The organism is Pseudomonas sp. LBUM1651, assembly GCF_059716135.1.
On sequence record NZ_CP166805.1, the window covers coordinates 5,849,152 to 5,962,378 of the forward strand.

At 60.0% G+C, this 113,227-nt stretch carries 101 protein-coding genes, 1 other RNA gene and 3 pseudogenes (2 of these 105 running past the window's edge); 38 read left to right on the forward strand and 67 right to left on the reverse strand.

Annotated elements, in window-relative coordinates; translation table 11 throughout:
- The 5 genes and pseudogenes from ACA066_RS27440 to ilvD all read left to right on the forward strand — a co-directional run.
- Nucleotides 1-718, forward strand: partial view of a class I SAM-dependent rRNA methyltransferase gene (locus tag ACA066_RS27440; protein ID WP_017341306.1) — the 3' portion only. The gene continues 479 nt to the left of window position 1, outside the view; only the last 718 of its 1,197 coding nucleotides appear in the window; its start codon lies beyond the left edge, outside the window; it ends in the stop codon at nucleotides 716-718.
- A 202-nt stretch (nucleotides 719-920) separates the two neighbouring features.
- Nucleotides 921-2,117 carry an MFS transporter gene (locus tag ACA066_RS27445; protein WP_497697361.1) on the forward strand — a complete coding sequence of 399 codons (1,197 nt, stop codon included), beginning with the start codon at nucleotides 921-923 and terminating at the stop codon, nucleotides 2,115-2,117.
- Nucleotides 2,111-2,212: pseudogene (locus ACA066_RS27450) on the forward strand (outer membrane lipoprotein carrier protein LolA); the annotation flags it as partial. The gene ACA066_RS27445 and the pseudogene ACA066_RS27450, both read left to right, overlap by 7 nt.
- A 91-nt stretch (nucleotides 2,213-2,303) precedes the next feature.
- Complete coding sequence (locus tag ACA066_RS27455; RefSeq protein WP_497697362.1) at nucleotides 2,304-2,762, forward strand: REP-associated tyrosine transposase; 459 nt, start codon at nucleotides 2,304-2,306, stop codon at nucleotides 2,760-2,762.
- A 362-nt stretch (nucleotides 2,763-3,124) separates the two neighbouring features.
- Nucleotides 3,125-4,966, forward strand: a complete 1,842-nt coding sequence (gene ilvD, locus ACA066_RS27460; RefSeq protein WP_497697363.1) for a dihydroxy-acid dehydratase — start codon at nucleotides 3,125-3,127, stop codon at nucleotides 4,964-4,966.
- A gap of 183 nt (nucleotides 4,967-5,149) precedes the next feature.
- On the opposite strand, the gene ACA066_RS27465 is transcribed toward ilvD, so the two are convergent.
- Nucleotides 5,150-6,205 carry an HAD family hydrolase gene (locus ACA066_RS27465; protein ID WP_497697364.1) on the reverse strand — a complete coding sequence of 352 codons (1,056 nt, stop codon included), beginning with the start codon at nucleotides 6,203-6,205 and terminating at the stop codon, nucleotides 5,150-5,152.
- A 241-nt stretch (nucleotides 6,206-6,446) separates the two neighbouring features.
- Between ACA066_RS27465 and ACA066_RS27470 the strand changes: the two genes are divergently transcribed.
- Nucleotides 6,447-7,838, forward strand: coding sequence for an L-cystine transporter (locus ACA066_RS27470; RefSeq protein ID WP_497697365.1), 1,392 nt, complete (start codon nucleotides 6,447-6,449; stop codon nucleotides 7,836-7,838).
- A gap of 115 nt (nucleotides 7,839-7,953) precedes the next feature.
- Here the strand turns inward: ACA066_RS27470 and ACA066_RS27475 are convergent, their stop codons facing one another.
- Nucleotides 7,954-8,466 (reverse strand): dihydrofolate reductase, encoded by a 513-nt coding sequence (locus ACA066_RS27475; RefSeq protein ID WP_497697366.1) that lies wholly within the window; start codon nucleotides 8,464-8,466, stop codon nucleotides 7,954-7,956.
- 85 nt (nucleotides 8,467-8,551) lie between these two features.
- On the opposite strand from ACA066_RS27475, the gene ACA066_RS27480 reads away from it, so the two are divergent.
- A complete protein-coding gene (locus ACA066_RS27480) occupies nucleotides 8,552-9,922 on the forward strand; it encodes a DUF2868 domain-containing protein (RefSeq protein ID WP_497697367.1) in 1,371 nt (456 codons plus the stop codon).
- Nucleotides 9,915-11,291 (forward strand): GTPase/DUF3482 domain-containing protein, encoded by a 1,377-nt coding sequence (locus ACA066_RS27485; RefSeq protein ID WP_497697368.1) that lies wholly within the window; start codon nucleotides 9,915-9,917, stop codon nucleotides 11,289-11,291. The genes ACA066_RS27480 and ACA066_RS27485 overlap by 8 nt, the downstream gene beginning before the upstream one ends.
- A gap of 126 nt (nucleotides 11,292-11,417) precedes the next feature.
- On the opposite strand, the gene ACA066_RS27490 is transcribed toward ACA066_RS27485, so the two are convergent.
- From ACA066_RS27490 to ACA066_RS27520, 7 genes are all read right to left on the reverse strand, one after another.
- Nucleotides 11,418-11,975, reverse strand: a complete 558-nt coding sequence (locus tag ACA066_RS27490; protein ID WP_497697369.1) for a phosphonate degradation HD-domain oxygenase — start codon at nucleotides 11,973-11,975, stop codon at nucleotides 11,418-11,420.
- On the reverse strand, nucleotides 11,975-13,108 hold the full coding sequence (locus tag ACA066_RS27495; RefSeq protein ID WP_497697370.1) for a TIGR03364 family FAD-dependent oxidoreductase: 1,134 nt from the start codon (nucleotides 13,106-13,108) through the stop codon (nucleotides 11,975-11,977). The genes ACA066_RS27490 and ACA066_RS27495 overlap by 1 nt, the downstream gene beginning before the upstream one ends.
- A gap of 143 nt (nucleotides 13,109-13,251) precedes the next feature.
- Entirely contained in the window at nucleotides 13,252-14,277 is a 1,026-nt protein-coding gene (locus tag ACA066_RS27500) for a putative 2-aminoethylphosphonate ABC transporter substrate-binding protein (protein WP_497697371.1), read from the reverse strand.
- A gap of 33 nt (nucleotides 14,278-14,310) precedes the next feature.
- A complete protein-coding gene (locus tag ACA066_RS27505) occupies nucleotides 14,311-16,035 on the reverse strand; it encodes a putative 2-aminoethylphosphonate ABC transporter permease subunit (protein WP_497697372.1) in 1,725 nt (574 codons plus the stop codon).
- Nucleotides 16,035-17,111 (reverse strand): putative 2-aminoethylphosphonate ABC transporter ATP-binding protein, encoded by a 1,077-nt coding sequence (locus ACA066_RS27510; protein WP_497697373.1) that lies wholly within the window; start codon nucleotides 17,109-17,111, stop codon nucleotides 16,035-16,037. Before ACA066_RS27510 ends, ACA066_RS27505 begins: the two co-directional genes overlap by 1 nt.
- 204 nt (nucleotides 17,112-17,315) lie before the next feature.
- Complete coding sequence (locus ACA066_RS27515; protein WP_497697374.1) at nucleotides 17,316-18,179, reverse strand: LysR family transcriptional regulator; 864 nt, start codon at nucleotides 18,177-18,179, stop codon at nucleotides 17,316-17,318.
- Nucleotides 18,180-18,195: 16 nt separating this feature from the next.
- Complete coding sequence (locus ACA066_RS27520; RefSeq protein ID WP_497697375.1) at nucleotides 18,196-20,475, reverse strand: heavy metal translocating P-type ATPase; 2,280 nt, start codon at nucleotides 20,473-20,475, stop codon at nucleotides 18,196-18,198.
- A gap of 85 nt (nucleotides 20,476-20,560) precedes the next feature.
- On the opposite strand from ACA066_RS27520, the gene cadR reads away from it, so the two are divergent.
- Nucleotides 20,561-21,010, forward strand: a complete 450-nt coding sequence (gene cadR / locus ACA066_RS27525; RefSeq protein WP_214379574.1) for a Cd(II)/Pb(II)-responsive transcriptional regulator — start codon at nucleotides 20,561-20,563, stop codon at nucleotides 21,008-21,010.
- Nucleotides 21,011-21,134: 124 nt separating this feature from the next.
- On the opposite strand, the gene ACA066_RS27530 is transcribed toward cadR, so the two are convergent.
- The 3 genes from ACA066_RS27530 to ACA066_RS27540 form a co-directional block, all read right to left on the reverse strand.
- Complete coding sequence (locus ACA066_RS27530) at nucleotides 21,135-22,106, reverse strand: thymidylate synthase (protein ID WP_497697376.1); 972 nt, start codon at nucleotides 22,104-22,106, stop codon at nucleotides 21,135-21,137.
- A 48-nt stretch (nucleotides 22,107-22,154) separates the two neighbouring features.
- On the reverse strand, nucleotides 22,155-22,961 hold the full coding sequence (lgt, locus tag ACA066_RS27535) for a prolipoprotein diacylglyceryl transferase (RefSeq protein ID WP_497697377.1): 807 nt from the start codon (nucleotides 22,959-22,961) through the stop codon (nucleotides 22,155-22,157).
- Nucleotides 22,962-23,044: 83 nt separating this feature from the next.
- Entirely contained in the window at nucleotides 23,045-23,827 is a 783-nt protein-coding gene (locus ACA066_RS27540; protein WP_497697378.1) for a sulfite exporter TauE/SafE family protein, read from the reverse strand.
- Between the two features lie 132 nt (nucleotides 23,828-23,959).
- Here ACA066_RS27540 and ACA066_RS27545 point away from each other — a divergent pair, with 132 nt between their 5' ends.
- On the forward strand, nucleotides 23,960-24,706 hold the full coding sequence (locus tag ACA066_RS27545; RefSeq protein ID WP_497697379.1) for an NRDE family protein: 747 nt from the start codon (nucleotides 23,960-23,962) through the stop codon (nucleotides 24,704-24,706).
- Nucleotides 24,707-24,867: 161 nt separating this feature from the next.
- Here the strand turns inward: ACA066_RS27545 and ptsP are convergent, their stop codons facing one another.
- A complete protein-coding gene (gene ptsP, locus ACA066_RS27550) occupies nucleotides 24,868-27,147 on the reverse strand; it encodes a phosphoenolpyruvate--protein phosphotransferase (protein WP_497697380.1) in 2,280 nt (759 codons plus the stop codon).
- A 22-nt stretch (nucleotides 27,148-27,169) separates the two neighbouring features.
- Nucleotides 27,170-27,649: an RNA pyrophosphohydrolase gene (locus ACA066_RS27555; RefSeq protein ID WP_007897732.1), complete on the reverse strand. Its 480-nt coding sequence runs from the start codon at nucleotides 27,647-27,649 to the stop codon at nucleotides 27,170-27,172.
- A 143-nt stretch (nucleotides 27,650-27,792) separates the two neighbouring features.
- Here ACA066_RS27555 and ACA066_RS27560 point away from each other — a divergent pair, with 143 nt between their 5' ends.
- Complete coding sequence (locus tag ACA066_RS27560) at nucleotides 27,793-28,449, forward strand: histidinol-phosphatase (RefSeq protein WP_497697381.1); 657 nt, start codon at nucleotides 27,793-27,795, stop codon at nucleotides 28,447-28,449.
- Nucleotides 28,450-28,557: 108 nt separating this feature from the next.
- On the opposite strand, the gene ACA066_RS27565 is transcribed toward ACA066_RS27560, so the two are convergent.
- The gene (locus ACA066_RS27565; protein ID WP_497697382.1) at nucleotides 28,558-28,983 is read right to left on the reverse strand and encodes a DUF2269 domain-containing protein; all 426 of its coding nucleotides are present in this window, start codon (nucleotides 28,981-28,983) and stop codon (nucleotides 28,558-28,560) included.
- Between the two features lie 39 nt (nucleotides 28,984-29,022).
- Complete coding sequence (ilvA, locus tag ACA066_RS27570) at nucleotides 29,023-30,537, reverse strand: threonine ammonia-lyase, biosynthetic (RefSeq protein ID WP_253405380.1); 1,515 nt, start codon at nucleotides 30,535-30,537, stop codon at nucleotides 29,023-29,025.
- Between the two features lie 314 nt (nucleotides 30,538-30,851).
- Here ilvA and rpiA point away from each other — a divergent pair, with 314 nt between their 5' ends.
- Nucleotides 30,852-31,526, forward strand: a complete 675-nt coding sequence (gene rpiA, locus ACA066_RS27575) for a ribose-5-phosphate isomerase RpiA (protein ID WP_497697383.1) — start codon at nucleotides 30,852-30,854, stop codon at nucleotides 31,524-31,526.
- A 126-nt stretch (nucleotides 31,527-31,652) separates the two neighbouring features.
- Here the strand turns inward: rpiA and ACA066_RS27580 are convergent, their stop codons facing one another.
- The 4 genes from ACA066_RS27580 to ACA066_RS27595 form a co-directional block, all read right to left on the reverse strand.
- The gene (locus tag ACA066_RS27580) at nucleotides 31,653-32,570 is read right to left on the reverse strand and encodes an SdiA-regulated domain-containing protein (RefSeq protein ID WP_497697384.1); all 918 of its coding nucleotides are present in this window, start codon (nucleotides 32,568-32,570) and stop codon (nucleotides 31,653-31,655) included.
- 119 nt (nucleotides 32,571-32,689) lie between these two features.
- Nucleotides 32,690-33,619, reverse strand: a complete 930-nt coding sequence (locus ACA066_RS27585; RefSeq protein ID WP_497697385.1) for an SdiA-regulated domain-containing protein — start codon at nucleotides 33,617-33,619, stop codon at nucleotides 32,690-32,692.
- A gap of 267 nt (nucleotides 33,620-33,886) precedes the next feature.
- Nucleotides 33,887-34,552, reverse strand: coding sequence for a fumarylacetoacetate hydrolase family protein (locus ACA066_RS27590; RefSeq protein ID WP_497400299.1), 666 nt, complete (start codon nucleotides 34,550-34,552; stop codon nucleotides 33,887-33,889).
- Between the two features lie 22 nt (nucleotides 34,553-34,574).
- Nucleotides 34,575-35,969, reverse strand: a complete 1,395-nt coding sequence (locus tag ACA066_RS27595; protein WP_497697386.1) for a D-2-hydroxyglutarate dehydrogenase — start codon at nucleotides 35,967-35,969, stop codon at nucleotides 34,575-34,577.
- 204 nt (nucleotides 35,970-36,173) lie between these two features.
- On the opposite strand from ACA066_RS27595, the gene serA reads away from it, so the two are divergent.
- Nucleotides 36,174-37,403, forward strand: a complete 1,230-nt coding sequence (serA, locus tag ACA066_RS27600; protein WP_084320376.1) for a phosphoglycerate dehydrogenase — start codon at nucleotides 36,174-36,176, stop codon at nucleotides 37,401-37,403.
- Nucleotides 37,404-37,466: 63 nt separating this feature from the next.
- On the opposite strand, the gene ACA066_RS27605 is transcribed toward serA, so the two are convergent.
- Entirely contained in the window at nucleotides 37,467-37,892 is a 426-nt protein-coding gene (locus ACA066_RS27605) for a DUF4399 domain-containing protein (protein WP_497697387.1), read from the reverse strand.
- Nucleotides 37,893-38,028: 136 nt separating this feature from the next.
- On the opposite strand from ACA066_RS27605, the gene ACA066_RS27610 reads away from it, so the two are divergent.
- On the forward strand, nucleotides 38,029-38,613 hold the full coding sequence (locus tag ACA066_RS27610) for a transporter substrate-binding domain-containing protein (protein WP_497697388.1): 585 nt from the start codon (nucleotides 38,029-38,031) through the stop codon (nucleotides 38,611-38,613).
- Between the two features lie 129 nt (nucleotides 38,614-38,742).
- Here ACA066_RS27610 and ACA066_RS27615 read toward each other — a convergent pair whose 3' ends face one another.
- Together ACA066_RS27615 and ACA066_RS27620 are read right to left on the reverse strand one after the other, a co-directional pair.
- Nucleotides 38,743-39,228, reverse strand: a complete 486-nt coding sequence (locus ACA066_RS27615; protein WP_497697389.1) for a 2-thiouracil desulfurase family protein — start codon at nucleotides 39,226-39,228, stop codon at nucleotides 38,743-38,745.
- Nucleotides 39,229-39,230: 2 nt separating this feature from the next.
- Nucleotides 39,231-39,863, reverse strand: a complete 633-nt coding sequence (locus tag ACA066_RS27620) for a 2OG-Fe(II) oxygenase (RefSeq protein WP_497697390.1) — start codon at nucleotides 39,861-39,863, stop codon at nucleotides 39,231-39,233.
- Between the two features lie 108 nt (nucleotides 39,864-39,971).
- On the opposite strand from ACA066_RS27620, the gene ACA066_RS27625 reads away from it, so the two are divergent.
- Complete coding sequence (locus ACA066_RS27625; protein ID WP_497697391.1) at nucleotides 39,972-40,724, forward strand: DUF2059 domain-containing protein; 753 nt, start codon at nucleotides 39,972-39,974, stop codon at nucleotides 40,722-40,724.
- A 130-nt stretch (nucleotides 40,725-40,854) separates the two neighbouring features.
- Here ACA066_RS27625 and bipL read toward each other — a convergent pair whose 3' ends face one another.
- On the reverse strand, nucleotides 40,855-41,802 hold the full coding sequence (bipL, locus tag ACA066_RS27630; RefSeq protein ID WP_497697392.1) for a phospholipase BipL: 948 nt from the start codon (nucleotides 41,800-41,802) through the stop codon (nucleotides 40,855-40,857).
- A gap of 98 nt (nucleotides 41,803-41,900) precedes the next feature.
- On the opposite strand from bipL, the gene ACA066_RS27635 reads away from it, so the two are divergent.
- Nucleotides 41,901-42,482, forward strand: coding sequence for a DUF6436 domain-containing protein (locus tag ACA066_RS27635; protein WP_497697393.1), 582 nt, complete (start codon nucleotides 41,901-41,903; stop codon nucleotides 42,480-42,482).
- A 114-nt stretch (nucleotides 42,483-42,596) separates the two neighbouring features.
- A complete protein-coding gene (locus ACA066_RS27640; RefSeq protein WP_497697394.1) occupies nucleotides 42,597-45,008 on the forward strand; it encodes a penicillin acylase family protein in 2,412 nt (803 codons plus the stop codon).
- A gap of 127 nt (nucleotides 45,009-45,135) precedes the next feature.
- On the opposite strand, the gene ACA066_RS27645 is transcribed toward ACA066_RS27640, so the two are convergent.
- Nucleotides 45,136-46,101, reverse strand: a complete 966-nt coding sequence (locus tag ACA066_RS27645; protein ID WP_497697395.1) for a GlxA family transcriptional regulator — start codon at nucleotides 46,099-46,101, stop codon at nucleotides 45,136-45,138.
- Between the two features lie 339 nt (nucleotides 46,102-46,440).
- Here ACA066_RS27645 and ACA066_RS27650 point away from each other — a divergent pair, with 339 nt between their 5' ends.
- Nucleotides 46,441-47,082, forward strand: a complete 642-nt coding sequence (locus ACA066_RS27650) for an HD domain-containing protein (RefSeq protein WP_497697396.1) — start codon at nucleotides 46,441-46,443, stop codon at nucleotides 47,080-47,082.
- A 138-nt stretch (nucleotides 47,083-47,220) separates the two neighbouring features.
- Here ACA066_RS27650 and ACA066_RS27655 read toward each other — a convergent pair whose 3' ends face one another.
- The 8 genes and pseudogenes from ACA066_RS27655 to ACA066_RS27690 all read right to left on the reverse strand — a co-directional run.
- On the reverse strand, nucleotides 47,221-48,114 hold the full coding sequence (locus ACA066_RS27655; protein WP_497400321.1) for an ABC transporter permease subunit: 894 nt from the start codon (nucleotides 48,112-48,114) through the stop codon (nucleotides 47,221-47,223).
- Nucleotides 48,111-49,031: an ABC transporter permease subunit gene (locus ACA066_RS27660; protein ID WP_497306227.1), complete on the reverse strand. Its 921-nt coding sequence runs from the start codon at nucleotides 49,029-49,031 to the stop codon at nucleotides 48,111-48,113. Before ACA066_RS27660 ends, ACA066_RS27655 begins: the two co-directional genes overlap by 4 nt.
- A complete protein-coding gene (locus tag ACA066_RS27665) occupies nucleotides 49,028-50,170 on the reverse strand; it encodes an ABC transporter ATP-binding protein (RefSeq protein ID WP_497697397.1) in 1,143 nt (380 codons plus the stop codon). Before ACA066_RS27665 ends, ACA066_RS27660 begins: the two co-directional genes overlap by 4 nt.
- 70 nt (nucleotides 50,171-50,240) lie before the next feature.
- Nucleotides 50,241-51,338, reverse strand: coding sequence for a polyamine ABC transporter substrate-binding protein (locus ACA066_RS27670; protein WP_031319171.1), 1,098 nt, complete (start codon nucleotides 51,336-51,338; stop codon nucleotides 50,241-50,243).
- A gap of 241 nt (nucleotides 51,339-51,579) precedes the next feature.
- On the reverse strand, nucleotides 51,580-52,692 hold the full coding sequence (locus tag ACA066_RS27675) for a polyamine ABC transporter substrate-binding protein (protein ID WP_497697398.1): 1,113 nt from the start codon (nucleotides 52,690-52,692) through the stop codon (nucleotides 51,580-51,582).
- Between the two features lie 170 nt (nucleotides 52,693-52,862).
- The gene (locus ACA066_RS27680; RefSeq protein WP_497697399.1) at nucleotides 52,863-54,227 is read right to left on the reverse strand and encodes an aspartate aminotransferase family protein; all 1,365 of its coding nucleotides are present in this window, start codon (nucleotides 54,225-54,227) and stop codon (nucleotides 52,863-52,865) included.
- Between the two features lie 58 nt (nucleotides 54,228-54,285).
- A complete protein-coding gene (locus tag ACA066_RS27685; RefSeq protein ID WP_497697400.1) occupies nucleotides 54,286-55,644 on the reverse strand; it encodes a glutamine synthetase family protein in 1,359 nt (452 codons plus the stop codon).
- A gap of 78 nt (nucleotides 55,645-55,722) precedes the next feature.
- Nucleotides 55,723-56,067 (reverse strand): annotated as a pseudogene (locus tag ACA066_RS27690) (gamma-glutamyl-gamma-aminobutyrate hydrolase family protein); the annotation flags it as partial.
- A 278-nt stretch (nucleotides 56,068-56,345) separates the two neighbouring features.
- On the opposite strand from ACA066_RS27690, the gene ACA066_RS27695 reads away from it, so the two are divergent.
- Both ACA066_RS27695 and ACA066_RS27700 read left to right on the forward strand, forming a co-directional pair.
- Nucleotides 56,346-57,722 (forward strand): glutamine synthetase family protein, encoded by a 1,377-nt coding sequence (locus ACA066_RS27695; RefSeq protein ID WP_214379630.1) that lies wholly within the window; start codon nucleotides 56,346-56,348, stop codon nucleotides 57,720-57,722.
- Between the two features lie 284 nt (nucleotides 57,723-58,006).
- The gene (locus ACA066_RS27700; RefSeq protein WP_497697401.1) at nucleotides 58,007-58,645 is read left to right on the forward strand and encodes a TetR/AcrR family transcriptional regulator; all 639 of its coding nucleotides are present in this window, start codon (nucleotides 58,007-58,009) and stop codon (nucleotides 58,643-58,645) included.
- A gap of 173 nt (nucleotides 58,646-58,818) precedes the next feature.
- Here ACA066_RS27700 and ACA066_RS27705 read toward each other — a convergent pair whose 3' ends face one another.
- The 9 genes from ACA066_RS27705 to ACA066_RS27745 form a co-directional block, all read right to left on the reverse strand.
- Nucleotides 58,819-59,034, reverse strand: a complete 216-nt coding sequence (locus tag ACA066_RS27705; RefSeq protein ID WP_007942473.1) for a TOBE domain-containing protein — start codon at nucleotides 59,032-59,034, stop codon at nucleotides 58,819-58,821.
- Nucleotides 59,035-59,067: 33 nt separating this feature from the next.
- On the reverse strand, nucleotides 59,068-59,874 hold the full coding sequence (gene ssuB, locus ACA066_RS27710) for an aliphatic sulfonates ABC transporter ATP-binding protein (protein WP_497697402.1): 807 nt from the start codon (nucleotides 59,872-59,874) through the stop codon (nucleotides 59,068-59,070).
- Nucleotides 59,871-60,653, reverse strand: coding sequence for an aliphatic sulfonate ABC transporter permease SsuC (gene ssuC / locus ACA066_RS27715; protein WP_192227512.1), 783 nt, complete (start codon nucleotides 60,651-60,653; stop codon nucleotides 59,871-59,873). The genes ssuB and ssuC overlap by 4 nt, the downstream gene beginning before the upstream one ends.
- An 8-nt stretch (nucleotides 60,654-60,661) precedes the next feature.
- Nucleotides 60,662-61,810 carry an FMNH2-dependent alkanesulfonate monooxygenase gene (gene ssuD, locus ACA066_RS27720; protein ID WP_497697403.1) on the reverse strand — a complete coding sequence of 383 codons (1,149 nt, stop codon included), beginning with the start codon at nucleotides 61,808-61,810 and terminating at the stop codon, nucleotides 60,662-60,664.
- A 25-nt stretch (nucleotides 61,811-61,835) separates the two neighbouring features.
- Complete coding sequence (locus ACA066_RS27725; RefSeq protein WP_497697404.1) at nucleotides 61,836-62,801, reverse strand: sulfonate ABC transporter substrate-binding protein; 966 nt, start codon at nucleotides 62,799-62,801, stop codon at nucleotides 61,836-61,838.
- A gap of 102 nt (nucleotides 62,802-62,903) precedes the next feature.
- Nucleotides 62,904-63,497, reverse strand: coding sequence for an NADPH-dependent FMN reductase (gene ssuE / locus ACA066_RS27730; protein ID WP_084320340.1), 594 nt, complete (start codon nucleotides 63,495-63,497; stop codon nucleotides 62,904-62,906).
- Nucleotides 63,498-63,834: 337 nt separating this feature from the next.
- Nucleotides 63,835-64,473, reverse strand: coding sequence for a peroxiredoxin (locus ACA066_RS27735; protein ID WP_497697405.1), 639 nt, complete (start codon nucleotides 64,471-64,473; stop codon nucleotides 63,835-63,837).
- Between the two features lie 293 nt (nucleotides 64,474-64,766).
- Complete coding sequence (locus ACA066_RS27740; RefSeq protein ID WP_497697406.1) at nucleotides 64,767-66,143, reverse strand: OprD family porin; 1,377 nt, start codon at nucleotides 66,141-66,143, stop codon at nucleotides 64,767-64,769.
- A gap of 461 nt (nucleotides 66,144-66,604) precedes the next feature.
- Entirely contained in the window at nucleotides 66,605-67,939 is a 1,335-nt protein-coding gene (locus ACA066_RS27745; protein WP_497697407.1) for an OprD family outer membrane porin, read from the reverse strand.
- A gap of 363 nt (nucleotides 67,940-68,302) precedes the next feature.
- On the opposite strand from ACA066_RS27745, the gene tauA reads away from it, so the two are divergent.
- Complete coding sequence (tauA, locus tag ACA066_RS27750) at nucleotides 68,303-69,292, forward strand: taurine ABC transporter substrate-binding protein (protein WP_497697408.1); 990 nt, start codon at nucleotides 68,303-68,305, stop codon at nucleotides 69,290-69,292.
- 125 nt (nucleotides 69,293-69,417) lie between these two features.
- Here the strand turns inward: tauA and argA are convergent, their stop codons facing one another.
- Entirely contained in the window at nucleotides 69,418-70,716 is a 1,299-nt protein-coding gene (argA, locus tag ACA066_RS27755; RefSeq protein ID WP_017341369.1) for an amino-acid N-acetyltransferase, read from the reverse strand.
- A gap of 256 nt (nucleotides 70,717-70,972) precedes the next feature.
- The gene (gene argE / locus ACA066_RS27760; RefSeq protein ID WP_497697409.1) at nucleotides 70,973-72,142 is read right to left on the reverse strand and encodes an acetylornithine deacetylase; all 1,170 of its coding nucleotides are present in this window, start codon (nucleotides 72,140-72,142) and stop codon (nucleotides 70,973-70,975) included.
- Between the two features lie 156 nt (nucleotides 72,143-72,298).
- Here argE and ACA066_RS27765 point away from each other — a divergent pair, with 156 nt between their 5' ends.
- Nucleotides 72,299-73,666, forward strand: a complete 1,368-nt coding sequence (locus ACA066_RS27765) for a CYTH domain-containing protein (RefSeq protein WP_497697410.1) — start codon at nucleotides 72,299-72,301, stop codon at nucleotides 73,664-73,666.
- Between the two features lie 108 nt (nucleotides 73,667-73,774).
- Here the strand turns inward: ACA066_RS27765 and ACA066_RS27770 are convergent, their stop codons facing one another.
- On the reverse strand, nucleotides 73,775-74,239 hold the full coding sequence (locus ACA066_RS27770) for an Lrp/AsnC family transcriptional regulator (protein ID WP_102699631.1): 465 nt from the start codon (nucleotides 74,237-74,239) through the stop codon (nucleotides 73,775-73,777).
- Between the two features lie 126 nt (nucleotides 74,240-74,365).
- Here ACA066_RS27770 and ACA066_RS27775 point away from each other — a divergent pair, with 126 nt between their 5' ends.
- From ACA066_RS27775 to ACA066_RS27785, 3 genes are all read left to right on the forward strand, one after another.
- Complete coding sequence (locus tag ACA066_RS27775) at nucleotides 74,366-74,704, forward strand: ACT-like domain-containing protein (protein ID WP_497697411.1); 339 nt, start codon at nucleotides 74,366-74,368, stop codon at nucleotides 74,702-74,704.
- A 90-nt stretch (nucleotides 74,705-74,794) separates the two neighbouring features.
- Complete coding sequence (gene tfpB, locus ACA066_RS27780) at nucleotides 74,795-76,579, forward strand: type IV pilus assembly ATPase TfpB (RefSeq protein WP_497697412.1); 1,785 nt, start codon at nucleotides 74,795-74,797, stop codon at nucleotides 76,577-76,579.
- A 73-nt stretch (nucleotides 76,580-76,652) separates the two neighbouring features.
- On the forward strand, nucleotides 76,653-76,970 hold the full coding sequence (locus tag ACA066_RS27785; protein ID WP_497697413.1) for a DUF2388 domain-containing protein: 318 nt from the start codon (nucleotides 76,653-76,655) through the stop codon (nucleotides 76,968-76,970).
- A 172-nt stretch (nucleotides 76,971-77,142) separates the two neighbouring features.
- Here ACA066_RS27785 and gcvP read toward each other — a convergent pair whose 3' ends face one another.
- From gcvP to ACA066_RS27835, 10 genes and pseudogenes are all read right to left on the reverse strand, one after another.
- On the reverse strand, nucleotides 77,143-80,016 hold the full coding sequence (gcvP, locus tag ACA066_RS27790) for an aminomethyl-transferring glycine dehydrogenase (RefSeq protein ID WP_497697414.1): 2,874 nt from the start codon (nucleotides 80,014-80,016) through the stop codon (nucleotides 77,143-77,145).
- A gap of 234 nt (nucleotides 80,017-80,250) precedes the next feature.
- Nucleotides 80,251-80,634, reverse strand: coding sequence for a glycine cleavage system protein GcvH (gene gcvH / locus ACA066_RS27795; RefSeq protein WP_497697415.1), 384 nt, complete (start codon nucleotides 80,632-80,634; stop codon nucleotides 80,251-80,253).
- A 50-nt stretch (nucleotides 80,635-80,684) separates the two neighbouring features.
- Entirely contained in the window at nucleotides 80,685-81,767 is a 1,083-nt protein-coding gene (gcvT, locus tag ACA066_RS27800) for a glycine cleavage system aminomethyltransferase GcvT (RefSeq protein WP_497697416.1), read from the reverse strand.
- A 156-nt stretch (nucleotides 81,768-81,923) separates the two neighbouring features.
- Entirely contained in the window at nucleotides 81,924-83,540 is a 1,617-nt protein-coding gene (locus ACA066_RS27805; RefSeq protein WP_497697417.1) for an ABC transporter permease, read from the reverse strand.
- Between the two features lie 218 nt (nucleotides 83,541-83,758).
- A complete protein-coding gene (locus ACA066_RS27810) occupies nucleotides 83,759-84,763 on the reverse strand; it encodes an extracellular solute-binding protein (RefSeq protein WP_497697418.1) in 1,005 nt (334 codons plus the stop codon).
- A 267-nt stretch (nucleotides 84,764-85,030) separates the two neighbouring features.
- Nucleotides 85,031-86,248 (reverse strand): 2-octaprenyl-3-methyl-6-methoxy-1,4-benzoquinol hydroxylase, encoded by a 1,218-nt coding sequence (locus ACA066_RS27815; RefSeq protein WP_497699971.1) that lies wholly within the window; start codon nucleotides 86,246-86,248, stop codon nucleotides 85,031-85,033.
- Between the two features lie 9 nt (nucleotides 86,249-86,257).
- Nucleotides 86,258-86,365, reverse strand: a pseudogene (locus ACA066_RS27820) (tetrameric acyl-CoA thioesterase); the annotation flags it as partial.
- A 19-nt stretch (nucleotides 86,366-86,384) separates the two neighbouring features.
- A complete protein-coding gene (ubiH, locus tag ACA066_RS27825) occupies nucleotides 86,385-87,572 on the reverse strand; it encodes a 2-octaprenyl-6-methoxyphenyl hydroxylase (RefSeq protein WP_497697419.1) in 1,188 nt (395 codons plus the stop codon).
- Complete coding sequence (gene pepP / locus ACA066_RS27830; RefSeq protein WP_497697420.1) at nucleotides 87,569-88,903, reverse strand: Xaa-Pro aminopeptidase; 1,335 nt, start codon at nucleotides 88,901-88,903, stop codon at nucleotides 87,569-87,571. Before pepP ends, ubiH begins: the two co-directional genes overlap by 4 nt.
- Nucleotides 88,904-88,930: 27 nt before the next feature.
- Nucleotides 88,931-89,491 (reverse strand): YecA/YgfB family protein, encoded by a 561-nt coding sequence (locus ACA066_RS27835; RefSeq protein WP_497697421.1) that lies wholly within the window; start codon nucleotides 89,489-89,491, stop codon nucleotides 88,931-88,933.
- A gap of 214 nt (nucleotides 89,492-89,705) precedes the next feature.
- Here ACA066_RS27835 and ACA066_RS27840 point away from each other — a divergent pair, with 214 nt between their 5' ends.
- The 4 genes from ACA066_RS27840 to ACA066_RS27855 all read left to right on the forward strand — a co-directional run bounded on the left by ACA066_RS27840 (nucleotide 89,706) and on the right by ACA066_RS27855 (nucleotide 91,131).
- Nucleotides 89,706-89,915: a TIGR02449 family protein gene (locus ACA066_RS27840; RefSeq protein ID WP_003213954.1), complete on the forward strand. Its 210-nt coding sequence runs from the start codon at nucleotides 89,706-89,708 to the stop codon at nucleotides 89,913-89,915.
- Nucleotides 89,912-90,229: a cell division protein ZapA gene (locus ACA066_RS27845; RefSeq protein WP_017341388.1), complete on the forward strand. Its 318-nt coding sequence runs from the start codon at nucleotides 89,912-89,914 to the stop codon at nucleotides 90,227-90,229. The genes ACA066_RS27840 and ACA066_RS27845 overlap by 4 nt, the downstream gene beginning before the upstream one ends.
- A gap of 30 nt (nucleotides 90,230-90,259) precedes the next feature.
- A non-coding RNA gene (gene ssrS / locus ACA066_RS27850) (6S RNA) lies at nucleotides 90,260-90,438 on the forward strand.
- 87 nt (nucleotides 90,439-90,525) lie between these two features.
- Nucleotides 90,526-91,131 carry a 5-formyltetrahydrofolate cyclo-ligase gene (locus ACA066_RS27855; RefSeq protein ID WP_497697422.1) on the forward strand — a complete coding sequence of 202 codons (606 nt, stop codon included), beginning with the start codon at nucleotides 90,526-90,528 and terminating at the stop codon, nucleotides 91,129-91,131.
- Between the two features lie 35 nt (nucleotides 91,132-91,166).
- Here ACA066_RS27855 and ACA066_RS27860 read toward each other — a convergent pair whose 3' ends face one another.
- Entirely contained in the window at nucleotides 91,167-91,319 is a 153-nt protein-coding gene (locus ACA066_RS27860; RefSeq protein WP_007942433.1) for a hypothetical protein, read from the reverse strand.
- Nucleotides 91,320-91,520: 201 nt separating this feature from the next.
- On the opposite strand from ACA066_RS27860, the gene ACA066_RS27865 reads away from it, so the two are divergent.
- On the forward strand, nucleotides 91,521-91,973 hold the full coding sequence (locus ACA066_RS27865) for an EVE domain-containing protein (RefSeq protein ID WP_497697423.1): 453 nt from the start codon (nucleotides 91,521-91,523) through the stop codon (nucleotides 91,971-91,973).
- A 124-nt stretch (nucleotides 91,974-92,097) separates the two neighbouring features.
- Here ACA066_RS27865 and ACA066_RS27870 read toward each other — a convergent pair whose 3' ends face one another.
- Complete coding sequence (locus ACA066_RS27870; protein WP_497697424.1) at nucleotides 92,098-92,505, reverse strand: flagellar basal body-associated protein FliL; 408 nt, start codon at nucleotides 92,503-92,505, stop codon at nucleotides 92,098-92,100.
- Nucleotides 92,506-92,655: 150 nt separating this feature from the next.
- Here ACA066_RS27870 and ACA066_RS27875 point away from each other — a divergent pair, with 150 nt between their 5' ends.
- The 3 genes from ACA066_RS27875 to ACA066_RS27885 all read left to right on the forward strand — a co-directional run bounded on the left by ACA066_RS27875 (nucleotide 92,656) and on the right by ACA066_RS27885 (nucleotide 95,903).
- On the forward strand, nucleotides 92,656-93,633 hold the full coding sequence (locus ACA066_RS27875) for an NADPH:quinone oxidoreductase family protein (protein ID WP_497697425.1): 978 nt from the start codon (nucleotides 92,656-92,658) through the stop codon (nucleotides 93,631-93,633).
- A gap of 180 nt (nucleotides 93,634-93,813) precedes the next feature.
- Nucleotides 93,814-95,646 carry a pyocin-S2/colicin E7-DNase domain-containing protein gene (locus tag ACA066_RS27880; RefSeq protein ID WP_497697426.1) on the forward strand — a complete coding sequence of 611 codons (1,833 nt, stop codon included), beginning with the start codon at nucleotides 93,814-93,816 and terminating at the stop codon, nucleotides 95,644-95,646.
- Nucleotides 95,643-95,903, forward strand: coding sequence for a bacteriocin immunity protein (locus ACA066_RS27885; RefSeq protein ID WP_497697427.1), 261 nt, complete (start codon nucleotides 95,643-95,645; stop codon nucleotides 95,901-95,903). Before ACA066_RS27880 ends, ACA066_RS27885 begins: the two co-directional genes overlap by 4 nt.
- Before the next feature lie 52 nt (nucleotides 95,904-95,955).
- Here the strand turns inward: ACA066_RS27885 and ACA066_RS27890 are convergent, their stop codons facing one another.
- From ACA066_RS27890 to ACA066_RS27925, 8 genes are all read right to left on the reverse strand, one after another.
- Nucleotides 95,956-96,570, reverse strand: a complete 615-nt coding sequence (locus tag ACA066_RS27890) for a TonB family protein (protein ID WP_497697428.1) — start codon at nucleotides 96,568-96,570, stop codon at nucleotides 95,956-95,958.
- Nucleotides 96,571-96,749: 179 nt separating this feature from the next.
- The gene (locus ACA066_RS27895; RefSeq protein ID WP_214379693.1) at nucleotides 96,750-97,418 is read right to left on the reverse strand and encodes a gamma-glutamylcyclotransferase; all 669 of its coding nucleotides are present in this window, start codon (nucleotides 97,416-97,418) and stop codon (nucleotides 96,750-96,752) included.
- A 312-nt stretch (nucleotides 97,419-97,730) separates the two neighbouring features.
- Nucleotides 97,731-98,699 carry a CDP-6-deoxy-delta-3,4-glucoseen reductase gene (locus ACA066_RS27900; RefSeq protein ID WP_497697429.1) on the reverse strand — a complete coding sequence of 323 codons (969 nt, stop codon included), beginning with the start codon at nucleotides 98,697-98,699 and terminating at the stop codon, nucleotides 97,731-97,733.
- Nucleotides 98,699-100,165 carry a 4-hydroxy-3-polyprenylbenzoate decarboxylase gene (gene ubiD / locus ACA066_RS27905; RefSeq protein ID WP_497697430.1) on the reverse strand — a complete coding sequence of 489 codons (1,467 nt, stop codon included), beginning with the start codon at nucleotides 100,163-100,165 and terminating at the stop codon, nucleotides 98,699-98,701. Before ubiD ends, ACA066_RS27900 begins: the two co-directional genes overlap by 1 nt.
- A 61-nt stretch (nucleotides 100,166-100,226) precedes the next feature.
- Nucleotides 100,227-102,182: an acyltransferase family protein gene (locus ACA066_RS27910; RefSeq protein ID WP_497697431.1), complete on the reverse strand. Its 1,956-nt coding sequence runs from the start codon at nucleotides 102,180-102,182 to the stop codon at nucleotides 100,227-100,229.
- A 139-nt stretch (nucleotides 102,183-102,321) separates the two neighbouring features.
- Nucleotides 102,322-103,581, reverse strand: coding sequence for a transcription termination factor Rho (rho, locus tag ACA066_RS27915; protein ID WP_007942421.1), 1,260 nt, complete (start codon nucleotides 103,579-103,581; stop codon nucleotides 102,322-102,324).
- A 249-nt stretch (nucleotides 103,582-103,830) separates the two neighbouring features.
- Entirely contained in the window at nucleotides 103,831-104,160 is a 330-nt protein-coding gene (gene trxA / locus ACA066_RS27920; RefSeq protein ID WP_003206727.1) for a thioredoxin TrxA, read from the reverse strand.
- 120 nt (nucleotides 104,161-104,280) lie between these two features.
- Nucleotides 104,281-104,988: a FadR/GntR family transcriptional regulator gene (locus tag ACA066_RS27925; protein ID WP_084320288.1), complete on the reverse strand. Its 708-nt coding sequence runs from the start codon at nucleotides 104,986-104,988 to the stop codon at nucleotides 104,281-104,283.
- 255 nt (nucleotides 104,989-105,243) lie between these two features.
- Between ACA066_RS27925 and ACA066_RS27930 the strand changes: the two genes are divergently transcribed.
- The 5 genes from ACA066_RS27930 (at nucleotide 105,244) to ppx (ending at nucleotide 109,826) form a co-directional block, all read left to right on the forward strand.
- Nucleotides 105,244-106,029, forward strand: coding sequence for a transporter substrate-binding domain-containing protein (locus tag ACA066_RS27930; RefSeq protein ID WP_497697432.1), 786 nt, complete (start codon nucleotides 105,244-105,246; stop codon nucleotides 106,027-106,029).
- Between the two features lie 21 nt (nucleotides 106,030-106,050).
- Nucleotides 106,051-106,719, forward strand: coding sequence for an amino acid ABC transporter permease (locus ACA066_RS27935; RefSeq protein ID WP_497697433.1), 669 nt, complete (start codon nucleotides 106,051-106,053; stop codon nucleotides 106,717-106,719).
- The gene (locus ACA066_RS27940) at nucleotides 106,716-107,366 is read left to right on the forward strand and encodes an amino acid ABC transporter permease (RefSeq protein ID WP_497697434.1); all 651 of its coding nucleotides are present in this window, start codon (nucleotides 106,716-106,718) and stop codon (nucleotides 107,364-107,366) included. Before ACA066_RS27935 ends, ACA066_RS27940 begins: the two co-directional genes overlap by 4 nt.
- Nucleotides 107,353-108,090 (forward strand): amino acid ABC transporter ATP-binding protein, encoded by a 738-nt coding sequence (locus ACA066_RS27945; RefSeq protein ID WP_497697435.1) that lies wholly within the window; start codon nucleotides 107,353-107,355, stop codon nucleotides 108,088-108,090. Before ACA066_RS27940 ends, ACA066_RS27945 begins: the two co-directional genes overlap by 14 nt.
- A 233-nt stretch (nucleotides 108,091-108,323) precedes the next feature.
- Nucleotides 108,324-109,826 carry an exopolyphosphatase gene (gene ppx / locus ACA066_RS27950; protein ID WP_497697436.1) on the forward strand — a complete coding sequence of 501 codons (1,503 nt, stop codon included), beginning with the start codon at nucleotides 108,324-108,326 and terminating at the stop codon, nucleotides 109,824-109,826.
- 164 nt (nucleotides 109,827-109,990) lie between these two features.
- Here ppx and ppk1 read toward each other — a convergent pair whose 3' ends face one another.
- A complete protein-coding gene (gene ppk1 / locus ACA066_RS27955; protein ID WP_497697437.1) occupies nucleotides 109,991-112,213 on the reverse strand; it encodes a polyphosphate kinase 1 in 2,223 nt (740 codons plus the stop codon).
- Nucleotides 112,214-112,231: 18 nt separating this feature from the next.
- Nucleotides 112,232-113,227 carry the 3' portion of a porphobilinogen synthase gene (gene hemB / locus ACA066_RS27960; protein WP_497697438.1) on the reverse strand. It continues 18 nt past the right edge of the window, so the window shows 996 of its 1,014 coding nt (coding positions 19-1,014); its start codon lies off the right edge, out of view — the gene reads right to left on this strand; the stop codon is at nucleotides 112,232-112,234.

The following is a 113,227-nucleotide window of genomic DNA, read 5'->3' on the forward strand; positions in this document are numbered from 1 at the left end:
CGCCGCCCGCGATGCCGAAGGCCTCAACCGCTACGTCGAAACCGTGTTCGGCCTGGTGCCGGAGTGGGTGGCGCTGGAAGAGAACGGCGTGAAATTCGAAGCCCCGGTCATCCAGGGCCAGAAAACCGGCTGGTTCTACGACCACCGCATGAACCGCGCGCGCCTGGCCCCTTACGCCAAAGGCAAACGCGTACTCGACCTCTACAGCTACATCGGCGGCTGGGGCGTGCAAGCGGCCGCATTCGGTGCCAGTGAAGTGTTCTGCGTCGACGCTTCGGCCTTCGCCCTCGACGGCGTCGAGCGCAACGCTGCGCTGAACGGTTTTGCCGAAAAAATGACCTGCATCGAAGGCGACGTCTTCGAAGCCCTGAAAGAACTGAAAGCCAGCGAAGAACGTTTCGACGTGATCGTGGCCGACCCTCCGGCGTTCATCAAACGCAAGAAAGACATGAAGAACGGCGAAGGCGCCTACCGTCGCCTGAACGAGCAAGCCATGCGCCTGCTCAGCAAGGACGGCATCCTGGTCAGCGCTTCGTGCTCGATGCACCTGCCGGAAGACGACCTGCAAAACATCCTGCTGACCAGCGCCCGTCACCTGGATCGCAATATCCAGATGCTGGAACGTGGCGGTCAGGGCCCGGATCATCCGGTTCACCCGGCGATTGCTGAAACCCGCTACATCAAGAGCATTACTTGCCGGTTGCTGCCAAACAGCTAATCGCAAAACACTGTAGGAGCGAGCTTGCTCGCGATGGTCTCCAACGATAACGCTGGATACCTGACCCTCGCGTAGTCTGTTCGTTTTTCGCGAGCAAGCTCGCTCCTACAATAGATTCGGAACAGTCCCACACCTCCTGCATTGACTTCCATGTCCATCAGGTCAACTCTCGGCCACCCCTCACGGATCGAGAGCGTTGTAGATGAACCCTTCCACGCACACCGCGAAAAAATCGTCGCTCATCCTGCTATTGATGACGATGACGCTACTGGGTGTATTCCCGCTGGACGTCGTACTCCCGTCCTTCCCAGCGCTCTCTGACTATTTCCGGACCTCAGCGTCCGACATTGCCCTTTCGGTCAGCCTGTTCGCCATTGGTCTTGCGCTATCGGTGGTACTGGTCGGACCGTTGTCGGATTTATGGGGGCGCAAGACCCTGTTGCTGACCGGTATCGCCATCTCGATGGTCGGTGCAACCGGTTGCCTGCTGTCCAGCGAATACAGCTGGTTCCTGGTGTTTCGAGTCATTCAGGCCGTGGGTTGCGGTTCCTTTGTGCTGTCGCAGGCGCTGATCCAGGATTTGTTCGTCGGCAAGGAACAGGAACGAATCAGGATCTGGATGACGACCGGCGGCGGGGTGTTCATTTCAATATCGCCGCTGCTCGGAACCTGGTTGCAAATGCATCTGGGCTGGGAGGGCAGCTTCTATGTCTTTATCGCATTGGCAGCGATTGTCTGGATAAAGGCTGGCGTCTTGCTCAAGGAAAGCCCACGCAGTCGGAATGCGGCGCCCGGGCGCTTTTTCAGTGCCTATTGGCGGCTGTGTTCCGACCTGCGCTTCATGGGTTATTGGCTCATTTCCGGCCTGGCCTTCGCCTGCCATTTTTCATTCATTGTCATGTCGCCGATCATTTTCATGGAACGCCTGGCACTCTCGCCCTACGAATTTGCCTGGGCATTGTTGTTGTATGGCGTGGCCTATGTGTTCGGCGGGGTAGTCGCCAGCGCGCTGCATCGGCGCCTGCCGGCCAACTCGCAGATAGTGATCGGCCTGGGGCTGATCGCACTGTCAGGGTTGGTCATGCTGTGGCTGGCGAATCAGTTCGGGCTCACGGCTGCGGCGGTACTGATCCCCATGCTCATTTGTACGGCCGGCACCACCATTGCCAGGCCTATCGCCAATTCCAAAGCCATGACCCTCTATCCACAGGATGCCGGCACGTCCTCATCGGTCGGCGGCGTAATGATCTTCATGTGCGGCGGCGTGATCAGCGTGGTGATCAATCTCGCGTCCGCAAATCTGACCACGGCCCTCGCCTTGTGTTTCCTTATCTTGAGCGCAGCGGGTCTGGCTGTGAACGCACTGATCACGCAGCGCAATCTGGCGATACACCTGTAGGAGCGAGCTCGCTCGCGAAGGTCGTCAACGATAACGCTGGCAGCCTGACACCCCGCGGCGCTCTCAGGTTTTTCGCGAGCGAGCTCGCTCCTACATGTCCATGACATATCCAGAACTACTGTCGCAACGACAACTGCCCGTCCCGCACCTACCGTTTCTCTTCACATCCAGGAAGAGGACAACGGAATGTCCAGCACGCCAAAAGCCCATTGCTTACGTATCGGCCGTCGCTCGGAGCCCGGCCGGGTCTATTTGCTGACCGCCGTTACTCATCAACGACAGCTGATATTCAAGGATTGGCGCATGGGTCGGTTACTGGTCAACGAGTTCAGAAGAGCTCAGGAAACCGGCACCGTTACTTCCCTATCCTGGGTGGTCATGCCGGATCACTTTCACTGGCTGATTGAGTTGCATAACGGCGATTTGCCGAAACTGATGCAGGTCACCAAATCCCGCAGTGCACGACTCATCAATCAGGAGCGAGGCTTTTCAGCGCCTGTATGGCAAAAGGGCTACTTCGACAGGGCGTTGCGTCGCGAGGACGATCTGAAAGCGTTGGCTCGATACATCGTTGCCAATCCATTGCGAGCAGGATTGGTCGAGCACATCGGCGAATATCCGCTGTGGGATGCAATCTGGATCTGACACACGGGCCAATGTAGGAGCGAGCTCGCTCGCGAAAAACGTCAACGATAACGCTGGCAGCCTGACACCCCGTGGCGCCCTCAGGTTTTTCGCGAGCAAGCTCGCTCCCACAGTACCGCCATCCACACGTCTCTTGGTTGCTGCCTCCATGATCGCGACCATTCCCTCCCGCCGCCAGCCGTGTAGAATCGCGACATTCATCGCCAGTCATCCCCCGGCGGGTTTATGAGCTCAAGCTGAAGCGCGCGGCGATCCCGCAAAGTTATCGGCAACTTCCGGACACACGGCCATTTCTGAGTGTTCCAGACGTCAATAGAAGCTCACTTCCCTTTTGATACCTGATTAGCCGCCCGGAGTGCTTCATGCCTGATTACCGCTCGAAAACATCCACCCACGGCCGCAACATGGCCGGTGCCCGCGCACTGTGGCGCGCCACGGGGATGAAAGATGACGACTTCAAAAAGCCGATCATCGCCATTGCCAACTCCTTCACCCAGTTCGTACCGGGCCACGTCCACCTCAAGGACCTGGGCCAGCTGGTCGCCCGCGAAATCGAACGCGCCGGCGGTGTAGCGAAAGAATTCAACACCATCGCTGTCGATGACGGCATCGCCATGGGCCACGACGGCATGCTGTATTCGCTGCCGAGCCGCGAGATCATCGCCGACTCCGTCGAATACATGGTCAACGCCCACTGTGCCGACGCCATCGTCTGCATCTCCAACTGCGACAAGATCACCCCTGGCATGCTGATGGCCGCCCTGCGCCTGAACATCCCGGTGATCTTCGTGTCCGGCGGCCCGATGGAAGCCGGCAAGACCAAACTGGCCAGCCACGGTCTCGACCTCGTCGACGCCATGGTGATCGCCGCCGACTCCAGCGCTTCTGACGAGAAAGTCGCCGAGTACGAGCGCAGCGCCTGCCCGACCTGCGGTTCGTGCTCCGGCATGTTCACCGCCAACTCGATGAACTGCCTGGTCGAAGCCCTCGGTCTGGCATTGCCGGGCAACGGTTCGACCCTCGCCACCCACAGCGATCGCGAACAGCTGTTCCTGCAGGCCGGTCGCACCATCGTCGAGCTGTGCAAGCGTTACTACGGTGAGAACGACGAATCGGTATTGCCGCGCAACATCGCCAACTTCAAGGCGTTCGAAAACGCCATGACGCTGGACATCGCCATGGGCGGTTCCACCAACACCATCCTGCACTTGCTGGCCGCGGCCCAGGAAGCCGAGATCGATTTCGACCTGCGCGACATCGACCGTCTTTCCCGTCACGTGCCGCAACTGTGCAAAGTCGCGCCGAACATCCAGAAGTACCACATGGAAGACGTGCACCGTGCCGGCGGGATCTTCAGCATCCTCGGTTCGCTGGCCCGTGGCGGCCTGCTGCACACCGACTTGCCGACCGTGCACAGCAAGACCCTGGCCGAAGGCATTGCCAAGTGGGACATCACCCAGACCGACGACGAAGCCGTGCATCACTTCTTCAAGGCCGGTCCGGCGGGCATCCCGACGCAAACCGCATTCAGCCAGTCGACCCGTTGGGAAACTCTGGACGACGACCGTGAAAACGGCTGCATCCGCAGTGTCGAGCACGCTTACTCGAAAGAAGGCGGCCTGGCCGTTCTTTACGGCAACATCGCGCTGGACGGCTGCGTGGTGAAAACCGCCGGTGTCGACGAGTCGATCCACGTCTTCGAAGGCAACGCGAAGATCTTCGAAAGCCAGGACAGCGCCGTGCGCGGCATCCTCGCCGACGAAGTGAAGGCCGGCGACATCGTGATCATCCGTTACGAAGGCCCGAAAGGCGGCCCGGGCATGCAGGAAATGTTGTACCCGACGTCGTACCTGAAATCCAAAAGCCTGGGCAAAGCTTGCGCACTGCTCACCGACGGTCGTTTCTCCGGTGGTACTTCGGGCCTGTCCATCGGCCACGCTTCTCCGGAAGCGGCTGCCGGCGGCGCGATTGGTCTGGTGCAGGACGGCGACAAAGTGCTGATCGACATTCCGAACCGCTCGATCAACCTGTTGATCAGCGACGAAGAAATGGCCGGGCGCCGTGCCGAGCAGGATCAGAAAGGCTGGAAGCCTGTGGAAAAACGTCCACGCAAGGTGACCACCGCGCTGAAGGCCTACGCCCTGCTGGCGACCAGCGCCGACAAGGGTGCGGTGCGTAACAAGGCGATGCTTGACGGGCTGTAAGCGTCAATCGCAGAAACAAAAATGCCCCGCCAAAGTGCGGGGCATTTTTTTGACCAATACACAGTTATCTGTAGGAGCGAGCTTGCTCGCGATGAACGCAAAGACACCGCGTTAAATCAGACAGTACGCGTTATCGTTAACGCCCATCGCGAGCAAGCTCGCTCCTACAGTGAATCCAAATCCTTACTGGATTTCTGCCGGCGTCACGATCACCCAGTTCTTGTCCGCCGTCACCGGCAACCCTTCCTTGGCCTGGGCCGCAGCGTGTTTGGCCATCATGCCGTTAATCTGGGTCATGTATTTGTCTTTGCGGTTGACCCACAAGTGGATGCCGCCCTTGGCCACGTCAACATCGTGGAACAGCATGTAACCGTCGCTGCTCGGGGTATCGCCGCCGACCAGTACCGGTTTTTTCCACTCATCGATGTAGGTCAGAATCGCCGCGTGTTTACCGGCCATCCAGGTCGCCGGGGTCCAGAGGTACGGGGTCAGTTCGAGGCCGAGGTTGGCCTTCTCGTCATACTTGCCAGCGGTGATCTGTTTGCGCGCCGTGGTCAGCTCGCCGGACTTTTGATCCTTGAGCAGCAGGCTCACACCGATCACATTCTGCGGTTTGACGTTATAGCCGTACTTCGGATCGGCAGCGACCATGCGCACCAGCTCTTCGGAAGCGGCGGTCATCACGTAGACCTCGATGCCGTTCTCCATCAGCTTGTTGTAGAGCTCTTGCTGGCCGGTGAAGATTTTCGGCGGGTTGACGTCGAGGTTCTTGACCACATCGCCTTCGTAATAAGTCGCAGGCACCGGTTTGCCGGAGGCCATCAACTCGTCGACATAGCCCTTGAGCTCCTGGAGCGTGAAACCGGAGAACACCTGGGCGACCCATGGATAGCAAACCATGTCGTCGACTTCGCAGAGACGGTAGTAGTAGCTGAACAGGCTTTCCTTGTGGTCGGCGGTGTCCTTGAACGGCATCAGTTTCAGGGAGGGGTCGAGTTTGTCGCGGGTGATCAGACCCTTGTTCTCCATGAACGGCAGCAACGACTCTTCGAGGTCATAGCGGTAACTGGTGTTGTCCATGTCGAACACCGCGTAGTTACCCTTGTTCGCGTTGGCCGCGATCATCGCGTCCAGCGCCTTGGCCTGATCGGCCGGCCAGTGCTTCAAATCCGTCGCGAGGACCTGACCGGCGAGGCCGAGGCAAAGCGCTGCTGCCAGAAATTTCGGTGCGAACTTCATTGGCGTTTTCTCCCTGAATGAAAGTCGTCGACGCTAACAAATAAGTGTGACAGTCCTCGTCTGTCCGCGACGGCCAACGCACCTATCGCGCCAGCTGCATCCCTGTGAGCGACACCCGCTTATTCCAAAAACGACAGTTATCAGACTTTTTTGGTATTAATTCATTGTAAATCAAGCTGTTAGGCTTGCCGGTTCGCAGCTGCCCCGGAAGGCAGTTGGCACATGTCTAATGGGAGTTCCAATGAATCTACCGCTGATTCTCAACCTGCTGGTGTTCCTCGCCCTGCTCGTCGCACTGGCACAAACCCGTCACACGACGTGGAGTCTGGCTAAAAAAGTCCTGCTCGCTTTGGTGTTGGGCGTTGTGTTCGGTGTCGCACTGCACACGATTTACGGTGCCGGCAACCCGGTGCTGAAAGCCTCGATCGGCTGGTTCGATCTGGTGGGCAACGGTTACGTGCAGTTGCTGCAAATGATCGTGATTCCGCTGGTGTTCGCCTCGATCCTCAGCGCCGTGGCGCGCCTGCACAACGCTTCGTCGCTGGGCAAGATCAGCTTCCTGACCATCGGCACGCTGCTGTTCACCACCGCTATCGCGGCGTTGATCGGTATCGGGCTGACCAACCTGTTCGGCCTGACGGCTGAAGGGCTGGTGGCCGGCACGCAGGAAATGGCCCGTCTGCAAACCATTCAGACCGACTACGCGGGCAAGGTCGCCGACCTGAATGTGCCGCAGCTGCTGCTGTCGTTCATCCCGCAAAACCCATTCGCCGACCTGGCCCGCGCCAAGCCGACGTCGATCATCAGCGTGGTGATTTTCGCGGCCTTCCTCGGCGTCGCTGCCCTGCAACTGCTGAAGGATGATGTCGAGAAAGGTCAGAAAGTGATCAACGCCATCGACACCCTGCAAGCCTGGGTGATGCGTCTGGTGCGACTGGTGATGAAGCTCACCCCTTACGGCGTATTGGCCCTGATGACCAAAGTGGTTGCCGGTTCCAACCTGCAAGACATCATCAAGCTCGGCAGTTTTGTGGTGGTGTCCTACATCGGCCTGGGCCTGATGTTTGTGGTCCACGGCGTGCTGGTGTCGGCGGCCGGGATCAACCCGCTGCGCTTCTTCCGCAAGATCTGGCCGGTGCTGACGTTTGCCTTCACCAGCCGCTCCAGCGCGGCGACGATTCCGCTGAGCATCGAAGCGCAGACCAGCCGCCTGGGGATTCCACAGTCCATCGCCAGTTTCGCCGCATCGTTCGGTGCGACCATTGGCCAGAACGGCTGTGCCGGCCTGTACCCGGCGATGTTGGCGGTGATGGTGGCGCCGACCGTGGGCATCAACCCGCTGGATCCGCTGTGGATCGCGACGCTGGTGGCGATTGTGACGCTGAGCTCGGCCGGTGTGGCGGGCGTGGGCGGTGGCGCGACGTTCGCGGCGCTGATCGTGTTGCCGGCGATGGGCTTGCCGGTGTCACTGGTGGCGTTGCTGATTTCGGTTGAGCCGCTGATTGATATGGGTCGTACGGCGTTGAACGTGAGCGGTTCGATCACGGCCGGGGCGATTACCAGCCAGATCATGCAGCAGACGGATAAAGAATTGCTGGATGCGGATGAGCATTCGGAGTTGGCTCACGCTTAAGCGGCGTCAGTTAGATCGCTATCGCGGGCAAGCCTTGCTCCTACAGATTTGATGTCGATCGCGAAAATTGCGTACGACTCAAACCCTGTAGGAGCAAGGCTTGCCCGCGAAGCTTTTAGGCTTTTTCCCAAACCTCAAAGTTGTAAGCCGGCTTATCCCCTTCGGCAGGATTCGGCACATTCGACACCAACTTCCACTGCTTCAAATCAAACTCCGGAAACCACGCATCCCCTTCCGGGCTCAACGCCACACGCGTCAGATACAACCGATCCGCCTGCGCCAACCCTTGCGCATACAACTGCGCCCCGCCAATCAGCATCAGTTCATCGACACCCTGCTCCTTCGCCCATTCCTCTGCGCGAACCACCGCAGCTTCCAGCGACGGAAAAACTTCCGCGCCTTCCAGCACCAGATCCGCCTGACGACTGACCACGATGTTCAACCGGCCCGGCAGCGGACGACCGAGGGAATCCCAGGTCTTGCGACCCATGATGATCGGCTTGCCCAAGGTGGTGGCCTTGAAGTATTTGAAGTCCCCAGGCAGGTGCCAGGGCATGCTGTTGTCGACGCCGATCACGCGGTTTTCACCGAGGGCTGCGATCAGGCTGAGGGGGAGTGATTTAGTCATGCCGGCGAGGATACCAGAGCCTCGCGTACCCCGATAAGCGCCACAGCGGTTATGCTCACAGCTCAATTGAGCGACGGGATGCCGCGTGACTGAACTGAATAACCTCTGGCTGACAGAAACCATCCGCCTGCGTGAAGAACACGCCGGCCCTCTGGATGATCTGGAAGCCAACAGACTGGCCCGCACCGCCGGCGGCGATCTGCCGACGCGGATTTCGCGCCGCGCCGTGTGGCTGGCCGAGCGCGATGGGCTGACCGAAGCCCTCAGGCATTGGCTGCAAGGCGCGCGACTGGCGCTGATCGTGATGGCGGTGCTGGCCGTGGTCAGCGGCGCCGGGCTGGCGTTTGCCGCGCTGGGTGACGGTCAGACGCCGGTGAATGTGTTCTGGGCCTTGGGCAGCTTGCTCGGGCTGAACCTGATTCTGCTGCTGAGCTGGGCCATGGGCCTGGTGTTTGCCGGCGAACACGGCGCGACGCTGGGACGCTTGTGGTTGTGGCTCAGTGAAAAACTCGCCCGCGACGCCAAAGCCGCGCAACTGGCGCCCGCGCTGCTGTTGTTGCTGCAACGACAAAAACTCAATCGCTGGGCGCTCGGCGTGTTGGTCAACGGTTTGTGGTTGCTGGTGATGCTCAGCGCGCTGGTGGTTCTGCTGATGCTGATGGCGACCCGGCGTTATGGCTTCGTCTGGGAAACCACCCTGCTCAGCGCCGACACCTTCGTGACCATGACCCAAACACTGGGTGCGCTGCCCGCCCTGTTGGGGTTCAACGTGCCAACGGTGGAGATGATCCGCGCCAGTGGCGATGCCGCGCTGAACATCGAAAGCGCCCGCCAGGCCTGGGCCACGTGGCTGGTCGGCGTGTTGGTGGTTTACGGCATTGTGCCGCGCCTGCTCCTGGCGCTGTTCTGCCTGTGGCGCTGGAAAAGCGGCCGAGCAAACCTGCATCTGGACCTGAACCTGCCCGGTTACGCCCAACTGCGCGAACGCCTGATGCCCACCAGCGAACGCCTGGGCATCAGCGATGCCGCGCCCGCGCAACTTCATCGGGTGGAAAGCGGCGTCAGCAATCTGCAAAGCGATGGCGCGTTGCTGGTGGCCATCGAGCTGGACGATCAACGCCCATGGCCGCCACAACTGCCTGAAAACGTGAGCGACGCGGGCATCCTCGACAGTCGCGAATCGCGTAACAAACTCCTTGAGCAGCTCAGCCGTTTCCCTCCGGCCCGCCTGGCCATCGCCTGCGATCCACGACGTTCGCCAGACCGAGGCAGCCTGGCGCTGATCGCCGAACTGGCTCGCAGCGCCAGCGCCACCCGCGTCTGGTTGCTGCAAGCGCCGCCCGGCGAAGCACTGGACGCCGAGCGCCTCGGCGACTGGCACGTGGCACTGCAACAGTTGGAGCTGCCCTTCGCCGACTGCGCGCCGCTGAACTGGCTGGAGACTGGCCATGACTAATCCGTGGAAAGCGCCGTTGAAGCTTGCCGTGGTCGGCCACACCAACGTCGGTAAAACCTCACTGCTGCGCACGCTGACCCGTGACGTCGGTTTCGGCGAAGTCTCCCATCGCCCCAGCACCACGCGGCATGTCGAAGGCGCGCGGTTGTCGGTGGACGGCGAACCCTTGCTCGACCTGTTCGACACCCCCGGCCTCGAAGACGCCATCGCCCTGCTCGACTATCTCGAACGCCTGGAGCGCCCCGGCGAACGCCTCGACGGCCCGGCGCGGCTGGCGCGTTTTCTTGAAGGCAGCGAAGCCCGACAGCGTTTCGAGCAAGAAGCCAAAGTGCTGCGGCAACTGCTCACCTGCGATGCCGGCCTCTATGTGATCGACGCCCGCGAACCGGTGTTGGCCAAGTACCGCGACGAACTGGAAGTGCTCGCCAGCTGCGGCAAACCGTTACTGCCGGTGCTGAATTTCGTCAGCAGTGCCAACCACCGCGAACCGGATTGGCGCGAAGCGCTGGCACGGTTGGGCTTGCACGCCCTGGTGCGTTTCGACAGCGTCGCGCCCCCGGAGGATGGCGAACGTCGGCTCTATGAAAGCCTCGCTTTGCTGCTGGAAAACTCCCGCGAGCAACTGGAGCGTCTGATCGCTGATCAGCAGGCCCAGCGTCTGGCCCGACAGCAAAGTGCGGCGCGGTTGATTGCTGAATTGTTGATCGATTGCGCGGCATGCCGGCGTAGCGTGGCCAGCGACGCTGAACAGGAACAGCAGGCGATCAGCGAGCTGCACAAAGCCGTTCGCCAACGGGAACAGCGCTGCGTCGAAGCCCTGCTCAAGCTCTATGCCTTCCGCCCGCAGGACGCGGCGGCCAGTGATCTGCCGCTGCTCGATGGCCGTTGGGGCGATGATCTGTTCAACCCGGAAACCCTCAAGCAACTGGGCGTGCGGCTCGGTGGCGGTATCGCGGCCGGCGCGGCGGCCGGGGCCGGGGTGGATCTGCTGGTCGGCGGTTTGACCCTCGGCGCGGCGGCATTGGCCGGCGCGATTGCCGGTGGCGCGCTGCAAACCGCGCGCAGTTATGGCAGCCGGTTGCTGGGCAAGATCAAGGGTCAACGCGAATTGACGGTCGATGACAGCGTGTTGCGGTTGTTGGCGTTGCGTCAGCGGCAGTTGTTGCAGGCGCTGAACGCGCGCGGGCATGCGGCGATGGACAGCATCCAGGTCGCCACGCCACAGGACAAGACCTGGCGCGAAGGCAAACTGCCCGAGGCCCTGAACAAGGCTCGAGCGCATCCGCAGTGGTCGTCGCTTAATCCACAGGCGAAGTTGAGTCAGGCGGAGCGGCAGGAGCAGGTTGAGGTGTTGGCGCGGCAGTTGTAAATATTGGTGATTGAGGTGGTCAGGCAGGCCCCATCGCGAGCAGGCTCCCACATTGGATCTGTGACCGACGCAAATCCCTTGTGGGAGCGAGCCTGCTCGCGATGGTAGCGACTCGGTTTCGAGGCTTTACACGGTCAACAGCCGCAACGCCTTGTCCTTCAAGATGCCAAGATCAATCACCGGCACCCACATCTCCTTGGCCAGCTCATCCCACTGGCGCATGCGCAAACTGACCTCGCACAACGGGTCCTGCTCGAAAGCTTCCGCCTGCGCCTCAGTCATCACCCCGCCCTGGTATTCCAGGGTGCGACGGCTGGCTTCGCTCAAGCGTTCGTAATACCCAGGCTCTTTGAGCGTCAGATAACGCTTGGCTTGCACGTGGTATTCCACCAGCCGCGCCACGCGTTCACTGAAACCTGCGCGGCGCAGATAATCAGCGCCCAGCCTTTCGTGACTGACCACGCCGAAACCGCCCATGTTCTCCGCACTCTCGGCGCAGATGTGCCCGATGTCGTGGAAGAACGCGGCGAGCACCACTTCGTCATCGAAGCCTTCCGCCATGGCCAGTTGTGCGGCCTGGGACATGTGCTCGATCTGCGACACTGGCTCACCGATGTAATCGCTGTCGCCAAAACGTTCGTACAGCGCGAATACTTCGTCGATCACTTGCGCAGTGCGGTCCATCAAAGCTCTCCCAATACAGTCGCGACATTACGTTCTGCCATGGCCGGCCCGACACTCATGCCGACGCCGGTGTGCATCAGCGCCACGCTCACGCCCGGCATCGGCCGCAGGAATGAAAACGGTCCTGGCCCGCGGGATCCATAGACACCCTGCCAGCGCTCGACCACTTGCACCTTGCAGCCCAACGTCTGCTCGGCCAGTTCGATCATCCAGTCGTCCACTTGCTCGGCGTTGAATGGCGAGGCGTCGCTGCCATAGTGATGGGAGTCGCCGATGATCAATTCACCGTAAGGCGTCGGGCTGATCAGCAGGTGAATGCCGTTTTCGTGCAGGTGCGGTTCTTCACGCAGGATGTGCGCCTGCACCGCCGCCGCTTCCGGCAGATCGGCGAAAGCGCCGTAGTGCACGCAACTCAAACCGGTGAGCAGCGCGTGTTGCAGGTTGAGGTTGATCTGCGGGCGGGCGCGAAGCATTTGCAGCCGGCAGATTTGCGGGTCAAGCGAAGCGATCGGCTCGGCCAGCAAGGTCTGATAATCGTGGCCGGAGCAGACGATGATTTGCTCGGCGCTGAAGGTGCCGGCGGTGCTGTGCAAGCGGCCGGGCTCGATGTCGCGCACGAGGGTGGAGAAGTGAAACTCGACGTTCATTTCGCGGCGCAGGTAATCGACCAACGCCGGGATCGCTTCGCGGGAATACAGTTGTTGATCGTCCATGCCGTGCAGCGCGGCGCGGTGATGGCTGAACTGGCCACCGTATAAATCGCGCAATGCAGCACCGCGCAGCAGGTCGACGCGGTAACCGTGTTCCATGGCTCGTCCGGTGCAAAAAGCTTCCAGCAGGTGTTCTTCGGCTTCGGTGCGGGCGAACAGGTATGAGCCGTTGCGCTTGAGCTGCAGGCCGGCCAGTTGCGCCCATTGGCCCCAGATCTCGCGGCTGGCTTTGGCCAGTTCGAGCATAGGGCCCGGTGGTTGGCCGGTGACGAGGGCCTGGCCGAAGTTGCGCACCGAGGCGCCGAGCGGGGTTTCGCTGCGTTCGAAAACCGTGACCTTGAGACCGCGTCGGGCGGCAGCGTAGGCGTGGGACAGGCCGAGGATGCCGGCGCCTACGATCAGCATGTCGTTGGGGTGTGTCATGTGGACTTGTCCTGAATTTGAGACCGCTATCGCGGGCAAGCCTTGCTCCTACAGGTGTTGTGTCGTATACAAAATTTGCGAACGACATAAGTCTGTAGGAGCAAGGCTTGCCCGCGAAGGGGCCCTGTCAGCCAATAGAGATCTTACTTGGCAGCCACTTTCTCGGACTTGCCGTCATAACGCTTGCGCCACTCGGTCAGGATCTCGTCGCGATTTTTCGACGCCCAGGCAAAGTCGTTCTTGATCAAACGCTGCTCATAATCCGCCGGCAACTCAGTCTGCGGCTTGGCAATCCCCGGCTGCGCAAGCACCGCGAAGTTCTCTTTATAAAGCTCCATCGCCGCCGGGCTGACCGAGAAGTCAGCCAGTTTCTTCGCCGCGTCTTCATGCGGTGTGCCCTTGATCACAGCGGTCGCTTCGATCTCCCAGCCCAGGCCTTCTTTCGGCAGGATAATGTCCAGCGGCGCGCCCTGGCGCTTCAACTGAACGGCCGGGTATTCAAAGGAAATACCAATCGGGAACTCGCCCGCAGCCGCCAGTTTGCAAGGCTTGGAGCCGGAGTGAACGTACTGGCCGATGTTCTGGTGCAGGTCGTCCATGTACTGCCAGCCCTGCTTCTCGCCGAAGGTTTGCAGCCAGGCGCTGACGTCGAGGAAACCGGTGCCGGACGAGGCCGGGTTTGGCATGACGATCTTGCCTTTGTACTCAGGCTTGGTCAGGTCCTGCCAGCTAACGGGCTTGGTCAAACCCTGTTTCTTGGCTTCGACGGTGTTGAAGCAAATGGTCGCGGCCCACACGTCCATGCCAACCCAGGCTGGCGGGTTGGCGGCGTCGCGGTAGTTGCCGCCGATCTTGCCCAGGTCCTTCGGCGCGTAGCTTTGCAGCATGCCTTGCTGATCGAGAATCGCCAGGCTCGAAGCGGCCAGGCCCCAGACAGCATCAGCCTGTGGACGGGCTTTTTCGGCCAGCAGTTTGGCGGTGATGATGCCGGTGGAGTCGCGTACCCACTTGATCTCGACGTCCGGGTTGGCCTTTTCGAACGCTTCTTTGTAGGTCTTCAGTTGCTCGGCTTCGAGGGCGGTGTACACCGTCAACTCGGTGGTCGCCGCGAAGGCGTTCAGGCTGAAAGCGGTGAGGACAGCAGCGGCCAGGGCCATAGGCTTGAACATGGTCTTTTCCTGTTGTTGAGTTGAGGGTGTGAGTCAGTTGCCGGGCGCGGTCTGCCGCCAGGCCTGGGAGCGGCGCAACACACCGCGCGAGGCCCAGGCCAGCAGCAGGGACACGCCCGCCGAGGTGAACAGAATCAGGGTCGACATCGCCGCCGCCCCGCCGACGTTGCCGGCGTCATCCATGTTCAGCACCGCCACTGCCGCGAGGATGGTGTCGGGGCTGTAGAGGAAGATCGCCGCCGAGACGGTGGTCATGGCCGAGACGAACAGGTAGCGCACGATGTCCAGCAGCGCCGGCAGGCAGATCGGCACGGTAACCCGCAGGTAATGCCGATACAGCGGCGCCTTGAGCGACAGCGCGGCCGCTTCGAACTCGGCGTCGAGTTGACGCAGCGCCGTGGTCGCCGTCATTTGCGCGGTGGTCAAATAGTGAGCAATGGTGCAGACCACCAGCAGGGTCATGGTCCCGTAGAGCACATGCAGCGGGTTGTCGGTGAGGTTGAAGAAGAAGACATAACCCAGGCCCAGCACCAGACCCGGCACCGCCATCGGTACGAAACTGAGCATGCGCAGTGTCAGATTCAGTCCGCGTTGCCCTTTGGTTTTTTCCATCAGGTACGCGCCGGTGAAGATCAGCACGCTGCCGATCAACGCTGTGCACAGGGCCATTTTCACGCTGTTGCCGTAGGCCAGCCAGCCACCGCCCGCCGTGTCGTTGAACTGGTAATGGTTGAGCGACAGCGACAGGTTGTACGGCCAGAATTTCACCAGCGACGAGAACACCGCCATGCCGAACACCAGCAGCAACACCGCGCAGATCAGCAGCACAATGGCGAGGTAGCAGCCGTCGCGCAGCTTCGACGGTGCCGGTTGAAAGACCTGCGCCCGACCGCTCATGGAATCACCGTGACGCCGACGCAACCAGGCATCGACCGCGAAGCTGAACAGCGCCGGCAGCAGCAGGACCATGCCGATCAACGCACCACGTCCGAATTGTTGCTGGCCGACCACCGCTTTGTAGGCTTCCAGCGCCAGCACTTGATAGTCGCCACCGACCACCACGGGCACGCCGAAGTCGGTGATGGTCAGGGTGAATACAAGGCAGAACGCTGCGAACACCGCCTGACGGGTTGCCGGCCAGGTGATGCTGCGAAAGGCTTTGGCCGGACTGGCGCCCATGCTGGAGGCGGCATCGAACAGACGCGCATCCGCCAGGGACAGCGCCGACAGCAAAATCATCAGTGCGTGTGGGAAGGTGTAGATGACCTCACCCAGCACAATGCCCCAGAAGCCGTAGATATTGTCCGAGAGCAAACCGCGCAACATGCCCTGATTGCCGAACAGGTAAACCAGCGCAATACCCGGCAGCATCGACGGCGCCATCAGCGGCAACAGCGACAGGCCGCGCCAGATGCCTTTGCCCGGAATCAACGTGCGTTGCAGGGCGTAGGCAAACAGGTAAGCCAGCGGTACGACAATCGCCGCCACGCTGAGGGAAACCTTCAGGCTGTTGCCGAGCAGCCAGTGGAAATTCGCACTGGTCACCAATTCACGCGCAGCCACCAGACCGCCGCCCTGCCCGGCCTCCGAACTGAAGCCTCGCCAGAAGATTGCCAGCAACGGCATCAACACCGCGATACCGAGCAACACCAGCAAAAGCACTTTGCCACCGACCATGAACACCCGGTCGCCGATCTCGGCACGGGAGGTCTGCCGAACCTGCTTGTGCGGTATCGGCAGCGCGATGTTCGCGCTCATCAGGCAAACACCTGCAGGCTGCGCGGCGGCAAGGCGACCATGATTTGCTGGGCGCCAAGGCGCGGCATGGCTTCCGGCGCCAGTTCAGCGAGTAATGCGTGACCCGGCAGTTGATCAAGTTCGAAGCTCATTCGGCAGCGGTTGCCGAGGAAGGTGATTTCGCGAACCTTGGCCGGGAACAGGTTTTCCTCATGCACCAGCGGGTTGACGTTGATCGCCTCGGGGCGGCAGAACAACCGGCCCGACGCGGTTTTTGCACTGCCGTCCGCCAGGCGCACGTTCATCCCGCCGACTTGGGCGTGGCTGTCGCTGTTGCGGTGGAACGGCAGCCAGTTGCCCTGACCGACAAACTCCGCCACGAACGGCGTGGCCGGGCGGTCGTAGATTTCCTGCGGCGTGGCGTACTGCTCGACCTTGCCGTTGTTCATCACAGCGATGCGGTCGGCCATCAGCATGGCCTCGTCCTGATTGTGCGTGACCATCAGGGTGGTGATACCGAGGTTGCGTTGAAGTTGGCGCAGTTCGGTGCACAGATGCTCGCGGACCCGGGCGTCGAGGGCCGACATCGGTTCATCCAGCAGCAACAACGAAGGCGCCGGCGCCAAGGCACGCGCCAGTGCGACACGTTGCTGCTGGCCGCCGGACAATTGGCCGGGGTACTTTTTCTCACTGCCGGTCAGGCCGACCAGCTCCAGCATCTGACCGACGCGCTTGCGCACTTCATCGCGACCGCTGCCGGCGAGGCCGTAGGCAATGTTCGCTTCGACGGTGAGATTGGGGAACAGCGCGTAGGACTGGAACAGAATTCCATAGTCGCGGGCTTGAGGCGCCAGGTGGGAAACGTCGCGATTGCCGAGGTACAACTCGCCGCTGTCCTGTTTCTCCAGACCGGCGATGCAATGCAGCAAGGTGGTTTTGCCACAACCCGACGGACCCAGCAGGCACACCAGTTCACCGGCCGCCACGTCGAGGGAAACGTTATCCAGCGCGGTGAAGGCGCCAAAGCGTTTCTGCACGCCGCGCACCTTCATCGGGGCGCCGGGGTTGGTCAGGGCAGTTGCGATCGAGTGGTTCATGGACAGGCCTCATCTAGCAGATGAAGGCCATCCTAGGGACGTAATGCGTCCGTCATGTGGCAGTGAGGCAAAAACGGCTGATAGTGGTATTCGGGGATTTGGGTTGGTGCGGCGGTGTCCCGACAGACGCCTTCGCGGGCAAGCCTCGCTCCTACAGTTGATCGCATCCCCCTGTAGGAGCGGCCCTAAGATTCACTACAATTCTCAGGCTGGGGCCATTTCCTGCGCCAACCCGAGAAACGCCGCCGGCAACCGCGCCCCTTTCCTTTCCTTGAGGCAGTACAAATACTCCGGAATCTGCGGCGCATTCTCGATGGTCAGCACGCGCAATTGCGGATCATGCGGCACTTCCTGCCGGGCAATGATGCTGATCCCGATGTTGCGCAGTACAGCCTCGCGAATCGATTCACGGCTACCAATCTCCAGCAACGGCCCGAAACTCACCCCGGCGCTGGCCAGCAATTCTTCGGTCAGACGCCGAGTGGTCGAGCCTGATTCGCGCATCAACAGCGTATGCCCGGCCAACGCGCTGAGCGGCACATGATCGTGCACCGCCAACGGATGATTGCGATGCACCGCCAACACCAGCGGATCGCTGCCGAGCACCCGGCGAATCAGTCGCGCATCGTCAAGCAGTTGCGAGGAAGCGGCGACATCGACCCGGTAATCCTCCAAGGCTTCCAGCACCTGCTGCGAGTTGCCGATTTCCACCGACACTTCCACTTGCGGCAAGCGCTCGCGGAAGGTCTTCACCAGATCGAGAATGTAATACGGCGCCGTGGCGGCGATGCGCAACGTGCCCTGAACCTGACCGCTGTTGCGCAGGAAAAACTCGATGTCGGCTTCCTGCTGCAACAGCGCCTTGACCATCGGCAGCAACCGCGCGCCTTCGTCGCTGACACAGAGGCGGCGGCCGCCACGGTAAAACAGTTCAACCGAATACTGGCTTTCCAGGTTGCGGATCTGCGTGGTCACCGTGGGCTGGCTCAGGCCGAGCTTTTTCGCCGCCAGGGTAATGCTGCCCAGGCGGGCCACCATGTAAAACGCCTTCAGCTCGGCACTCAGCACACCCGCTCCTCATCGATTATTTGCGCAACAGACGCAAACCGTTGAACACCACCAACAGGCTCACGCCCATGTCGGCAAACACCGCCATCCACATGGTGGCGATCCCGGCGAAGGTTACCCCAAGAAAGATAGCCTTGATGATCAAAGCGAGGGCGATGTTCTGCTTGAGGATGCTCGACGTTTGCCGCGACAGGCGGATGAACGCGGGGATTTTGCGCAGATCGTCGTCCATCAGGGCGACATCCGCGGTCTCGATGGCGGTATCGGTGCCGGCGGCGGCCATCGCAAAACCGATTTCTGCCCGAGCCAGCGCCGGGGCGTCATTGATGCCGTCGCCGACCATGCCGACGCTATGGCCCTGGGTATAAAGCGCTTCGATGGCTTGCAGTTTGTCGGTCGGCAGCAGATCACCCTTGGCCTCGTCGATGCCGACTTGCGCTGCAATCGCCTGGGCAGTGTGGACATTGTCGCCGGTGAGCATCAGGGTTTTGATGCCCAGATCGTGCAGCTGCCGGATCGCCTCGCGGCTGGATTCCTTGACCGTATCGGCCACGGCGAACAACGCCAGCGGGCCGGATTTGTCGAGTAACAGCACCACGGACTTGCCCTGTTTCTCCAGCGCAAACAGCTTTTCTTCCAGCTCGGGCGAACACAGGTTCAGCTCTTCCACCAAACGGTGGTTGCCCAAGTGGTAGGTCTGACCGTTGATCTCACCGCGCACCCCGCGACCGGGCAGGGCTTCGAAGTTATCCACAACGAGCGGCGCAGAGGGTTTATCCACAGCGGCGTTGGCGATGGCCAGCGATACCGGGTGATCCGAACGACCGGCCAGTGCTGCCGCAATTGCCGGCGCCGAGGCATCGGCCGTGGGGTCAAGCGACAGGTAATCAGTCTGCACCGGCTTGCCGTGGGTGATCGTGCCGGTCTTGTCCAGCGCCAGGTAGTCGAGTTTGTAACCACCTTCCAGATAGACGCCGCCCTTGACCAGAATCCCTTTGCGCGCCGCTGCCGCGAGGCCGCTGACGATGGTCACCGGGGTGGAAATCACCAATGCGCAGGGGCACGCGACCACCAGCAACACCAGCGCGCGATAGATCCAGTCGAACCATAGCGCGCCCATGAACAGCGGCGGAATGACCGCCACCGCGAGGGCGAGGATGAACACGGCGGGGGTGTAGATTTTCGAAAACTGGTCAACGAAGCGCTGGGTCGGTGCCCGTGCGCCTTGCGCCTGTTCGACGGCGTGGATGATCCGCGCCAGGGTCGAATTATTGGCTGCGGCGGTCACTGAATATTCCAGGGAGCCAGCCTGGTTGATGGTGCCGGCGAACACCTTGTCGCCAATGGTTTTCTCAACCGGCAGGCTTTCACCGGTGATCGGCGCCTGATCGATGGTCGAACTGCCCGACACGACTTCGCCGTCCAGACCAATTCGCTCGCCGGGTCGCACCCGCACTCGCGCGCCCAGCTCGATGGATTTCACGTCTTGCAAGATCCAGCTGCCGTCGGCCTGCAGCACCGTGGCCTGCTCCGGGGTCATCTGCATCAACCCGCTGATGGCGTTGCGCGCACGGTCCAGGGACTTGGCCTCGATCAACTCGGCCACGGTGAACAGGAACATCACCATCGCCGCTTCCGGCCACTGCCCGATCAGGATCGCGCCGGTCACCGCGATGCTCATCAATGCGTTGATGTTCAGGTTGAGGTTTTTCAGCGCGATCCAGCCCTTCTTGTAGGTGCTGAGACCGCCGCTGAGGATCGAGATCAACGCGATAACCGCCACGACCCAGTTGGGCGCCGCGTTGGTGAAATGAATCACTTCGGCGGCCAGCGCGGTCACGCCGGACAGCGCCAATGGCCACCACGGCTTTTTCTCGGACGCGGGAGCAGGCGCTTCGACGCCCTGCTCCAGCGGCTCGGCCAGCATGCCGAGGGACTTGATCGCGTCGATGATCGGCGCGGTGCTCGGCAGGTCATGAGTGACGCCCAGCACGCGGTTGATCAGATTGAATTCCAGTTGCTGCACACCCGCAAGCTTGCCGAGTTTGTTCTGGATCAGCGTCTGCTCGGTCGGGCAGTCCATCGCGTCGATGCGGAAACTGCTCAACCGCGCATTGGCGGTTGGCGCTTCGCTGAGCTTGATCAGCGACGGCGCCGCCGCTTTGGAAGAACAGCACGAATCCCCGTGGCCGCCATGGTCATGCTTCTGCTCAGGCTGCAGCTTGTGGCTGTGATCGTGATCGTGATCGTGATCGTGATCAGCCTCGGGTTTGTGGGTGTGAAGGGAATCGCTCATTGGTTGCGTCCATGAAGGTGCCTGTTGCCAAGTAAAGACCCTGTAGCCACTATAGGGTCAAGCACCCAATTTGGAGATGGCCGTCATGAAGATCGGAGAACTGGCGAAACTCACCGACTGCGCCGTGGAAACCATCCGCTATTACGAGCGCGAAAACCTCCTGCCGGAACCGGCCCGCAGCGACGGCAACTACCGCGTCTACACCCAGGCCCACGCCGAACGCCTGACCTTCATCCGCAACTGCCGCACCCTCGACATGACGCTCGAAGAAATCCGCAGCCTGCTGGCCTTGCGCGACAGTCCGCAGGATCAATGCGAAAGCGTGAATGCTTTGATTGATGAGCACATTCACCACGTGAAGGCGCGGATCGACGGGTTGATGGCGTTACAGGCGCAACTGCTCGACCTGCGCCAACGCTGTGGAGAAGGGCCGGATATTGATCAGTGCGGGATTTTGCAACGGCTGGAAGTGAGTGGCGGGGTTGTGGCGACGGAGGTGGAGCATTCTCATGTGGGCCGAAGTCACGGCCATTAAAAACACCACAAAATCCTGTAGGAGCCGAGCTTGCTCGCGATAGCGGTTTGTCAGGCACATCAATGTTGAATATGCCGCCGCCATCGCGAGCAAGCTCGGCTCCTACAGGGTCTGCGGTCGTTCTTTAGACCGCCATCGGCGCGGTCATCGGCGCGTGATGCTGATAACCCTCAAGCGAAAAATCACTCGGCTCGATCAACTCCAGCCACTCCGGCTGATAAACACCGGTCTTGGCAAACTCCGGCACGCGGTCGCTGATCACCAGCTTCGGCATCGGGAACGGCTCGCGCTTGAGCTGTTCGTTCAGCATGTCCAGATGGTTTTCGTAGACGTGGGCGTCACCGATGAAATAGGTGAACCAACGCGGCGTGTAGCCGGTCAGGCGACCGATCAGGCTCAGCAGCGCCGCGCCTTCGGTGAGGTTGAACGGCGTGCCCAGGCCCAGGTCGTTTGAGCGGATGTAGAGCGTCAGAGAAATCTCTTTGGTCTCGACATTCGGGTGGAACTGGTACAGCAAGTGGCACGGCGGCAAGGCCATTTCATCAAGCTGCGCCACGTTCCAGCCGTGGAACAGGATGCGGCGGCTGCCCGGGTCCTTGATGATGGTGTCGACGCACTGGCGAATCTGGTCGATCGCCTTGTACAGAACCACGTACGCCTGGCCGTCTTCTTCGCCTTCGGCGATCTGACGGTAGCCTTGGCTCAGGGTCTGCTCGATGGCGGCGGTGTTGCTGACCGGGATCTGCTTGTACGCTGGCCATTTGCGCCATTGCACGCCGTAGATCTCGCCGAGGTCGTCTTCACCCTGGCGGAACGGGTTGGCCAGCCATTGCGCGTTTTCGTTGGCGTTCTGATCCCAGACCTTGCAGCCCAGCGCGCGGAATTCCGCGGCGTTGTTCACCCCACGCAGGAAACCGCACATCTCGCCGATGGCCGATTTGAAGGCCATCTTGCGCGTGGTGATCGCCGGGAAACCTTCTTGCAGGTCATAACGCAGCATCGCGCCGGGAAAACTGATGGTGTTCACGCCAGTGCGGTTGGCTTGTTTGGTGCCGTTCTTGATGACGTGGGCGACCAGTTCGAGATATTGCTTCATGAGTTACCTGTGTCCTTGAACCCGGGGCCAGAGCCCCAGGGTTCGAATTTATACAGCTGCCGCTGGAGTCGCCGGGGCGCGGTGATACGCCAGCCAGATCAGGAACAGACCGCCGACGATCATCGGCACGCAGAGCACTTGGCCCATGGTCAGCCAGTTCCAGGCCAGATAGCCCAGTTGCGCGTCCGGTACGCGGACGAATTCGACGATGAAACGGAAGATGCCATAGAACAGCGCGAACATCCCGGACACCGCCATGGTCGGCCGCGGCTTGCGCGAAAACAGCCAGAGGATGGCGAACAGCGCCACGCCTTCCAGGGCGAACTGATACAGCTGCGACGGGTGACGCGCCAGTTGCGCCGGATCGGTTGGAAAGACCATTGCCCACGGCACGTCGGTCGCCTTGCCCCACAATTCGGCATTGATGAAGTTGCCGATACGCCCGGCGCCCAGGCCGATCGGCACCATCGGCGCGACGAAGTCCATCAGCTGGAAGAACGATTTGTTGTTCTTTTTACCGAACCACAACGCGGCCAGCATCACGCCGATGAAGCCGCCGTGGAACGACATGCCGCCCTTCCACACTTCGAAAATCAGCGTCGGGTTGGCCAGATAAGCACTCAGATCGTAGAACAGCACATAGCCCAGGCGACCGCCGACGATAACGCCCATCGACATCCAGAAGACCATGTCGGAGAGTTTCTCTTTGCTCCAGGTCGGGTCGAAACGGTTGAGCCGGCGCGACGCCAGCAGCCACGCACCGCCGATGCCGATCAGGTACATCAGGCCGTACCAGTGGATTTTCAGCGGACCGATAGCCAGGGCCACCGGGTCGATCTGCGGGTAAGGCAGCATTGCGACTCCTCGTTAGAGTTGAAACTTTCAAAATTCCCGGGCGACGCTGCCACCTCAGGATTAAGCCAGGATTGTGCTGTGCGTCAGATCAGAAAATTCAAACCCACGCAGAGCAGCAAAGCGGCGAACAGTCTTTTCAGCAACTTCGGCGATAGCCTGTGGGCCAGTCGCGCACCGAGGCGGGCGAAAACCATGCTGGTCAGGGCAATCCCCAGCAGCGCCGGCAAATAAATAAAACCGAGACTATGGGCCGGCAGCAACGGATCGTGCCAGCCCAGAATCATGAAACTTAATGCACTGGCCAAAGCGATCGGCAAACCGCAGGCCGACGAGGTTGCCACGGCTTGCTGCATCGGCACACTGCGCCAGATCAGGAACGGCACGGTCAGCGAACCGCCGCCAATCCCGAAAATCGCCGAGGCCCAGCCAATTACACTGCCGGCCAGGGTCAGACCGACTTTCCCCGGCACCGTTCGGCTGGCCTTGGGTTTGACGTCCAGCGCCAACTGCACGGCGATAACCAAGGCGAACACGCCGATGATCTTCTGCAGGTTGGGCCCGGAGATCGCTTCGGCGGTCAGCGCACCGAAACCGGCACCGAGCAGAATGCCGACGGTCATCCCGGCAAAAATCGGCCAACGCACGGCGCCGTGGCGATGGTGCTCGCGCACCGCATTGACCGAGGTGAAGATAATCGTCGCCAGAGAAGTGCCGACCGCCAGGTGAGTCAGGATCGACGCATCGAAGCCCTGCAGGGTGAAACTGAACACCAGCACCGGGACGATGATGATCCCGCCGCCCACGCCGAACAGCCCGGCCAGCACTCCGGCACAGGCGCCGAGCGCCAGATAGAGCAGAAATTCCACGCTGTTTCCCCACCCAACCCCAAAACCGAGCGGCATGGTAACGGATGCATGGCCTCGGGCTCCACTGGATGGCGATGGATACCAGCACAATGACTGCGTAGAGTGGGCAAAAAAACACACAAGGACCACCTTATGTGCCTGATTGTCTTTGCCTGGCGCCCGGATCATCCCCAGCCGCTGATCGTGGCGGCCAACCGCGACGAATTCTATGCCCGGCCCAGCCTGCCCCTGGCGCAGTGGCCCGAAGCACCGCAGGTCTACGCCGGTCGCGACCTGGAAGCCGGCGGCACCTGGCTCGGTGTCGGCGCCAACGGGCGCTTCGCGGCGCTGACCAATATCCGTGATCCTCATCAACCGCCCGCCCGAAAATCCCGGGGTGAACTGGTGGCGCGATTTCTCAATGGCGAAATGCCGATTGATGACTACTTGGGCGACGTTGTCGGACGTTCGCTGGAATATGCCGGGTTTAATCTGCTGATCGGCAATGCCAATGAGTTGTGGCATTACAACGCTCGGGCGACTGAGGCGGTGATGTTGCAGCCGGGTGTTTATGGCTTATCGAATGCGGGACTGGATACGCCGTGGCCGAAGTTGCTCAAGGCACGGGCGGCGTTGGAGACGGTTCTGGAGGATCCGCAGCCTGAGGCGTTATTGACGTTGCTGAGTGATGCGCAGACGGCGCCGTTTGCGGAGCTGCCGGATACCGGCGTGGGTTTGGCGACCGAGACGTTGTTATCGAGTGTGTTTATTGCCAGCCAGAGTTACGGGACGCGGGCGAGTACGGCGTTGATTGTTCATGCCGACGGGACGCGGCATCTGGTTGAACGGAGTTTTGGGCCGTATGGCGGGCATTTGGGGGAAGTGGAGATAAAGATCTGACAGTCTGGCAATAAATTGTGGCGAGGGAGCTTGCTCCCGCTCGACTGCGCAGCAGTCGCAAAATGGCAAATGAAGTTTTCTGAATGAAAACTTTGGCCAGATTGGGAGCGCTTCGCACTCCAGCGGGAGCAAGCTCCCTCGCCACAAGGGCCATCAGTGTTTTAGAGGGGTTTGATCGCCGCCGGATTGATCATCCGCGCCAACCCAAGGTTCTTCAGCGCCAACTGCAGCGAGCTGTGGATCACTTGCGGGTTGTCGATGGTCATCAGCTCCGCGAGCAGTTCCTTGGCTTTGCTCAGGTTGATCTGACGCAGCATCCACTTCACTTTCGGCAGGTTGGTGGCGTTCATCGACAGGCTGTCAAAGCCCATCGCCATCAACAGCACCGCCGCCGCCGGGTCACCGGCCATTTCGCCGCAGATGCTCACCGGTTTGCCTTCGGCATGGGCGTCACGCACCACGCTTTGAAGGGCTTGCAGCACCGCCGGGTGCAGGTAGTCGTAGAGGTCGGCGACCCGCGGGTTGTTTCGATCCACCGCCAGCAGGTACTGGGTCAGGTCGTTGGAGCCGACCGACAGGAAATCCACTTGCCGTGCCAGTTCCTTGGTCTGATAAACCGCCGCCGGAATCTCGATCATCACGCCGATCGGCGGCATAGGCACGTCGCAGCCTTCATCGCGGACTTCACCCCAGGCCCGGTGAATCAGGTGCAGGGCTTCTTCGAGTTCATGGGTGCCGGAGATCATCGGCAACAGAATCCGCAGGTTGTTCAGGCCTTCGCTGGCCTTGAGCATCGCGCGGGTTTGTACCAGGAAGATTTCCGGGTGGTCGAGGGTGACACGAATGCCGCGCCAGCCGAGGAACGGGTTGTCTTCCTTGATCGGGAAGTACGACAGCGACTTGTCGCCGCCGATGTCCAGACTGCGCATGGTGACCGGTTGCGGGTGAAACGCGGCGAGTTGCTCGCGGTAGATCGCCAACTGCTCCTTTTCGCTCGGGAACCTCTGGTTGATCATGAACGGCACTTCGGTGCGGTACAGACCGACACCCTCGGCGCCGCGCTTCTGCGCCCGCGCAACGTCCGCCAGCAGGCCGGTGTTGACCCACAGCGGCATGCGGTGGCCATCGACGGTCACGCACGGCAAGTCGCGCAACGCATCCAGCCCGAGGGCCAGTTGTTTCTCTTCCTCGACCACTTCGGCGAACTGCTTGCGCAGCACTTCGCTGGGGTTGGTGTAGACCTCACCGTGATAGCCGTCGACGATCATCTGGATGCCGTCGACCTTGGAATACGGCAGGTCGACCAGGCCCATCACCGTCGGGATGCCCATGGCGCGCGCGAGGATCGCCACGTGGGAGTTGCCGGAACCGAGTACCGACACCAGACCGGCCAGCTTGCCTTCCGGCACCTCGCCGAGCATCGCCGGCGTCAGTTCTTCGCTGATCAGAATGGTATTGTCGGGGTAGACCAGGGTCTGCTGACGCTCTTCCTGCAAGTAGGCAAGCAAGCGACGGCCAAGGTCTTTGACGTCCGAGGCGCGCTCGCGCAGATAGGCGTCGTCCATCAGTTCGAAACGGTTGACGTGATCGGTGACCACCTGACGCAGCGCGCCCTGGGCCCACTGACCGGTCTTGATCACGGTGGTCACTTCGTTGCCCAGCGCCTCGTCGGCGAGCATCATCAGGTAGACGTCGAACAAGGCACGTTCTTCAGGACGCAACTGCGTGGCCAGTTTGGCCGACAACGCACGCATGTCGGCGCGCACGCCTTCAATGGCGGTCTTGAACAGCCCGAGTTCGGCCTCGATGTCGACGATGGTCTTGTCCGGCACCACGTCCAGATCGGCCGGCGGCAGCATGACCACCGCCGTACCGACCGCCGCACCCGGCGAGCCCGGTACGCCGACGAACTTGGCTTCCTGAATCCCTTTGCCCTGACGGCCCAGACCGCGGATCGAACCGGTGGCCTCGGCGTGGGCGATAACGCCGGCGAGCTGCGCGCTCATGGTCACGAGGAAGGCTTCTTCGCCTTCATCGAACTGACGACGTTCTTTTTGCTGAATGACCAACACGCCGACGACGCGGCGGTGGTGAATGATCGGCGCCCCGAGGAATGAGGCGTAGCGCTCTTCACCGGTCTCGGCGAAGTAGCGGTAGCGCGGGTGATCCGCGGCGTTTTCGAGGTTCAGGGGTTCTTCACGCGTGCCGACCAGACCGACCAGACCTTCGTTGGGTGCCATGCTGACTTTGCCGATCGAGCGCTTGTTCAAGCCCTCGGTCGCCATCAGCACGAAGCGATTGGTCTCGGGGTCAAGCAGGTAGACCGAGCAGACCTGGCTGCCCATGGCCTCTTTGACGCGCAACACAATAATCCCCAACGCCGCCTTGAGATCCTTGGCGGAGTTAACTTCCTGGACGATCTTGCGCAGCGTATTGAGCATGGCTCGGGGTCGAACTCCGTCGTCAGTCGCGCGCTAAAAGGCGCGGGGCAAGCTCTTTGAGAGCGCGTCGATACACCTCGCGCTTGAATGTCACCACCTGGCCCAACGGATACCAATAACTGACCCAGCGCCAGCCATCGAATTCCGGTTTACCGGTCAAATCCATCCGCACCCGCTGCTCGTTGGAGATCAGGCGCAGGAGAAACCATTTCTGTTTCTGGCCGATGCACAGCGGTTGGCTGTGGGTTCGGACCAGACGTTGCGGCAAACGATAGCGCAACCAGCCCCGGGTGCAGGCGAGAATTTCAACATCTTCGCGCTCCAGACCCACTTCTTCGTTCAACTCGCGGTACAAGGCGTCTTCCGGCGTCTCCTGGGGGTTGATACCACCCTGCGGAAACTGCCAGGCATCTTGATTGATACGGCGAGCCCATAGCACCTGTCCGGCATCATTCGTGAGAATGATCCCGACATTGGGGCGGAAACCATCGGGGTCGATCACGGCAACAACCTCGCAAACGCATGTCGCCGCATTGTTCCACAAAGGTTGTGAAGGCAGCAACGAGCCGGCCTACCTTATGTGCACTCTTGTGAAAAGTCCGTATTCTGGACGCCTTTCTACAGACTTTTCAGCGAGTAACTGCAATGCGGCTGGCTTTATTCGACTTGGACAACACGCTTTTGGGCGGCGACAGTGACCACGCCTGGGGCGATTACCTGTGCGAACGCGGCTTCCTCGACGCCGTCGCCTACAAGGCACGCAACGATGAGTTCTATCAGGATTACCTGGCCGGCAAGCTGGATAACGCCGCCTACCTGAACTTTTGCCTGGAAGTCCTCGGCCGTACCGAGATGGCCACGCTGGATCAATGGCACCTCGATTACATGCGCGACTGCATCGAGCCGATTGTGCTGCCCAAGGGGCTCGAACTGCTGGCCAAGCACCGCGAGGCGGGTGACAAACTGGTGATCATCACCGCCACCAACCGCTTCGTCACCGGGCCGATTGCCCAGCGCCTGGGCGTTGAAACCCTGATCGCCACCGAGTGTGAAATGGTCGATGGCCGTTATACCGGGCGCAGCACCGACATCCCGTGCTTCCGTGAAGGCAAAGTGACGCGACTGAGTCGCTGGCTGGAAGAAACCGGACATTCGCTGGAAGACAGTTACTTCTACAGCGACTCGATGAATGATTTGCCATTGCTGGAGCAGGTGGCGAATCCGGTGGCGGTTGATCCTGATCCGAATCTGCGCGCCGAAGCTGAGAAGCGCGGTTGGCCGGTGATGTCGTTGCGCGATTGATTGATCGCCGTACTGTAGGAGCGAGCTTGCTCGCGAAAAACTCAAGGTCGCTGCGGGGAGTCAGTTGCCCCGCGTTTTCGTTAACGACCATCGCGAGCGAGCTCGCTCCTACACTGGCTTGGCGCCCATCAACCCCGCAATGGCGATAAAACAGACAAAGCTGAACAGTGCCAGGGCGAAGGTGAACTTGCCGTTGCCTCCCGGGGCAGTGCGCAGCCTGTTCAGCCGCACCAGCAACCAGAACCACGCCAACGCCGCCACGGTGTAGAGCACACTCGAAGCCAGCAACCAGGTCTGCCCCAACGGCCACCCCACCAGATGCACCATCCACCAGCCGGTGAACGGCATGCTCAGTAACGCCAGGCCCATCAACAGCCAAATGAACACGCGAGGCCGTTGCAACGTTCGGCTGCCTGCCGTTGCGTCCCCGTTACGCCGCGTCCGCCAGACCCAGATCCCCAGGCCCAGCGCACACACCAGCAACACCACCGTCGCCACCATGTGTGCCACTTTCAGGGCGGTTAACGTTTCCATTGTTCGATTTCCTTATGACCTGCCCATCAGCGTAGCCGCTCAGCCGAGAAACAGTTGATAGGCCGGGTTGTCGCTTTCGTCCCAGTACGGGTAGCCGATTTCTTCCAGCGCCGCCGGCACCAGATGACGTTCCTCGTGAGGCACTTGCAGCCCTGCGACCACACGACCGTCCGCCGCGCCATGGTTGCGGTAGTGGAACATCGAGATGTTCCAGCGACCGCCGAGCTTGCTGAGGAAGTTGAACAGCGCGCCTGGCCGCTCCGGAAATTCAAAGCGCAGCACCACTTCATCAACAACCTGCGCCGCGCGGCCACCGACCATGTGCCGGATATGCAACTTGGCCAGTTCGTTGTCGGTGAGGTCCAGCACCGGGAAACCCTGCTCGGTCAGGCTGGCAAGCAACGCGCTGCGCGGATCGTTTTCCGGGTGCGTCTGCACGCCAACGAAGATGTGCGCTTCGCTGCCGGTGTTGTAGCGGTAGTTGAACTCGGTGATCTGGCGCTTGCCGATGGCTTCGCAGAACGCCTTGAAGCTGCCCGGCTTCTCGGGGATGGTCACGGCGATGATGGCTTCGCGGCCCTCGCCCAGCTCGGCGCGTTCGGCGACGTGACGCAAGCGGTCGAAGTTGACGTTGGCGCCGGAATCGATGGCCACGAAGGTGTGGCCTGTGACGGCGTGCTGCTCGACGTACTTCTTGATCCCGGCCACGCCAAGGGCGCCGGCAGGTTCAGTGATCGAGCGGGTATCGTCGTAGATATCCTTGATGGCCGCGCAGATCTCGTCGGTACTGACCGTGATCACTTCATCGACATAGTCTTTGCAGATATCGAAGGTGTGCTGTCCGATCTGAGCCACCGCGACGCCGTCGGCGAAGAGGCCCACGGTCGGCAGCACCACGCGCTCGCCGGCGGCCATGGCAGCTTGCAGGCAATTGGAATCGTCCGGCTCGACGCCGATGATTTTGATTTCCGGGCGCAGGTATTTCACGTACGCCGCGATACCGGCGATCAGCCCGCCGCCGCCCACCGGAACGAAGATCGCGTCCAGACGCCCAGGGTGCTGGCGCAGAATCTCCATGGCCACCGTGCCCTGCCCGGCAATGGTATGGGGATCGTCGTACGGGTGAATGTAGACGTAGCCTTTTTCGTCGACCAGTTTCAGCGAGTAGGCAAGGGCTTCCGGAAACGAATCCCCGTGCAGCACCACTTTGCCGCCGCGGGAACGCACGCCTTCGACTTTGATCTCGGGAGTGGTCTTGGGCATGACGATGGTGGCCTTCACACCCAGCACTTTCGCCGCCAGGGCCAGGCCCTGCGCGTGATTGCCCGCCGAAGCGGTCACTACGCCACGAGCGCGCTCTTCATCGCTCAGCTGCGTGAGCTTGTTGTAGGCCCCGCGAATCTTGAACGAGAACACCGGCTGCAAGTCTTCACGCTTGAGCAAAATGCTGTTGCCCAGCCGCTCGGAGAGCTGGCGGGCAGTCTGCAATGGGGTTTCTACGGCAACGTCATAAACGCGCGAGGTGAGGATCTTTTTGACGTACTGTTCGAGCATCGGAAAGCATCACTGAGCGGGTTGGGCAGGGCCAAGGAGTCTAACCCGGCTTTCACCTGAGCGACCACACTAAACGGATGGCTTTACGGCAACAAAAAGATCCCACCTGTAGGAGCGAGCTTGCTCGCGAAAAACTTAAAGGCGCCTCTGGGCATCTGGTTTTACGCGTTATCGTTAACCTCCATCGCGAGCAAGCTCGCTCCTACAAGGGATAGGGGAAGACATTGAGCCGCCAATCGGGCAATGACCTTGGCTGCCCCGGGGCCTATAATGCCGGCCTTTCCGTTCTCCCCTTGCCCGCTTTCGGAGCCCGCATGACCCAGGATCAACTCAAACAGGCAGTGGCTCAAGCCGCCGTCGACTTCATCCTCCCGAAACTTGACGACAAGAGCATCGTCGGGGTCGGCACCGGCTCCACTGCCAACTGCTTCATCGACGCGTTGGCCCAGCACAAAGGCGCATTCGACGGCGCCGTCGCCAGCTCCGAAGCCACCGCCGCGCGCCTCAAGGGCCATGGCATTCCGGTGTATGAGCTGAACACTGTGAGCGACCTCGAGTTCTACGTTGACGGCGCCGACGAAAGCGACGAGCACCTGAACCTGATCAAGGGCGGCGGCGCAGCCCTGACCCGCGAGAAGATCGTCGCGGCCGTGGCCAAGACTTTCATCTGCATCGCCGACGCCAGCAAACTGGTGCCGGTGCTCGGCGCGTTCCCGCTGCCGGTAGAAGTGATCCCGATGGCCCGCAGCCACGTGGCGCGCGAGCTGGTGAAGCTCGGCGGCGACCCGGTTTACCGTGAAGGCGTGTTGACCGACAACGGCAACATCATTCTGGATGTGTTCAACATGCAGATCACCAACCCGGTGGAGCTGGAGACGCAGATCAACGCGATCGTCGGCGTGGTGACCAATGGTTTGTTTGCGGCGCGTCCGGCGGACTTGCTGTTGCTGGGTACGAGTGAAGGCGTGAAGACCCTGCGCGCCGAGTAGCCTTTCACAAAACCCCTTGTAGGAGCAGAGCTTGCTCGCGAAGGCGGCGTGCCAGTCAATAAAGATGCCGACTGAAACACCGCCTTCGCGAGCAAGCTCTGCTCCTACAAGGGGTTGTGGTGTTGGTCAGGGTTGTGTCGGTTTCTTGAAGACGTAGAACAGGTTCGGCTCGCTCACCAGGTACATCGTGCCGTCATCATCCATGGCGATCCCTTCCGCTTGCGGCACCGTCTTCTGCAACCCCTGACGCCCCTTGTTCAATGACATGGTGCTCAGTGGTCGCCCGTCCACGTCCAGCTCCAGAATCAGTCGCGACTCGTCGGACAGCGCCAGCAAATGGCCGCTGCGCTCATCGTATTGCAGGCTCGACAGGTCTCGGACAAACATCCCGGCATCGCGCTTGGGGTTGTTGACCACGTGCACCGAGTAGGATTTCTCCGGGTTGTAATGCGGGAAACCCTGCACCTCATAGATCAGCATCGGGTCGCGCTCCTTGGCGACAAACAGACGCTTGCCCACCGAATCGTAGGCCAGGCCTTCAAAGCCCTTGTTGCCGCTCATGTGCACGCCAAGTGTCATCTGCTCGGCCTCCGCCGCGTCGAGGAACGTAGTGTCCTTTTCCAGATGAATCTTGATCAGGCGTTGCTGGCGCTCGTCAGTGATCACATACGTGTCGGCGCTGATGAACTCCACCGCCTCCGGATCACCGAAGCCGACCAGCGCGACACGCCGAATGATCTGGCCTTCCAGCGACAGCTCGATCAGTTCGGAGTTTTTGTTGGTGACGGTGAACAGGCTTTTGCGCACCGGATCGAAGGTCAGCGCCGATACATCGTCATCCAGGCCTTCGATGACCCGACCCTCGACCGCGACCTGGTAGTGACCCAGACCGATGGACTGCTCGCTCTCCGGCTGCCAAAGCGTGTGCAGATTGAACCAGGTGCGCTCGAACAGCCGCAGGTACTGGCCGACCGCAACCAGCACGATCAGCGCAACCACCAAAAGAATCAGCATCAGGGGTTTGGGACGGGCAAGTCGGCGCATTCAGGCAAGCTCGGAATCAGGACGGGCGGATGAAATACCACGGCAGTCTGAATTGAAGCTTAATGGCCATTAGCCGGGGCCTACAACTGAGCGTCGCGTTTCCTACAAAATCTCGCGGATCAGTGCTGCTTTTCGAAACGATAGAACAGGTTCGGTTCGCTCACCATGTACAGGGTTCCGGCGTCGTCCATGGTCACACCTTCGGCACGGGGAATGGTCTTTTTCAGACCATTGAAGCCGCCCAGCAAGGTCATGAAACTCACCTGCTCGCCCTTCTCGTCCAGCTCCAGCAACAGATGGGAGTCAGCGGACAATGCCAGCGTGTGCCGGGTGCGCGGGTCAATGGCCAGGGCCGACAGGTTGCGGATGTCCAGTTCGTCATTGTTCAGTTTCTGCTTGTCACCGGGGAGCGTCTGACCGTCGTTGCTTTTCCAGGTGAACAGCGCCGGCGGACGCTCCTCACCCAGCAGCATTTGCTGGTTGCGCGCATCCCACACGACCGATTCAAACGCTTTGTTCTGGTCTTTCGACGGACCGAGATCGTACTTCGGGAAGTTGGCGATGTTCAGCTCGCGGGTATCGGCATCGACCTTGACGATGGTGAGCACGTGCTCACGCTCATCAACAATGGCCAGCAGGCCGTTACCCATGGCCGTCACCGCTTCCGGGTTGCTCCAGCCCACCAGCGGCATCTTGCGCAATACATCGCCCTGCAAAGTCAGCTCGACCAGGAACGGGTTCTTGCCCATCACCGAGAACAGGGTTTTGGTTTGAGGGTTGTAGGCCAGGTCGGACGCTTCGTCCTTTTCCATCCCCGGCAATGGCTTGGCATCGATCACCGCGCGGTAGTCCGGGAGCCAGATACTTTCCTGGCGTTCGGCCTGGCTTTCGAAACGCTCCAGCACCCAGAGCACACCGCGGTCATCCCAATGCATCGCAAACGCAAGGCCGTATGCGGCGGCGACGGCCAGCAGCAGCCAGGCATACCAACGCATGAAAAAACGCGGGCGACGGGCAGTTTTAAGCGTGGGCAGCGGTTGGATGGCCATCGGGGATGCGTTCCAGAAATTCAGGCTAAGGGTAATAGCACAATTGGGACCGGCTCAGACGCCAGAAACCCTGGAATTATCCAGACAAGATGTGAAAAAAACGGCAAATGGCGGGATTGCCCTGCGTATGCACGCGCGCCCCCCCCCCGTAGGAGCGAGCTTGCTCGCGATGGACGTTAACGATAACGCTGAAAACCTGACACCCCGCGGGGCTCTCAGGTTCATCGCGAGCAAGCTCGCTCCTACAGGGGTTTTGCGGTGTTGCGGTTAGCGGACGCTGCTGGTAAAGCTGCTTGCGCCCGGCAATTCTATGACCAGCTCATCACCGACATTCAACGGACCCACGCCAACCGGCGTGCCCGTGAGGATCACATCACCGGCCTGCAGCGAGAAGCAGCCGGCCATGTGCTGGATCATCGGCACGATCGGGTTGAGCATTGCGCTGCTGTTGCCATCCTGGCGGACTTCGCCGTTGATGGTCAGGCGAATGCCGATGTCAGTCAGGTCAGCAAAGGTGCTGCCGGACACGAACGGAGCAATCACTGCCGCACCGTCGAACGACTTGGCGATTTCCCATGGCAGGCCTTTGGATTTCAACTCGGCCTGCTTGTCACGCAAGGTCAGGTCCAGGGCCGGCGCGAAACCGGAGATGGCATCGAGCACTTCTTCACGGCTCGGTCTGGTCGACAAAGGCTTGCCGATCAACACGGCGATCTCCGCTTCGTAATGCACCGAACCGCGCTCGGTCGGAATGCTGAAACCACCTTCCAGCGGCACGACGCAACTGCCGGGCTTGATGAACAGCAGTGGCTCGGTCGGCACCGGGTTATCCAGTTCCTTGGCGTGTTCGGCGTAGTTACGGCCAATGCACACCACTTTCCCCAGCGGGAAGTGAATACGCGTACCGTCGACATACTGGTGCTGATAGCTCATTACCGACTCCTGGTTCGTTGATTCAAACAGCGAAAATCTTGCCCGGGTTCATGATGCCGTTCGGGTCGAACACCGCTTTGACGGCTTTCATGTACTCGATCTCAACCGGCGAGCGGCTGTAGGTCAAGTAGTCACGCTTGGTCATGCCCACGCCGTGCTCGGCGGAAATCGAACCGTTGTACTTCTCGACGGTTTCGAACACCCACTTGTTGACGGTCGCACACTTGGCGAAGAAATCGTCCTTGCTCAGGTTATCCGGCTTGAGGATGTTCAAGTGCAGGTTGCCATCGCCGATGTGACCAAACCAGACGATTTCGAAATCCGGGTAGTGTTCGCCGACGATCGCGTCGATTTCCTTGAGAAACGCCGGCACTTTCGACACGGTGACCGAAATGTCGTTCTTGTACGGCGTCCAGTGGGAAATGGTTTCGGAGATGTATTCGCGCAGCTTCCAGAGGTTCTGCAGCTGGGTTTCGCTCTGGCTCATCACGCCGTCCAGCACCCAGCCCTGCTCGACGCAGTGCTCGAAGGTTTCCAGCGCGTGGTTGGCCACTTCTTCGGTGGTCGCTTCGAATTCCAGCAGCGCGTAGAACGGGCAATCGGTTTCGAACGGCGCCGGCACGTCGCCGCGCCCCATGACTTTGGCCAGGGCTTTGTCGGAGAAGAATTCGAAGGCTGTCAGGTCGAGCTTGCTTTGGAATGCGTGCAACACCGGCATGATCGAGTCGAAATCGGTGGTGCCGAGCACCATCGCAGTGAGATTTTTCGGGGCGCGGTCCAGACGCATGGTCGCTTCAACCACAAAACCGAGGGTACCTTCCGCGCCGATGAACAGCTGACGCAGGTCGTAGCCGGTCGCGTTTTTGATCAGGTCGCGATTCAACTCCAGTACGTCGCCCTTACCGGTGACGACTTTCATGCCGGCGACCCAGTTGCGGGTCATGCCGTAGCGAATGACCTTGATTCCGCCGGCATTGGTGCCGATATTGCCGCCAATCTGGCTCGAACCTGCGGAAGCGAAGTCCACCGGGTAGTACAGGCCCTTTTCTTCAGCGACGTTCTGCAGATGCTCGGTGACCACACCCGGCTGGCACACGGCGGTGCGGTCGGTCAGGTTCACGTCGAGAATCTGGTTCATGTAGTCGAAGGACACGACCACTTCGCCATTCGCCGCGACTGCCGCAGCGGACAACCCCGTACGCCCGCCGGACGGCACCAGCGCCACCTTGTGTTTATTGGCCCAAAGGACGATGGCCTGGACCTGTTCGGTGGTCTTGGGAAACACGATGGCCGTCGGGGCCGGAGCGAAATGCTTGGTCCAATCCTTACCGTAAGCATTCAGGGAGTCGGCATCAGTCAGTACCTTGCCAGGCTCAACCAGGGTCTTCAGCTCATCAATCAGGGCAGGATTGGTCATCGACAGAACTCTCGAACAATTCATGGTCATCCTGAGAACGCTTCACGTCGCAGGAATGAGTGTTTAGCGGGGTGCATATGCTAGCATACCGACCCCGCAGCATAGTGCCGAAAGGCAATTCTGCGGCGACGGCTTTCCTGCCGTCCGGGTCAGCGTCTGCTGGCTATTTCCTGCCATTTTTCTCCGGGATACAGGTTTACGCAGATGAGCAAGACTTCTCTCGATAAGAGCAAGATCAAGTTCCTTCTTCTCGAAGGCGTCCACCAATCGGCTGTCGACGTCCTCAAGTCGGCGGGCTACACCAGCATCGAGTACCTCACCGGTTCTCTGCCGGAAGCCCAGCTGAAGGAAAAGATCGCCGATGCTCACTTCATCGGCATTCGCTCCCGCACTCAACTGACCGAAGAGATCTTCGATCACGCGAAGAAGCTCGTGGCTGTAGGGTGTTTCTGCATCGGCACCAACCAGGTTGACCTGAACGCTGCCCGCGAACGCGGCATCGCGGTGTTCAACGCTCCGTACTCCAACACTCGCTCCGTTGCCGAGCTGGTGCTGGCCGAAGCGATCCTGTTGCTGCGCGGCATCCCTGAGAAGAACGCTTCCTGCCACCGTGGCGGCTGGATCAAGAGCGCCGCCAACTCCTTCGAAATCCGCGGCAAGAAGCTGGGCATCGTCGGTTACGGCTCGATCGGTACGCAACTGTCGGTTCTGGCTGAAGGCCTGGGCATGCAGGTGTACTTCTACGACACCGTGACCAAGCTGCCACTGGGCAACGCGACCCAGGTCGGTAACCTGCACGAGCTGCTGGGCATGTCCGACATCGTCACCCTGCACGTTCCGGAAACCGCTGCGACCCAGTGGATGATCGGCGAGAAAGAAATCCGCGCCATCAAGAAGGGCGGCATCCTGATCAACGCCGCGCGCGGCACCGTGGTCGAACTGCAAGCCCTGGCGGACGCGATCAAGGACAAACACCTGATCGGCGCGGCCATCGACGTGTTCCCGGTGGAGCCACGCTCCAACGACGAAGAGTTCGAAAGCCCGCTGCGTGGCCTGGACAACGTGATCCTGACCCCGCACATCGGTGGTTCCACCGCCGAGGCGCAAGCCAACATCGGTCTGGAAGTGGCGGAAAAACTGGTCAAGTACAGCGACAACGGTACTTCGGTATCGTCCGTGAACTTCCCGGAAGTGGCCCTGCCGGCTCACCCTGGCAAGCACCGTCTGCTGCACATCCACGAGAACATTCCGGGTGTGATGAGCGAGATCAACAAGGTCTTCGCCGAAAACGGCATCAACATCTCCGGTCAGTTCCTGCAGACCAACGAGAAAGTCGGCTACGTGGTCATCGACGTCGACGCCGAGTACTCGGACCTGGCGCAAGAGAAGCTGCAGCACATCAACGGCACCATTCGTTGCCGCGTGTTGTTCTGATAGCGAATCGAGCGACAAAAAAAGGAGACCTTCGGGTCTCCTTTTTCATGGGCGCTACTAACGTTACTTAACGTTGACGGTGATCTTCTCAGAGACGATCGGCGGATCGAAGGCCATGTGGTTCTTGTCGCCCAACTCCAACTGCAAGGTGTGCTTGCCAGGTGTCAGCGTCAGCTCGGCTTCTGTCTGCGCCTTGCCGAAATGAACGTGATTGGCATCTGCCGGGATGACTGCCCCTGCTGCAACTACATCCTTGGCATCGACCAGCAAATGGTGGTGGCCAGTATTCTTGGTGGTATCGCCCGCTGGCGCCAACGCAACGTTCTCGACAGCGAATTTGATTTTGAAAGTTTGCGGGACAGTCCCACCATCTTTAGGAGAAACAATGGAAACTTCAGCACCCTTGGGTGCCGGCGTAGCCGCACTGGCCAGCACCGAAACGCCCATCAGCAGGCCAGCCAACGCAGCACGTGACATAAAGGTTTTCATTCTCTTCTCCAGTTTTTTCATAAAATCCGCGCGGCCATGACAACTTCACGGCCATTCGTTGTCGAAGGCTTTCGACAACCATAGCAAAGCGAGCCTGAACCAGCGCATCGCGATAAATGTATTCAAAGGAGTGACCATGCGCTTTCTGCCTGGCCTGATCTGCCTGCTACCCCTTCTGAGCCCTTTGGCTCATGCCGAACTGATTGACGATGTAAACGACCGCGGCGAATTGCGCATTGCCCTTGAGGCTAATACACCGCCCTTCAATTTCAAGGACGACGGCCAGCTCTCGGGCTTCGAAGTCGAACTGGGCCAACTGCTGGCCAATGAACTGGATGTGCGGGCCGACTTTGTCGTCACCGACTCCAGCGATCTGTTGGCCGGCGTCGAAAGCGGCAAGTACGACGTCGCCATCAACCACATAGCAGTGACCCCGGAACTCAAGGATCGTTTCGACTTCAGCGAACCTTACATTCACACCAATGCGCAATTGATCGCGCAGAAAGAAGAGCCGCGTTCGATCCTGCTTGTGCAGTCGCTGACGGAAGAAAAGCCGAAAACTGCCACGGCTGTGAGCCTGGCGATTCCATTTCAGAAGGGTAACCCGGCGTTCCAAGCCAGCCTGGAAAACGCATTGCAGCGGATCAAGGCGGATGGGCGGATGGAGGCGCTGGAGCAGAAATGGTTTGGGGCGGATGCGAGTGTGGCGCCCAAACCCTGATCTCAGGCTGATGAATAACCCTGTGGGAGCGAGACCGGCTTGCCGGCGATGAGGGCATAACATTCAACATCATCATTGATTGTCGCTATCGCGAGCAGGCTCGCTCCCACAGTGGTTTTGTGTTGATTGTTAGTCGAGTGTTGCCAGGACCATAGCCGCTTGCGGCAACTCCAGCTCGCTGAAGACTTGCACGCCATGGCGCTTGAGCAGCGCCGCCGTGACACCTTCGCCACTGACCTTCACGCCGCTGAACGTCCCGTCATAAGTCAGCAGGTTTCCGCACGACGGGCTGTTGGCCTTGAGCACGGCGATGCGGATGCCGTGTTTTTCTACCAGCTCCAGCGCCTGATAAGCGCCAGAAAGAAACTGCGCACTGACATCCTCGCCTTCGGTGGTGATCACCGCCGCCTGCCCCTCCAGCACGTCACCCCCCTGCCCGCCCGGAATCTCCGCTGCCGCCCGTGGCGTCGGCAACCCGCCAGCGACCTCAGGACACAATGGCACGACGCGACCTTCGTCGAGCCACTGCTGAAGCTGATCGAACGGCCCGCTGGCCCCGCCGTCGTAACGCACGCGGTGGCCGAGCAGACAGCGACTTACCAGAATTTTCTGCATGATCAGAACGGCTCGTTGCCACGGCGCCGGAACCAGCCGGTCAATGACAGGCGATCACGGGTCGCGGGCAGGACTTCGTGGGGCACCTCGCCCGACAGGAACACCACCAGGCATCCGCCGGTAGGCACCACATCGTGTTCGACGCCATCCTTCAGGTACATGCGCAACTGACCGCCGTGCGCCGGCAACCAGCCGTCGTTGAGGTAGACCACCGCCGAAACCATGCGTCGGTCGTCGTCGCGGAAGCGGTCGACATGCTTGAGGTAGAAAGCACCGGGCGGGTACATCGCAAAGTGACTTTCGAAATCTTCCAGGCCCAGATACAAACCGCGATTCATGGCCTCGCGCAGGCTGTCCATCAACTGCAGATAGCGGTCGCAAGCCAACGCCTGACCGGGCTCGATCCACTGGATTTTGTCGCCGCGAATGCCCTCGCGAATCTCCGATGTCGACCCACGGCCCACGGCGGCCGGGGCCAGTTCACCCTCGGCGGCACGTTTACGGCACTCAGCCGCCAGTTCTTGGGTCAGACCCAAAGGCAGGAAAATATTCTGCTGCGACCAGCCGCGTTCAGCCAGGTCGTCGACGATACGTAACAGCAGCGGGTGATCAGAGGATATTTGCATGGCGCGCATAGTATGCCTGTGCCTGAAAATCCGACAGAGCCGTGCAGCGGCTTGATACGAATTCTCGACAAGTCCGTATGCCGCACGGAGAATAGTCGCCTGCTGACAGGAGTCCCTATGCGCCGTTTGCTTTTCTCACTGCTGATGTTCTGCGTTTTGCCCGCCTGGGCAGACGGCCACGACCAGTTGTACAAGGTCGCCGGCTGGCCAGAGCAACGCGCGCATTTCAGCGATGCCCTCTCAGCCGCTCAGCAGCGTTACCAGAACAGCCTGCCGCCCGCCGTGTTTCAGGCGCTGGTGAATAACAGCAATCAGCGCTTTGCCCCGCAGGCCGTCGACCAGCGCGCCGAAGCGCAATTGCGCAAAACCCTCGCTGATCCGAAGCCTGCACTGGCCTTCTTCCAGTCGCCGCTGGGCAAGAAAATCGTGGCCGCCGAGCTGCTGGCGACCCGTCGTGATCAGTTGGCGAAGAACGCCAAGGGCCTGCCGAAGATTCAGGCCAGCGACAGCCGCACGCTGATCATCGGTCACCTCGCCCAGGCCTTGCCCGCGCGTGAGGCCGGAGCGGAAGTCAGCCTTGCGATTGCCGGTGTTGCGGCCGACAGCTTGAGTTCGATGATCCCCGGCCTGCTCGGCGGCGGTCAGGCGCAAGGTCTGTTGAACGGTCAGCGTCAACGTTTGATGGACCAGATCGGCAGCGACCTAAACAACACGCTGTTGTATGTCTATCGCGACCTGACGGATAACGAGCTTGAGGAGTTTGCTACGTTTGCCGAGTCGGCCGAAGGCAAGGCGTATTACCAGGCGGCGTTGGCGGCGATTCGGGCGGGGTTGGCGGTGGGGCAGAATCCTTCGAACCCTAGCCAGTAATCTTCGGCGTCAGATAGGTCCTCATCGCCGGCAAGCCGGTCTCGCTCCCACATTAGACCGGGTTTTCCCAAACAACTCGGTCAACTGTGGGAGCGAGACCGGCTTGCCGGCGATGAGGACCGAACAATCGCTAAAGATTCCGGCCCTTGATCCGCTTGCTCAAAAACCCGAAATACTCCCCCCGCAACGCCACTGTCTCATTCGCCAAATGATGCCGCGCCTCAGGCAACATCAACACCTGCGGCCGATCGAACTTGGCTTTCAACACCTCAAGGTTGTGCTCCCAATCCACCGTCATGTCCGCCTGCCCTTGCACGATCAGCGGCTGGCGCGTGCTGCCGGGTGCGGCTTCGATGCGTTTGATCCAGCGCGCCAGCGCGCCGACCCAGGCCGTTGGCAGGCGCAGCGGCTGCAACGGGTCGGCTTGCAGGAATGGCAGGAAATCCGGGTCGTTGGAGTTCTCGCTGAAGCGCCGGGCGATGGCTTTGACGAACGGCTTGAGCAGGTAATAACTGAGCTGCGACCAACCCCAGGCCCGCGGCCTCACCAGCGGCGACAGCAGAATCACCTGGCCCTGGGCCGGACTGCTCGCGCCTTCGTTGAGCACATGGTCGATCACGATGGCGCCACCGGTACTCTGCCCGCACAGGTGCCACGGCTGCGGCAGATCGAGGGATTGCGCCTCGGCAAACAGCCCTTGCAGCGTGTCCTGATACTCGGCGAAATCCTTGATGCTCGCCCGTTCGCCGCTGGACAGACCGTGCCCCGGCAAGTCGCAGGCAATCACCGCAAAGCCCTGATCCAGGGCCCACTCGATCACATGCCGGTACAGCCCGGTGTGATCGTAGAAACCGTGGAACACAAACAGCGTCGCCTTCGCCCGCTCCGGCCACCAGAGTTGGCTGACCAGTTCATAACCGTCCACCTCGAAACGCCCCAGGCCACTGCGCAACTGACGGCCCGGAAAATCCAGGCCGTAGAACCGCTGGTACGCCAGCGCCTCCACGGGCAGCGGCTGCCACTCGGCCAGAGGCCGCAGGCCTGCACGCAGATGATCAGGGTCGAAAGTGGCGGACATTGGGCGATTCCAGAGCACGAAGCGGACTTTATAAGCCTGCGATATTCATCTGTCGCGGCAAGCATGGCAAGCTGGGCGACCTTCGAGGATCGACACCCATGCGTTCGCCCTACCGCACCACACTGCTTGCCAGCCTGATCGCCCTCGTGTGTGCCGGTGTGTTGTGGGCCGCTTACGACTGGTTTCAAGGACGCTACCTGCGGGCGTTCAGCGAGCACACGGCGGTGTTTTCCGGCGACCCGTTGCGCCTGCCCGACCACCTCGCCGGCCCCGGCGCCATCCGCCTCGTGCACTTCTGGGACCCGGCCTGCCCGTGCAACGTCGGCAATCAGCAACACCTGAGCGAACTGGTCGAGCAGTATGTGCCGCAGGGCGTCGAGTTCTATTCGGTACAAAAGCCCGGCAGCCACGGCCAGTTGCCCAGCACCTTGAGCAGCCTGAAAACCATCACCGTCCTCCCAGGCTCGGAACAGATCCCGGCCAGCCCGGCCGTGGCGATCTGGGATCGCAGCGGCAAACTCGCCTACTTCGGCCCTTACAGCGAGGGCCTGACCTGTAATTCGAGCAACAGCTTTATCGAGCCGATCCTGCAAGCGCTGAACGAAGGCCGCACGGTGAATGCCACGCACACTCTGGCAGTCGGGTGTTACTGCCCGTGGCCTGTCGATACAACGAAGTAGCGACAGACCAGGCAACAAGAATCCCTCCTACGGGTGATGGGCCGATTCGGCAGGTCGTGTTAAACAGTGACGCCAGGGAATTGCTGCCACTCATAACAAGAACAAGGAATCACCATGAAACGTCTCCTGACTGCGCTCGTCCTGCTGATTGTCGTGCTCGCCGCAGGCGCCGGCTGGTACGTCTACAGCAAGCAGCCGACACGCCAGGGCATGGTTGAGTTGCAACACCTGCAAGGCTCCGTCACCGTGCGTTACGACGAGCGTGGCATCCCGCACATCCGCGCCGAAAACGAAACCGACCTGTACCGCGCCCTCGGCTACGTGCACGCCCAGGACCGGCTGTTTCAGATGGAAGTCTTGCGTCGCCTCGCCCGCGGTGAACTGGCCGAAGTGCTGGGCCCGAAACTGCTCGACACCGACAAGCTGATGCGCAGTCTGCGCATTCGCGAACGCGCCGAAACCTACTTCGCCAATCTGGACAAACAGTCCCCGACATTCATTGCCATGCAGGCCTATCTGGATGGCATCAACCAGTATCAGGACAGCCACGCAAAACCCGCCGAGTTCGATGCGCTGGGCATTTCAAAGCGCCCATTCACCGCTCAGGACACCATCAGCATCGCCGGTTACATGGCCTACAGTTTTGCCGCGGCGTTTCGCACCGAACCCTTGCTGACTTACGTGCGTGACCAGTTGGGTGCCGACTACCTGAACGTCTTCGATCTCGACTGGCAGCCCAAAGGCGTGCTGACGAAAAACCCCGGCAGCGCCATGCCGCCCCTCGCCAGCGCCGACTGGAAAGACCTCAACGCCCTCGCCCGCCTGAGCGAGCAGGCACTGGCCGACAACGGCTTGCCGCAGTTCGAGGGCAGCAACGCCTGGGTGGTCTCCGGCAACCGCACCAAAAGTGGCAAGCCGCTGCTGGCGGGTGACCCGCATATCCGCTTTTCCGCGCCGTCGGTGTGGTACGAAGCGCAGCTCTCGGCACCGGGCTTCGAGCTCTATGGTCACTATCAGGCCCTGATGCCGTTCGCATCGCTGGGGATGAACCGCGACTTCGGCTGGAGCATCACCATGTTCCAGAACGACGACCTCGACCTGATCGCCGAGATGATCAACCCGGAGAACCCCAATCAGGTCTGGTATCGCGGCAAGTGGGTGGACATGACCACCAGCGAGCAGCAGATCGCGGTCAAGGGCCAGGCGCCTGTGACATTGGTGCTGCGCCAGTCACCCCACGGGCCGATCGTCAACGATGCGCTGGGCAACAGCGTCGGCAAAACGCCGATCGCCATGTGGTGGGGTTTTCTCGAAAGCCAGAATCCGATCCTCGAAGGCTTCTATCAGCTCAACCGCGCCGACACCCTGGCCAAGGCGCGCAGTGCCGCCGCCAAGATCCAGGCTCCGGGTCTGAACATCGTCTGGGCCAATGCCAAGGGCGACATCGGCTGGTGGGCGGCGGCGCAGTTGCCGAAACGCCCGGCGGGTGTGCGGCCGTGGTTCATCCTTGACGGCAGCAGCGCCGAATCGGACAAGGACGGTTTCTACCCGTTCAGCGCCAACCCGCAGGAAGAGAACCCGGCGCGGGGCTACATCGTCTCGGCCAACTTCCAGCCCGTGTCACCTACGGGCATGGAGATTCCCGGTTACTACAACCTCGCGGATCGGGGCCAGCACCTCAATCGCCAGCTCGGCGACAAAACCGTCAAGTGGGATCTGGAGACCAGCCAGAAGTTGCAGTTGGGCACCACCACTGCTTACGGCCCGCGTTTGCTGGCGCCGTTGTTGCCGGACCTGCGTGAGGTGGTGAGCGATCCCGCCGAACTCAAACTGGTGGAGCAATTGGCTCAGTGGAAAGGTGACTACCCGCTGGATTCCACCAGCGCCACGCTGTTCAACCAGTTCCTGTTCAACCTCGCGGACGCATCGATGCACGATGAGCTGGGCAACGACTTTTTCGAAACGCTGCTCTCGACCCGGGTGATCGACGCTGCGCTGCCACGCCTGGCGGCGAACGCTGACTCGCCGTGGTGGGACAACCGCAACACCCTCGGCAAGGAAACCCGCGCCGATACGGTAAAGGTGGCGTGGCAAGCGAGCATTGCTCACCTCAAGACCACGCTGGGTGCGGATTTCGCGCAATGGCAGTGGGGCAAGGCGCACACGCTGACCCATGGTCACCCGCTGGGGCAGCAGAAGCCGCTGGACCGGATTTTCAATGTCGGGCCGTTCGCGGCGCCCGGTACCCATGAAGTGCCGAACAACCTCTCGTCCAGGATCGGGCCGGCGCCATGGCCGGTCACTTATGGGCCATCGACCCGACGCCTGATCGATTTCGCCGACCCGGCGCACAGCCTGACCGTTAACCCGGTGGGTCAAAGTGGTGTGCCGTTTGACCGGCATTATGAGGATCAGGCTGAGGCGTATGTCGAAGGGGTGTACTTCCAGGCGCATCTCAATGATGAGGAAGTCACGGCGAATACGCGGAGTACGTTGAAACTGTTGCCGGCGCGCAGTGCTCAGTAGATTTGTATTGGCTGGAGTGGCCTCATCGCTAGCAGGCTAGCTCCCACAGTGGTCCTGTGCACGCAGATCCATTGTGGGAGCTAGCCTGCTAGCGATGAGGCCCGCAAGAACAACGCATATTCATGGCTCAAACCATCGCCGCAAAATTCAACCTGAACTGCTGCGGTGTCACTCCAAGCCGGCGATTGAACACGCTGCGCATATGCTGGGCATCGCGAAATCCACACTGATACGCCACCGTCTTCAACGGCGCGACGGTGCTTTCCAGCATCACCCGCGCCGCATCCACCCTCGCCCGCTCGACAAATTCCGCCGGGGTGACTTTCGCCTCTTTGGCAAACACCCGGGAAAAGTTGCGCGCGCTCATGTTGGCCGCGTTGGCCAGGTCAGCAATGGTCAGGTCGCCGGTCAGGTTCGCCAGCACGTAATGCTGAACCATCGCCACGGCCGACGTCGGTTCGGTGTGGGGCGTCAGGAATGGGCTGAACTGTGACTGCCCGCCCGAGCGCTGGGTGAACACCACCAGCCGCTTGGCCACACTCAGCGCGACTTCCGGCCCGTGATCCCGGGCCAGCAGGTACAACGACAGATCGATTCCCGCCGTGACGCCGGCCGAGGTGTACAGCTCGCCGTCCTGCACGTACAGGCGATCAGCCTCGACCTGAGTCGAAGGACACAACGCCGCGAGCGCTGCTGCATCGCCCCAATGAGTCGTCACCGTTCGCCCCTCGAGCAGTCCTGCCCGGGCGAGCATGAACGCGCCGTTACAGATCGAGCCGAAACGTTGCGCCAGTGCGCTGGCATCCCGCAACCAGGCATCGAAGGCTGCACCGAAATCCATGAACGGCAACTGCGGCCCTCCGGCCACCAGCAACAAGTCGTACGCCCCCAGCGCCTCGCTGAAATGCCGATGGGCATTGAGCGACAAACCGTTGGAACACGGCATTATCCCGCGCTCGACGCCAATCACCTCCAGCCGATAGTGATCCTCCGGCGCCAGGAAACGATTGGCTTCGGAAAACACATCCATGGGACCGGTGACGTCCAGCGACTGGACGCCTGCGAATACCACGATGGCAACGGTTTTACTCATGGGTTCGAAACGCCTCTGTGGATCACGCTTACCTGTGGCGAGGGGGCTTGCCCCCGTTGGAGTGCGCAGCACTCCCAGTTTCCAGCAACGCTGGTGTACCTGATGTATCTGAGGTGACCATTTGGGGCTGCTCCGCAGCCCAACGGGGGCAAGCCCCCTCGCCACAAAAGCGTATTCGCCGGCGGCAAACTTAGCCAATCCGCGCCCAACAAGCGAGGCTGGCGCGATATGCATGCTCATTGGCAAGGATCGCTGCCATGGATCGATTGTCCGGTTTTGGCTGCCGGAACAGACTTGTTCCATCAGCGCCGCCACGGCGTTCCCCACGAGGACAGCACCATGAGCAGCACCATCGCCGGCATCAAAATCCCCGACAGCGCGTTGGCCCGGGCCACCACGGAATACATCCGCGACGTCGAATCCGACCTGCTTTATCACCACTCGCGCCGGGTGTTTCTGTTCGGCGCGTTGAGTGGTCAACGCAAGCAACTGGCCTACAACCCCGAGCTGTTATACGTCGGCGCCATGTTCCATGACCTGGGTCTGGTGGAAGGCCATCGCACGGACGACGAACGCTTCGAAGTCGATAGCGCCAACGCCGCCAAAGCGTTCCTCAAGCCTTACGGGTTGAGCGATGACGACATCGAGCAAGTGTGGCTGTCGATTGCCCTGCACACCACACCGGGTGTGCCGCAACACCTGCGCCCGAACGTGGCGCTGGTGACCGCGGGTGTTGAAATGGACGTGCTGGGTATCGACTACGCGGCGTTCCCCACTGTGCAGCGCGAAGCGGTGGTGCATGCGCATCCACGGGGTGAAGGGTTCAAGGAGTGCATCCTGTGTGCATTCGCCAACGGCTTCAAACACAAGCCGGATACCACGTTCGGTACGGTGAATGCGGACGTGCTGGTGGACAGCGAGCCAGGGTTCAAGCCGATGAACTTCGTCGAGATCATCCGAAAATCGCCTTGGGTTTCCTAAAAACCTGTGCGAGCGAGCCTGCTCGCGATGCAGACAACTCGGTATAACTGAGGAACCGAGGTGATGCTATCGCGAGCAGGCTCGCTCCCACATGGGATCTGGGTTGGCCACATTGTTTAGGTCAACCCGGCATCAGGCTCAAGCCGCTTCCGGCGCCTGCTGCGCGCGACGCACGTCCGGTTGCTTCCACGAATCGGCAGCGCTTTCTTCGATGGCCTGCTGAATTGCACGCTTGCGCGCTTCTTCGGCGCGACGGCTGAAGAACCAGACCAGGAAGGTCATCAGCGACACCGCCAGCAGAATCAGACTGGCCACGGCGTTGATCTCGGGTTTGACCCCCAGACGCACCGCCGAGAACACTTCCATCGGCAAGGTCGTCGACCCCGGCCCCGACACGAAGCTCGCCAGCACCAGGTCATCCAGCGACAGGGCGAAGGACATCATGCCGCCCGCGCCCAGCGATGGCGCGATCATCGGGATGGTGATCAGGAAGAACACCTTCCACGGCTTCGCACCGAGGTCCATGGCCGCTTCTTCGATGGACAGGTCCAGCTCACGCAAGCGCGCCGACACCACCACCGCCACATACGCCGCACAGAACGTGGTGTGGGCGATCCAGATGGTGACGATGCCGCGCTCCTGTGGCCAGCCGATCATCTGCGCCATGGCCACGAACAGCAGCAACAGCGACAGACCGGTGATCACTTCCGGCATCACCAGCGGCGCGGTGACCAGGCCACCGAACAGCGTGCGGCCTTTGAAGTGGGTGATGCGGGTCAGGACGAACGCGGCCAATGTGCCCAGCGCCACCGCTGCCACCGCCGTGTAGCAGGCGATTTCCAGCGAGCGCACCACCGAGCCCATCAGTTGCGTGTTGTCCATCAACCCGACGTACCACTTGATCGACCAGCCGCCCCACACCGTCACCAGTTTCGAGGCGTTGAAGGAGTAGATCACCAGGATCAGCATCGGCGCGTAGATGAACAGCAAACCGGCGATCAGCATGAAACTCGAGAAACGGAAGCGCTTCATTCTTTGCCCTCCATTTCTTTGGCCTGACTACGGTTGAACAGGATGATTGGCACAATCAGGATCAGCAACATCACTACGGCCAGAGCAGACGCCACCGGCCAGTCGCGGTTGTTGAAGAATTCTTGCCAGAGCACTTTACCGATCATCAGGGTTTCCGGACCGCCGAGCAGTTCCGGAATCACGAACTCACCCACCACCGGGATGAACACCAGCATGCAGCCCGCGACGATGCCGTTCTTGGACAGTGGAATGGTGATCTTCCAGAAGCTGTTGAAGGTGCTCGAACCGAGGTCGGACGCGGCTTCCAGCAGGCTGTTGTCGTGTTTCACGAGATTGGCGTAGAGCGGCAGGATCATGAATGGCAGGTACGAATACACCACACCGATGTACACGGCGAGGTTGGTATTGAGGATCTGCAGCGGTTCGTCGATCCAGCCCATGGTCATCAGGAAACCGTTGAGCAGGCCGTTGTTGCTGAGGATGCCCATCCACGCGTACACGCGGATCAGGATCGCGGTCCAGGTCGGCATCATGATCAGCAGCACCAGCACCGTTTGCATCTCTTTACGGGCGCTGGCAATGGCGTAGGCCATCGGGTAGCCAATCAGCAAACAGAGGATGGTGCTGATCAGCGCCATCTTCAACGAACCGAGGTAAGCGGCGATGTACAACTCGTCACCGGCCAGCATCGCGTAGTTGCCGAGGTTAAGCAGCACCTGCAGCTTCTGGTCAACGAAATTGTAGATCTCGGTGTACGGCGGAATGGCGACGTCGGCTTCGGCGAAGCTGATCTTCAGGACGATGAAGAACGGCAGCATGAAGAACAGGAACAGCCAGATGAACGGAACCCCGATGACCAGCTGACGGCCACCGGGAATTATTCGGTTGAGGCGGCGTTTGAATTTGCGCATGTTCATGAGCGAAGTACCACGCCGCTGTCGTCTTCCCACCACACGTAAACCTGGTCACCCCAGGTTGGGCGCTGACCGCGGCGCTCGGCGTTGGCGACAAACGACTGGACGATCTTGCCGCTCGGCAGCTCGACGTAGAACACCGAGTGACCGCCGAGGTAGGCGATGTCATGCACCTTGCCGCTGGACCAGTTGTATTCGCAGGTCGGCATGGTCGGGGTCACCAGCAGTTTTTCCGGACGGATCGCATAGGTCACGGATTTGTCCTGCACCGAGGTGCTGATGCCGTGACCGACAAAGATGTTGCGGTCCAGATCCTTGCAGGTGATCAGCGCATGGCCCTCGGCGTCGTCCACCACTTCACCATCGAAGATGTTGACGTTGCCGATGAACTCGCAGACCAGGCGGCTGGTCGGGGTTTCGTAGATGTCGATCGGGCTGCCGATCTGGGCGATCCAGCCCAGGTGCATGATCGCGATGCGCTCGGCCATGGTCATGGCCTCTTCCTGGTCGTGGGTCACCATGACGCAGGTTACGCCGACGCGCTCGATGATCTCGACCAGCTCCAGCTGCATTTGCGAGCGCAGCTTCTTGTCCAGGGCACCCATCGGTTCGTCGAGCAGCAACAGCTTCGGTCGCTTGGCCAAAGAACGCGCCAACGCTACACGCTGACGCTGGCCACCGGACAACTGATGCGGCTTGCGCTTGGCGTACTGGCTCATCTGTACCAGCTTGAGCATGTCGGCCACGCGTGCATCGACTTCAGCGGCGGGAAGCTTGTCCTGCTTGAGGCCGAAGGCAATGTTCTGCGCCACGGTCATGTGCGGGAACAAGGCGTACGACTGGAACATCATGTTGATCGGCCGCTCGTACGGCGGCATGTCGGTGATGTCTACGCCATCGAGGAAAATGCGCCCCTCCGTGGGCCGTTCGAAGCCTGCGAGCATGCGCAGCAAGGTGGATTTGCCCGATCCCGAACCGCCGAGCAGGGCGAAGATCTCGCCTTTCTTGATTTCCAGGGACACATCGTCCACGGCAATCGTCTCGTCGAACTTCTTCGTGACCCGGTCGATTTTGACCAGCACCTGTTTAGGTGACTGGTCGCCCTCGAGGGCTTTCTTATAGGCGCCGGAGGCAACTGCCATTTACGAAACTCCCAACAAAATTTGCAGTTCGCTCAAGGTGAGCGAACCTTGGATAGTTTGAGCCTTGAAGCTATTTGCCCGACTTGACCTTGGTCCAGCTGCGGGTCATCAAACGTTGAATGTTTGGTGGTAACTCGATCGACACGTAAGTCTTGTCGAGGACTGCTTGCGGTGGATAAACCGCTTCGTCGGTGCGAATGGACTGTTCCATCAGTGTGTCCGACCCCGGGTTAGGGTTGGCATAGCCGACGTAATCACTGACCTGGGCGATCACCTCAGGTTTGAGCAAATAGTTGATGAACGCGTGCGCCTCTTTGACGTTGGCCGAATCCTTTGGAATCGCCAGCATGTCGAACCACAGCGCACCGCCTTCCTTTGGAATCGAGTAGGCGATGTTCACGCCTTTCTTCGCTTCAGCCGCACGGTTGCGGGCCTGGAACATGTCACCGGAGAAACCGATCGCGATACAGATATCGCCGTTCGCCAGATCGGCGATGTATTTGGAGGAGTGGAAGTAAGTCACGTAAGGCCGCACCGCCAGCAACTTGGCTTCAGCCTTTTTGTAGTCTTCGGGGTTGGTGCTGTTGGCGTTCAGGCCCATGTAGTTGAGGACCGTCGGCATCATTTCATCGGCGGAATCGAGGAACGCCACGCCGCAACTGTGCAGCTTCTTGATGTTTTCCGGCTCGAATACCGCAGCCCAGGAATCGATCTTGTCGACACCCAGCACAGCCTTGATCTTGTCGACGTTGTAACCGATGCCGTTGGTGCCCCACAGGTACGGCACGGCGTACAGGTTACCCGGATCGTTTTGCTCCAGACGCTTGAGCAATACGGGGTCGAGGTTCGAGTAGTTCGGCAACTTCGACTTGTCGAGTTTCTGGAAAGCACCGGCCTTGATCTGCTTGCCAAGGAAGTGATTGGACGGCACGACCACGTCATAACCCGTACGCCCGGCGAGCAACTTGCCTTCCAGGGTTTCGTTGGAGTCGAACACGTCGTAAACCGGCTTGATGCCGGTCTCTTTCTGGAAGTCGGCCAGGGTGGTCTCGCCGATGTAATCCGACCAGTTATAAATATGCACAGTGCCAGCGGCCTGGGCACTGACAGCGAATGTCAGCCCGGCGCCAACCAGCAAGGCATTGCGCAGTAAAGAAGAAATAGGCAAGTGGAGGTCCTCTAAAATTAGTTGGGCCCAAGTTGCCCCGCGTTACATGACAGTCGTAGCTGCCCAGCAACAAAACCGGCGCGCAACTTACCCTCGAAAAACCGTTCCAGCAAAACTTTTATGCATATACCTGTGGGAGCGAGCCTGCTCGCGATGGTCGTCAACGATAACGTTGGGTACCTGACACTCCGCGGTGCTCTCGGGCTCATCGCGAGCAGGCTCGCTCCTACAGGGTTATTACTTACTTACCGGATTTAATCTTGGTCCAGCTGCGAGTCAGGATCCGCTGGGTCGCGGCCGGCAAGTCGGCGATCGCGTACAGCTTGGCCAGCACGTCTGCCGGCGGGTAGATGCCTGGATCGTCGGTGATTTCTTTTTCGACCAATGGGGTGGCGGCCGCGTTACCGTTCGGGAAGCGCACGGCGTTGGTGATTTCAGCCATGATTTCCGGCTTCTGCAGGAAGGTCATGAACTTGTAGGCGCCTTCAACGTTTTCGGCATCTTTAGGGATGGCGACCATGTCGTAGAAGGTGCCCGCACCTTCTTTCGGAATGTTGTAGCTGACTTTCACCTTGTCACCGGCTTCTGCCGCGCGGGACTTGGCCTGGTAGATGTCACCCGAGTAACCGACGGCTACGCAGATGTTGCCGTTGGCCAGGTCGGAGATGTACTTGGACGAGTGGAAGTAGCCCACCGAAGGACGAATCTTCAGGAACAGTGCTTCGGCTTCGGCCAGTTGTTTTTTGTCCTGGCTGTCGGCTGGATAGCCCAGGTAATGCAATGCCACCGGAATCATCTCGGTTGGCGAATCGAGGAAACTGATACCGCACGACTTCAACTTGGCGGCGTTTTCAGGTTTGAACAGCAGGTCCCAGGAATTGGTCGGTGCATCGGCACCCAGTGCAGCCTTGACCTTCTCGGCGTTGAAGCCGATACCGATCGAACCCCACATATACGGGAAAGCGTGTTCGTTGCCCGGGTCGCTCACCGATACCGCTTTGAGCAGGTCAGTGTTCAGGTTCTTCCAGTTAGGCAGCTTGGACTTGTCCAGCTTCTGGTAAACGCCGGCCTTGATCTGCTTGGCCAGGAAGTTGTTCGACGGCACGACGATGTCGTAGCCAGACTTGCCTGCCAACAACTTGGCTTCCAGGGTTTCGTTGCTGTCGAAAACGTCGTAGACGACTTTGATGCCGGACTCGGTTTCGAATTTCTTGATGGTGTCCGGAGCGATGTAATCGGACCAGTTATAGACGTGCAACACCTTGTCGTCCGCCTGAACCGCACCCGCCATAATGCCCATCAGGGACATGGCGAGGAGTGTCTTGCCAGCAAGCTTTTTTCCTAATGCCTTCATGCGTAATGCTCCAAATTTTTTCTTTTTTGAACCACTTTGTTCAGCGGCCGAACCCGGACAACTGGAACCGCGGCTAGTCTGGCAAGATCCGAGGCGGTCTTTCAAGGAAAGGCCACCCTTTAGAACTGCTCTGAGCGAAAGTTTCATGACTCCCGCTCAGAGCCTAGCACCTAGCCCTGCAACGCACTCAGGGTAAGGTCCAGGCACTTGCGTGCCTTGGTCACCAGCTCATCGATTTCAGCCTTGGTAATCACCAGTGGTGGAGCAATGATCATGGTGTCCCCCACGGCGCGCATGATCAGGCCGTTGTCGAAGCAGAACGTGCGGCAGATCATGCCGACGCCCTTGCCTTCGTAACGCTTGCGCGTGGCCTTGTCCTGAACCAGTTCGATGGCCCCCAGCAGACCCACCCCACGAACTTCGCCCACCAGTGGGTGGTCGTTCAGTTCCCGCAGACGCTTTTGCAAATAGGGTGCCGTTTCGGCATGAACGCGCTCGATAATTTTTTCTTCGCGCAGGATGCGGATGTTTTCCAGCGCTACCGCCGCCGCTACCGGGTGACCGGAGTAGGTGAAGCCGTGGTTGAAGTCCCCGCCTTCGTTGAGCACCGCTACCACTTCGTCACGCACGATCAGGCCACCCATCGGGATGTAGCCGGACGTCAGGCCTTTGGCGATGGTCATCATATCGGGCTTGAGGTCGTAGAAATCGGTACCGAACCACTCACCGGTACGGCCGAAACCACAGATCACTTCGTCCGCCACGAACAGGATGTCGTACTTGGCGAGGATTTCCTTGATGCGCGGCCAGTAGGTGTCTGGCGGAATGATCACGCCACCGGCACCCTGGATCGGCTCGGCAATAAAGGCACCGACGTTGTCCACGCCGACTTCCAGAATCTTCTCTTCCAGCTGATTGGCCGCCCACACACCGAACTCTTCCGGTGTCATGTCGCCGCCTTCAGCGAACCAGTACGGTTGCGCGATGTGGACGATGCCCGGGATCGGCAAGTCGCCTTGTTCGTGCATATAGGTCATGCCACCCAGGCTCGCGCCGGCCACGGTGGAACCGTGATAGCCGTTCTTGCGGCTGATGATGACTTTCTTCTTCGGCTGGCCCTTGATCGCCCAGTAGTGGCGGACCATGCGCAGCATGGTGTCGTTGCCTTCGGAACCGGAACCGGTGAAGAACACGTGGTTCATGCCTTCCGGCGCGATGTCGGCGATGGCCTTGGCCAGCTCAAGCACCGGCGGGTGAGCGGTCTGGAAGAACAGGTTGTAGTAAGGCAGTTCGCGCATTTGCTTGCTGGCGGCATCGGCCAGTTCATCGCGACCGTAGCCGATCGCGACACACCACAGGCCGGCCATGCCGTCGAGGATCTTGTTGCCTTCGCTGTCCCAGAGGTAAACGCCCTTGGCGTTGGTGATGATGCGCGGGCCTTTCTCTTTGAGTTGTTTGAAGTCGCTGAACGGGGCCAGGTGGTGATCGCTGCTCAGGGCTTGCCATTCACGGGTTTGCGGGTTGTTGCTGGTCATGCGAATTCTCCTAAGATTTCGGTGAAGGGCGCGACCAAGTGCAGTCGCGCCCGGCGCATCAGACGGCGAAGAGCAGGAATTCCCGCTCCCACGAACTGATCACGCGCTTGAAGTTTTCATGCTCGGCCCGCTTGACCGCGACGTAGCCAGTGATGAATTTCTTGCCCAGGTATTTCTCGACAGTCGCGCTGTTTTCCATGCGTTCCAGCGCGTCTTCGATGGTCAGTGGCAGGCGCAGGTTGCGGCGTTCATAGCCACGACCCACCACCGGCGCACTCGGGTTCAAGCCTTCGACCATGCCGATGTAACCGCAGAGCAGGCTCGCGGCAATCGCCAGGTACGGGTTGGCGTCGGCGCCCGGCAGGCGGTTTTCCACCCGACGGTTTTGTGGTCCGGCATCCGGGACCCGCAGGCCCACGGTGCGGTTCTCCTCGCCCCACTCCACGTTCACCGGCGCCGAGGTGTCCGGCAGGAAGCGGCGGAACGAGTTCACGTTGGGCGCGAACAGCGGCAACAACTCGGGGATCAGTTTCTGCAATCCACCGATGTGGTACAGGAACAACTGGCTCATGGTCCCGTCTTCATTGGAGAAGACGTTCTTGCCGGTCTCGATGTCGATGATGCTCTGGTGCAAGTGCATCGCGCTGCCCGGCTCGCCGGTCATGGGCTTGGCCATGAACGTGGCAGCCACGTCGTGCTTGAGCGCCGCTTCGCGCATGGTGCGCTTGAAGATCAGGATCTGGTCGGCCAGGGACAGGGCATCGCCGTGACGGAAGTTGATTTCCATCTGCGCCGTGCCGTCCTCGTGGATCAGCGTGTCGAGGTCCAACTCTTGCAGTTCGCACCAGTCGTAGACGTCTTCGAACAGTGGATCGAATTCGTTTGCCGCCTCGATCGAGAACGACTGACGACCGATTTCCGGGCGACCGGAACGGCCAATCGGCGGCTGCAACGGATAGTCCGGGTCGTCACTGCGCTTGGTCAGGTAGAACTCCATTTCCGGCGCCACGATGGGCTGCCAGCCTTTGTCGGCATAGAGTTTCAACACTTTCTTGAGCACGTTGCGCGGCGACAGCTCGATCGGGTTGCCTTGCTTGTCGTAGGTGTCGTGGATCACCTGGGCGGTCGGCTCGATGGACCAGGGCACCAGGTAAACCGCGTTCTGGTCGGGGCGGCAGATCATGTCGATGTCCGCCGGGTCGAGCAGTTCGTAATAGATGTCGTCTTCGACATAGTCGCCGGTCACGGTCTGTAACAGAACGCTCTCGGGCAGGCGCATGCCTTTTTCAGCAATGAACTTGTTGGTCGGCGAAATCTTGCCCCGGGTGATCCCGGTCAAGTCGGCGATCATGCATTCGACTTCTGTGATCTTGTGGTCTTTCAACCAATCGGTGAGCTGGTCGAGGTTGTGACTCATAAATGCCTCTTAGGCTGAGTTTCCTGACTCTTATAAGTCAGGCGTTGTTTGACGCATGGGCGTCGCTTGGTACAGATTGCCATCGCAAACGCCGGGCACAACAAGGCCCGCCGTAAACGTGGCGCGAATCAACGAAAGAAGGGTGACATCGCGTGCAGAGTCATGAGCGGGGCCCGACGCAATGACCGGGCCGCCGAGGTAAAACGGTTCTATATTGGTAGGAGGACCAGTAAAGAGAATGTCGTCCGGACCGTCCAGAATATCGGACGGGGCCAGCCCATGTGCCGGGGAAGAAAGAGTCGACGGCACGCCTTTGGCAATCGGGGCCATGGCGTGGACGCAAATGTCGCCACTGATGTGATAAGCATGCAGACCGATCAGCCTTGAGCAGTCGGTGACGCCGATTAACGGCAGGCGAGACATGAAGCACCCCGGTATTATTGCTGTTATGGGTTTGAATCGAGCTTAGCCTTGTTCATTTTTTTACACAACACCCCCGTAAAAAATACAACACGGCCCGCTCAAGTGTGCGGGTGCCAAGTCTCTCAAGGACAAAAAAATGCCCCAAAGTGCCCCATAAATGCCCTTGTGGCGCTTTTTCGGGGCACATAAGGCCTCGCTTGACTTCAGCAGGCCGTTCGGGTTGACTGAAACCCGAAGAGATCAATGATTGATATTTTTAACAACAAAGGTGTTGCATCATGTCGGTACCCCCGCGTGCCGTTCAGCTTAACGAAGCGAACGCGTTCCTTAAGGAACATCCTGAGGTTCTGTACGTTGACCTTCTGATTGCGGATATGAATGGTGTGGTGCGCGGCAAGCGCATTGAACGCACCAGCCTCCACAAGGTTTACGAGAAAGGCATCAACCTGCCGGCCTCTCTATTTGCTCTGGATATCAATGGCTCGACGGTGGAAAGCACCGGCCTGGGCCTGGACATCGGCGATGCTGACCGAATCTGCTATCCAATCCCTGACACCCTGTGCAATGAGCCCTGGCAGAAGCGCCCTACCGCGCAACTGTTGATGACCATGCACGAACTCGAAGGCCAGCCGTTCTTTGCCGACCCGCGAGAAGTGCTGGCCAATGTAGTGCGCAAGTTCGACGACATGGGCCTGACCATCTGCGCCGCGTTCGAACTGGAGTTCTACCTGATCGACCAGGAGAACGTGAACGGTCGTCCGCAACCGCCACGCTCGCCTGTGTCCGGCAAACGCCCGCACTCGACACAGGTCTACCTGATCGATGACCTCGACGAATACGTCGACTGCCTCCAGGACATTCTGGAAGGTGCGAAAGAGCAAGGCATCCCGGCCGACGCAATCGTCAAGGAAAGTGCCCCGGCGCAGTTCGAAGTGAACCTGCACCACGTGGCCGACCCGATCAAGGCCTGCGACTACGCGGTCCTGCTCAAGCGTCTGATCAAGAACATCGCCTACGACCATGAGATGGACACCACCTTCATGGCCAAGCCTTACCCGGGCCAGGCGGGCAACGGTCTGCACGTACACATTTCGATTCTTGATAAAGATGGCAAAAACATTTTTGCCAGCGAGGATCCCGAGCAGAACGCCGCACTGCGTCACGCGATCGGCGGTGTGCTCGAGACCCTGCCGGCGCAGATGGCTTTCCTCTGCCCGAACGTCAACTCCTATCGTCGTTTCGGCGCACAGTTCTACGTGCCGAACTCGCCGTGCTGGGGCCTGGACAACCGCACCGTGGCGATCCGCGTGCCGACCGGGTCCTCCGATGCCGTGCGCATCGAACACCGTGTAGCCGGCGCCGACGCCAACCCGTATCTGTTGATGGCTTCGGTTCTGGCAGGCGTGCACCACGGTCTGACCAACAAGATCGAGCCGGGCGCACCCGTGGAAGGCAACTCCTACGAGCAGAACGAGCAAAGCCTGCCGAACAACCTGCGCGATGCCTTGCGCGAGCTGGACGACAGCGAAGTCATGGCCAAGTACATCGATCCGAAATACATCGATATCTTCGTGGCCTGCAAGGAAAGTGAGCTGGAGGAGTTCGAACACTCCATCTCCGACCTTGAGTACAACTGGTATCTGCATACCGTGTAAGCGGTTGCAGTAAAAACAACGCCGTTGGCTGATAAGGCCCACGGCGTTTTTTTATGGCCGGCATCAACCCCTGTGGCGAGGGAGCTTGCTCCCGCTGGGTCGCGAAGCGACCCCAAAACCGGTCAATGCCGCGTGCCTGACAGAACCGCATTTCGGATTAAAGGGAGTCCTTCGGCCTCCAGCGGGAGCAAGCTCCCTCGCCACAAGGACTATGGGCACCACAAGGGATATGGAACATCTGCCCGCTCTGCGTACAATGCCGGCTGCCCCGTAGGAGGACTCCAATGACGCGCACCGCCACCATTCGCAAACCCCGCGCCCGCAGCCAGGCCCGGATCGATTCGATACTCGATGCCGCCCGCATGCTGCTGGCTGCCGAAGGTGTGGCCAGTCTGTCGATCTACAGCGTCGCCGAACGCGCGGAGATTCCGCCCTCCTCGGTCTACCACTTTTTCGCCAGCGTCCCGGCCCTGCTCGAAGCCTTGACCGCCGACGTCCACGCCGCTTTCCGCGCGTGCCTGCAAGCACCCATCGACCACGGCGCCCTCGACGGCTGGCGCGACCTGTCGCGGCTGGTGGAACAGCGGATGCTCGCGATCTACAGCGAAGACGCCGCCGCCCGCCAGCTCATTCTTGCCCAGCACGGGCTGACCGAAGTCACCCAGGCCGACCGTCAGCACGACATCGAACTCGGCGACCTGATGCACAAGCTGTTCGATCATCATTTCGAACTGCCGAAGTTGCCGACAGACGTTGATGTGTTTGCGCTGGCGATGGAGTTGGGGGATCGGGTGTATGCGCGCTCGGTGCAACAGCATGGGCAGATTACGCCGCGGATGGCTGAAGAAGGGATGCGGGTGTTTGATGCGTATCTGGGGTTGTACTTGCCGCCTTATCTACCCAAGCGCAGCATTCCAGTCTGAGATCTTTGTTGGCTTCGCTGGCCCCTTCGCGAGCAGGCTCGCTCCCACATTTGAAATGCATTCCCCTGTGGGAGCGAGCCTGCTCGCGAAAGCCGCACCGCCGGACTCACTGGCTCACACACAAAAAACCCCGAAGGGTTCAAACCCTCCGGGGTTGTGTGCACTGCACGCGATCACAACTTGGCGATCGACACCTCGGTGGATTTCACAAACGCGATCACTTCGCTGCCGACCACCAGTTCCAGCTCTTTCACCGAGCGAGTCGTGATCACTGAAGTGACGATGCCGGAAGCAGTCTGCACGTCGATTTCCGACAGCACGTCACCCAGTACGATTTCCTTGATCGCGCCTTTGAACTGGTTACGAACGTTGATGGCCTTGATAGTCATGATGTTGATTCCTGTCGTTGGATGAGGCTTGAGTTATTGAGCCCAGCGCAATTGCGTAGGCAATGGTGAAACAGGTTCCGGTTCCGGCGGTTCGCCGGGCAGTGCGAGGACGCGATTGAGGACTTCGGTTTCCAGCGCCGCCAGCCGATGAGAACCCCGAACCCGAGGGCGCGGCAGTTCCACGTGCAGGTCGAGGCCGACTTCGCCCTCTTCGATCAGGATCACCCGATCGGCAATCGCCACCGCCTCACTGACGTCGTGGGTGACCAGCAACACGGTAAAACCATGCTTTTGCCAGAGCCCCTCGATCAGCTGCTGCATTTCAATTCGGGTCAGGGCATCCAGAGCACCCAGCGGCTCGTCCAGCAACAGCAAACGCGGTTGATGGATCAGCGCGCGGGCCAGGGCCACACGTTGCTTCTGTCCACCGGACAGCGCCGCGGGCCATTCATTGGCGCGGTCCGCCAGGCCGACTGACTCCAGCGCTTCCAAGGCTTGCGGACGCCAGTTGCCCTTGAGCCCGAGGCCGACGTTGTCGATCACCTTTTTCCATGGCAGCAAACGCGCTTCCTGGAACATCAGCCGGGTGTCTTCCCGCGCATCGCTCAGCGGTGCGGAACCTGCGAGCAATTCACCACCCGTGGGTTTGTCGAGACCGGCGAGCAACCGCAGCAAGGTACTTTTGCCGCAACCGCTGCGCCCCACCACGGCGACGAACTGGCCGGCGGGAATGTGCAGATCGATCTCACGCAGCACCCGCCGCGCCCCGAAGGTTTTTTGCAGCTTGCGCACCACCAGCGGAATGCCGCGCAGCAGGCGTGGAGGTTGTTGAGCCGTCATGCTGCACCTCCTTTGGCAACCTGATACGCCGGATGCCAGCGCAGCCACACACGTTCAAGTCCACGGGCCGCGAGGTCGGCGAGTTTGCCGAGCACCGCGTACATCAGGATCGCCAGCACCACCACGTCAGTCTGCAAAAACTCCCGGGCATTCATCGCCAGGTAGCCGATGCCGGAACTGGCGGAAATGGTTTCCGCCACGATCAGCGTCAGCCACATGAAGCCCAGTGCGAAGCGCACGCCAACCAGAATCGAAGGCAACGCACCCGGCAGAATCACCTGGCGGAACAGGCTGAAACCGGACAGGCCATAACTGCGCGCCATCTCCACCAGCGCCGGGTCGACGTTGCGAATGCCGTGGTAGGTGTTGAGGTAGATCGGGAACAAGGTGCCCAGCGCCACCAGAAAAATCTTTGCCGACTCGTCGATGCCGAACCACAGGATCACCAGCGGAATCAGCGCCAGGTGCGGCACGTTGCGGATCATCTGCACCGAACTGTCGAGCAGGCGCTCGCCCCATTTCGACAGGCCGGTGATGAAGCCCAGAGCCAGGCCGATGCCGCCGCCAATGGTGAAGCCCAGCGCCGCACGCCAGCCGCTGATCGCCAGGTGCGTCCAGATTTCACCGCTGCGCACCAGGCTCACGCCGGCTTCGATCACCGCGATGGGTGCCGGCAGAATCCGAGTCGACAACCAGCCCGCCGACACCGACAACTGCCACACCGCCAACAACAAAATCGGCAACGCCCAAGGCGCAAGGTTGTGGATGATTCTCTTCATGGCGCGCCTCAGCTCTGGGACGCGGCTTTGGGAAGAATGTCGTTGGCGACCATCTCGCCGAACGGGCTGACGTAATTGGCACCCTTGGGCAGTTCCGGCCGCTCGATGTCGAGGTGCGGGAACAGCAACTCAGCGACGCGGTACGACTCTTCGAGGTGCGGATAACCGGAGAAGATGAAGGTGTCGATGCCCAGGTCCGCGTATTCCTTCACGCGGGCGGCCACGGTCGGACCATCGCCGACCAGCGCCGTACCGGCACCTCCACGAACCAGACCGACACCAGCCCAGAGATTGGGGCTGACTTCCAGGTTGTCGCGACTGCCGCTGTGCAACGCGGCCATGCGTTGCTGGCCGACCGAATCGAAGCGCGCCAAGGAAGCCTGAGCGCGGGCAATGGTCTCGTCGTCCAAGTGTGAGATCAGCCGATCCGCCGCTTGCCAGGCTTCGGCATTGGTTTCACGAACGATCACATGCAGGCGAATGCCGAAGCGAACGGTGCGGCCGAGCTTCGCGGCTTTGGCTCGAACCTGTTCGATTTTCTCGGCAACGGCGGCCGGTGGCTCGCCCCAGGTCAGAACCATTTCCACTTGCTCTGCCGCGAGGTCCTGCGCCGCTTCCGAAGAACCGCCGAAGTACAGCGGCGGACGCGGTTGCTGGATTGGCGGATAGAGCAATTTGGCGCCCTTCACGCTGATGTGCTGACCGTCGTAGTCAACGGTTTCGCCTTCCAGCACGCGCCGCCAGATGCGGGTGAATTCCACCGAGGCTTGATAGCGTTCTTCATGTGTCAGGAACAAACCGTCGCCGGCCAATTCTTCCGGATCGCCGCCAGTCACCAGGTTGAACAACGCACGACCGCCGGACAGGCGATCCAGTGTCGCCGCCTGACGCGCCGCCACCGTCGGGGAAATGATCCCGGGGCGCAGGGCGACAAGGAATTTCAGACGCTGGGTCACCGGGATCAGCGACGCCGCCACCAGCCACGAGTCTTCGCACGAGCGGCCGGTGGGAATCAGCACCCCGCCGAAGCCCAGGCGATCCGCCGCTTGCGCGACTTGTTGCAGGTAACCGTGGTCGACGGCGCGAGCGCCTTCGGCGGTGCCAAGGTAATGGCCGTCGCCGTGGGTAGGCAGGAACCAGAAGATATTGAGGCTCATGGAGTGGTCTCCTTGGGGAATCGAATTACTGCGCTTTGGCAACGGCTGCCGGTGGCGTCCAGATCACGTCTTTGATGCTCAGCTGTTTCGGAATCAGCTTGAGCTGGTAGAAGCTGTCGGCAATTTTCTGCTGGGCGGCGACCACTTCAGGGGTCAGGAACAGTGCGCCGTAGCCCTGCCGTTTCACCGAGGTCAGGGTGATGTCCGCCGGCAGGCCGAGCAGTGGCGAAACCTGTTGGGTCACGTCTTCCGGGTTGGCCTTGGACCACTCACCGACGGCGCGTACTTCTTCCACGAGGGTCTTGATCACCTCAGGATTTTTCTGTGCGTAAGGCTTGGTCGCCAGGTAGAACTGGTGGTTGTCGACGATGCCCTGGCCATCGCGCAGGGTGTGCGCTTGCAGCTGCTTCTCGGCGGCGGCCAGATACGGATCCCAGATCACCCAGGCATCGACGCTGCCACGTTCGAACGCGGCGCGGGCATCGGCCGGCGGCAGGAAAACGGTCTGGATATCGGTGTATTTGAGGCCGGCGTCTTCAAGCGCGCGGACCAGCAGGTAGTGAACGTTGGAGCCTTTGTTGAGCACGACTTTCTTGCCCTTGAGGTCCTTCACCGATTTGATCGGCGAGTCCTTCGGCACCAGGATCGCTTCGCTGTGGGGCGCTGGCGGTTCGTAGGCGACGTAGAGCAGATCGGCACCCGCCGCTTGAGCGAATACCGGAGGCGTTTCGCCCGTGACACCGAAGTCGATGGAGCCGACGTTCAAACCTTCAAGCAGCTGCGGGCCGCCGGGGAACTCAGTCCATTGCACGTCTACGCCTTGGGCGGCGAGGCGTTTTTCCAGGGTGCCTTTGGCTTTGAGCAGCACCAAAGTGCCGTACTTCTGATAACCGATCCGAAGGGTCTCGGCCTGAGCTTGAGTAATGGCGCCGAAGGACACAGCCGCAGCAAACAGAGCGACCAGACCACGACGCAAAATGACAGTGCGCATAGCGCTCTCCTTTTTGCAGTTGGGTTTTGGCTGCACCTGCTTGGCCGTTGACGGCTGAGTAAGGTGAGTACTTCAGAATTCAGGTGTGGCTTAAGTGCAGGCTTAAATGCTCCAGCGAGCGCTCAACAGACGTTCATTCAACAGGTTCGGATCGAGCGGCTTCGGCCGTCGCGCCATGGCGCTGAAAAACAGCTCCAGGGATTCGTTCAATCGTTCCTCCAGCTCTGGCGCCAGTTGCGCTTGCGCACTGCCTTCGCCGTAAGCGATCTGGCTGTCCACAGCGAAAATCCCGTGGAGCATTTCCTGGGCCTTCAACGCCGACAACACCGGTTTGAGCGCGTAATCCACTGCCAGCATGTGGGCGATGCTGCCGCCGGTGGCCATCGGCAAAACCACTTTGTGGGCCAGGGCGCGTTCGGGCAGCAGGTCCAGCACGGTTTTCAGTGCGCCGGAGAACGACGCCTTGTAAACCGGGGTGGCGATCAGCAGGCCATCGGCGTTTTCAATTTGTTGCAGCAGGTCGATCACCTTGGGGCTGTCGAAACGTGCGTGCAGCAAGTCTTCGGCCGGAAAGTCCCGCACCTGGTAACTCACCACTTCCACACCCTGCTCCTGCAACCAGCGCTGGGAGCGCTCCAGCAGCACCCCGGAACGGGAGCGTTGGCTGGGACTGCCACCAAGTGAGACGACCAGCATTCAGGCGATTCCTTGAACGGTGTTGGCGATTCGCCGTGTGCGATCTCGCTTTGATGGAGAGACCTTAACAGGTGATTTATATATCTTTAAATCATATTTATTCATTTGTTTATGCGATAAAGAGATATACCAAGTGTTGTTTTCGGGGCATAAAAAAAGGCCGTCGAAACGGCCTGAAATCCCCTGTTTTGTGGATGCGATTCAATCTGAATTCTGCGGTGCCTGTTAAGCCGTCATCGCCGGCAAGCCGGTCTCGCTCCCACATTGGATCGCGCTTTACCTGTGGGAGCGAGCCTGCTCGCGATGACGATTTCAGCAGCGCCCAAAATGCTGCGGCTTACTTATTGGGCTGTGGCGTCAGGCGCAGGTACGGCTTCACCGCGCGATAACCCTTGGGAAAGCGTTTCTTGATTTCCTCTGGATCCTGCAGCGACGGCACGATCACCACTTCTTCACCGTCCTTCCAGTTGGCCGGGGTGGCCACCTTGTAATTGTCGGTGAGTTGCAGCGAGTCGATCACCCGCAGGATTTCATGGAAGTTACGGCCGGTGCTCGCCGGGTAGGTGATGGTCAGCCGAACCTTTTTGTTCGGGTCGATCACGAACAGCGAGCGCACGGTCAGGGTGTCGTTGGCGTTCGGGTGAATGAGGTCGTACAGGTCCGAGACCTTGCGGTCGGCATCCGCCAGGATCGGGAAGTTGACGATCGTGTTCTGGGTTTCGTTGATGTCCTCGATCCACTTGTGGTGCGAGTCCACCGGGTCCACGGACAGCGCGATGGCCTTGACGCCGCGCTTGGTGAATTCGTCCTTGAGCTTGGCGGTGAAGCCCAGCTCGGTGGTGCATACCGGGGTGAAGTCTGCCGGGTGGGAGAACAGCACGCCCCAACTATCGCCCAGCCATTCATGGAAACGGATGGTACCGGCGCTGGAATCCTGCTCGAAATCGGGGGCGATGTCGCCGAGTCTGATGCTCATGGTGGGCTCCTGATGAGTGTGTTGTAGACCTCAACTGTAGCTCGTGTTTGGGATTTATTAAAAAGAATAAATATTGCGTTTATTAGATCCAAAATGAATATTAAAGATCTGTTCACTGGACCTTCAAAGCCATCGCGACGACTATCGTTGCCAAGGTTCGAGAAGGCCTTGAGTTGCTGCAAAAGAGGAAATTTCAGAGCGGGATTACGGGGGTGACCCCGCCCTGAAAACGCAAAAGCCCCGCCCGGCGTGATGCCGGGCGGGGCTTTTTTTCAGCGGTTACGCGAGCGCTATTACTTCAGCGGGATCGAGTAGCTGACGATCAGGCGGTTTTCGTCCTGGTCGCGCTGACTTGGGATGTCGTTGCGCCACATGGCGTTTTTCCACATGACGCCCAGGTTTTTTAGTGGGCCTGACTGGACTACGTACGCCAGAGTCAGGTCGCGTTCCCACTCGGAACGGCCGGAGCCGGCCACTGCGGTGCTGGAGCTGCTAATGGTGTCGATGTTGTCACCACGCAGGTAAACGATGCCGGCAGTCGCGCCTGGCAAGCCAACCTTGGCGAAATCATACGAGTAGCGAGCTTGCCAGGTACGTTCGCCGGCGCGAGCGAACTTGGCAATCTGCGAGTCGGTAATGATGTAAGCCGACGCGCCGTCACCCTGGTTCAGGTAAGGGAAGTCGCTGCTGCCGTTGCTGACCTGATAACCGCCACCGAAGGTGTGACCGGCAACGGAGTACAGGAACAGGCCGCTGTACAAGTTGTTGTCGACCTTGCCTTTACCCGCTTTGAAGCCCTGGTAGTTACCCGTGCTGAAGTAAGCCGAGTCGTGGCCGTTGGCACCGTCATCAGAGCTGTTGAAGTAACGCAAATCAGACTTCAACACACCAGGACCGATTGCCCAGTTGTGGACCAGACCCAGGAAGTGTTGCTTGTAGAAGTCTTCCAGATTGCCGTAGTAGTACTGGGCAGTCAGGTCTTTGGTGATTTTGTAGTCACCGCCACCGTAAATGAATTTGTTGCTGTCGCGACCGGCAGCGGTGTGTGCGTTGGCACCAGCGATCGACAACTCTTCGTTATTGCTGGAGTTACGACCTTTGGCGTGCTCGATCTGACCACCGACCAGTGTCAGGTCTTTGATCTCGTTCGAAGTGACCTGGCCACCCTGGAAGGTTTGTGGCAACAGACGACCGTCGTTGCTCACGATCACCGGCAGTTTTGGCTGCAGGGTGCCCAGCTTCAGTTCGGTCTGGGAAATCTTGGCTTTGGCAGTCAGGCCCAGGCTGGAGAAGTTATCAACCGCTTCGCCGTTGGACTTGCTTGGGAAAACAGTGCCGCCGTAAGAGGTCGAGGTGGCGCCGTTAGTACCGCCGCCCGAATCCAGACGCACGCCCAGCAGGCCGATTGCGTCGATACCGAAACCAACGGTGCCTTGGGTGTAGCCGGAGATGAAGCGCAGGTCGAAGCCTTGGCCCCATTCTTCGTTCTTGCTCTGGACACCGGCAGCCTTGTTGGCCGCAGTGCCGGCAGCGCTGTCACGGTTATCGTTGTTGATGTAGAAGTTGCGCAGCCCCAATGTAGCCTTGCTGTCTTCGATGAAACCGGCGGCGCCTGCCTGCTGCGCCAAAACCCCTACGGCCACAGCCAGGGCCAAGGTGGACTTGTTCATGTGTTTCGCTCCTATCGTTTATGTTATTGGTCCAGGATCGAATGCCCTGGATCCTTGAGTTGCGCGATGAGCGCCAGACCGTGCCTCAACGGTCGATCCTGACCTGCCGTGGGCTCCAGAGCCGGGCTGACCACCATTTTTGGGGCTGCGCAGGATACCTGTTCATAAATCAGAAAAGAATCAATTCGTCATTATTCATATCGTTATGGAATATAGATTTGCAGCAGTCATCCGAGCCAAGGCATGGGTATCGGCTCGAAAACCAATTCCTGAAGCTGATCGTCATCGGAGGTTGGACGTGAAGCGGGTCGTGCGGGGGCCTGAGTCTGTCAGGTGGGCTTACTTTAGGGGTTCGCGGACGAATCTAAAAAGAATAAAAAATCATCAGTAGCATATTTTATGGAATATAAAAGTTGACGCGAAAAAAAGCCTCGTCCACTGACGAGGCTTTTTACTACGGCTTACTTGAAGGCGTAGGTGTAGTTGAAGATCAGTCGGGTCTGGTCTTCATCAGCGTTGGTGTTGCCACGATAAGCGCCGTGACGCAGCGTCGTGCCAAACCCTTTAAGTGGACCGGTTTGAATCACATAGTCCACGCGCAGGTCGGTTTCCCGCTCGTTCAGGTCTTCACCCACGCCGCTGACGGTCTTGATATCCCGGCCATACAAGTAAGCAGCCGAAGCTTTCAAGCCCGGCACACCCAATGACGCGAAGTCATAGGAGTACTGACCGTAGGTGGTGTTTTCACCGGCACGGATAAAGCTGCCCACAGTGGCATCGGTGAACGAGTAGAAGCTGGCGCCGCCGGCACCTTCGTTGCGACCGTTGCCATCGACAACGTTAGCCTGGTTCAAAAAGACGAAGCCACCGTCATCGTTGACACGCTGATGGCCGAGCAGGAACGCACTGCCGCCCAGGGTGTAGGTGAACGTGGCGCTCCAGGTCTTGTTATCGACCTCGCCCTTGTTCTTGGCGAAACCGTTGTTGTTGCTGAATTGGTAGCCGGCCTGGCCGTTCTTGCCGTCGGAGCTGCTGTCGAAATAACGAAGATCGGTCTTGAACGACTGGTTGGGTGCGATCGGGTAGACGTGCACCAGACCGAGGAAGTTCTGCTTGTAGTAGTCTTCCAGGTTCGCGTAGTAGTACTGCAGCATCAGGTCTTTAGTGACCTTCCAGTCAGCACCGGCGTAACGGAACTGGTTGCTGTCCTGAGTACCGCCAGCAACGGCCAGTCCGGTGCTGTTGGAGGACGCGCGACCCGTCGCGTGCTCCAACTGACCTACGTTGAAGGTCACGTTGTCGATTTCCTTCGAGGTGATGGTGCCACCTTCAAAGGTTTGTGGCAGAACGCGACTGTCGTTCGCGATCAGGATCGGCATGTTTGGCTGCAGGGCGCCACCGTAGTGAGCCTCTGTCTTCGAGAAGCGTGCCTTGACGTTGCCCGCTACACGGCTCCACGAACTCTCTGCCGAACCATCGGAATCGCTAGGACTGAAGGAGTTGTTGTCCGGGTGATGGCCCTTGCCACCGTCCAGATGGATACCGACCAACGCCTGGGCGTCGATACCGAAACCGACAGTACCTTGGGTGAAGCCCGACTGGTAATCGAATTTGAGGCCTTCAGCGGCTTCTCGCTGACGGTTAGCTGGCGTTTTGGCGCCTTCACGCTTATCCGAGTCGAAATAATAGGTGCGTGAACTAACGGAAGCCTTGCTGTCTTCGATGAAACCGGCGGCGCCTGCCTGCTGCGCCAACACCCCTACGGCCACGGCCAGAGCCAAGGTGGACTTGTTCATGGTGAAGCTCCTCTAGTCTCTAATTCTTGTAGTCCTGGTTCCAGATCAAATGCCCGGAATCCTAAGATGCGCGATTAGCGCCGGACGGTGACTCACAAGTCAATCGTAACTATGTGTGTCTACGACCAAGGTCTAATCCCTGTTTTTTGGTCCATGCAGGGTCATGAGTTCGTCATAAACCTGAAAAGAATGGCTGAATTCTTTTCTCATACCGTTTAGGAATTTAGCTCACCGCTAGGAACCCCCTCAGACTAGAGCGGCCGGCTCATAAGCTAATTCCTAAATGGTATTTATTAGGAATTTTTTAGATCGATTAGGTTTGGAAGCAATTCCGCAACAATTCCCATCGATAAGGCCTACGCCATGACGACCAAGCGCGCACTATCCAGCCCAATTGTTACAGTTTGTGTATCGGTATTATTTTCTTTTTCTGCCCATGCCGCGAACCTCACCGTGGGCTATCAAACCGGCATTGACCCCAGCAAAGTCCCGCAAGCCGATGGCCTCTACGAGAAAACCATCGGCCAGAAAATCGACTGGCGTCGTTTCAACAGTGGCCCGGAAGTGGTGACTGCGATTGCCTCCGGCGATGTGCAGATCGGCAACCTCGGCTCAAGCCCGCTGGCCGCGGCCGCCTCGCGCAATTTGCCGATTGTCGCGTTCATCGTTTCCGCCCAGATCAACGCTGCCGAAGCCTTGGTGGTGCGCAACGGAAGCGGCATCGACAAACCGGAAGATCTGATCGGCAAGACCATCGCCACGCCGTTCGTTTCAACCTCTCACTACAGCTTGCTCGGTGCCTTGAAGCACTGGGGCCTGGACGCCTCGAAAGTCAAAGTGGTGAACCTGCAACCGGCGGAAATCGCAGCCGCCTGGAAGCGCGGCGATATTGATGGCGCGTTCGTCTGGTCACCGGCCCTGGGGGAAATTCGCAAGACCGGCAAGACCTTGACCGACGCCGCACAGGTCGGCCAGTGGGGCGCACCGACCTTCGAAGTCTGGGTCGCGCGCAAGGATTACGCCGAGAAGCATCCGGACGTCGTGGCCAAATTCGCCAAGGTCACCCTGGACTCCTTCGCCGATTACGCCGCGCATAAAGACAGCTGGACCGCTGATTCGGTACCGGTGCAGAAAATCGCCAAACTGACCGGTGCCAATGCCGCCGATGTGCCGGAGCTGCTGGCCGGTTCGGCCTTCCCGGACGCCAAAGCACAACAGACCACCGCGCTGCTGGACGGCGGCACGGCGAAGGCCATTGGTGAGACAGCGAAGTTCTTGAAGGAACAAGGCAAGGTGGAGACGGTGCTGCCGGATTATTCGCCGTATGTCAGCGCGAAGTTCGTCACCGAGTAACACACCGACCTGTAGGAGCGAGCTTGCTCGCGAAAAACGACGGGACAACGCATTCATTCAGGCAGAGCGCGTTATTGTTCACGTTCTTCGCGAGCGAGCTCGCTCCTACAGGGGGCGGCGCTTGATCAAAGGGCTTTTTCGAAGATCTTCGAATTACGCTGATAGTTGTAAAGCGATGCCCGCGCCGACGGCAGGCGCTCGACACTGCTCGGCACGAAGCCACGCTCACGGAACCAGTGGGCGGTCCGGGTGGTGAGGACGAACAGAGTCTTCAACCCCTGTGCCCGAGCGCGGGTTTCGATCCGTTCCAGCAGCTCATCCCCACGGCCACCATGGCGGTACTCCGGGTTCACTGCCAGACACGCCAGCTCCCCCGCATCCGAATCGGCAATCTGATACAACGCCGCGCACGCGATGATCATGCCTTCGCGCTCGACCACGCTGAACTGCTCGATCTCGCGCTCCAGCACTTCGCGCGAACGACGCACCAGAATCCCTTGCTCTTCCAGCGGACTGATCAGGTCCAGCAGACCGCCAACGTCTTCAATCGCGGCTTCACGTACGACCTCGAATTGTTCCTGCGCCACCAGCGTACCGCCACCGTCACGGGTGAACAGTTCGGTCAACAGTGCGCCGTCTTCGACGTAACTGACGATATGACTGCGCGCCACGCCGCCACGGCAAGCTTCAGCGGCGGCATCCAGCAATTCGCCCTGATAGTTATTGCCCAGACGCTGCAAATGCGCCGGCACTTGCTGCGGACGCAGTTCACGAACCAGACGACCGTTTTCATCGATCAAACCCAGGTCGGCTCCGAACAGCAGCAGTTTATCGGCCCCCAGATCAATGGCCGCGCGGGTCGCCACGTCTTCACACGCGAGGTTGAAAATCTCACCCGTCGGCGAGTAGCCCAACGGCGACAACAGCACGATGGAGCGCTCGTCCAGCAGTCGATTGATGCCTTTGCGGTCAACCCGGCGCACTTCGCCGGTGTGGTGATAGTCGACGCCTTCGAGCACGCCGATCGGCCGTGCGGTCACCAGATTGCCGCTGGCCACCCGCAGGCGCGAGCCCTGCATCGGCGACGAAGCCATGTCCATCGACAGGCGCGCTTCGATGGCAATGCGCAGCTGGCCGACCGCATCGATCACGCACTCGAGGGTCGCCGCATCCGTGATGCGCATCCCGTGGTGGTAATGCGGGGTCAGGCCACGCGCGGCCAGGCGGGTTTCGATCTGCGGACGGGAACCATGCACCAGCACCAGTCGCACGCCGAGGCTGTGCAGCAGCACCAGGTCGTGGACGATATTGCCGAAGTTCGGATGCTCCACGCCGTCACCGGGCAGCATGACGACGAAGGTGCAATCACGGTGGGCGTTGATGTAAGGCGAAGCGTGACGAAGCCAATTAACATATTCGGGCATGAACCTGGGCCTGTAATAAATAGCAGCCAAAAAATGGGCGAAACAGAAAACGCACAGCGGGCTGATGGTTATCGTCGGAACAGGCTTGGCGACACGCGCGCTCTCCTCATGAATACGGGTTGGGGCATTGGCAATTTATACGACTTGGTGAACCTGTAGGAGCCGAGCTTGCTCGCGATAGCGGTGGGCCAGGCAACATTGATGTTGAATGTAATGCCGCCATCGCGAGCAAGCTCGGCTCCTACAGGGACTGCGTTTAACTGCCTGGCATTGGCGTTTGGGCCGGCGTCAGACAGTAATGTTCGATCAGTTGCCGTAGTAGATGCACGGTAGGCTGCAAACGTGACATTTCGAGGTATTCCCCCGGTTGGTGCGCGCAGGCAATGTCACCCGGGCCGAGCACCAGTGTTTCGCAGCCAAGACGCTGAAGATAAGGCGCTTCGGTGCCGAACGCCACTGCTTCGGCGCGATGACCGGTGAGCTTTTCCGCGACGCGGACCAATTCGGCGTCTTCGGCCTGCTCGAAGGGCGGCACTTCGGGGAACAGCGGCGCGTAATCGATCTTTACCTGATGGCGTTCGGCAATCGGGTTGAGCTTCTTCAGAATCTCCGCGCGCAACACTTTGGGGTCCATGCCTGGCAACGGACGCAGGTCGAACTCCAGCGAGCACTGCCCGCAAATCCGGTTGGGGTTATCCCCGCCATGGATGCAGCCGAAGTTCATGGTCGGCGTCGGCACGCCGAACTGCGGATTACGGTATTCGCGCTGCCACAGCAGACGCAGTCCGCGCAGCTCGCCGATGGCATCGTGCATGGCTTCGAGGGCGCTATGACCCAGGCGCGGGTCCGAGGAATGGCCGCTCTGACCGAGGATGTCGATGCGCTCCATCATGATGCCTTTGTGCATGCGGATCGGCTTCAGCCCGGTCGGCTCGCCGATCACCGCCGCCCGGCCCAACGGACGTCCTGCTTCGGCCAAGGCACGGGCACCGGACATCGAGCTTTCTTCATCGCAGGTGGCGAGGATCAGCAACGGCTGTTTGAACGGCTGGTCGAGCAAGGGCAGGACGGCTTCGATGGCCAGGGCGAAAAAGCCTTTCATGTCGCAACTGCCCAGACCGACCCAGCGGCCATCGACTTCGGTCAGTTTCAGCGGATCGGTCTGCCACAACGCGCCATCGAACGGCACGGTATCGCTATGCCCCGCCAGCACCAAACCACCGGGGCCGGAACCGAAACTGGCCAGCAGATTGAATTTGCCGGGGCTGACCTGCTGGATATCACAGGCAAAACCCAGGTCGCCGAGCCATGTCGCCAGCAAATCAATCACTGGACGGTTGGATTGATCGAGGCTGGCCTGGGTACAACTGACCGACGGCGCGGCAATCAGCGCAGCGAACTGATCTTTCATGGACGGCAAAGGCATCGCTGACTCCAACTCGCGAATTGAAGTCCATCATAGAGCCATCCGGTGACAGGAATAAACCGTCGCGGACCCTATCCCGGACCAGTGCTGTACACTGCACGACCTTGGCAGCCACACATTCCCCCGGCTGCGCTCCCGATCCTGGATTTTCCGGCCATGCAGAAAGAAACCGAAATCAAACTCCGCGTCAGCCGCGAAACCCTCGCCGCCCTGCGCGAGCACCCGCTACTGAAAAAACGCAACAAAAGTGGCTGGGAACGCCGTGAACTGATGAACCAGTACTTCGACACGCCCGAGCGTGACCTGGCCCGCGCCAAGGTTGCCCTGCGCCTGCGCCGCGATGGCGAAGAAGTGATCCAGACCCTCAAGACCCGTGGCCAGAGCGTCGCCGGTTTGTCCGAGCGTAACGAATACGACTGGAACCTGCCCAAAGCCAAGCTCGACGTGAAGAAACTCGACGGCGAATGCTGGCCTGAAGAGTTGGCCGAGCTGGACAAGAAAACCCTGAAGCCGATTTTCACCACCGACTTCGTGCGTGAACGCGCTGAAATCGCCTGGGGCCGTGGCAAGACCAAAGTGGTGATCGAAGCCGCGCTGGACCTGGGCCACGTCGTAGTCGGCAAGCAGAAAGAAGAAATCTGCGAACTGGAGCTGGAGCTGCGCGAAGGCGAACCGGCCGCGCTGCTGGAACTGGCCGCCGAACTGGCCGCGACCCTGGCCCTGATGCCATGTGACATCAGCAAGGCCGAGCGCGGTTATCGTTTGTATGACGCCAACAGTTACTCGCTGAGCCTGGCGGCGCCGCAAATCACTGCCGAAACACCGCTGGATGACGCGTTCGCCGCGCTGAGCTGGCACTTGCTGAGCAGCAGCCAGCGCCTGGCCGAGCAGTATCGCTTCAATGGCCACTGGCGCCTGTTGCAGGACTGGGTCGAAAACCTCGCTGAATTGCGCGCGCTGCTGAGCAGCCTGGGCCAGGCCGCCCCGCGTCAGTCGACACACGACCTGCGCCTCGCGCTGGATGCGTTGCTCGAAGACTGGCGCCCACTGGTGCAAGCCGGTCAGGACGACGAAGACGTGCGTAAAGCCGCGCCGGAGCAGTTCCTCGAAGAACTCGAAGACCCGCGCTGGGGCCAGTTCTCGCTGAACACTTCGCGCTGGTTGCTGGCCCGCACCTGGGCGGCCGACCGCAATGTTCGCGGCAATCGCCAGGGCGCTGCGCAACTGGGCAGCTGGTTGCCACGCCTGTTGGGTGAAGAAGCCACATCGCTGCAATTGCAGCGTTACCAGCAGCAGCCGGAAGATCTGGCCGAGCAACTGCCGCGCATCGAGCGCATCCAGGCCTGGCTGCACCACGCCCGTCACGTGCTGGAGATCCCGGAAATGGATCGCCTGTACGGTGAGCTGAAGCAACTGGCGCAACTGGCGAACGAGCCGATCACCGATGAATCGCTGGATGCGCGCAAGCAGCAGGCGATTGCGGTTTATCAGAATCGTGCCTGGAAAATGCTGCTGCGCATGTAAGACCGCCATCGCCAGCAGGCTGGCTCCCACATTGGCTTTGTGCACGCCACAAAACCCGTGTGGGAGCTAGCCTGCTAGCGATGAGGCCAGCAAATTCACCCCAAAACTTCAGACTGGCAAACTCGTCGTCGACTTGATCTCCGACAACGCCACAATCGAGTTCACCTCCTGAATCCCCGGCACCATCGACAGCTTCTCAAAGAAAAACCGCTCATACGCCTCGATGTCCGCTGTCACGATCCGCAGCAAGAAATCCACCGACCCCATCAGCACATAACACTCCAGCACCTCGGGAAAGCCGCGAATCGCCTCGGTGAATTCGGTGAAGTTCGAGCGCCCATGGGCGTTGAGTTTGACCTCGGCAAAAATCTGCGTGTTAAGCCCGATCTTCTTCCGATCCAGCAGCGTCACCTGACCGCGAATGATCCCCTCCTCCTTCATCCGCTGAATCCGCCGCCAGCAGGGCGATTGCGAAAGCCCCACCTGTTCGGCGATCTGAGCGCTGGAGAGCGAAGCGTCCTCTTGCAGCAACGCGAGAATCTTGCGGTCGTAGCTATCCAACTCGCTTTGCATAAAAAAACCTTCACTTAGTGGTTTATTGAATTACACGATTCGATAAATCGCCAAATTTCCTCATCATAGATAAGAAATACCCGGCATCGAATGTAAAAATTCCTCCAGTGATTATGGAGACCGATCATGCCGCATCTCGAAGCCGTGAACACCCCGCCCACCCGTGCCGATGTCTGGAACGTCAGCAACGCCCACTGTCGCACTCACTATCAACTGTTGGCCGAGGCCGAGCCGGATCTGCTGTGCCGTGCGCTCAACCTGTTCGCGCTGCAGTGCCTGACACCGCAACAGGTCAACGTGCAGCGCATGGACGATCTGCTGTCGATCGACATCGTCATGGACGGCCTGAGCTGGCACCGTGCGCAAGTGATCGCGGAAAAATTACGTAACCTGATCAGCGTCTGTTCGGTTGAGCTGCAAGCGGCTGATTCTGTGTGGGTTGAAGCGACTCAAGCGACGGGCTGAAAAAACCCGATACGGCTTCGTCGGGTAGTGGCCCAACGGTCAGCGGGTCCACGACTATCCTTTGCGAACTGTTGTTCACGAGGAGCCCGCATGTCCGTTCAACTTGCCATTCAGGACCGCTGGCTGGATCTCAATGATTTGCTGCGCGAACTGGTCACCCAGGGCTTTATCAGCCAGGACTCGGCCGAGCACGCGCTCAACGCCCGCCGCCGTCACGCCACCAATGGCCAGATGCACCCGCTGGAGTTCATCGCCAGCCAGCAACTGGACGACCTCAGTCGTCCCGGCAAACAACTTGACCTGGAAAGCCTGACCCTGTGGTTGTCGCAGCAGGCCGGCCAGCCCTACTTGCGCATCGACCCGCTGAAAATCAACGTCGCCGCCATTACGCCGCTGATGTCCTACGCCTTCGCCCAGCGCCACAAGATTCTCGCGGTGTCCATTGATCGCGACGCGGTGACCGTGGCCAGCGCCCAGCCTTACGTCAAAGGCTGGGAAGCCGACCTGACCCACGTTCTGAAGCTGCCGATCAAACGGGTGGTGGCCAACCCGGTAGACATCCAGCGTTTCAGCGTGGAGTTTTTCCGCCTGGCCAAATCGGTCAGCGGCGCGACCAACAACGATCAACAGGCCAGCACCCTGGGCAACTTCGAGCAACTGCTCAACCTCGGCGCCAGCGACCAGGAGCCGGACGCCAATGACGCGCACATCGTCAACATCGTCGACTGGCTGTTCCAGTACGCGTTCCAGCAGCGGGCCAGCGATATCCACATCGAACCCCGGCGCGAGCAAGGCACGGTGCGCTTTCGCATCGACGGTGTGTTGCACAACGTCTATCAATTCCCGCCGCAGGTGACCATGGCGATCGTCAGTCGCCTGAAGAGCCTGGGACGGATGAATGTCGCGGAAAAACGCAAACCCCAGGACGGCCGGGTGAAAACCAAAACCCCGGACGGTGGCGAAGTCGAGTTGCGACTGTCGACGTTGCCAACGGCGTTTGGCGAAAAAATGGTCATGCGGATCTTCGACCCGGAAGTGCTGCTCAAGGACTTCGATCAGTTGGGCTTCTCCGCCGAAGACCTGCGCCGCTGGCAGGACATGACGAGTCAGCCCAACGGCATCATTCTGGTGACCGGTCCGACCGGTTCGGGCAAGACCACCACGCTCTACACCACGCTGAAAAAACTGGCGACGCCGGAGGTCAACCTCTGCACCATCGAAGACCCGATAGAAATGGTCGAGCCGGCCTTCAACCAGATGCAGGTCCAGCACAACATCGAACTGACCTTTGCCGCCGGCGTACGCGCGCTGATGCGGCAAGACCCGGACATCATTATGATCGGCGAGATCCGCGATCTCGAAACCGCTGAAATGGCGATCCAGGCCGCGCTCACCGGCCACTTGGTGCTCTCGACGTTGCACACCAACGACGCACCCAGCGCCATCAGCCGTCTGCTGGAACTCGGTGTGCCGCATTACCTGATCAAGGCCACGGTGCTCGGCGTCATGGCGCAGCGACTGGTCCGTACGTTGTGCCCGCACTGCAAGGCACCGCTGACACTGAGTGAAGAAGACTGGCAAACCCTGACCAAACCCTGGCAGGCACCGTTGCCGGGCAATGCCCAGCGCGCCATCGGTTGCCTGGAATGCCGTGACACCGGCTATCGCGGCCGCGCCGGGGTGTACGAAATCATGCAACTGACTGACGGCCTCAAAGCGCTGATCAACCCCGACACCGACCTGCTGGCGATCCGGCGTCAGGCGTTCAAGGAAGGCATGCGCAGTCTGCGATTGTCGGGCGCGCAGAAAGTCGCCGCGGGCTTGACGACGATTGAGGAGGTGCTGCGGGTGACGCCGCAGAGTGAGCAGAAGTAGCTGCGACCGTGATGGAACTCGACAGGGCCATTGGCAATCCAACCCGCGTAGATAACCCAGTGGAGTCACCTCTATGCGTCTCAAACTTGCTGTCGCTACCGTTGCCCTGTTGTCCCTTCCAGTCGGTTCGGCAATGGCCGACAGCTTTTGGCGTAACGTCATCTCGTCCGGTGCGACCACCGGTTCCACTTACCTGACGTTCAAGGATCACAAGCTGATCATTGCCGCGCAGGACGATGCCGGCAGTTTTGTTGCCAGTGACGGTGGTATTCGCGGTCCGTATCTGGAAGCTGCGATGCAGAAAGTCCGCGCCGATAATCCTGGCCTGCAGGCCACGGACATGGAACTGGCGAATGCGATCCTGGCGAAGAATGCCGTCGCGTCGGAATAAGTTTTACTGCTGAACAAAAATGCCGCTCACATGAGCGGCATTTTTTATGCCCAACACAATTCCAATGTGGGAGCGAGCCTGCTCGCGATAGCGGTGGATCAGTCGACATCATCAGCGACTGATCCACCGCTATCGCGAGCAGGCTCGCTCCCACATTAGATCGGCGTCGCCCTCAGCGGTAATCATCCACCGGGACGCACGCGCAAAACAGATTCCGATCCCCGTAAACGTTATCCACCCGATTCACCACCGGCCAATATTTGTGCGCCTTGGTGTGCGCGTCCGGCGTAACGGCCTGCTCGATGGTGTACGGCCGCTCCCAAACCCCGGCGATGTCGGCCAGTGTGTGCGGCGACCGTTTCAGCGGGTTGTCCTCGGCCGGCCAGTTTCCGTTCTGCACCTCAGTGATTTCTGCGCGAATGCTCAGCATCGCCCCGATAAAGCGGTCGAGCTCAGCTTTCGATTCACTTTCGGTCGGCTCGACCATCAAGGTCCCCGGCACCGGAAACGACATGGTCGGTGCATGGAAGCCATAGTCCATCAGGCGCTTGGCCACGTCCTCTTCGCTGATGCCGGTCAGTGCCTTGAGTGGCCGCAGGTCGAGAATGCATTCGTGAGCCACCCGCTCGTTGCGTCCGGTGTAGAGCACCGGGAATGCACCGGACAAATGTTGCGCCAGGTAATTCGCAGCGAGGATCGCCACCTCGCTGGCGTCTGCCAGTTGCGGTCCCATCATGGCGATGTACATCCAACTGATCGGCAGAATGCTCGCGCTGCCCCAGGGCGCCGCACTGACTGCGCCGTTCTGCGGCAACGGACCTTCAATCGCCACCACCGGGTGATTGGCCACGAACGGCGCCAGGTGCGCCCGCACACCAATCGGCCCCATGCCCGGCCCGCCGCCACCGTGGGGAATGCAAAAAGTCTTGTGCAGGTTCATGTGGGAAACGTCGGCACCAATGTCCGCCGGCCGCGCCAACCCGACTTGCGCATTGAGGTTGGCGCCATCCATGTACACCTGGCCGCCGTGGCTGTGGATAACTTCACAGATCTCACTGATGCCTTCCTCGTACACGCCGTGGGTCGATGGGTACGTCGCCATCAGGCAGGCGAGTTTATCGCCCGCCTCGGCAGCCTTGCCTTTCAGGTCTTCCAGATCGACGTTACCCGCCTCATCGCACTCGACGATCACCACGCGCATTCCGGCCATTTGCGCCGAGGCCGGGTTGGTGCCGTGGGCCGAGGACGGGATCAGGCAGATATCCCGCGCACCTTGATGACGGCTCTCGTGGTATTTGCGGATCGCCAGCAATCCGGCGTATTCGCCTTGGGCGCCGGAATTGGGCTGCATGCAGATCGCATCGAAACCGGTGATCGCGCAGAGCCAGCGCTCCAGCTCTTCGATCATCAGCGCATAACCGGTCGCCTGCTCTTTCGGCACAAACGGGTGCAGGTTGGCGAACTGCGGCCAGGTGATGGGGATCATCTCGCTGGTGGCATTGAGTTTCATGGTGCAGGAGCCCAGCGGGATCATGGACTGGTTGAGGGCAAGGTCCTTGTTTTCGAGCTGCTTGAGGTAACGCAGCATCTCGGTTTCGCTGTGATGAGCGCTGAATACCGGGTGACGCAGGTAAGGCGAGGATCGTTGCAGTCCGCCGGGGATGCCGGAAGGAAGCGTTTCAGCGTCCAGGTCGTCGACATTCAGCCCATGATCGGCGCCGAGAAATACATCGAACAGCTTGGCAACGGTGGTTTCGTCGGACGTTTCGTCGAGGCTCAGCCCCAACTGACCGCGTCCGAGAATTCGCAAATTGATTTGCGCGGCCTGGGCGCTTTCGATGATCGCCGTCTGAGTGCCGCCCACCTCAAGCGTCAGCGTGTCGAAAAAGTGTTTGTTGAGTCGGAGGATGCCGTTGCGTTCCAGGCCCGCAGCGAGGATGCACGTCAGTCGATGAACCCGCTGGGCAATTCGTTTCAGCCCTTCCGGCCCGTGATAGACCGCATAGAAACTGGCGATGTTGGCCAGCAGCACCTGAGCGGTGCAGATATTCGAATTGGCCTTCTCCCGGCGAATGTGTTGCTCACGGGTTTGCAGGGCCATGCGCAAAGCGGTGTTGCCGCGAGCATCTTTTGATACGCCGATGATTCGTCCGGGAATCGCCCGTTTGTATTCATCGCGACTGGCAAAAAACGCCGCGTGGGGCCCGCCGTAGCCCATGGGCACGCCGAATCGCTGGGAGGAGCCAAACACCACGTCGGCGCCCAACTCTCCCGGCGGAGTCAGTAACAACAGGCTCAGCAGATCGGTGGCGACGCAGGCCAGGGCTTGCTGGGCATGCAGGTGATCGATCAACGGGCGCAGATCACGTATCTCGCCATGGGTGTCGGGGTATTGCAGTAGCGCGCCGAACACCTGGTGCTGTTTCAAGTTATCCACAGCGTCGATGATCAGCTCGAAACCGAAACCTTCGGCACGGGTCTGCACCACGGAAATGGTCTGCGGATGACAATTCTCATCCACAAAAAACAGATTGCTCCTGGACTTCGCGACACGCTTGGCCAGGGCCATGGCTTCTGCCGCCGCCGTGGCTTCATCCAGCAACGAGGCGTTGGCCAGCTCCAGGCCAGTCAGGTCGATGGTCAATTGCTGGAAATTCAGCAAGGCTTCGAGTCGGCCTTGGGCAATTTCCGGTTGATACGGCGTGTAAGCGGTGTACCAACCGGGGTTTTCCAGCACGTTACGCAGGATGACGGCCGGCGTGATCGTGCCGTGGTAACCCATGCCGATCAGGCTGCTCCAGACCTGGTTCTGCTTGGCGTAACCACGCAGTTTGGCCAGCGCGGCTTCTTCATCGAGGGCGGGCGGCAGGTCGAGCGCCCGGTTCAGGCGAATCCCCGGCGGCACCGTCTGCTCGATCAGCTCGACGCGGCTGCCAACGCCGAGGCTGTCGAGCATCGCCTGTTGCTCGGCGGCATCGGGCCCGAGGTGGCGGCGAAGGAAGGCATTGGGGTCGCGTAACTGGCTCAGGGACGGCAACTGGGACATGACGGGCTCTCTCTTGACTGGCGCTCAACGTCGATGCAACACGGTCAAACCAGCATAGCAGCCGCTGCCAACAGCGAACCTTTGTAGGAGCGAGGCTTGCCCGCGAAGGCGTTGCGTCAGCCAATCAGCTATCGACTGACACACCGCCTTCGCGGGCAAGCCTCGCTCCTACAGGGATTATCGTCAGGCAATAAAAAGCCCCGACGGATCGAGGCTTTGGGTGACGCTGAGGGCTTATTCGCCGATGGCGGCCTTGTAGCCCGCGGCATCGAGCAGCTTGTCCAGATCGCTAGCGTTGCTTGGCTTGAGCTTGAAGATCCAGGCACCGTACGGGTCGGAGTTGAGCAGCTCCGGATTAGCGCTCAGTTCTTCGTTGACCGCAATCACTTCACCGGCAACCGGGGAGTAGATGTCGGAAGCGGCTTTGACCGACTCAACCACGCCGGATTGATCACCGGCAGCGAAGACGGTTCCGACTTCGGTCAGCTCGACGAATACCACATCGCCCAAGGCTTCCTGAGCGTGATCGCTGATGCCCACGGTGACGGTGCCATCGGCTTCCAGACGGGCCCATTCGTGACTTTCGGCAAAACGCAGGTCGGCAGGGATATCGCTCATGTTCTGTGTCCTCAAGAAAATTGTCAGCGGTCGTTGCCCGCCAGAAAAGGTTAGATCAAGGTTTTGCCATGGCGTACGAAGGTCGGTTTGACCACTCGGACCGGGTACCATTTGCCACGGATTTCCACTTCCGCGCGGTCGGCAGTCGCCATCGGCACGCGCGCCAGTGCAATCGACTTGCTAAGCGTAGGAGAGAAACTACCACTGGTGATCTCCCCTTCGCCAACATTGGCGATGCGGACCACTTGATGAGCGCGCAAAACCCCGCGTTCCTCAAGGACCAGACCGACCAGTTTGTGCTGCACACCACCGGCCCGCTCGGCTTCCAGGGCCGCACGGCCGATGAACTGACGAGTGGCCGGTTGCCAGGCAATGCTCCAGGCCATGTTTGAAGCCAGCGGCGAAACGTCTTGATGAATGTCCTGACCGTAGAGGTTCATGCCGGCTTCGACACGCAAGGTATCCCGTGCCCCGAGCCCGATCGGCGAAATGCCCGCGCCCACCAGATCGTTGAAGAAGCCCGGCGCCTGATCGGCCGGCAGAATGATTTCCAGACCATCCTCACCGGTGTAACCGGTGCGCGCGATGAACCAGTCACCGTCAGGCTGACCTTCGAACGGCTTGAGTAGCTGGATCAGGTTGCCGCGAGACTGGGTGACCAGTTCGGAGATTTTGTGTCGGGCATGCGGGCCTTGAATGGCCAGCATCGCCAGCTCTGAGCGCTCGATGAGCTGCACATCGAAGCCGACAAGATGAGCCTGCATCCACGCCAGGTCCTGATCGCGGGTGGAGGCGTTGACCACCAGGCGATAACCATCGTCGAGGCGGTAGACGATCATGTCGTCGACGATACCGCCGCGCTCGTTGAGCATGGTGCTGTACAAGGCACGGCCGGGGCTGTGCAGGCGCTCGACGTCATTGGCCAGCAAATGCTGAAGCCAGGCCTTGGTCTGAGCGCCGCTGACATCGATCACGGTCATGTGGGATACATCGAAAACCCCGCAATCGCGGCGCACCTGATGGTGTTCCTCGACCTGCGAGCCGTAATGCAGAGGCATATCCCAACCGCCAAAATCGACCATCTTCGCGCCGAGGGCGAGATGAAGGTCATACAGAGGCGTACGCTGTCCCATGGGTTTCTCCTTCCGGGCGTGGCGAGGGTGCGGGCCGGTGCTACACGGGGTGAAAGCCTTGAAACAGAAGGCTTTCAGCCGATTTCAGCTACCGGGTCTGTAGGACGGACCGCACCGAATGCCGCGCATTGTAGCCTCAAGGTGTAGGACTGACACCTAGGTGTTTAGATGCGCCGAACGTCGAATCAATCCGATGACCGGTAACAACCCGACCAGAACCAGCGTCAACGCCGGCAACGACGCCCTCGCCCACTCGCCTTCGCTGGTCATTTCAAAGATGCGCACGGCCAGCGTGTCCCAGCCAAACGGGCGCATCAGCAGGGTCGCGGGCATTTCCTTGAGAACGTCAACGAACACCAGCAGCGCAGCACTCAATGTGCCGGGCAGCAATAACGGCAGATACACTTTGAAAAACAGTCGTGGCCCACTGACCCCAAGGCTACGTGCTGCTTCGGGCAAAGATGGCCGTATTCGCGCCAAACTACTTTCCAGCGGTCCATAAGCCACCGCGATGAAACGCACCAGATAGGCCAGCAACAAGGCCGACAGACTGCCCAACAGCAACGGTTTTCCGGCTCCGCCCAACCATCCCGACAGCGGAATCACCAGCTCGCGATCCAGATAACTGAAGGCCAGCATGATCGACACCGCCAGCACCGAACCCGGCAACGCATAGCCGAGGTTGGCCAGGCTGACACCGGAACGAATCGCCCGGGTCGGCGCCAGGCGCCGGGCAAACGCCAGCACCAGCGCAACGCTGACGGTGATCAACGCCGCCATGCCGCCCAGATACAGCGTATGAACAATGAGCCCGGCGTACCGCTCATCCAGATCGAAACGGCCGCGCTGCCAGAACCACACCACCAGTTGCAGCACCGGAATGACGAAGGCGCAGGCAAACACCAGCCCGCACCAACTCATCGCCGCCAACGCCTTGAAACCGCGCAAGTGATACAACGCCTTGACCCGCGGCCGCTCATTGCTCGCCCGATTGGCACCACGGGCACGGCGCTCGCCGTACAGCACGACCATCACCACCAGCAGCAACAGGCTGGCCAGTTGCGCGGCGGTGGAGAGGCTGAAGAATCCGTACCAGGTCTTGTAGATAGCGGTCGTGAATGTGTCGAAATTGAACACCGACACGGCACCGAAATCCGCCAGGGTTTCCATCAGCGCCAACGCCACGCCAGCACCAATGGCCGGCCGCGCCATCGGCAAGGCGACTCGCCAGAACGCTTGCCACGGCGATTGCCCCAGGACTCGCGCCGCTTCCATCAGGCCTTTGCCCTGCGCCAGGAACGCGGTGCGTGCCAACAGGTAAACGTAGGGATAAAAGACCAGCACCAGAACGAGGATGACACCGCCCGTGGAGCGCACTCGCGGTAACCGCAGGCCGGTGCCGAACCATTCGCGCATCAGGGTTTGCACGGGGCCGGCGAAATCCAGCAGGCCGACGAAAACGAAAGCCAGCACGTAAGCGGGAATGGCGAACGGCAGCATCAACGCCCAATCCAGCCAGCGTCGACCGGGAAATTCGCAGAGGCTGGTGAGCCAGGCAAGACTGACGCCCAACAGCGTTACACCGACACCGACGCCGAGTACCAGGGTCAGCGTGTTGCCCAGCAGGCGCGGCATCTGGGTGTCCCAGAGGTGGGACCAGATTTGATGATCGATGGTTTGCCAGGACATCAGCAAAACGCTGAGAGGCAGCAGGACCAGCGCAGCGATGGCGAAGACCAGGGGATACCAGCGGCGTTGGGCGGGGTGGGCCAAGGAGATTCTCTAGTCAATGCGGGCCACTGGCCGGGAAGCCAGCGATTTTACTCTGTGGCGAGGGGGCTTGCCCCCGTTGGGCTGCGCAGCAGCCCTAAAACCATTCAACCAAATTGAATCAGTTACTAATGCGTTTATCGATTTTACGACTGCTTCGCAGCCGAACGGGGGCAAGCCCCCTCGCCACAGGTGACCCACTCACTGCAATAACAGTGGCGTCAGTTCCAGCCAGCCCGATCCATCATGCGAATCGCTTCAGCCTGACGTTTGCCGGCGACTTCCACAGGTAAAGTATCGGCGACGAACTTGCCCCAAGCGGCGACTTCCGCGGACGGCTGCACCGCAGGGTTGGCCGGGAATTCCTGGTTCACGTCGGCAAAGATCTTCTGCGCCTCAGGCGTGGTCATCCACTCCACCAGGGCCTTGGCAGCTTCCGGGTGCGGCGCGTGTTTGGTCAGGCCGATGCCCGACAGGTTCACATGCACGCCACGATCACCCTGATTCGGCCAGAACAGCTTTACCGCCAGGTCAGGCTTCTGCTGGTGCAGACGGCCGTAGTAGTAAGTGTTGACGATGCCGACGTCGCATTGGCCGGCGCTGATCGCTTCCAGCACCGCGATGTCATCAGAGAACACGTCGGTGGACAGGTTGTTGACCCAACCCTTGAGGATCTTCTCGGTCTTGTCGGCACCGTGCACTTCGATCATGGTGGCCGTCAGGGATTGGTTGTAGACCTTCTTCGCCGTACGCAGGCAGAGGCGGCCTTCCCAGTTTTTGTCGGCCAGACCTTCGTAAGTGGTCAACTCGCCCGGCTTCACCCGGTCCGTGGAGTAAGCAATGGTTCGGGCCCGCAGGCTCAGGCCGGTCCAGGCATGAGAAGCCGCGCGGTATTGCAGCGGGATGTTGGCGTCGATGGTTTTCGAGGTGAACGGTTGCAGGATGTCCATCTGCTCCGCTTGCCACAGGTTGCCGGCATCGACGGTCAGCAGCAGGTCGGCGGTGGCGTTCTCGCCCTCGGCCTTGATGCGCTGCATCAGCGGCGCTTCCTTGTCGGTGATGAACTTCACCTGCACGCCGGTTTTCGCGGTGTAGGCATCGAACACCGGTTTGATCAGCTCGTCGATACGCGAGGAGTAAACCACCACCTCGTCAGCGGCCTGGGCGGCAGTGCTGCCAATCAGGGTCAGGGCAAGGGCGGTCAGTAGACGCTTCGGTGCCAACATGGGAGCGATCTCTCGATTTGAAAGTGAGGACAAATGATAAGGACTCACATTTACGTTCTCAATCGATCAGTTTGCGGAGGAGTTACCAGATGTTGCACAACTCGAATGGCTGAGAAAATGTGGCGAGGGGGCTTGTCGGATCGCCGCACCGCCCCGTTCGAGCGCGAAGCGGTCGCAGATCGGATTGCTAGGTTTGCCTGGAGAAATGCTGGGACTGCTTCGCAGTCCAACGGGGGCAAGCCCCTTCGCCACAGGGCCATGCCCACATCAGGCCTTGGCCAATGCCGGCAAATCCCCGATCAACCCCAGCGCCTCACGCACAAACAACGCCTTGGCCTCCGGCATCTGATCAACCATCTTCAACCCGGCATTGCGCAACCAGCGCACCGGCAATGGATCTGCCTGGAACAAACGCTCGAAGCCTTCCATCGCCGCCATCAACGCCAGATTGTGCGGCATGCGCCGACGCTCGTAGCGGCTCAGCACTTTCACGTCTGCCAACCGCTCGCCACGCTCGGCCGCTTGCAGCAGCACTTCGGCGAGCACGGCGGCATCGAGGAAACCGAGGTTCACGCCCTGCCCGGCCAACGGGTGAATGGTGTGCGCCGCATCGCCGATCAGCGCCAGGCCTTCAGCCACGTAGCGCTTTGCATGGCGCTGGCGCAGCGGCACGCAGAGACGCGGATCGGCGCTGAGCACCGAACCCAAACGGCCCTCAAAAGCTTGCTCCAACTCGCGACAGAAGCCTTCGTCATTCAGCGCCATCAAGCGTTCGGCCTCACTCGGCGTGGTCGACCAGACGATCGAACACCAATCCTGCCGACCGTCCCGCTCCAGCGGCAAAAACGCCAATGGACCCTGATCGGTAAACCGCTGCCAGGCCGTCATTTGATGAGGTTGTGAGCTGCGCACGCTGGTGACGATTGCGTGATGCATATAATCCCACTCGCGCGTGGCCACGCCGGTCAGGCGCCGCACCGCCGAGTTGGCACCGTCCGCCGCGATCACCAACGGCGCCCGCAACGTACGGCCATCGGCCAGGGTCAGCAGCCAGTCGTCGCCGGAGCGGCGCATCTGTTCCAGACGCGCATTGGCCAGCATTCCCAGGTCGCAGTCGTGCAAGCGGTCGAGCAAGGCGTCCTGAACCACGCGGTTCTCGACGATATGCCCGAGCACGTCGGCGTGAACGCTGGTGGCCGAGAAGTGGATCTGCCCGGTGCCGCTGCCGTCCCACACATGCATGTCGGTGTAAGGACTTCTGCGTCGGCTGGCGATGCCATCCCAGACCCCCAGCCGCTCGAGAATCCGCTGGCTGGCGGCCGACAAGGCGCTCACTCTCGGTTCGAACGGCGCCTGCCCGTCGAAGGGTTTGACGCTCATCGGGCTGCCGTCCAGCAGCAGGACTTCCAGCCCGCTGTGCTGTAACGCCAGCGCCAGGGCGCTGCCGACCATTCCGGCCCCGACAATCAGCAGATCTGCGCGCATTTCCATGCTTTAAGCCTGTCTCGCTTGCGGCTTGAGCCGCACGTAAAGGGTTTTCCGGACCCGCGCCACCAGGGTGCCGGCGCCGTCGTGGATATCGACCTGCAATTGCGGCAGGTAGTGTGCTTCAGTCAGCCCCTCAAACATCGGGACGCGTACCCAGTCCCATCGCCTGCCGGGCAAACCAGCGCTTGGCCGGCGGCAGCAGATCGAGGCCGAGCAGGCCAATGTTACGGCCCAGCGAGACCAGCGGTTGAGTACTGCCGAACAACCGCGTGACCTGATCGGAAAACCCCACGGTCAGGTTCTGATCCAGACGCTGGCGCTCGCGGTAGGCCTGCAAGGTCGCAAAGTTGCCGGGCGCTTTCTCGCTCGCCAGCAGCGCATCCGCCAACGCCTGCGCATCACGCAGGGACAGGTTGAAACCCTGGCCGGCAATCGGATGCAGGCTGTGGGCGGCGTTGCCGAGAATCGCCAGATGCGGACGCACCTGTTCTTCGGCTTCAATCAGCGTCAGCGGGTAAAGATGCCGCGCGCCGACCTGTTTCAAGGTGCCGAGGCGATAACCGAACACGCCCTGCAATTCGCTGAGAAAACTGCGTTCATCAAGGGCGGCCAGCCGTTGCGCGTCCATGCCCAGACGGGTCCAGACCAGGGCGCAGCGGTTTTCCGGCAGCGGCAACAACGCCATCGGGCCGTCGTCGGTGAAACGTTCGAAAGCCATGCCGTTGTGCGCTTCGCTCGGGGTGATGTTGGCGATCAGCGCGCTCTGGTTGTACGGGCGTTTTTTGATACCAATCCCCAGTTGCTCGCGCAGGCCGGAGCGGCCGCCATCCGCCAGCACCGCGAGGTCGCATTCCAGGACGGTTTCATCATTGAGGGTCAGGCGATAGCCATCGGTCAACGGCTCCATGCGCGTGACTTCCGCCGGGCAGCGCCAGGTGACCACGTCCTTGTCCAGACCTTGCCAGAGGCATTGGCCGAGCCAGGCGTTTTCCACCACATAGCCCAGCGCCGGCACACCCTCTTCCATCGCCGACAATCGCGCGGTGGAGAAACGACCACGGTCGGAGACTTGAATCTGCTTGATCGGCTCGGCGCGGCGGGAGATTTCCTGCCACACGCCCAACCGTTGATAAATCTGCTTGGCGCCGTAGGACAGCGCCGAAGACCGGGCGTCGTAACTCGGTTGGTAGGTGTGGCCGGGGGCGAACGGTTCGATCAGCACGATCTTCCAGCCACGAGCCTTGGCCCCGGCCTGCAGCGCCAACGCCAGGCTCGCGCCAACCAGGCCGCCGCCGATGATTGCCAGATTGACTCGACTCATGCTGCTTTTGTCCGCGCTTCAGCCATCAAGGCCTCAATCTCGGCGACCGTTTTCGGTACGCCATGGGTCAGGATTTCACAGCCGGTTTTGGTGACCACGACGTCGTCCTCGATGCGCACGCCAATGCCGCGCCATTTCTTCGCTACGCTCTGGTTGTCCGGGGCAATGTAGATCCCCGGTTCCACGGTCAGCGCCATGCCGACTTCCAGCACGCGCCATTCACCGCCGACCTTGTACTCGCCGACGTCATGCACATCCATGCCCAGCCAGTGCCCGGCGCGGTGCATGTAAAACGCTTTATAGGCTTCGCCGGCGATCAGCTCGTCGACGTCGCCCTGCAACAGGCCCAGTTTCACCAGCCCGGCAGTGATGACTTTAACCGTGGCTTCGTGCGCCTGGTTCCAGTGTTTGTTCGGAGCGATTTCGGCGAAGGCTGCTTCCTGCGAAGCCAGCACCAACTCGTAGATCGCCTTCTGTTCCGCGGAAAACTTGCCGTTGACCGGCCAGGTGCGTGTGATGTCGCTGGCATAGCAGTCGATCTCGCAACCGGCGTCGATCAGCACCAGATCGCCGTCCTTGAGCACCGCGTCGTTCTGCTGGTAATGCAGGATGCAGCTGTTGCGCCCCGCCGCGACGATCGAACCATAGGCCGGCATCTTCGCCCCGCCCTTGCGGAACTCGTAATCGAGCTCCGCTTCCAGACTGAACTCATGCAACCCGGCCCGGCTGGCCTGCATCGCTCGGATATGCGCCTGAGCGGAAATCCGCGCGGCTTCGCGCATCACCTTCACTTCTGCCGCCGATTTATACAGACGCATGTCGTGCAGCAGATGATCCAGCGCAACGAATTCGTTCGGCGGCTGGGCACCGAGGTGCGCCTTGGAACGGATCACGTTGATCCAGTCCATCAGGTGTCGATCGAACTCCGGGTTGCTGCCCATGGCCGAATACACCCGGTCGCGGCCTTCAATCAGGCCCGGCAGGATGTCGTCGATGTCGGTAATGGGGAAAGCATCGTCGGCACCGAAGTCGCGGATCGCGCCTTCCTGACCGGCACGCAGGCCGTCCCAGAGTTCTCGCTCGGCATTGCGTTCACGGCAGAACAGCAGGTATTCGCCATGCTCACGCCCCGGCATCAGCACGATAACGGCTTGCGGCTCGGGGAAACCGCTGAGGTACTGGAAGTCACTGTCCTGGCGGTAAACGTGCTCGACATCGCGATTGCGGATGGCTACCGCGGCGGCGGGCAAAATGGCGATGCTGTTGGGCTCCATCTGCGCCATCAAGGCCTTGCGGCGACGGCTGTATTCCGATTTCGGGATATGGATCATGGGCAGATGGCTTTCCCTGGCTCGCGATTAATGCAACGACGGTTTGGCGGCAGCCGGCGCGTCCGGCTTCCTGGTTTCGGAAAACAGCAGCAGCGGCGCGACACGCAGGTACTCCATCACTTCCATGTAGTCGCTTTCGCCGTCGTCGGACTCTTCCAGCGCGTCTTGCACCTGGGCGATGGCCGCCAGATCCTGCAACACTTCGGTGGCCTCGGTGCTCAGCATGCTGCTGTCACGGCAGTTCAGGCCGAAACCGCTGAGGAAGCCCTGGCACCATTGGCCCAGTGCGGCGGCACGCTCAGCCAGCGGCTCGTCATCCGTCGGCAGCAGCAGAACGACGGTCACGTCGTCGCCGGTGAGCTCGCCCTTGACCATCTCTTGCAGGCCGATCAAGGCGTTGCGAACGTTGTCTTGCGGCTCGCCTTCGAGCAGCTCGGCGGCATCAACCAGCCAGCCTTCGGCATCGAAGCCGGCACCGGCGCAACTGCGTCCGAGGAGCAGGCCATGCAGTTCGGCAGGCGAGACGTTATGACCGCTGGAAGTCAGCAGGGTGGCGAAGGCTTTGTACGGGGAATTCTGAATGGGCATGGGCAGCTAGGCGCCAGACGGCGCTATGTCTAGAATGAAGGCCTTGTATCCTACATCGACTACCCCTGTAGGAGCGAGCGTGCTCGCGATGGTCGCCAACGATAACGCTGGGCCGCTGATACCCCGCGGCGTTCTCGGGTGCATCGCGAGCAAGCTCGCTCCTACACAGCAGTCCGCCTGCTACCATCCATCAGACTCAATTTCAGTGGACACAATGGAAGACACCGACCTGCAAGCGCTGATGGCCAGACTCGAACTGCTGATTAATCGAGTCGAGCAACTTAAGAGTCAAAACGGACTCCTATTAGCTCAGGAAAAGACCTGGCGCGAGGAACGCGCTCACCTCATTGAAAAGAACGAAATCGCCCGGCGTAAGGTCGAATCGATGATTTCGCGCCTCAAGGCCCTGGAGCAAGACTCATGAGTTCAAGCAATAGCGTTACCGTGCAGATCCTCGATAAAGAATATTCGATCATCTGCCCCCAGGAAGAGCGCAGCAATCTGGTGAGCGCTGCCCGTTACCTGGACGGCAAGATGCGCGAAATCCGCAGCAGCGGCAAAGTCATTGGCGCCGATCGCATCGCCGTGATGGCTGCGCTGAACATCACGCATGACCTTCTGCATAAGCAAGAAAGTCCGGATGTGCAGGTCAGCGGCTCGACCCGTGAGCAGGTTCGCGACCTGCTGGATCGCGTCGATCTGGTGCTCGCCACCGATCCGGACGTCACCAAGGGCTGATTCGCCGGACCGCTTGGGTTATACTCGCAGCACTCCCTGGGGTGCTTGCCAGTTGACCACGTCCCTGAGCCGATTCGCACTACCCTGGAGGCTGCACGTTGGGCTGGTGTGCATGTCCGCTAGACGGAAAGCCTTAAAGCCTACTGCATCTTCCACCTTGAACTTTCGGGTTCAAGGGCTAAGTCAGCAGCGGTTCATCCGGGGAGCCTGATTCCAGTCCGATGCCGGTTTAAATACCGGCATCGGCTTTTTTACGGGTACGCTTTGTGTACTCGACCCTTCTGAAGCCCGAATCCATGACCGAACCTGCGCTGCTGCCCCGCCCGCAACTTCGACGCATGCTGCGCAAGGCCCGCCGCGCACTGACACCCAATCAGCAACGCCAGGCCGCTCGCGGGCTGTACAAGCAATTGGCCCAGCAGCCGTTGTTTCGCCGCGCAAAACATATCTCCCTGTACCTGCCCACCGACGGTGAAATCGACCCCCGCCTGTTGCTGCGTGCTGCGCAACGTCAAGGCAAGGCGACTTACCTGCCGGTGCTCAGCGCCTGGCCGCGAACCAAAATGGTGTTCCAGCGGATTCGTCCTGGCGAAAAACTCAAACCCAACCGTTTTCGCATTCTCGAACCCAGGCACAACCTCGCCCGACAACGCAAAGTCTGGGCGCTCGATCTGGTGCTGTTGCCGTTGGTGGGATTCGACGATGTCGGCGGCCGACTCGGCATGGGCGGCGGTTTCTATGACCGGAGCCTGGCGTACCTGGCGCGACGCAAAAACTGGCGCAAACCGACGCTATTGGGCCTGGCCCATGAATGTCAGAAGGTCGAACGTTTGGCTCAAGCGAGCTGGGATGTGCCGTTGCAAGGAACGGTTACGGACAGGGCCTGCTACTTCGCAAGTTAGACGCCACTGGAATCAGCGGCGTCGAAAAGACAGGATCAGCGCTTGAAGGCCGACGGCTGTTGTTGCTGCGCGATTTCAATCGGCGCATCGGTCTTGTTGTTCCACAGGCTTTGGGCATAGCCAGTGGTCACGACGCCGAGGCCAAACAAAATAACCAAAATCCATAGTAAATCCGGTTTGCGTTTCATCGATTGCCCCCCAAAGGCACATCAATACGATGACAGCAGCGGTTTCCGTTGTAGGTGTAGGCCGTGCAGCAGCGTCAAGCTTAGAAGGCCGGCATTCTGCGACAACGTGAACTGACACGCAAACGCTGGCGTCAACCGACTGTCGGTTTGTCATAAAATTGCCCGACAACTTGCCCACCTGACTCGCAAGGAGCAAAAACCATGGCCTACTGGCTGATGAAATCCGAGCCCGACGAACTCTCGATCAAAGGTCTGGAGAAGCTTGGCAAAGCGCGCTGGGACGGGGTTCGCAACTACCAGGCGCGGAATTTTCTCAGGTCCATGGCGGTCGGCGACGAGTTCTTCTTCTATCACTCCAGCTGCCCTGAGCCCGGGATTGCCGGGATCGGCAAGATTGTCGAAGCGGCCTATCCGGACCCGACTGCACTGGAGCCGGAGAGTCATTACTACGATCCGAAGGCCACCGCCGAGAAAAACGCCTGGAGCGCGATTGATGTCGCGCATGTGGAGACGTTCTCCAGGGTGTTGAAGCTGGATTATTTGAAGCAACAGACGGCGCTGGCGCAGATGCCGCTGGTGCAGAAAGGCTCGCGGCTGTCGGTGATGCCGGTTACCGCGGAGCAGTGGGCGGCGGTGATTGCGTTAAGGCCTTGAGCCTTTTAGCGACTGCAAGAATGCTTTCGCGAGCAGGCTCGCTCCCACAATGGATCTGCATTCACTGAAGATCCCTGTGGGAGCGAGCCTGCTCGCGAAGAGGCCGGCCCGGACAGCAAAAGTCTTACTGGATAATGAGGTTGTTAAACAACAAATCCTCAACCACCGGCTTGCCAGTCTCATCATTCATGATTTGCTGAGTCTGCTTCAACGCTTCCTGACGCAGCTTTTCCTTGGCCTCGACATTGTTCATCGCCTCGGTGGTTTGCTGAGCGAACAGCGCCACCAGTTGATTACGGATCAACGGTTCGTTGGCTTTCACCAACTGGGTCGCTTCATCGCCGGTCACCCGCAATGCCACGTCAGCCTTGTAGACCTTGAGCTTCGGCGTGCCGTCCAGCCCATAGTTACCCACAAATGGCGGGCTCAGGGTGATGTAATTGACCTTGGGCGCCCCACCTTCTTTGGCTTCTTCAGCCACTGCTGCCACAGGCAGAGACAGGGCCAGCAACAACATAATCCACGCTTTCACAATTCGCTCCTTATCCGGTTTGCGGCCTAGCATAACGACCCGCCGCGCAAGCACAAGCTTATGGCTGACTATCAGGGCGGGGCATGCTCGTTGACCCGTCGACTCACACACCTACACTTATCGGCCATCACTCCCAAAGGAATAGCCCTGATGAAAGCCGTGCTGTGCAAAGCCTTCGGCCCTGCCGAATCGCTGGTGCTGGAAGACGTCGCCAGCCCTGTCGCGAAGAAGAATGAAATCCTGCTGGACGTGCACGCCGCCGGGGTGAATTTCCCGGACACGCTGATCATCGAGGGCAAATACCAGTTCAAGCCGCCCTTCCCGTTTTCCCCGGGTGGCGAAGCGGCCGGCGTCGTCAGCGCGGTAGGCGAAAAGGTCAGCCACCTGAAAGTCGGTGACCGGGTCATGGCCCTGACCGGTTGGGGCAGTTTCGCCGAGCAGGTCGCCGTTCCAGGCTACAACGTGCTGCCGATCCCGCCCTCCATGGACTTCAACACCGCCGCTGCCTTCAGCATGACTTACGGCACCTCGATGCACGCGCTCAAGCAACGGGGCAAACTGCAACCGGGTGAAACCCTGCTTGTGCTGGGTGCGTCCGGCGGTGTCGGCCTGGCCGCCGTGGAAATCGGCAAAGCCATGGGCGCCCGCGTAATCGCCGCCGCCAGCAGCGCAGAAAAACTGGCCGTGGCCAAGGCGGCCGGCGCCGATGAACTGATCAACTACAGCGAAACCAGCCTCAAGGACGAAATCAAACGCCTGACCGACGGCCAGGGCGCAGACGTGATCTACGACCCGGTCGGCGGCGACCTGTTCGACCAGGCCATTCGCGCCATCGCCTGGAATGGCCGGTTGCTGGTGGTCGGTTTTGCCAGCGGCCGCATTCCGGAGTTTCCTGTGAACCTCGCACTGCTCAAGGGCGCGGCGGTGGTTGGCGTGTTCTGGGGCTCATTCGCCCAGCGCCAGCCTCAGGACAACGCGGCGAATTTCCAGCAGCTGTTTGGCTGGTTCGCCGAAGGCAAGCTGAAGCCGCTGGTGTCGCAGGTGTATCCGCTGAGCAACGCGGCGCAGGCAATCAATGATCTTGGCCAGCGCAAGGCGGTCGGGAAAGTGGTGGTGCAGGTTCGCTGAATCAGCGCTGGACACAAGAAGGCCAGAACAACTGATGAGGTTGTTCTGGCCTTTTCATTTGCGGGCTTGAGAAATCGGTTGCCAATCATCAATTTTGATCGATGTGGCGGTAATTATGTACCGCCTTCTCCGCAAAGGTTTTCATTAATTTGATGCCATACAGACACGAGGAGCAACTGTATGAGTGATCAAAACTGGACGCCTGGCCACCTGAATTTGGAAGACACGCCGATAGTCATATCCGCTAACACCGAACAAACGTTCGGAGATTATGAAGGTGGTGGATATGGTGGTTACATCTCACCCACTTATTTCCGAATGACCGCAAACATCGCCACAAAAGCCATGAGCGTAAGCAGCAACATAGAAGTAGATTACCGCTCAAAACTTGGCAGCCTACCCCAGCAAATAAAGTCCGAATTATCCAGCAGCGGAGTAACAACTACAGCAACAAACACTCCGGCCGACCTTGCAACCATTGCGCGTGATAAATTCATCGTCGACAAGCTCATTCAATTAAAAGCTGCGGGACTGCAAACCAGTTCAGCGGAGGCGAATTCATTTTACGGAAGCGATCCGCACACCAAATCACAGCGGGACTATATAGAGACTTTCGACAGTTACATGCGACGTCAACGTAGCGCAGGGATCAAGACACAGAAACACTGGATAAAATCCTACACTGCTGGCTACTCGGCCCGACTCTATGCCGAATCCATTCGACTTCTTACGCAGCATTCCAATCAGTTAACTATCGCATACGCGAATGCACTGGCTCTTGAAGAAGCGGCGAGGCAGGCAGAAGCGTTGGCCCATGAAGAGGCGGCGAGGCAGGCAGAAGCGTTGGCCCATGAAGAGGCGGCGCGACAGGCAGAGACTTTGCCTCGAGAGATCGCCGAGAAAGACGCACAGAACGCAATCCCGCCTAAGGACGATACGACAGCCTATGCACGTCCTTTAGTCATAAACCCCGATGGGCTGATCGCTGGATACGACGCCCTACCCATCTCCTTGGCAGGCGCGCTTGATGCTTTGGAAAAGGCCCTGTCAGCATTAGGGCGTGGCCAGTTGGCTGCACTGCTGGCAACCGCGCTTTACTCGCCTAGGCTCGGAAACGGTGAACTGCAGCGCGCCCCGGTGGTCCTGACAATGCCGCTGTCGCAACTTGTCACCGGAGACTACGCAGACCTGCTCTCAGCTGATTCGATCAGTTTGCCGTACCGAGTTACGTCAACTGTTCGTGGAGAACACATTCAACTCTTTCTCTCCCCGACTGGTAAGGGCCTGTCCGATAAAGTCAGGGTTAGAGAGGCAAAACTTGATCCATCGACCACCTTCTACACTTTCAAAACCGAGGACTTCTATCCAAGAACACTGACCTGGACGCCCAACAACGCGCCCGGCGAGGACGCCTTAGGTTCAACGGAACTGCCCGAAGACCGGCCTGAAATCAAAATTTATCCAGGCGCCAGAGTAACCCCCGTGGAAGGCGGAATTGACGAACATCCAGCTCATGACGAGATTGATGTCGACGATTACGTCTTGGTTTTTCCAGCAAAGTCCGGGATCGATCCTGTCTATGTAATGGCCAGCCGCAGCGGCCCCCGATATGAGCCAGGAACGGCAACGGGACTGGGCCGAGCGGTCGGAGAAAATTGGCTCGATATCACGTCGGATCAGGGTGGCGCTCCGATTCCTATCCATATTGCGGACGAATTGCGTGGCCAGAACTTCAGGGATTTTGATAAATTCAGGGAGAAGCTTTGGATTACTGTGGGGAAAGATGTGGAACTCAGCAGACAGTTCGGCCCGCTCAATCTAGCAATAATGAAAAATGGATATTCACCCTTTGCCCCACGAAGCGAACAAGTGGGTGGCCGGGAAAAGTTTGAAATACATCACATACATCCGATCGGTGAAGGTGGCGATGTCTACAACATAGACAATATGGTCATCAAAACTCCTAAAGCGCATATTGCCGACCACTCGAAGAACAATGGTGATCCTCTATGAATATAAACAAGCCGTATGACCAATACACGGAGTCTGAGTTTCTAGAGCTCATAAATAGTTTGTTTTTAGGACGCTACTCTTCCGAAGAAGAACTTGACACCATTGTTCATAAAATTGTCGATGCTTCCGAGCATCCTAAGGGTACGGACATCCTTTTCTATCCTGAACAAGAGGTTGACAACACCCCCTCGGGGATTCTTGCCAGCATAAAGGAATGGCGCGAAGCAAACGGAAAACCCGGCTTCAAACCAGAATAATCCTCTTAACGTAAAAAGCGCGTCCACACTTGGACGCGCTCCATTCTTTCAATCAAAGCAACTCGCGAATGTCCTTCGGAAGAAAATGCACATACCGTGTCGCCTGATGTGTATTACAACGCCGAATAATCGAAGGCACGCTCTTGTTGAGCTTGGCGATGAGTGCCAAACGTTTCTCCTCTGACAACTGCATAGGCGATAGGGAATGGGTCAGATAACTTCGGGTCCAATTGAACACAGGTAAATCCACCCAGGAGAAATCTGCGACCTGCAGCGCAGTTTTGGCGACGTCTCCACAACTCAACTTTTTCAACTCCTCATTGGCGTGAATCGGCAGTTTGTCGTTCAACCTGAAAACCATTGGCGCGACCACCTGGATTTCCGCAGGCCGCTCGCGGGAAATGTCCCAAGGCTTGTATCGCCATTGGCTCACCGCCGTTAGGGAGGCTTCGACAAGTTCGGGATGCGCGTCCTTTGAAGCCTCTACCTTGCTGACCGATCCATCGGCGTGGGCGGTAAAGCTGACACGCAGCATGCCGGTTATACCGTCTCGGTAAAGTGCCACAGGGTAAACCGGTTTGGGATTGTTCTCCGGAATAAGGAATACCTCCCCAGCCCGAACTTCAATAGATAAACCCAGCAAAAGCACACAAACGAACCACCGCATAAACCCCTCCCCTTGACCACTGAAAAGCCAGATCTGGCACCAGCACAAAGGTTAAGGCTCGATGATTGTTTACATAACGCCATGGCTTCCTGTTCAGGCGCAGGACATTTCCCAAAGCCCCGTATTACTCCGGACATAACCGCGTCAAAAATGGTCGCGAGGTAACAATTCCCACACAGTCAGACCCGCGAAGCCATCGCCTGATCGGCTTTTGATTTGCAACGCTTGAGCCGCGCCTCCAGATTCCGGTCTGGCATGGCGTGGCTACGCAGGGCGTTGGCGGTCTGCTCGACATAATCGCGAGTGGTGCCGTAACGCCCGCAAGCGTTCTCGAACACGTGGCTCAGCACGTGATCCGGCAAGTTGCCGGCATAGCTGGGCAGGTGTCGCTCCAACACGAATCCCAATGCCTGAACCTGGCTTCCGTCTTCGAGACGGCAGTTGAGCCAGTGTGGGCGATAAGACGGGAATGGCATTTCGCGCTGCCACAGCGCGTAGAGAGACGCTTCAAGTTGTTCTTCGGGCAAACGATAGGCGAAGCCGCTGCAAGAGCCGCCGCGATCCAGACCAAACACCAGCCCCGGCACTTCCGGCGTGCCGCGATGTTCGTGGGACCACAGATACAAACCGCGATGATATCCATGCACCCGACCGCGAACGCGTTCAACTGCCGCGCATTCAGGGCGCCAGATGAGCGAGCCATAAGCGAACAGCCAGACCGGACCACCCTTGTGGCGCGCCATGGTCGACTGCATCGAGCTGAGCAATTGTTCGTGCGTAAGCTGCGGCCCCAGATCGAGCCGCGGAGGGTAAGCCAGATTCATAAAAGCAGATTCAATGGCGCTCATGGCGAATAGCGTTCAGCTCCCCGCGGGTAATGAATTACTTAATAGAACGCACCGCTGTAACAATAAGGCACATATGTTTTAAGGCAATTTAAGTGCCATGGCACAGTTTTAGATAATTGCCTGAATGACATATAACCTACCGGTATTTATAGAAATGTATAAATACCGATCGGCTATATATGGAGTTATAACCAAAGACCTGTAGGAGCGAGCTTGCTCGCGATGGAGTCAAGGTCACCGCGCTCATCCAGACTGTAAGCGTTATCGTTGACCTCCATCGCGAGCAAGCTCGCTCCTACAGGGGGGGCTGCATCAGGATCTAGGCGCGTACGCAAACACATCCGCACGCATCTGATGAGCATCCATACCGGCTTCAACCAGAGCATCCAGCGTGCCATAGACCATGGCAGGAGAACCGCTGGCATACACATGCAAGGACTTCAGATCCGGGAAATCCTCACACACCGCTTCATGCAGCATGCCGCAACGCCCCGGCCAGCCACATTGATCGCTGACAACTTTATGCAGGAACAGATTGGGCAGTTTCAGCCACTCATCCCAATGTTCGATCTCATAAAAGTCTTCAGGACGACGCACACCCCAATACAGATGCACCGGATGCTTGAAGCCCGAGGCCCGGCAATGTTCGATCAGGCTGTGGATCTGGCCCATCCCGGTGCCCGCGGCGATCAACACCAACGGCCCGTCCGGCAATTCCGCCAGGTGGGTATCACCGAACGGCATTTCGATCCGCACCATGGAATTGCGCTGAAGTTGCTCAATCAGGCTCAACGCACTGCTTTCGCGCGCCAGCACATGAATTTGCAGATCTCGCCCCGCATGGGGGGCCGAGGCCAGGGAGAAAGCGGACTTCTCGCCGTTTTCACGTTCGATCATCAGGTACTGGCCAGCGTGATAGCGCGGCGGCTTGCCTGCCGGCGCCCGCAGGCTCACGCGCCAGGTGTCGCCGCCGACGTCCCTGCACTCAATGACCTGACATGACAAGCTGCGCACCGGCAATTCTCCCAGCGCGAGCACGCCATCCCACAGCACGATGCAGTCTTCCAGCGGCTCTGCTATGCAAGTGTAGAACTCGCCATGGTCGCGCACGTCGCCGGACTGCTCGACCCGTCCTTCCACCAGCAGCGCGGCGCACACGTGGCAATTGCCGTTGCGGCAGCTTTGCGGGCATTCATAACCCAGACGCCGTGCGCCATCGAGAATCCGCTCGCCGGGCAGAATCTCAAGCACTGCTCCGGAGGGCTGCAAGGTTACACGCATCAATCTATTCCTAACTGATTCCAGATGGCATCGATCCGCTGGGTCACGGCATCATCCTTGACGATGACCCGGCCCCACTCGCGGGTGGTTTCGCCCGGCCATTTATGTGTGGCATCGAGCCCCATTTTCGAACCCAGGCCGGAGACTGGCGAGGCGAAGTCGAGGTAGTCGATCGGCGTGTTGTCGATCATCACCGTGTCGCGCTTGGGGTCCATGCGCGTGGTGATGGCCCAGATCACGTCGTTCCAGTCCCGGGCGTTGATATCGTCGTCAGTGACGATAACGAACTTGGTGTACATGAACTGTCGCAAAAACGACCAGACACCGAGCATTACCCGCTTGGCATGGCCGGGATACGACTTCTTCATGGTCACGATGGCCATGCGGTACGAGCAACCCTCGGGCGGCAGGTAGAAGTCGGTGATCTCCGGGAACTGCTTCTGCAGGATCGGCACGAACACTTCGTTCAGCGCCACGCCGAGAATCGCCGGCTCATCCGGCGGACGGCCGGTGTAGGTACTGTGGTAGATCGGTTTGATCCGATGGGTAATGCGCTCGACGGTGAACACCGGGAAGCTGTCGACTTCGTTGTAGTAGCCGGTGTGGTCGCCGTATGGACCTTCGTCCGCCATTTCGCCGGGATGGATCACGCCTTCGAGGATGATCTCGGCGGTGGCCGGCACTTGCAGGTCGTTGCCGCGGCACTTCACCAGTTCGGTGCGGTTACCGCGCAGCAGGCCGGCGAACGCGTATTCGGAGAGACTGTCCGGCACCGGCGTCACGGCGCCAAGAATGGTCGCGGGGTCAGCACCGAGCGCCACGGACACCGGGAACGGCTGGCCCGGATGCTTCTCGCACCACTCGCGGTAATCCAGCGCGCCGCCACGGTGGCTCAGCCAACGCATGATGACCTTGTTGCGGCCGATCACTTGCTGACGGTAGATGCCGAGGTTCTGGCGGTCCTTGTTCGGACCTTTGGTGACGGTCAGGCCCCAGGTGATCAGCGGGGCCACGTCGCCGGGCCAGCAGGTCTGCACCGGCAGCATCGCGAGGTCGACATCGTCGCCTTCGATGACCACTTCCTGGCAGGCCGCGTCTTTGACGACCTTGGGCGCCATGGCGATGATCTTGCGGAAAATCGGCAGCTTGGACCAAGCGTCTTTCAGGCCTTTCGGTGGCTCGGGTTCCTTGAGGAACGCCAGCAGTTTGCCGATCTCGCGCAGTTCGCTGACCGCTTCTGCGCCCATGCCCATGGCGACCCGCTCGGGGGTGCCGAACAGGTTGCCCAGAACCGGGATGTCGTAGCCGGTGGGGTTCTCGAACAACAGCGCCGGGCCTTTGGCCCGTAGCGTGCGGTCGCAGACTTCCGTCATCTCCAGCACTGGAGAGACGGGAATCTGGATGCGTTTCAACTCTCCGCGCTGCTCAAGTTGTTGCACGAAATCCCGAAGGTCCTTGAATTTCATTGAAGATGCCACCCCGAAAATAGGCGTACATCCTACCTGCTCTGGCGTTAAAACAGCACGATCAATTGTGATTTGCACCCAGCAGCATCGGCGTAAACAGCGGGCTCAGCCGGGCGCTGCCAGTGTCCGAGAGATGATCCTCATCCTTGTACTTCGAATGACCATTGACCTCGATGCTGCAGACCTTGTCCGCACACATCAGTGGCGTTGGATCAATGACATGCACGCCCGGGTCGGCGGCGCTCATCGAATCGAACAAGCCGCTGAGAAAATGCTGGCGAGCCAGGTGCTCATCGAGCGGCCGCCCCAGCCCCTCGGCCGAGCGCCCGACCCGGGCCAGGCTTGTCAGTCGGCTAACGGCACCCTTGCGCTGCAGCGGCACTTCCTTGAACAGCCAGACTTGCGCACCCGCCGCCCTTATCGCTGCCACCCGCGCCTTGAGTGCTGCGGCCATGCGCGCCTCGGCCTGGGCGGTATTGTCGTGCGAGTTGAGCAACACCTTTTTATCGCCGTCTTCACGACCGTAAACGTAAAGACTCCAATTGGATGCCAGCACCACATCCTTGATCTGCAGGCGACGAACCTGCTCCATGGTCTGTTCGTTGAAGTCCTTGCAACGCTGGCGTGGGTCATTGCTGAGGACCGGCGGGCAGGCGCTCATGCTGTAAAGCCACACCGGACGCCCCTCACGCCTGGCGCCACTTTCGATCGCCGGCATCAACGCCGCGGCGTGGCTGTCGCCCCAGACCAGTCGGGTCGCCGGGACCTCTTGGTTGTCACCGAGCAGACAGGCCTTGTCGAATTTCTTGTCCTTGGTCACCAGCATGCATTTCATCTGCCCGGCGCGCCATTCCCTGGCCTGCGCATACTCCAGCGCTTTGCCGGTCAGACGCTGAGGGAAGCCCTCCTGCGAACGCACGACGGAGCCTGTCACCGCTAGGACAGCCATCGCCATCAAGCCGCCGACCAGCACGGGCTTGCGTCCGGCCAGCAGGCGTTTTTCACGGAACGGCAACTCGACGAAGCGCCAGCTCAACCAGGCCAGGCCCAGCGCCAGCAGAATCCAGCCGACCGCCTCCCAACGCTGAATGCCGTCGATCGTAATGGCATTGGCATAGACAAAGACCGGCCAGTGCCACAGATAGAAGGAATAGGAGAGCAAGCCGATCCAGACAAAAACACGCGCACTCAACAACTGGCCGGCCCAGGTCGAACCCTGCCCGCCCGACCAGATCAGCGCGGTGGCACCGAGTACCGGCAACAACGCTGCCCAGCCTGGAAACACCGTCCCCCGGTCAAACGTGAACACCGACAGCAGAACAGCCGCCAACCCGGCCGCACCAACAGACTGAGCGAGCCAGGGTCGAACAGCGTGTTTGCGCGCGGGCAAGACCGCGAGCATGGCTCCGCACAACAATTCCCAGGCACGTGTCGGCAGCGAAAAGAACGCCACGTCGGGTTTACGATCGATAAAAGCGATGTTCAGCCCGAAAGAGATCAACAGCACAGCAAACAGCATCCAGCGCCAATGGCGAACATGGCGCATCAACAACACCATCAGCAGCGGAAAGAAGATGTAGTACTGCTCTTCAACGGCCAGCGACCAGGTATGAAGCAGCGGTTTCAAATCCGACGCCGGTTGGAAGTAACCGTCTTCGTGCATGAACAGAATGTTTGAAATGAACAGCGACTGATAACGAACCGTCCTTCCCAATTCGGAGAAGTCCTTGGCCGTCAGCAGTAACCAGCCCAGTGCCAACGTGACCAACAGCACCACGCTCAGCGCCGGAATGATGCGTCGGGCGCGGCGCGCCCAGAAATCGACGAAGCTGAAACGCTGCGCGCTGATATCGCGGAACAGGATGCTGGTAATCAGGAATCCGGAAATGACAAAGAAAACATCAACACCGACGAAGCCACCGCTGAACGTGCTGAAACCGAAGTGAAAGAGCACGACCGGAATGACGGCCAGAGCCCGCAAGCCGTCAATGTCACGGCGACTGCCAAATGTGTGCATAACGTCCCTTGTCGTATCAGATACAAAAACGATCCGAAAGGGACATCGTGGCGGCATGAAAGTTATCAATCAAGATACAAATCTCATGCACAAAAAAAGCGCCCTGTTCGGGGCGCTCTTTTTTGCAGCGGACTGCGTGTTACTTGCGTTTCATCGACAGGAAGAACTCGTCGTTGGTCTTGGTCGTTTTCAGCTTGTCGACCAGGAACTCGATGGCGGCGATTTCGTCCATCGGGTGCAGCAGCTTGCGCAGGATCCACATGCGCTGCAACTCGTCGTCGGCGGTCAGCAACTCTTCGCGGCGGGTGCCGGAACGGTTGATGTTGATGGCCGGGAAGACGCGTTTTTCAGCGATACGACGATCCAGCGGCAGTTCCATGTTGCCCGTGCCTTTGAATTCTTCGTAGATCACTTCGTCCATCTTCGAGCCGGTTTCAACCAGCGCGGTGGCGATGATGGTCAGCGAACCACCTTCTTCGATGTTCCGCGCGGCGCCGAAGAAACGTTTCGGTTTCTCCAGGGCGTGGGCATCGACACCACCGGTGAGCACTTTGCCGGAGCTCGGGATCACGGTGTTGTAGGCGCGAGCCAGACGGGTGATGGAGTCGAGCAGGATCACCACGTCTTTCTTGTGTTCGACCAGGCGCTTGGCCTTCTCGATCACCATTTCGGCAACCTGCACGTGGCGGGTCGGCGGCTCGTCGAACGTCGAGGCAACCACTTCGCCGCGCACGGTGCGCTGCATTTCGGTTACTTCTTCCGGACGTTCGTCGATCAGCAACACGATCAGATGAACTTCAGGATTGTTACGCGCGATGTTCGCCGCGATGTTCTGCAGCATGATCGTTTTACCGGCTTTCGGCGGTGCAACGATCAGACCGCGCTGGCCTTTGCCGATCGGGGCGCACAGGTCGATGACACGACCGGTCAAGTCTTCGGTGGAACCGTTACCGGCTTCCATCTTCATGCGCACGGTCGGGAACAGCGGGGTCAGGTTCTCGAAGAGAATCTTGTTTTTCGCGTTCTCGGGACGATCGTAGTTGATCGTGTCGACCTTGAGCAGCGCGAAATAACGCTCGCCTTCCTTCGGAGGGCGGATCTTGCCAACGATGGTGTCACCGGTGCGCAAGTTGAAACGGCGGATCTGGCTCGGCGAGACGTAGATATCGTCCGGGCCGGCGAGATAGGAAGCGTCAGCGGAGCGCAGGAAGCCGAAGCCGTCCTGGAGAATCTCCAGCACGCCATCACCGGAGATTTCCTCGCCGCTTTTAGCGTGCTTTTTGAGCAGGGAGAAAATCACGTCCTGCTTGCGCGAACGGGCCATATTTTCTATGCCCATCTGTTCGGCCAATTCGAGCAGTTCGGTAATCGGCTTTTGCTTGAGTTCAGTCAGATTCATATAGGAATGACGTAATCATTTATGGAGGGGGGGAAATTAAGCTTTTGGCTTAATGAGGCCGCGCCGCAGAGAAGGCGACAGGATCGCGTACTTATTCGAAAAGGAGTGCGTCGGCGACGGCTAGCAGGGGGCAATGGAGAAACCAGTGCGGGGCCGAATGTACCACCTGAGTTTCGGAGCGTCTAGCCCTCAATAACGAAAAAGCCCCGCAATTTGCGGGGCCTTTTTTCGGACACTTTACTACGACGCTCAGATGTTGGCGTCGAGGAAAGCAGCCAGTTGCGACTTCGACAGTGCGCCGACCTTGGTCGCTTCAACGTTGCCGTTCTTGAACAGCATCAGGGTCGGGATACCACGCACGCCATGCTTGGCCGGGGTTTCCTGGTTTTCGTCGATGTTCAGTTTGGCAACGGTCAGCTTGCCTTTGTAGGTTTCAGCAATCTCGTCCAGAACAGGAGCGATCATTTTGCAAGGGCCGCACCATTCAGCCCAGTAGTCGACCAGTACAGCGCCTTCGGCCTTGAGTACGTCGGCCTCGAAGCTAGCGTCGCTAACGTGTTTGATAAGATCGCTGCTCATGGAAGTCTCCAGGTTGTAAGCAAAAAAACGTGGCCCATCATAGCCGCCCTTCCCTCGTTCAGGAAGGTGCAGATGATTGAGTCTCGCTATGGTGGTTCATGAGTTTGGGTATAGCTCAAGTCAGGACGTGGCGGGAGCGACGAAGGCAATCCCGGTGCGCAGGGCGGCGTTGCGCACATGTTCGTGCATGGCCTTCTGCGCCGCGCCGGACGAGCGCCGGGCCAGCGCGCGGAGGATTTTACGATGCTCCTGCCAGGTTTCCATGGCTCGTTCTGCCCGGATGAACGGTAGCTTCTGGCTCTCCAGAAAGATGTCGGCGCTGGCGCTGAGAATGCTCAGCATCGCCTGATTGCCGCTGGCCAGCAGGATGCGCCGGTGGAATTCGAAGTCCAGGCGTGCCGCCGCCTCAAAATCGCCAACCTTCAATTCATTGCGCATGGCGGCGACGTTGTCCTCCAAAGCATCGAGCTCATCGGTGCTCAACGTCACGGCAGCCAGCCCGGCGGCAAAACCTTCCAGGGCATAGCGCAACTGGAAGATGTCCAGCGGCGAAGCCTGGGCCGCGAAGGGCCAGCCCGGCGCCGCATCGGATCGAGGCAATTCCACCGGCGCCTGCACGAACACGCCCTTGCCCGGCTGAATGCTGATCACACCCAACGCACTCAATGACGACAACGCCTCCCGCAACGACGCCCGACTCACCCCCAACTGCACCGCCAGGTCCCGTTGCGAGGGCAAGGCATCCCCCGGCCCGAAACCTTGCTCGGTGATCAATTTGCGGATGGCTTGCAGCGCCACTTCAGGTACGGCTCGGGAGATCGAGTTCATGGTTTTCAGACGAACCAGGCGAATGAGCGGCTAGTTTTAAAGCTATTCGTGGCGCCCGGCAAGTCGTGCCCCACCGGGGTTCGGCGATGGCCGAAGATGCGCTATCGGAGTGCGAAACGCGGCCCGACTGTTCAGACCAGTAAGACCGAGCATCGCCAGCAAAACCGTGGCTTCGCACTGCTAAACCCCGATGTTGGCATGCCCCGTGCTCTGTCGATCCGCAGAAATCATTCCTCGCCGATCCGGAGATTTGCCATGACCCTGCGTTACAGCGCCCTCCTCGCTTCCCTGTTTGCCAGCCTGATGCTGAGCCAGATGCCCGCCCACGCCGACGGCCTGGAAGAGCTGGTCAAACGCGGTGTCCTCAAGGTGGCCGTGCCTCAGGACTTCCCGCCGTTCGGCTCGGTCGGCCCGGACATGAAACCCCGCGGCCTCGATATCGACACCGCGAAACTGCTGGCCGACCAGCTCAAGGTCAAACTCGAGCTGACGCCGGTCAACAGTACCAACCGCATCCCGTTCCTCACCACCGGCAAAGTGGATCTGGTGATCTCCAGCCTCGGAAAGAACCCCGAGCGCGAGAAAGTCATCGACTTTTCCAGCGCCTACGCACCGTTCTACCTCGCCGTGTTCGGTCCGCCGGATGCCGACATCAAAGCCCTGGACGACCTCAAGGGCAAAACCGTCAGCGTCACCCGTGGCGCCATCGAAGACATCGAGCTGACCAAAGTCGCGCCCGAAGGCGTGACCATCAAGCGTTTCGAGGACAACAACTCGACCATCGCCGCCTACCTCGCCGGCCAGGTCGACCTGATCGCCAGCGGCAACGTGGTGATGGTGGCGATCAGCGAGAAAAACCCGAAACGCGTGCCGGCACTGAAAGTGAAGCTCAAGGATTCGCCGGTCTACGTTGGCGTGAACAAGAACGAGCCGGCGTTGCTGGGCAAGGTCAACCAGATCCTCGCCACTGCCAAGACCGACGGCGCACTGGAAAAAATTTCCCAGACCTGGCTCAAAGAGCCGCTGCCGGCCGATCTCTGATCGTCGCTCGGGAGACTTGATATGTCTTATCAGTTCGACTTCATACCGGTGGTGCAAAACACCGACCTGCTGCTGCGCGGTGCGCTGTTCACCCTTGAACTGACGGCCATCGGCGCGGTACTCGGCGTAGGCCTGGGCATCGTCGGCGCGCTGGTGCGGGCCTGGAACATCCGCCCGTTCTCGGCGATTTTCGGGGTCTACGTCGAGTTGATCCGCAACACACCGTTTCTGGTGCAGCTGTTTTTCATCTTCTTCGGTTTGCCATCGCTGGGCTTGCAGATTTCCGAATGGCAGGCCGCGGTGCTGGCGATGGTGGTCAACCTCGGGGCTTATTCCACCGAGATCATCCGCGCCGGCATTCAAGCGATTCCTCGCGGACAACTGGAAGCTGCTGCAGCGTTGGCGATGACCCGGTTCGAAGCCTTCCGCCACGTGATCCTGCTGCCAGCGCTGGGCAAAGTGTGGCCGGCGCTGAGCAGCCAGATCATCATCGTCATGCTCGGCTCGGCGGTCTGTTCGCAGATCGCCACCGAAGAGCTGAGTTTTGCCGCCAACTTCATTCAGTCGCGCAATTTCCGCGCCTTTGAAACCTACGCCCTGACCACGTTGCTCTATCTGTGCATGGCTTTATTGATCCGTCAGTTGCTGAACTGGATCGGCCGGCGCTACATAGCGAGGAGTGGCCAATGAGCGATTTCACCTTCTGGGACATCGTGCGCAACCTGCTCACAGGCCTGCAATGGACCCTTGCACTGTCGCTGGTGGCGTTTATCGGCGGCGGGTTGATCGGCTTGCTGATCATGGTCATGCGCATTTCAAAGAAAGCCCTGCCGCGCAGTTTCGCCCGCACCTACATTGAGTTGTTTCAGGGCACGCCACTGCTGATGCAGTTGTTCCTTGTGTTTTTCGGCGTGGCATTGGCCGGCCTGGAGATTTCACCGTGGATGGCGGCGGCGATTGCCTTGACGCTGTTCACCAGTGCTTACCTGGCGGAGATCTGGCGCGGTTGCGTCGAGTCGATCCCCAACGGTCAGTGGGAAGCCTCGTCGAGCCTGGCACTCAACCCGCTGGAGCAACTGCGCTACGTGATCCTGCCACAAGCCTTGCGCATCGCCGTGGCGCCAACCGTGGGTTTCTCGGTGCAAGTGGTCAAAGGCACCGCCGTGACCTCGATCATCGGCTTCACCGAGCTGACCAAGACCGGCGGCATGCTCGCCAACGCGACCTTCGAACCGTTCATGGTCTACGGCCTCGTGGCCCTCGGTTACTTCCTGCTCTGCTACCCCTTGTCCCTCAGTGCGCGCTACCTGGAAAGGAGACTGCATGCCTCTGCTTAGAATTTCCGCCCTGCATAAATATTACGGCGATCACCATGTGCTCAAAGGCATCGACCTGAGCGTCGAGGAAGGCCAGGTGGTGGCGATCATCGGCCGTAGCGGCTCGGGCAAATCGACACTGCTGCGCACGTTGAACGGTCTGGAGTCGATCAACGACGGCGTGATCGAGGTCGACGGCGAATACCTCGATGCCGCCCGCGCCGATCTGCGCAGCCTGCGGCAGAAGGTCGGGATGGTGTTTCAGCAGTTCAACCTGTTTCCGCACCTGACCGTGGGCGAGAACGTGATGCTCGCGCCCCAGGTGGTGCAGAAAGTGCCCAAGGCCAGAGCGGCGGAGTTGGCGCGGGAGATGCTGGAACGGGTCGGACTGGGGGAGAAGTTTGATGCCTTCCCGGATCGGCTGTCCGGCGGGCAGCAGCAGCGGGTGGCGATTGCCCGGGCGCTGGCGATGTCGCCCAAGGTGTTGCTGTGTGACGAGATCACCTCGGCGCTGGACCCGGAATTGGTCAATGAAGTGCTGAGCGTGGTTCGGCAACTGGCCAAAGAGGGTATGACGCTGATCATGGTCACCCATGAAATGCGTTTTGCCCGGGAGGTTGGGGATAAGTTGGTGTTCATGCACCTGGGGAAGGTGCATGAGGTGGGGGATCCGAAGATTCTGTTCGCGAATCCGCAGACGGCGGAGCTGGCGAATTTCATCGGGACGGTGGAAACAGCCGACTGAAGCCTTTGTGGCGAGGGAGCTTGCTCCCGTTCGGCTGCGCAGCAGTCGTAGAACCTGCCAACCGGTTTTTCCTGAAGCACCGCGTTGTATGGTTTTGGGGCCGCTGCGCAGCCCAGCGGGAGCAAGCTCCCTCGCCACAGGGTTGCTCAGGATCAAGGCTTTGAACACTGCGCGTTGGCGTCAGCGTTTGATCGTGGCACGATGTCGAGGTTATCGACCGAGACCCCCTGACCATGCCGCAATCCCAAGCCAAGAATCTGTCCCTGATCGCCGCAATCGACCTGGGCTCCAACAGCTTTCACATGGTCGTGGCCAAGGCCCAGAACGGCGAAATCCGTATTCTCGAGCGTCTCGGGGAGAAGGTTCAGCTGGCCGCCGGCATCGACGATGAGCGCCATCTCAACGAAGAATCCATGCAGCGCGGGCTCGATTGCCTTAAGCGCTTTGCCCAACTGATCAGCGGTATGCCGCCCGGCGCCGTGCGAATCGTGGGCACCAACGCCCTGCGCGAAGCCCGGAACCGCGTCGAATTCATTCGCCGCGCCGAAGAAATTCTCGGCCACCCGGTGGAAGTCATCTCCGGTCGTGAAGAAGCGCGCCTGATCTACCTCGGCGTGTCCCACACCCTCGCCGACACGCCGGGCAAGCGCCTGGTGGCCGACATCGGCGGCGGCAGTACCGAATTCATCATCGGCCAGCGCTTTGAACCGCTGCTGCGCGAAAGCCTGCAAATGGGCTGCGTCAGCTACACCCAGCGCTATTTCAAGGACGGCAAGATCACCCCGGCCCGCTATGCCCAGGCGTACACGGCGGCGCGGCTGGAGATCATGAGCATTGAACACGCCCTGCACCGCCTGACCTGGGATGAAGCCATCGGCTCCTCGGGCACCATCCGCGCCATCGGCCTGGCGCTGAAGGCCGGCGGTCATGGCTCGGGCGAGGTCAACGCCCAAGGCCTGGCGTGGCTAAAACGCAAGCTGATCAAACTCGGCGACGTCGAGAAAATCGACTTCGAGGGCATCAAGCCTGACCGCCGGGCGATTTTCCCGGCCGGCCTGGCGATTCTCGAAGCGATCTTCGATGCCCTCGAACTCCAGCGCATGGACCACTGTGAAGGCGCCCTGCGCGAAGGCGTGCTCTATGACCTGCTGGGCCGTCATCATCATGAAGACGTCCGTGAGCGCACGCTCAGCTCGCTGATGGAGCGTTATCACGTCGACCTGGAACAAGCGGCGCGGGTCGAGCGCAAGGCGCTGCATGCCTTCGATCAGGTGGCCGAGGATTGGGATCTGGATGACGGCGTCTGGCGCGAGTTGCTGGGCTGGGCCGCCAAGGTCCATGAAGTGGGCCTGGACATCGCTCACTATCAGTATCACAAACATGGCTCGTACCTGATCGAGCATTCGGACCTGGCCGGGTTCTCCCGCGAAGACCAACTGATGCTCGCGCTACTGGTGCGTGGCCACCGTCGCAATATTCCCAAGGACAGGTTTGCCGATTTTGGCGACGACGGCATCAAGCTGATTCGCCTGTGCGTGCTGCTACGCTTTGCGATCCTGTTCCATCACATCCGCGGCACCCAGGAAATGCCGCAGGTGGTGCTGCATGCCAATGGCGACAGCCTGGATGTGCTGTTCCCGGAAAACTGGCTGGACGAAAACCAGCTGACCCAGGCCGACTTCGCGCTGGAAGCGGAATGGCTGACGCGGGTCGGATTCGTCCTCAACGTCCGATAATCCACCGATAAACGCTCGCCGTACACGGTTCTGTAGGAGCACGGCTTGCCGGCGAAGGCGATCTCACTGACGCCTTCGCCAGCAAGCTGTGCTCCTACAGAATCTGCGGTGGAAACAAAAAATGGCGATCCGCAGGGATCGCCATTTTTTATGCAGCGTGTGGGCTAACGCACAGCCAGAATCGGACTACCCAACCGCTCCAGCAACGTTGCCTGCGCACTGCGTGGGTTCTGGTTGCCGGTCGGCGTGTTGCGGATGTAACGACCGTCCGCCTGCAGACTCCAGCTGTGAGTATTGTCGGTCAGGTAAAGCTCCAGCTCCTTCTTGACCCGCATGATCAGCTTCCTGCCTTCCACCGGGAAGCAAGTCTCGACGCGCTTGTCGAGGTTGCGCTCCATCCAGTCGGCACTGGACAGGAACATCTGCTCGTCACCGCCATTGAGGAAGTAGAAGACCCGCGTGTGCTCCAGGAAGCGACCGATGATCGAACGCACGTGGATGTTGTGCGAAACCCCGGCGATGCCCGGACGCAGGCAGCACATGCCACGGACCACCAGATCGATGCGCACACCGGACTGGCTGGCCTTGTACAGCGCGCGGATGATCTTCGGATCGGTCAGCGAGTTGAACTTGGCGATGATGTGCGCCGGTTTACCGTCGAGGGCGAACTGAGTCTCGCGGGCAATCATGTCGAGCATGCCCTTCTTCAGCGTGAACGGCGCGTGCAGCAGCTTCTTCATGCGCAAGGTTTTACCCATGCCGATCAACTGGCTGAACAGTTTGCCGACGTCTTCGCACAAGGCGTCGTCCGAGGTCAGCAAGCTGTAGTCGGTGTACAGACGGGCGTTGGCGGCGTGGTAGTTACCCGTTCCCAAGTGGGCGTAACGCACAATCTCGCCAGCCTCGCGTCGCAGAATCAGCATCATCTTGGCGTGGGTCTTGAAGCCGACCACGCCGTAAATCACCACCGCACCGGCCGCTTGCAGACGGCTGGCCAGTTGCAGGTTGGACTCTTCGTCGAACCGCGCGCGCAATTCGATCACCGCAGTGACTTCCTTGCCGTTACGCGCCGCGTCGACCAGCGCATCAACGATTTCCGAGTTGGCGCCGGAGCGATACAGCGTCTGACGGACCGCCAATACGTGCGGATCTTTCGCCGCCTGGCGCAGCAAATCGACGACAGGCGTAAACGACTCGAACGGGTGCAGCAGCAGAATGTCCTGCTTGCTGATCACGCTGAAAATGTTCTCGCTGTTCTGCAGCAGTTTCGGGATCTGCGGCGTGAACGGCAGGTATTGCAGATCGCGCTGACTGTCGAGGCCAGTGATGCTGAACAGGCGGGTCAGGTTGACCGGACCGTTGACCTGATACAGCTCGGTCTCGTGCAGGTTGAACTGCTTGAGCAAGTAGTCGGACAGCTGTTTCGGGCAGGTATCGGCCACTTCCAGACGCACCGCATCACCGTAGCGACGGGAGAACAGTTCGCCGCGCAGGGCGCGGGCCAGGTCTTCCACGTCTTCGGTGTCGACGGAAAGGTCGGCGTTTCGGGTCAGGCGGAACTGGTAGCAGCCCTTGACCTTCATGCCCTGGAACAGGTCATCGGCGTGCGCGTGGATCATCGACGACAGGAACACATAGTTGTCGCCAGGGCCGCCGACTTCTTCCGGCACCTTGATGACGCGCGGCAACAGACGCGGTGCCGGGATGATCGCCAGACCGGAATCGCGACCGAAGGCGTCGATGCCTTCCAGCTCGACGATGAAGTTCAGGCTCTTGTTCACCAGCAAAGGGAACGGGTGCGTCGGGTCGAGGCCGATCGGGGTGATGATCGGCGCGATCTCGTCGCGGAAATAACGGCGAACCCAGGTCTTGAGCTTGGTGGTCCAGTAACGGCGACGGATGAAGCGGACCTGATGTTTCTCCAGTTCCGGCAACAGAATGTCGTTGAGGATCGCGTACTGGCGGTCGACGTGACCGTGCACCAGCTCGCTGATGCGGGCCAGGGCCTGATGCGGTTGCAGACCATCGGCGCCGGCCTGTTCACGGGCGAAGGTGATCTGCTTCTTGAGGCCGGCCACACGAATTTCAAAGAACTCGTCCAGGTTGCTGGAGAAAATCAGCAGAAACTTCAGCCGTTCCAGCAACGGGTAGGACTCGTCCAGCGCCTGCTCCAGCACGCGGATGTTGAACTGCAGTTGCGAGAGCTCGCGATGGATGTACAGGCTGCTGTCATCCAGGCCGGGAATGGCAATCGCTGGCGCCGCAGTCGCTGTTTCGACCACCACCGCGGGCGGGGCAGGCTCCAGCTCCGGCAGGGTTTCGTCGATTTGCTCCACCACAGGTTGAGCCTCTTGTACTGCAACTTCAGTGAGTCCTTCGGTATTCATCGAATGTTCCTGGGAGGGCTATTTTTGCTCTCGTAACAGTTGAGCAGCACGAACGGCAAAGTAAGTCAGGATGCCATCAGCGCCTGCACGTTTAAAAGCGGTCAGGGATTCGAGGATAACCCCTTCGCTCAACCAGCCATTCTGGATCGCCGCCATGTGCATGGCGTATTCACCGCTGACCTGATAGACAAAAGTCGGCACTTTGAATTCTTCCTTGACCCGAAAAAGGATGTCCAGATACGGCATGCCTGGCTTGACCATGACCATGTCCGCGCCTTCTGACAAGTCCGCCGCCACTTCGTGCAGGGCTTCGTTGCTGTTGGCCGGGTCCATCTGATAGGAGGCTTTGTTCGCCTTGCCCAGATTCAGCGCCGACCCCACCGCATCGCGGAACGGGCCGTAATAGGCGCTGGCGTACTTCGCCGAATAGGCCATGATCCGCACGTTGACGTGATCGGCCAGTTCAAGGGCTTCGCGGATCGCCTGGATGCGACCGTCCATCATGTCCGACGGGGCCACCACCTGAGCGCCGGCTTCGGCGTGGGACAGGGCCTGTTTGACCAGTGCATCGACGGTGATGTCGTTCTGCACATAGCCTTCTTCGTCGAGGATACCGTCCTGACCGTGGGTGGTGAACGGGTCCAGCGCGACGTCGGTGATCACACCCAAATCAGGGAACTGCGCACGCAGGGCGCGGGTGGCGCGCTGGGCAATGCCGTTCGGGTTCCACGCTTCGGCGGCGTCCAGCGACTTGAGTTCGGGCGGCGTGACCGGGAACAGCGCCACGGCTGGAATTCCCAGCTCGACCCACTTGGCCGCTTCTTCCAGCAACAGGTCGATGGTCAGGCGTTCAACGCCGGGCATCGAGGCCACCGCTTCACGACGGTTCTCACCGTCCAGTACGAACACCGGCAGGATCAGGTCATCGACGGTCAGAACGTTTTCACGCACCAGTCGCCGCGAGAAATCATCACGTCGGTTACGACGCAGGCGGGTTCCAGGAAACAAACGGTT

What these genes read in the sequence shown, in the direction of transcription:
- ACA066_RS27445 (WP_497697361.1), top strand. Translation starts at nt 921, where the DNA reads ATGAACCCTTCCACGCACACCGCGAAAAAATCGTCGCTCATCCTGCTA.
- ACA066_RS27455 (WP_497697362.1), top strand. Translation starts at nt 2,304, where the DNA reads ATGTCCAGCACGCCAAAAGCCCATTGCTTACGTATCGGCCGTCGCTCG.
- ilvD (WP_497697363.1), top strand. Translation starts at nt 3,125, where the DNA reads ATGCCTGATTACCGCTCGAAAACATCCACCCACGGCCGCAACATGGCC.
- ACA066_RS27465 (WP_497697364.1), bottom strand. Translation starts at nt 6,205, where the DNA reads ATGAAGTTCGCACCGAAATTTCTGGCAGCAGCGCTTTGCCTCGGCCTC.
- ACA066_RS27470 (WP_497697365.1), top strand. Translation starts at nt 6,447, where the DNA reads ATGAATCTACCGCTGATTCTCAACCTGCTGGTGTTCCTCGCCCTGCTC.
- ACA066_RS27475 (WP_497697366.1), bottom strand. Translation starts at nt 8,466, where the DNA reads ATGACTAAATCACTCCCCCTCAGCCTGATCGCAGCCCTCGGTGAAAAC.
- ACA066_RS27485 (WP_497697368.1), top strand. Translation starts at nt 9,915, where the DNA reads ATGACTAATCCGTGGAAAGCGCCGTTGAAGCTTGCCGTGGTCGGCCAC.
- ACA066_RS27490 (WP_497697369.1), bottom strand. Translation starts at nt 11,975, where the DNA reads ATGGACCGCACTGCGCAAGTGATCGACGAAGTATTCGCGCTGTACGAA.
- ACA066_RS27495 (WP_497697370.1), bottom strand. Translation starts at nt 13,108, where the DNA reads ATGACACACCCCAACGACATGCTGATCGTAGGCGCCGGCATCCTCGGC.
- ACA066_RS27500 (WP_497697371.1), bottom strand. Translation starts at nt 14,277, where the DNA reads ATGTTCAAGCCTATGGCCCTGGCCGCTGCTGTCCTCACCGCTTTCAGC.
- ACA066_RS27505 (WP_497697372.1), bottom strand. Translation starts at nt 16,035, where the DNA reads ATGAGCGCGAACATCGCGCTGCCGATACCGCACAAGCAGGTTCGGCAG.
- ACA066_RS27510 (WP_497697373.1), bottom strand. Translation starts at nt 17,111, where the DNA reads ATGAACCACTCGATCGCAACTGCCCTGACCAACCCCGGCGCCCCGATG.
- ACA066_RS27520 (WP_497697375.1), bottom strand. Translation starts at nt 20,475, where the DNA reads ATGAGCGATTCCCTTCACACCCACAAACCCGAGGCTGATCACGATCAC.
- cadR (WP_214379574.1), top strand. Translation starts at nt 20,561, where the DNA reads ATGAAGATCGGAGAACTGGCGAAACTCACCGACTGCGCCGTGGAAACC.
- ACA066_RS27530 (WP_497697376.1), bottom strand. Translation starts at nt 22,106, where the DNA reads ATGAAGCAATATCTCGAACTGGTCGCCCACGTCATCAAGAACGGCACC.
- lgt (WP_497697377.1), bottom strand. Translation starts at nt 22,961, where the DNA reads ATGCTGCCTTACCCGCAGATCGACCCGGTGGCCCTGGCTATCGGTCCG.
- ACA066_RS27545 (WP_497697379.1), top strand. Translation starts at nt 23,960, where the DNA reads ATGTGCCTGATTGTCTTTGCCTGGCGCCCGGATCATCCCCAGCCGCTG.
- ptsP (WP_497697380.1), bottom strand. Translation starts at nt 27,147, where the DNA reads ATGCTCAATACGCTGCGCAAGATCGTCCAGGAAGTTAACTCCGCCAAG.
- ACA066_RS27560 (WP_497697381.1), top strand. Translation starts at nt 27,793, where the DNA reads ATGCGGCTGGCTTTATTCGACTTGGACAACACGCTTTTGGGCGGCGAC.
- ACA066_RS27565 (WP_497697382.1), bottom strand. Translation starts at nt 28,983, where the DNA reads ATGGAAACGTTAACCGCCCTGAAAGTGGCACACATGGTGGCGACGGTG.
- ilvA (WP_253405380.1), bottom strand. Translation starts at nt 30,537, where the DNA reads ATGCTCGAACAGTACGTCAAAAAGATCCTCACCTCGCGCGTTTATGAC.
- rpiA (WP_497697383.1), top strand. Translation starts at nt 30,852, where the DNA reads ATGACCCAGGATCAACTCAAACAGGCAGTGGCTCAAGCCGCCGTCGAC.
- ACA066_RS27580 (WP_497697384.1), bottom strand. Translation starts at nt 32,570, where the DNA reads ATGCGCCGACTTGCCCGTCCCAAACCCCTGATGCTGATTCTTTTGGTG.
- ACA066_RS27585 (WP_497697385.1), bottom strand. Translation starts at nt 33,619, where the DNA reads ATGGCCATCCAACCGCTGCCCACGCTTAAAACTGCCCGTCGCCCGCGT.
- ACA066_RS27590 (WP_497400299.1), bottom strand. Translation starts at nt 34,552, where the DNA reads ATGAGCTATCAGCACCAGTATGTCGACGGTACGCGTATTCACTTCCCG.
- ACA066_RS27595 (WP_497697386.1), bottom strand. Translation starts at nt 35,969, where the DNA reads ATGACCAATCCTGCCCTGATTGATGAGCTGAAGACCCTGGTTGAGCCT.
- serA (WP_084320376.1), top strand. Translation starts at nt 36,174, where the DNA reads ATGAGCAAGACTTCTCTCGATAAGAGCAAGATCAAGTTCCTTCTTCTC.
- ACA066_RS27605 (WP_497697387.1), bottom strand. Translation starts at nt 37,892, where the DNA reads ATGAAAACCTTTATGTCACGTGCTGCGTTGGCTGGCCTGCTGATGGGC.
- ACA066_RS27610 (WP_497697388.1), top strand. Translation starts at nt 38,029, where the DNA reads ATGCGCTTTCTGCCTGGCCTGATCTGCCTGCTACCCCTTCTGAGCCCT.
- ACA066_RS27615 (WP_497697389.1), bottom strand. Translation starts at nt 39,228, where the DNA reads ATGCAGAAAATTCTGGTAAGTCGCTGTCTGCTCGGCCACCGCGTGCGT.
- ACA066_RS27620 (WP_497697390.1), bottom strand. Translation starts at nt 39,863, where the DNA reads ATGCGCGCCATGCAAATATCCTCTGATCACCCGCTGCTGTTACGTATC.
- ACA066_RS27625 (WP_497697391.1), top strand. Translation starts at nt 39,972, where the DNA reads ATGCGCCGTTTGCTTTTCTCACTGCTGATGTTCTGCGTTTTGCCCGCC.
- bipL (WP_497697392.1), bottom strand. Translation starts at nt 41,802, where the DNA reads ATGTCCGCCACTTTCGACCCTGATCATCTGCGTGCAGGCCTGCGGCCT.
- ACA066_RS27635 (WP_497697393.1), top strand. Translation starts at nt 41,901, where the DNA reads ATGCGTTCGCCCTACCGCACCACACTGCTTGCCAGCCTGATCGCCCTC.
- ACA066_RS27640 (WP_497697394.1), top strand. Translation starts at nt 42,597, where the DNA reads ATGAAACGTCTCCTGACTGCGCTCGTCCTGCTGATTGTCGTGCTCGCC.
- ACA066_RS27645 (WP_497697395.1), bottom strand. Translation starts at nt 46,101, where the DNA reads ATGAGTAAAACCGTTGCCATCGTGGTATTCGCAGGCGTCCAGTCGCTG.
- ACA066_RS27650 (WP_497697396.1), top strand. Translation starts at nt 46,441, where the DNA reads ATGAGCAGCACCATCGCCGGCATCAAAATCCCCGACAGCGCGTTGGCC.
- ACA066_RS27655 (WP_497400321.1), bottom strand. Translation starts at nt 48,114, where the DNA reads ATGAAGCGCTTCCGTTTCTCGAGTTTCATGCTGATCGCCGGTTTGCTG.
- ACA066_RS27660 (WP_497306227.1), bottom strand. Translation starts at nt 49,031, where the DNA reads ATGAACATGCGCAAATTCAAACGCCGCCTCAACCGAATAATTCCCGGT.
- ACA066_RS27665 (WP_497697397.1), bottom strand. Translation starts at nt 50,170, where the DNA reads ATGGCAGTTGCCTCCGGCGCCTATAAGAAAGCCCTCGAGGGCGACCAG.
- ACA066_RS27675 (WP_497697398.1), bottom strand. Translation starts at nt 52,692, where the DNA reads ATGAAGGCATTAGGAAAAAAGCTTGCTGGCAAGACACTCCTCGCCATG.
- ACA066_RS27680 (WP_497697399.1), bottom strand. Translation starts at nt 54,227, where the DNA reads ATGACCAGCAACAACCCGCAAACCCGTGAATGGCAAGCCCTGAGCAGC.
- ACA066_RS27685 (WP_497697400.1), bottom strand. Translation starts at nt 55,644, where the DNA reads ATGAGTCACAACCTCGACCAGCTCACCGATTGGTTGAAAGACCACAAG.
- ACA066_RS27695 (WP_214379630.1), top strand. Translation starts at nt 56,346, where the DNA reads ATGTCGGTACCCCCGCGTGCCGTTCAGCTTAACGAAGCGAACGCGTTC.
- ACA066_RS27700 (WP_497697401.1), top strand. Translation starts at nt 58,007, where the DNA reads ATGACGCGCACCGCCACCATTCGCAAACCCCGCGCCCGCAGCCAGGCC.
- ACA066_RS27705 (WP_007942473.1), bottom strand. Translation starts at nt 59,034, where the DNA reads ATGACTATCAAGGCCATCAACGTTCGTAACCAGTTCAAAGGCGCGATC.
- ssuB (WP_497697402.1), bottom strand. Translation starts at nt 59,874, where the DNA reads ATGACGGCTCAACAACCTCCACGCCTGCTGCGCGGCATTCCGCTGGTG.
- ssuC (WP_192227512.1), bottom strand. Translation starts at nt 60,653, where the DNA reads ATGAAGAGAATCATCCACAACCTTGCGCCTTGGGCGTTGCCGATTTTG.
- ssuD (WP_497697403.1), bottom strand. Translation starts at nt 61,810, where the DNA reads ATGAGCCTCAATATCTTCTGGTTCCTGCCTACCCACGGCGACGGCCAT.
- ACA066_RS27725 (WP_497697404.1), bottom strand. Translation starts at nt 62,801, where the DNA reads ATGCGCACTGTCATTTTGCGTCGTGGTCTGGTCGCTCTGTTTGCTGCG.
- ssuE (WP_084320340.1), bottom strand. Translation starts at nt 63,497, where the DNA reads ATGCTGGTCGTCTCACTTGGTGGCAGTCCCAGCCAACGCTCCCGTTCC.
- ACA066_RS27735 (WP_497697405.1), bottom strand. Translation starts at nt 64,473, where the DNA reads ATGAGCATCAGACTCGGCGACATCGCCCCCGATTTCGAGCAGGATTCC.
- ACA066_RS27740 (WP_497697406.1), bottom strand. Translation starts at nt 66,143, where the DNA reads ATGAACAAGTCCACCTTGGCCCTGGCTGTGGCCGTAGGGGTTTTGGCG.
- ACA066_RS27745 (WP_497697407.1), bottom strand. Translation starts at nt 67,939, where the DNA reads ATGAACAAGTCCACCTTGGCTCTGGCCGTGGCCGTAGGGGTGTTGGCG.
- tauA (WP_497697408.1), top strand. Translation starts at nt 68,303, where the DNA reads ATGACGACCAAGCGCGCACTATCCAGCCCAATTGTTACAGTTTGTGTA.
- argA (WP_017341369.1), bottom strand. Translation starts at nt 70,716, where the DNA reads ATGCCCGAATATGTTAATTGGCTTCGTCACGCTTCGCCTTACATCAAC.
- argE (WP_497697409.1), bottom strand. Translation starts at nt 72,142, where the DNA reads ATGCCTTTGCCGTCCATGAAAGATCAGTTCGCTGCGCTGATTGCCGCG.
- ACA066_RS27765 (WP_497697410.1), top strand. Translation starts at nt 72,299, where the DNA reads ATGCAGAAAGAAACCGAAATCAAACTCCGCGTCAGCCGCGAAACCCTC.
- ACA066_RS27770 (WP_102699631.1), bottom strand. Translation starts at nt 74,239, where the DNA reads ATGCAAAGCGAGTTGGATAGCTACGACCGCAAGATTCTCGCGTTGCTG.
- ACA066_RS27775 (WP_497697411.1), top strand. Translation starts at nt 74,366, where the DNA reads ATGCCGCATCTCGAAGCCGTGAACACCCCGCCCACCCGTGCCGATGTC.
- tfpB (WP_497697412.1), top strand. Translation starts at nt 74,795, where the DNA reads ATGTCCGTTCAACTTGCCATTCAGGACCGCTGGCTGGATCTCAATGAT.
- ACA066_RS27785 (WP_497697413.1), top strand. Translation starts at nt 76,653, where the DNA reads ATGCGTCTCAAACTTGCTGTCGCTACCGTTGCCCTGTTGTCCCTTCCA.
- gcvP (WP_497697414.1), bottom strand. Translation starts at nt 80,016, where the DNA reads ATGTCCCAGTTGCCGTCCCTGAGCCAGTTACGCGACCCCAATGCCTTC.
- gcvH (WP_497697415.1), bottom strand. Translation starts at nt 80,634, where the DNA reads ATGAGCGATATCCCTGCCGACCTGCGTTTTGCCGAAAGTCACGAATGG.
- gcvT (WP_497697416.1), bottom strand. Translation starts at nt 81,767, where the DNA reads ATGGGACAGCGTACGCCTCTGTATGACCTTCATCTCGCCCTCGGCGCG.
- ACA066_RS27810 (WP_497697418.1), bottom strand. Translation starts at nt 84,763, where the DNA reads ATGTTGGCACCGAAGCGTCTACTGACCGCCCTTGCCCTGACCCTGATT.
- ACA066_RS27815 (WP_497699971.1), bottom strand. Translation starts at nt 86,248, where the DNA reads ATGCGCGCAGATCTGCTGATTGTCGGGGCCGGAATGGTCGGCAGCGCC.
- ubiH (WP_497697419.1), bottom strand. Translation starts at nt 87,572, where the DNA reads ATGAGTCGAGTCAATCTGGCAATCATCGGCGGCGGCCTGGTTGGCGCG.
- pepP (WP_497697420.1), bottom strand. Translation starts at nt 88,903, where the DNA reads ATGATCCATATCCCGAAATCGGAATACAGCCGTCGCCGCAAGGCCTTG.
- ACA066_RS27835 (WP_497697421.1), bottom strand. Translation starts at nt 89,491, where the DNA reads ATGCCCATTCAGAATTCCCCGTACAAAGCCTTCGCCACCCTGCTGACT.
- ACA066_RS27840 (WP_003213954.1), top strand. Translation starts at nt 89,706, where the DNA reads ATGGAAGACACCGACCTGCAAGCGCTGATGGCCAGACTCGAACTGCTG.
- ACA066_RS27845 (WP_017341388.1), top strand. Translation starts at nt 89,912, where the DNA reads ATGAGTTCAAGCAATAGCGTTACCGTGCAGATCCTCGATAAAGAATAT.
- ACA066_RS27855 (WP_497697422.1), top strand. Translation starts at nt 90,526, where the DNA reads ATGACCGAACCTGCGCTGCTGCCCCGCCCGCAACTTCGACGCATGCTG.
- ACA066_RS27860 (WP_007942433.1), bottom strand. Translation starts at nt 91,319, where the DNA reads ATGAAACGCAAACCGGATTTACTATGGATTTTGGTTATTTTGTTTGGC.
- ACA066_RS27865 (WP_497697423.1), top strand. Translation starts at nt 91,521, where the DNA reads ATGGCCTACTGGCTGATGAAATCCGAGCCCGACGAACTCTCGATCAAA.
- ACA066_RS27875 (WP_497697425.1), top strand. Translation starts at nt 92,656, where the DNA reads ATGAAAGCCGTGCTGTGCAAAGCCTTCGGCCCTGCCGAATCGCTGGTG.
- ACA066_RS27880 (WP_497697426.1), top strand. Translation starts at nt 93,814, where the DNA reads ATGAGTGATCAAAACTGGACGCCTGGCCACCTGAATTTGGAAGACACG.
- ACA066_RS27885 (WP_497697427.1), top strand. Translation starts at nt 95,643, where the DNA reads ATGAATATAAACAAGCCGTATGACCAATACACGGAGTCTGAGTTTCTA.
- ACA066_RS27890 (WP_497697428.1), bottom strand. Translation starts at nt 96,570, where the DNA reads ATGCGGTGGTTCGTTTGTGTGCTTTTGCTGGGTTTATCTATTGAAGTT.
- ACA066_RS27895 (WP_214379693.1), bottom strand. Translation starts at nt 97,418, where the DNA reads ATGAGCGCCATTGAATCTGCTTTTATGAATCTGGCTTACCCTCCGCGG.
- ACA066_RS27900 (WP_497697429.1), bottom strand. Translation starts at nt 98,699, where the DNA reads ATGCGTGTAACCTTGCAGCCCTCCGGAGCAGTGCTTGAGATTCTGCCC.
- ubiD (WP_497697430.1), bottom strand. Translation starts at nt 100,165, where the DNA reads ATGAAATTCAAGGACCTTCGGGATTTCGTGCAACAACTTGAGCAGCGC.
- ACA066_RS27910 (WP_497697431.1), bottom strand. Translation starts at nt 102,182, where the DNA reads ATGCACACATTTGGCAGTCGCCGTGACATTGACGGCTTGCGGGCTCTG.
- rho (WP_007942421.1), bottom strand. Translation starts at nt 103,581, where the DNA reads ATGAATCTGACTGAACTCAAGCAAAAGCCGATTACCGAACTGCTCGAA.
- trxA (WP_003206727.1), bottom strand. Translation starts at nt 104,160, where the DNA reads ATGAGCAGCGATCTTATCAAACACGTTAGCGACGCTAGCTTCGAGGCC.
- ACA066_RS27925 (WP_084320288.1), bottom strand. Translation starts at nt 104,988, where the DNA reads ATGAACTCGATCTCCCGAGCCGTACCTGAAGTGGCGCTGCAAGCCATC.
- ACA066_RS27930 (WP_497697432.1), top strand. Translation starts at nt 105,244, where the DNA reads ATGACCCTGCGTTACAGCGCCCTCCTCGCTTCCCTGTTTGCCAGCCTG.
- ACA066_RS27935 (WP_497697433.1), top strand. Translation starts at nt 106,051, where the DNA reads ATGTCTTATCAGTTCGACTTCATACCGGTGGTGCAAAACACCGACCTG.
- ACA066_RS27940 (WP_497697434.1), top strand. Translation starts at nt 106,716, where the DNA reads ATGAGCGATTTCACCTTCTGGGACATCGTGCGCAACCTGCTCACAGGC.
- ACA066_RS27945 (WP_497697435.1), top strand. Translation starts at nt 107,353, where the DNA reads ATGCCTCTGCTTAGAATTTCCGCCCTGCATAAATATTACGGCGATCAC.
- ppx (WP_497697436.1), top strand. Translation starts at nt 108,324, where the DNA reads ATGCCGCAATCCCAAGCCAAGAATCTGTCCCTGATCGCCGCAATCGAC.
- ppk1 (WP_497697437.1), bottom strand. Translation starts at nt 112,213, where the DNA reads ATGAATACCGAAGGACTCACTGAAGTTGCAGTACAAGAGGCTCAACCT.